At 67.3% G+C, this 110336-nt stretch carries 111 protein-coding genes, 1 tRNA gene and 1 riboswitch (2 of these 113 cut by a window edge); of the genes, 66 read left to right on the top strand and 46 right to left on the bottom strand.

Features of this window, described 5'->3' with window-relative positions; translation table 11 throughout:
* Positions 1-285, top strand: partial view of an efflux RND transporter permease subunit gene (locus tag ACFYLW_RS08240; protein ID WP_312063097.1) — the 3' end only. The gene continues 2949 nt to the left of window position 1, outside the view; the window shows 285 of its 3234 coding nt (coding positions 2950-3234); the start codon falls outside the window, past its left edge; the stop codon is at positions 283-285.
* A 19-nt stretch (positions 286-304) separates the two neighbouring features.
* Here ACFYLW_RS08240 and ACFYLW_RS08235 read toward each other — a convergent pair whose 3' ends face one another.
* A complete protein-coding gene (locus ACFYLW_RS08235; protein ID WP_312063072.1) occupies positions 305-838 on the bottom strand; it encodes a cytochrome c family protein in 534 nt (177 codons plus the stop codon).
* A 148-nt stretch (positions 839-986) separates the two neighbouring features.
* On the opposite strand from ACFYLW_RS08235, the gene ACFYLW_RS08230 reads away from it, so the two are divergent.
* Together ACFYLW_RS08230 and ACFYLW_RS08225 are read left to right on the top strand one after the other, a co-directional pair.
* Entirely contained in the window at positions 987-1259 is a 273-nt protein-coding gene (locus ACFYLW_RS08230; RefSeq protein WP_292083287.1) for a FeoA family protein, read from the top strand.
* Positions 1259-3142 carry a ferrous iron transporter B gene (locus tag ACFYLW_RS08225; RefSeq protein ID WP_312063075.1) on the top strand — a complete coding sequence of 628 codons (1884 nt, stop codon included), beginning with the start codon at positions 1259-1261 and terminating at the stop codon, positions 3140-3142. Before ACFYLW_RS08230 ends, ACFYLW_RS08225 begins: the two co-directional genes overlap by 1 nt.
* Positions 3143-3267: 125 nt before the next feature.
* Here ACFYLW_RS08225 and ACFYLW_RS08220 read toward each other — a convergent pair whose 3' ends face one another.
* The 3 genes from ACFYLW_RS08220 to ACFYLW_RS08210 form a co-directional block, all read right to left on the bottom strand.
* Complete coding sequence (locus ACFYLW_RS08220) at positions 3268-3894, bottom strand: TetR/AcrR family transcriptional regulator (protein ID WP_292083285.1); 627 nt, start codon at positions 3892-3894, stop codon at positions 3268-3270.
* Between the two features lie 87 nt (positions 3895-3981).
* Entirely contained in the window at positions 3982-4290 is a 309-nt protein-coding gene (locus ACFYLW_RS08215) for a hypothetical protein (RefSeq protein ID WP_312063077.1), read from the bottom strand.
* Positions 4291-4350: 60 nt separating this feature from the next.
* Positions 4351-4425 (bottom strand) — tRNA-Thr (locus ACFYLW_RS08210).
* Positions 4426-4476: 51 nt separating this feature from the next.
* On the opposite strand from ACFYLW_RS08210, the gene ACFYLW_RS08205 reads away from it, so the two are divergent.
* Complete coding sequence (locus ACFYLW_RS08205) at positions 4477-4827, top strand: DMT family protein (RefSeq protein ID WP_292083377.1); 351 nt, start codon at positions 4477-4479, stop codon at positions 4825-4827.
* Here the strand turns inward: ACFYLW_RS08205 and ACFYLW_RS08200 are convergent, their stop codons facing one another.
* Positions 4828-5265: an HIT family protein gene (locus ACFYLW_RS08200; protein WP_312063079.1), complete on the bottom strand. Its 438-nt coding sequence runs from the start codon at positions 5263-5265 to the stop codon at positions 4828-4830. It lies immediately after the preceding gene.
* A 115-nt stretch (positions 5266-5380) separates the two neighbouring features.
* Here ACFYLW_RS08200 and ACFYLW_RS08195 point away from each other — a divergent pair, with 115 nt between their 5' ends.
* Positions 5381-5737: a phage holin family protein gene (locus tag ACFYLW_RS08195; RefSeq protein WP_312063081.1), complete on the top strand. Its 357-nt coding sequence runs from the start codon at positions 5381-5383 to the stop codon at positions 5735-5737.
* A 68-nt stretch (positions 5738-5805) separates the two neighbouring features.
* Positions 5806-6378, top strand: coding sequence for a DUF2239 family protein (locus ACFYLW_RS08190; RefSeq protein ID WP_312063083.1), 573 nt, complete (start codon positions 5806-5808; stop codon positions 6376-6378).
* Here the strand turns inward: ACFYLW_RS08190 and ACFYLW_RS08185 are convergent.
* On the bottom strand, positions 6375-7802 hold the full coding sequence (locus ACFYLW_RS08185) for a D-alanyl-D-alanine carboxypeptidase (RefSeq protein ID WP_312063085.1): 1428 nt from the start codon (positions 7800-7802) through the stop codon (positions 6375-6377). The genes ACFYLW_RS08190 and ACFYLW_RS08185 overlap by 4 nt on opposite strands.
* A gap of 267 nt (positions 7803-8069) precedes the next feature.
* Here ACFYLW_RS08185 and ACFYLW_RS08180 point away from each other — a divergent pair, with 267 nt between their 5' ends.
* On the top strand, positions 8070-8540 hold the full coding sequence (locus ACFYLW_RS08180) for a TIGR01841 family phasin (RefSeq protein WP_312063087.1): 471 nt from the start codon (positions 8070-8072) through the stop codon (positions 8538-8540).
* Positions 8541-8566: 26 nt separating this feature from the next.
* Here the strand turns inward: ACFYLW_RS08180 and ACFYLW_RS08175 are convergent, their stop codons facing one another.
* A complete protein-coding gene (locus ACFYLW_RS08175) occupies positions 8567-9748 on the bottom strand; it encodes a S41 family peptidase (RefSeq protein ID WP_312063089.1) in 1182 nt (393 codons plus the stop codon).
* A gap of 155 nt (positions 9749-9903) precedes the next feature.
* Here ACFYLW_RS08175 and clpS point away from each other — a divergent pair, with 155 nt between their 5' ends.
* The 4 genes from clpS (at position 9904) to ACFYLW_RS08155 (ending at position 14508) form a co-directional block, all read left to right on the top strand.
* Positions 9904-10233, top strand: coding sequence for an ATP-dependent Clp protease adapter ClpS (gene clpS, locus ACFYLW_RS08170; protein WP_003164443.1), 330 nt, complete (start codon positions 9904-9906; stop codon positions 10231-10233).
* Positions 10234-10245: 12 nt separating this feature from the next.
* On the top strand, positions 10246-12549 hold the full coding sequence (gene clpA / locus ACFYLW_RS08165) for an ATP-dependent Clp protease ATP-binding subunit ClpA (protein WP_312063091.1): 2304 nt from the start codon (positions 10246-10248) through the stop codon (positions 12547-12549).
* A gap of 100 nt (positions 12550-12649) precedes the next feature.
* On the top strand, positions 12650-13225 hold the full coding sequence (locus ACFYLW_RS08160; RefSeq protein ID WP_312063093.1) for a DUF4287 domain-containing protein: 576 nt from the start codon (positions 12650-12652) through the stop codon (positions 13223-13225).
* A gap of 74 nt (positions 13226-13299) precedes the next feature.
* Complete coding sequence (locus tag ACFYLW_RS08155; RefSeq protein ID WP_313471965.1) at positions 13300-14508, top strand: S41 family peptidase; 1209 nt, start codon at positions 13300-13302, stop codon at positions 14506-14508.
* Positions 14509-14514: 6 nt separating this feature from the next.
* Here ACFYLW_RS08155 and ACFYLW_RS08150 read toward each other — a convergent pair whose 3' ends face one another.
* The 4 genes from ACFYLW_RS08150 to ACFYLW_RS08135 form a co-directional block, all read right to left on the bottom strand.
* Positions 14515-14820: a CsbD family protein gene (locus ACFYLW_RS08150; protein ID WP_312065070.1), complete on the bottom strand. Its 306-nt coding sequence runs from the start codon at positions 14818-14820 to the stop codon at positions 14515-14517.
* 90 nt (positions 14821-14910) lie between these two features.
* Positions 14911-16143, bottom strand: coding sequence for a GNAT family N-acetyltransferase (locus ACFYLW_RS08145; protein WP_312065071.1), 1233 nt, complete (start codon positions 16141-16143; stop codon positions 14911-14913).
* Positions 16140-16598, bottom strand: a complete 459-nt coding sequence (locus tag ACFYLW_RS08140; protein ID WP_207826529.1) for a RidA family protein — start codon at positions 16596-16598, stop codon at positions 16140-16142. Before ACFYLW_RS08140 ends, ACFYLW_RS08145 begins: the two co-directional genes overlap by 4 nt.
* A 55-nt stretch (positions 16599-16653) precedes the next feature.
* On the bottom strand, positions 16654-17910 hold the full coding sequence (locus tag ACFYLW_RS08135; protein WP_390182983.1) for a DNA polymerase IV: 1257 nt from the start codon (positions 17908-17910) through the stop codon (positions 16654-16656).
* 165 nt (positions 17911-18075) lie between these two features.
* Between ACFYLW_RS08135 and ACFYLW_RS08130 the strand changes: the two genes are divergently transcribed.
* Both ACFYLW_RS08130 and ACFYLW_RS08125 read left to right on the top strand, forming a co-directional pair.
* Complete coding sequence (locus ACFYLW_RS08130) at positions 18076-18441, top strand: response regulator (protein ID WP_184273318.1); 366 nt, start codon at positions 18076-18078, stop codon at positions 18439-18441.
* 6 nt (positions 18442-18447) lie between these two features.
* Entirely contained in the window at positions 18448-19812 is a 1365-nt protein-coding gene (locus tag ACFYLW_RS08125; RefSeq protein ID WP_312065073.1) for a PleD family two-component system response regulator, read from the top strand.
* Between the two features lie 103 nt (positions 19813-19915).
* Here the strand turns inward: ACFYLW_RS08125 and rpmG are convergent, their stop codons facing one another.
* Positions 19916-20083, bottom strand: coding sequence for a 50S ribosomal protein L33 (gene rpmG / locus ACFYLW_RS08120; protein WP_003164451.1), 168 nt, complete (start codon positions 20081-20083; stop codon positions 19916-19918).
* Positions 20084-20209: 126 nt separating this feature from the next.
* Here rpmG and ACFYLW_RS08115 point away from each other — a divergent pair, with 126 nt between their 5' ends.
* The gene (locus ACFYLW_RS08115) at positions 20210-20776 is read left to right on the top strand and encodes a hypothetical protein (RefSeq protein ID WP_312065074.1); all 567 of its coding nucleotides are present in this window, start codon (positions 20210-20212) and stop codon (positions 20774-20776) included.
* A gap of 18 nt (positions 20777-20794) precedes the next feature.
* Here the strand turns inward: ACFYLW_RS08115 and ACFYLW_RS08110 are convergent, their stop codons facing one another.
* The gene (locus ACFYLW_RS08110; protein ID WP_312065075.1) at positions 20795-21505 is read right to left on the bottom strand and encodes an NUDIX domain-containing protein; all 711 of its coding nucleotides are present in this window, start codon (positions 21503-21505) and stop codon (positions 20795-20797) included.
* On the bottom strand, positions 21502-23817 hold the full coding sequence (rnr, locus tag ACFYLW_RS08105) for a ribonuclease R (protein WP_312065076.1): 2316 nt from the start codon (positions 23815-23817) through the stop codon (positions 21502-21504). Before rnr ends, ACFYLW_RS08110 begins: the two co-directional genes overlap by 4 nt.
* Positions 23818-23931: 114 nt before the next feature.
* On the opposite strand from rnr, the gene ACFYLW_RS08100 reads away from it, so the two are divergent.
* The 3 genes from ACFYLW_RS08100 to ACFYLW_RS08090 are packed head-to-tail and all read left to right on the top strand — an operon-like array spanning position 23932 to position 26945.
* Positions 23932-25335: a cystathionine beta-synthase gene (locus ACFYLW_RS08100; protein ID WP_312065077.1), complete on the top strand. Its 1404-nt coding sequence runs from the start codon at positions 23932-23934 to the stop codon at positions 25333-25335.
* A 4-nt stretch (positions 25336-25339) separates the two neighbouring features.
* Complete coding sequence (locus ACFYLW_RS08095) at positions 25340-25768, top strand: hypothetical protein (RefSeq protein WP_312065078.1); 429 nt, start codon at positions 25340-25342, stop codon at positions 25766-25768.
* A gap of 13 nt (positions 25769-25781) precedes the next feature.
* The gene (locus ACFYLW_RS08090) at positions 25782-26945 is read left to right on the top strand and encodes a cystathionine gamma-synthase (protein WP_312065079.1); all 1164 of its coding nucleotides are present in this window, start codon (positions 25782-25784) and stop codon (positions 26943-26945) included.
* Between the two features lie 79 nt (positions 26946-27024).
* On the opposite strand, the gene ACFYLW_RS08085 is transcribed toward ACFYLW_RS08090, so the two are convergent.
* The 4 genes from ACFYLW_RS08085 to ACFYLW_RS08070 all read right to left on the bottom strand — a co-directional run bounded on the left by ACFYLW_RS08085 (position 27025) and on the right by ACFYLW_RS08070 (position 29330).
* A complete protein-coding gene (locus tag ACFYLW_RS08085) occupies positions 27025-27237 on the bottom strand; it encodes a cold-shock protein (protein WP_003164457.1) in 213 nt (70 codons plus the stop codon).
* Between the two features lie 171 nt (positions 27238-27408).
* Positions 27409-27624: a hypothetical protein gene (locus ACFYLW_RS08080; protein WP_312065080.1), complete on the bottom strand. Its 216-nt coding sequence runs from the start codon at positions 27622-27624 to the stop codon at positions 27409-27411.
* A 53-nt stretch (positions 27625-27677) separates the two neighbouring features.
* On the bottom strand, positions 27678-28373 hold the full coding sequence (locus ACFYLW_RS08075) for a TorF family putative porin (RefSeq protein ID WP_312065081.1): 696 nt from the start codon (positions 28371-28373) through the stop codon (positions 27678-27680).
* Positions 28374-28403: 30 nt separating this feature from the next.
* Positions 28404-29330 (bottom strand): nitronate monooxygenase family protein, encoded by a 927-nt coding sequence (locus ACFYLW_RS08070; protein ID WP_313471966.1) that lies wholly within the window; start codon positions 29328-29330, stop codon positions 28404-28406.
* A gap of 432 nt (positions 29331-29762) precedes the next feature.
* Between ACFYLW_RS08070 and queF the strand changes: the two genes are divergently transcribed.
* Complete coding sequence (queF, locus tag ACFYLW_RS08065) at positions 29763-30224, top strand: preQ(1) synthase (RefSeq protein ID WP_312065083.1); 462 nt, start codon at positions 29763-29765, stop codon at positions 30222-30224.
* A gap of 149 nt (positions 30225-30373) precedes the next feature.
* On the opposite strand, the gene ACFYLW_RS08060 is transcribed toward queF, so the two are convergent.
* Positions 30374-31345: a prolyl oligopeptidase family serine peptidase gene (locus tag ACFYLW_RS08060; RefSeq protein ID WP_312065084.1), complete on the bottom strand. Its 972-nt coding sequence runs from the start codon at positions 31343-31345 to the stop codon at positions 30374-30376.
* A gap of 145 nt (positions 31346-31490) precedes the next feature.
* Between ACFYLW_RS08060 and ACFYLW_RS08055 the strand changes: the two genes are divergently transcribed.
* Both ACFYLW_RS08055 and ACFYLW_RS08050 read left to right on the top strand, forming a co-directional pair.
* The gene (locus tag ACFYLW_RS08055; RefSeq protein WP_312065085.1) at positions 31491-32249 is read left to right on the top strand and encodes a LytTR family DNA-binding domain-containing protein; all 759 of its coding nucleotides are present in this window, start codon (positions 31491-31493) and stop codon (positions 32247-32249) included.
* Positions 32249-33121: a DUF817 domain-containing protein gene (locus ACFYLW_RS08050; protein ID WP_312065086.1), complete on the top strand. Its 873-nt coding sequence runs from the start codon at positions 32249-32251 to the stop codon at positions 33119-33121. Before ACFYLW_RS08055 ends, ACFYLW_RS08050 begins: the two co-directional genes overlap by 1 nt.
* Positions 33122-33309: 188 nt before the next feature.
* Here the strand turns inward: ACFYLW_RS08050 and ACFYLW_RS08045 are convergent, their stop codons facing one another.
* On the bottom strand, positions 33310-33906 hold the full coding sequence (locus ACFYLW_RS08045) for a nitroreductase (protein WP_312065087.1): 597 nt from the start codon (positions 33904-33906) through the stop codon (positions 33310-33312).
* 45 nt (positions 33907-33951) lie between these two features.
* Between ACFYLW_RS08045 and ACFYLW_RS08040 the strand changes: the two genes are divergently transcribed.
* The 3 genes from ACFYLW_RS08040 to ACFYLW_RS08030 all read left to right on the top strand — a co-directional run bounded on the left by ACFYLW_RS08040 (position 33952) and on the right by ACFYLW_RS08030 (position 35731).
* Positions 33952-34581: an NUDIX hydrolase gene (locus ACFYLW_RS08040; protein WP_312065088.1), complete on the top strand. Its 630-nt coding sequence runs from the start codon at positions 33952-33954 to the stop codon at positions 34579-34581.
* A gap of 26 nt (positions 34582-34607) precedes the next feature.
* Positions 34608-35429: a serine O-acetyltransferase gene (gene cysE / locus ACFYLW_RS08035; RefSeq protein WP_312065089.1), complete on the top strand. Its 822-nt coding sequence runs from the start codon at positions 34608-34610 to the stop codon at positions 35427-35429.
* 92 nt (positions 35430-35521) lie between these two features.
* Complete coding sequence (locus tag ACFYLW_RS08030; protein ID WP_105564438.1) at positions 35522-35731, top strand: DUF3126 family protein; 210 nt, start codon at positions 35522-35524, stop codon at positions 35729-35731.
* Between the two features lie 84 nt (positions 35732-35815).
* Here ACFYLW_RS08030 and ACFYLW_RS08025 read toward each other — a convergent pair whose 3' ends face one another.
* Positions 35816-36427 carry a hypothetical protein gene (locus tag ACFYLW_RS08025; protein WP_313471968.1) on the bottom strand — a complete coding sequence of 204 codons (612 nt, stop codon included), beginning with the start codon at positions 36425-36427 and terminating at the stop codon, positions 35816-35818.
* Positions 36428-36509: 82 nt separating this feature from the next.
* Here ACFYLW_RS08025 and ACFYLW_RS08020 point away from each other — a divergent pair, with 82 nt between their 5' ends.
* The 4 genes from ACFYLW_RS08020 to ACFYLW_RS08005 all read left to right on the top strand — a co-directional run bounded on the left by ACFYLW_RS08020 (position 36510) and on the right by ACFYLW_RS08005 (position 40427).
* On the top strand, positions 36510-37376 hold the full coding sequence (locus ACFYLW_RS08020; protein WP_312063203.1) for a 50S ribosomal protein L11 methyltransferase: 867 nt from the start codon (positions 36510-36512) through the stop codon (positions 37374-37376).
* A gap of 171 nt (positions 37377-37547) precedes the next feature.
* A complete protein-coding gene (locus tag ACFYLW_RS08015; protein WP_312063205.1) occupies positions 37548-39371 on the top strand; it encodes an aminopeptidase P family protein in 1824 nt (607 codons plus the stop codon).
* A gap of 4 nt (positions 39372-39375) precedes the next feature.
* On the top strand, positions 39376-39738 hold the full coding sequence (locus ACFYLW_RS08010; protein ID WP_390182952.1) for a CidA/LrgA family protein: 363 nt from the start codon (positions 39376-39378) through the stop codon (positions 39736-39738).
* Complete coding sequence (locus tag ACFYLW_RS08005) at positions 39735-40427, top strand: LrgB family protein (protein ID WP_312063209.1); 693 nt, start codon at positions 39735-39737, stop codon at positions 40425-40427. The genes ACFYLW_RS08010 and ACFYLW_RS08005 overlap by 4 nt, the downstream gene beginning before the upstream one ends.
* Positions 40428-40431: 4 nt before the next feature.
* On the opposite strand, the gene ACFYLW_RS08000 is transcribed toward ACFYLW_RS08005, so the two are convergent.
* The 3 genes from ACFYLW_RS08000 to ligA form a co-directional block, all read right to left on the bottom strand.
* On the bottom strand, positions 40432-40854 hold the full coding sequence (locus ACFYLW_RS08000; RefSeq protein WP_292083240.1) for a DUF2147 domain-containing protein: 423 nt from the start codon (positions 40852-40854) through the stop codon (positions 40432-40434).
* Between the two features lie 295 nt (positions 40855-41149).
* On the bottom strand, positions 41150-41761 hold the full coding sequence (locus tag ACFYLW_RS07995) for a 3'-5' exonuclease (RefSeq protein WP_312063211.1): 612 nt from the start codon (positions 41759-41761) through the stop codon (positions 41150-41152).
* 14 nt (positions 41762-41775) lie between these two features.
* Positions 41776-44094: an NAD-dependent DNA ligase LigA gene (gene ligA, locus ACFYLW_RS07990; protein WP_312063212.1), complete on the bottom strand. Its 2319-nt coding sequence runs from the start codon at positions 44092-44094 to the stop codon at positions 41776-41778.
* Between the two features lie 141 nt (positions 44095-44235).
* Here ligA and ACFYLW_RS07985 point away from each other — a divergent pair, with 141 nt between their 5' ends.
* The 3 genes from ACFYLW_RS07985 (at position 44236) to ACFYLW_RS07975 (ending at position 46478) form a co-directional block, all read left to right on the top strand.
* Positions 44236-45198 (top strand): M28 family peptidase, encoded by a 963-nt coding sequence (locus ACFYLW_RS07985; RefSeq protein ID WP_312063214.1) that lies wholly within the window; start codon positions 44236-44238, stop codon positions 45196-45198.
* Between the two features lie 93 nt (positions 45199-45291).
* A complete protein-coding gene (locus ACFYLW_RS07980) occupies positions 45292-45915 on the top strand; it encodes an isoprenylcysteine carboxylmethyltransferase family protein (protein ID WP_312063216.1) in 624 nt (207 codons plus the stop codon).
* Positions 45916-45926: 11 nt separating this feature from the next.
* A complete protein-coding gene (locus ACFYLW_RS07975; protein ID WP_312063217.1) occupies positions 45927-46478 on the top strand; it encodes a hypothetical protein in 552 nt (183 codons plus the stop codon).
* A 133-nt stretch (positions 46479-46611) separates the two neighbouring features.
* Here ACFYLW_RS07975 and ACFYLW_RS07970 read toward each other — a convergent pair whose 3' ends face one another.
* Positions 46612-47076, bottom strand: a complete 465-nt coding sequence (locus tag ACFYLW_RS07970) for a peptidylprolyl isomerase (protein ID WP_292083234.1) — start codon at positions 47074-47076, stop codon at positions 46612-46614.
* Between the two features lie 79 nt (positions 47077-47155).
* Here ACFYLW_RS07970 and ACFYLW_RS07965 point away from each other — a divergent pair, with 79 nt between their 5' ends.
* Both ACFYLW_RS07965 and ACFYLW_RS07960 read left to right on the top strand, forming a co-directional pair.
* Positions 47156-47878: an RlmE family RNA methyltransferase gene (locus ACFYLW_RS07965; RefSeq protein ID WP_312063220.1), complete on the top strand. Its 723-nt coding sequence runs from the start codon at positions 47156-47158 to the stop codon at positions 47876-47878.
* A 69-nt stretch (positions 47879-47947) separates the two neighbouring features.
* Entirely contained in the window at positions 47948-48976 is a 1029-nt protein-coding gene (locus ACFYLW_RS07960; RefSeq protein WP_312063221.1) for a hypothetical protein, read from the top strand.
* 24 nt (positions 48977-49000) lie between these two features.
* Here ACFYLW_RS07960 and ACFYLW_RS07955 read toward each other — a convergent pair whose 3' ends face one another.
* Positions 49001-49558 (bottom strand): DUF2061 domain-containing protein, encoded by a 558-nt coding sequence (locus tag ACFYLW_RS07955; RefSeq protein WP_313471969.1) that lies wholly within the window; start codon positions 49556-49558, stop codon positions 49001-49003.
* Positions 49559-49687: 129 nt separating this feature from the next.
* Between ACFYLW_RS07955 and guaB the strand changes: the two genes are divergently transcribed.
* The 9 genes from guaB (at position 49688) to ACFYLW_RS07910 (ending at position 61762) form a co-directional block, all read left to right on the top strand.
* Entirely contained in the window at positions 49688-51145 is a 1458-nt protein-coding gene (gene guaB / locus ACFYLW_RS07950; RefSeq protein ID WP_312063224.1) for an IMP dehydrogenase, read from the top strand.
* 67 nt (positions 51146-51212) lie between these two features.
* Positions 51213-51605, top strand: coding sequence for an MAPEG family protein (locus ACFYLW_RS07945; RefSeq protein WP_292083229.1), 393 nt, complete (start codon positions 51213-51215; stop codon positions 51603-51605).
* A gap of 12 nt (positions 51606-51617) precedes the next feature.
* Positions 51618-53048, top strand: a complete 1431-nt coding sequence (locus ACFYLW_RS07940; protein WP_312063226.1) for an RsmB/NOP family class I SAM-dependent RNA methyltransferase — start codon at positions 51618-51620, stop codon at positions 53046-53048.
* Positions 53045-53779, top strand: a complete 735-nt coding sequence (locus tag ACFYLW_RS07935) for a 5'-methylthioadenosine/S-adenosylhomocysteine nucleosidase (protein WP_312063228.1) — start codon at positions 53045-53047, stop codon at positions 53777-53779. The genes ACFYLW_RS07940 and ACFYLW_RS07935 overlap by 4 nt, the downstream gene beginning before the upstream one ends.
* Positions 53776-55338, top strand: coding sequence for a glutamine-hydrolyzing GMP synthase (gene guaA / locus ACFYLW_RS07930; RefSeq protein WP_312063229.1), 1563 nt, complete (start codon positions 53776-53778; stop codon positions 55336-55338). Before ACFYLW_RS07935 ends, guaA begins: the two co-directional genes overlap by 4 nt.
* Positions 55339-55686: 348 nt before the next feature.
* Positions 55687-56193, top strand: coding sequence for a sigma-70 family RNA polymerase sigma factor (locus ACFYLW_RS07925; protein WP_312063231.1), 507 nt, complete (start codon positions 55687-55689; stop codon positions 56191-56193).
* A complete protein-coding gene (locus tag ACFYLW_RS07920; protein ID WP_312063233.1) occupies positions 56186-57151 on the top strand; it encodes a FecR domain-containing protein in 966 nt (321 codons plus the stop codon). The genes ACFYLW_RS07925 and ACFYLW_RS07920 overlap by 8 nt, the downstream gene beginning before the upstream one ends.
* A 97-nt stretch (positions 57152-57248) precedes the next feature.
* Complete coding sequence (locus ACFYLW_RS07915) at positions 57249-60401, top strand: TonB-dependent receptor (protein WP_312063234.1); 3153 nt, start codon at positions 57249-57251, stop codon at positions 60399-60401.
* Positions 60402-60415: 14 nt separating this feature from the next.
* Entirely contained in the window at positions 60416-61762 is a 1347-nt protein-coding gene (locus tag ACFYLW_RS07910) for a metallophosphoesterase family protein (RefSeq protein WP_312063236.1), read from the top strand.
* Between the two features lie 194 nt (positions 61763-61956).
* On the opposite strand, the gene ACFYLW_RS07905 is transcribed toward ACFYLW_RS07910, so the two are convergent.
* On the bottom strand, positions 61957-62373 hold the full coding sequence (locus tag ACFYLW_RS07905; RefSeq protein ID WP_312063273.1) for a TonB family protein: 417 nt from the start codon (positions 62371-62373) through the stop codon (positions 61957-61959).
* A 72-nt stretch (positions 62374-62445) separates the two neighbouring features.
* On the opposite strand from ACFYLW_RS07905, the gene ACFYLW_RS07900 reads away from it, so the two are divergent.
* The 5 genes from ACFYLW_RS07900 (at position 62446) to ACFYLW_RS07880 (ending at position 70016) form a co-directional block, all read left to right on the top strand.
* Positions 62446-62706, top strand: coding sequence for a hypothetical protein (locus ACFYLW_RS07900; protein WP_312063277.1), 261 nt, complete (start codon positions 62446-62448; stop codon positions 62704-62706).
* A gap of 112 nt (positions 62707-62818) precedes the next feature.
* On the top strand, positions 62819-65386 hold the full coding sequence (locus ACFYLW_RS07895; protein ID WP_312063238.1) for a TonB-dependent receptor plug domain-containing protein: 2568 nt from the start codon (positions 62819-62821) through the stop codon (positions 65384-65386).
* On the top strand, positions 65383-66486 hold the full coding sequence (locus tag ACFYLW_RS07890) for a cytochrome c peroxidase (protein WP_312063239.1): 1104 nt from the start codon (positions 65383-65385) through the stop codon (positions 66484-66486). The genes ACFYLW_RS07895 and ACFYLW_RS07890 overlap by 4 nt, the downstream gene beginning before the upstream one ends.
* 276 nt (positions 66487-66762) lie before the next feature.
* Positions 66763-68931 carry a TonB-dependent receptor gene (locus tag ACFYLW_RS07885; RefSeq protein WP_312063241.1) on the top strand — a complete coding sequence of 723 codons (2169 nt, stop codon included), beginning with the start codon at positions 66763-66765 and terminating at the stop codon, positions 68929-68931.
* Positions 68931-70016, top strand: a complete 1086-nt coding sequence (locus tag ACFYLW_RS07880) for a PepSY-associated TM helix domain-containing protein (protein ID WP_312063242.1) — start codon at positions 68931-68933, stop codon at positions 70014-70016. The genes ACFYLW_RS07885 and ACFYLW_RS07880 overlap by 1 nt, the downstream gene beginning before the upstream one ends.
* An 87-nt stretch (positions 70017-70103) precedes the next feature.
* Here ACFYLW_RS07880 and chrA read toward each other — a convergent pair whose 3' ends face one another.
* The gene (chrA, locus tag ACFYLW_RS07875; protein WP_312063275.1) at positions 70104-71315 is read right to left on the bottom strand and encodes a chromate efflux transporter; all 1212 of its coding nucleotides are present in this window, start codon (positions 71313-71315) and stop codon (positions 70104-70106) included.
* A 127-nt stretch (positions 71316-71442) separates the two neighbouring features.
* The gene (locus tag ACFYLW_RS07870) at positions 71443-72273 is read right to left on the bottom strand and encodes an acyl-CoA dehydrogenase (protein ID WP_312063243.1); all 831 of its coding nucleotides are present in this window, start codon (positions 72271-72273) and stop codon (positions 71443-71445) included.
* On the opposite strand from ACFYLW_RS07870, the gene ACFYLW_RS07865 reads away from it, so the two are divergent.
* The 4 genes from ACFYLW_RS07865 to adhP all read left to right on the top strand — a co-directional run bounded on the left by ACFYLW_RS07865 (position 72190) and on the right by adhP (position 76448).
* Positions 72190-72498 carry an alkaline phosphatase D family protein gene (locus ACFYLW_RS07865; RefSeq protein WP_390182950.1) on the top strand — a complete coding sequence of 103 codons (309 nt, stop codon included), beginning with the start codon at positions 72190-72192 and terminating at the stop codon, positions 72496-72498. The two genes, ACFYLW_RS07870 and ACFYLW_RS07865, sit on opposite strands and share 84 nt — an antisense overlap.
* Positions 72499-72830: 332 nt before the next feature.
* The gene (locus tag ACFYLW_RS07860) at positions 72831-73697 is read left to right on the top strand and encodes a GAF domain-containing protein (protein WP_313471970.1); all 867 of its coding nucleotides are present in this window, start codon (positions 72831-72833) and stop codon (positions 73695-73697) included.
* A gap of 132 nt (positions 73698-73829) precedes the next feature.
* Positions 73830-75347, top strand: coding sequence for an aldehyde dehydrogenase family protein (locus ACFYLW_RS07855; protein WP_312063249.1), 1518 nt, complete (start codon positions 73830-73832; stop codon positions 75345-75347).
* Between the two features lie 69 nt (positions 75348-75416).
* A complete protein-coding gene (gene adhP, locus ACFYLW_RS07850; RefSeq protein WP_312063250.1) occupies positions 75417-76448 on the top strand; it encodes an alcohol dehydrogenase AdhP in 1032 nt (343 codons plus the stop codon).
* A gap of 48 nt (positions 76449-76496) precedes the next feature.
* Here the strand turns inward: adhP and arsH are convergent, their stop codons facing one another.
* From arsH to ACFYLW_RS07820, 6 genes are all read right to left on the bottom strand, one after another.
* Entirely contained in the window at positions 76497-77243 is a 747-nt protein-coding gene (gene arsH, locus ACFYLW_RS07845; protein WP_312063252.1) for an arsenical resistance protein ArsH, read from the bottom strand.
* The gene (gene arsN2, locus ACFYLW_RS07840; protein ID WP_312063253.1) at positions 77240-77680 is read right to left on the bottom strand and encodes an arsenic resistance N-acetyltransferase ArsN2; all 441 of its coding nucleotides are present in this window, start codon (positions 77678-77680) and stop codon (positions 77240-77242) included. The genes arsH and arsN2 overlap by 4 nt, the downstream gene beginning before the upstream one ends.
* A complete protein-coding gene (gene arsB, locus ACFYLW_RS07835; protein ID WP_312063254.1) occupies positions 77680-78765 on the bottom strand; it encodes an ACR3 family arsenite efflux transporter in 1086 nt (361 codons plus the stop codon). Before arsB ends, arsN2 begins: the two co-directional genes overlap by 1 nt.
* Positions 78765-79187 (bottom strand): arsenate reductase (glutaredoxin), encoded by a 423-nt coding sequence (gene arsC, locus ACFYLW_RS07830; protein WP_312063256.1) that lies wholly within the window; start codon positions 79185-79187, stop codon positions 78765-78767. The genes arsB and arsC overlap by 1 nt, the downstream gene beginning before the upstream one ends.
* A 7-nt stretch (positions 79188-79194) precedes the next feature.
* Positions 79195-79530 (bottom strand): metalloregulator ArsR/SmtB family transcription factor, encoded by a 336-nt coding sequence (locus ACFYLW_RS07825; RefSeq protein WP_312063258.1) that lies wholly within the window; start codon positions 79528-79530, stop codon positions 79195-79197.
* A gap of 288 nt (positions 79531-79818) precedes the next feature.
* On the bottom strand, positions 79819-82251 hold the full coding sequence (locus tag ACFYLW_RS07820) for a TonB-dependent receptor (protein ID WP_390182949.1): 2433 nt from the start codon (positions 82249-82251) through the stop codon (positions 79819-79821).
* Between the two features lie 144 nt (positions 82252-82395).
* Between ACFYLW_RS07820 and ACFYLW_RS07815 the strand changes: the two genes are divergently transcribed.
* On the top strand, positions 82396-83049 hold the full coding sequence (locus ACFYLW_RS07815) for a TetR/AcrR family transcriptional regulator (RefSeq protein ID WP_312063261.1): 654 nt from the start codon (positions 82396-82398) through the stop codon (positions 83047-83049).
* A gap of 20 nt (positions 83050-83069) precedes the next feature.
* Here the strand turns inward: ACFYLW_RS07815 and ACFYLW_RS07810 are convergent, their stop codons facing one another.
* The 4 genes from ACFYLW_RS07810 to cobU form a co-directional block, all read right to left on the bottom strand.
* Complete coding sequence (locus ACFYLW_RS07810; protein WP_312063263.1) at positions 83070-84473, bottom strand: aldehyde dehydrogenase family protein; 1404 nt, start codon at positions 84471-84473, stop codon at positions 83070-83072.
* Positions 84464-85609 carry an SO2930 family diheme c-type cytochrome gene (locus tag ACFYLW_RS07805; RefSeq protein ID WP_312063265.1) on the bottom strand — a complete coding sequence of 382 codons (1146 nt, stop codon included), beginning with the start codon at positions 85607-85609 and terminating at the stop codon, positions 84464-84466. Before ACFYLW_RS07805 ends, ACFYLW_RS07810 begins: the two co-directional genes overlap by 10 nt.
* Positions 85610-85618: 9 nt before the next feature.
* Positions 85619-86854 carry a parallel beta-helix domain-containing protein gene (locus tag ACFYLW_RS07800; protein WP_390182948.1) on the bottom strand — a complete coding sequence of 412 codons (1236 nt, stop codon included), beginning with the start codon at positions 86852-86854 and terminating at the stop codon, positions 85619-85621.
* 124 nt (positions 86855-86978) lie between these two features.
* A complete protein-coding gene (gene cobU / locus ACFYLW_RS07795) occupies positions 86979-87500 on the bottom strand; it encodes a bifunctional adenosylcobinamide kinase/adenosylcobinamide-phosphate guanylyltransferase (protein ID WP_312063269.1) in 522 nt (173 codons plus the stop codon).
* A gap of 38 nt (positions 87501-87538) precedes the next feature.
* A riboswitch (cobalamin riboswitch) is annotated at positions 87539-87749 on the top strand.
* A 131-nt stretch (positions 87750-87880) separates the two neighbouring features.
* Here cobU and ACFYLW_RS07790 point away from each other — a divergent pair.
* The 12 genes from ACFYLW_RS07790 to ACFYLW_RS07735 all read left to right on the top strand — a co-directional run bounded on the left by ACFYLW_RS07790 (position 87881) and on the right by ACFYLW_RS07735 (position 98830).
* Positions 87881-89839 (top strand): TonB-dependent receptor plug domain-containing protein, encoded by a 1959-nt coding sequence (locus ACFYLW_RS07790; RefSeq protein ID WP_390182947.1) that lies wholly within the window; start codon positions 87881-87883, stop codon positions 89837-89839.
* Positions 89840-89843: 4 nt separating this feature from the next.
* Positions 89844-90854, top strand: a complete 1011-nt coding sequence (gene cobD / locus ACFYLW_RS07785) for a threonine-phosphate decarboxylase CobD (protein ID WP_313471973.1) — start codon at positions 89844-89846, stop codon at positions 90852-90854.
* A complete protein-coding gene (locus ACFYLW_RS07780) occupies positions 90851-91714 on the top strand; it encodes an ABC transporter substrate-binding protein (RefSeq protein WP_313471974.1) in 864 nt (287 codons plus the stop codon). The genes cobD and ACFYLW_RS07780 overlap by 4 nt, the downstream gene beginning before the upstream one ends.
* Entirely contained in the window at positions 91711-92694 is a 984-nt protein-coding gene (locus ACFYLW_RS07775) for an iron ABC transporter permease (protein WP_312065239.1), read from the top strand. Before ACFYLW_RS07780 ends, ACFYLW_RS07775 begins: the two co-directional genes overlap by 4 nt.
* Positions 92691-93467 carry an ABC transporter ATP-binding protein gene (locus tag ACFYLW_RS07770; RefSeq protein ID WP_312065238.1) on the top strand — a complete coding sequence of 259 codons (777 nt, stop codon included), beginning with the start codon at positions 92691-92693 and terminating at the stop codon, positions 93465-93467. The genes ACFYLW_RS07775 and ACFYLW_RS07770 overlap by 4 nt, the downstream gene beginning before the upstream one ends.
* A complete protein-coding gene (cbiB, locus tag ACFYLW_RS07765; protein WP_312065237.1) occupies positions 93457-94401 on the top strand; it encodes an adenosylcobinamide-phosphate synthase CbiB in 945 nt (314 codons plus the stop codon). Before ACFYLW_RS07770 ends, cbiB begins: the two co-directional genes overlap by 11 nt.
* A 29-nt stretch (positions 94402-94430) precedes the next feature.
* Positions 94431-95438: a nicotinate-nucleotide--dimethylbenzimidazole phosphoribosyltransferase gene (gene cobT / locus ACFYLW_RS07760; protein WP_312065236.1), complete on the top strand. Its 1008-nt coding sequence runs from the start codon at positions 94431-94433 to the stop codon at positions 95436-95438.
* Positions 95435-96202, top strand: a complete 768-nt coding sequence (gene cobS, locus ACFYLW_RS07755; protein ID WP_312065235.1) for an adenosylcobinamide-GDP ribazoletransferase — start codon at positions 95435-95437, stop codon at positions 96200-96202. Before cobT ends, cobS begins: the two co-directional genes overlap by 4 nt.
* On the top strand, positions 96199-96723 hold the full coding sequence (locus ACFYLW_RS07750; RefSeq protein ID WP_312065234.1) for a hypothetical protein: 525 nt from the start codon (positions 96199-96201) through the stop codon (positions 96721-96723). Before cobS ends, ACFYLW_RS07750 begins: the two co-directional genes overlap by 4 nt.
* Complete coding sequence (gene cobO / locus ACFYLW_RS07745) at positions 96723-97331, top strand: cob(I)yrinic acid a,c-diamide adenosyltransferase (RefSeq protein ID WP_312065233.1); 609 nt, start codon at positions 96723-96725, stop codon at positions 97329-97331. The genes ACFYLW_RS07750 and cobO overlap by 1 nt, the downstream gene beginning before the upstream one ends.
* Positions 97331-97699, top strand: coding sequence for a DUF1636 domain-containing protein (locus ACFYLW_RS07740; RefSeq protein ID WP_312065232.1), 369 nt, complete (start codon positions 97331-97333; stop codon positions 97697-97699). Before cobO ends, ACFYLW_RS07740 begins: the two co-directional genes overlap by 1 nt.
* Before the next feature lie 246 nt (positions 97700-97945).
* Positions 97946-98830 carry a glycosyltransferase gene (locus ACFYLW_RS07735; protein WP_312065231.1) on the top strand — a complete coding sequence of 295 codons (885 nt, stop codon included), beginning with the start codon at positions 97946-97948 and terminating at the stop codon, positions 98828-98830.
* Here the strand turns inward: ACFYLW_RS07735 and ACFYLW_RS07730 are convergent.
* Both ACFYLW_RS07730 and ACFYLW_RS07725 read right to left on the bottom strand, forming a co-directional pair.
* Positions 98827-99840 carry a hypothetical protein gene (locus ACFYLW_RS07730; RefSeq protein ID WP_390182946.1) on the bottom strand — a complete coding sequence of 338 codons (1014 nt, stop codon included), beginning with the start codon at positions 99838-99840 and terminating at the stop codon, positions 98827-98829. The two genes, ACFYLW_RS07735 and ACFYLW_RS07730, sit on opposite strands and share 4 nt — an antisense overlap.
* Positions 99833-101101, bottom strand: coding sequence for an O-antigen ligase family protein (locus ACFYLW_RS07725; protein WP_313471975.1), 1269 nt, complete (start codon positions 101099-101101; stop codon positions 99833-99835). The genes ACFYLW_RS07730 and ACFYLW_RS07725 overlap by 8 nt, the downstream gene beginning before the upstream one ends.
* Positions 101102-101284: 183 nt before the next feature.
* Between ACFYLW_RS07725 and ACFYLW_RS07720 the strand changes: the two genes are divergently transcribed.
* From ACFYLW_RS07720 to ACFYLW_RS07710, 3 genes are read left to right on the top strand one after another with little or no spacing between them, the layout of a single operon-like run.
* Positions 101285-102241 carry a glycosyltransferase gene (locus ACFYLW_RS07720; RefSeq protein ID WP_312065228.1) on the top strand — a complete coding sequence of 319 codons (957 nt, stop codon included), beginning with the start codon at positions 101285-101287 and terminating at the stop codon, positions 102239-102241.
* Complete coding sequence (locus tag ACFYLW_RS07715; protein ID WP_312065227.1) at positions 102238-103359, top strand: glycosyltransferase; 1122 nt, start codon at positions 102238-102240, stop codon at positions 103357-103359. The genes ACFYLW_RS07720 and ACFYLW_RS07715 overlap by 4 nt, the downstream gene beginning before the upstream one ends.
* Positions 103356-104399: a glycosyltransferase family 2 protein gene (locus tag ACFYLW_RS07710; RefSeq protein ID WP_312065226.1), complete on the top strand. Its 1044-nt coding sequence runs from the start codon at positions 103356-103358 to the stop codon at positions 104397-104399. Before ACFYLW_RS07715 ends, ACFYLW_RS07710 begins: the two co-directional genes overlap by 4 nt.
* On the opposite strand, the gene ACFYLW_RS07705 is transcribed toward ACFYLW_RS07710, so the two are convergent.
* The 5 genes from ACFYLW_RS07705 to ACFYLW_RS07685 form a co-directional block, all read right to left on the bottom strand.
* Complete coding sequence (locus ACFYLW_RS07705; RefSeq protein ID WP_312065225.1) at positions 104293-105246, bottom strand: glycosyltransferase family 2 protein; 954 nt, start codon at positions 105244-105246, stop codon at positions 104293-104295. The two genes, ACFYLW_RS07710 and ACFYLW_RS07705, sit on opposite strands and share 107 nt — an antisense overlap.
* Positions 105243-106487: an O-antigen ligase family protein gene (locus tag ACFYLW_RS07700; RefSeq protein ID WP_312065224.1), complete on the bottom strand. Its 1245-nt coding sequence runs from the start codon at positions 106485-106487 to the stop codon at positions 105243-105245. The genes ACFYLW_RS07705 and ACFYLW_RS07700 overlap by 4 nt, the downstream gene beginning before the upstream one ends.
* Positions 106488-106581: 94 nt before the next feature.
* Positions 106582-108798, bottom strand: a complete 2217-nt coding sequence (locus ACFYLW_RS07695; RefSeq protein WP_312065223.1) for a polysaccharide biosynthesis tyrosine autokinase — start codon at positions 108796-108798, stop codon at positions 106582-106584.
* Between the two features lie 33 nt (positions 108799-108831).
* A complete protein-coding gene (locus tag ACFYLW_RS07690; protein WP_313471977.1) occupies positions 108832-110100 on the bottom strand; it encodes an outer membrane beta-barrel protein in 1269 nt (422 codons plus the stop codon).
* A gap of 31 nt (positions 110101-110131) precedes the next feature.
* A protein-coding gene (locus tag ACFYLW_RS07685; protein WP_313471978.1) for a hypothetical protein crosses the window boundary here: on the bottom strand, positions 110132-110336 show its end. The gene runs 281 nt beyond the window's last position; 205 of the gene's 486 nt are visible here — the last part of the coding sequence; its start codon lies off the right edge, out of view; its stop codon occupies positions 110132-110134.

Genomic DNA, 110336 nt, shown 5'->3' with positions numbered 1-110336 from the left:
AGCTTGCGCCTGCGCCCGATCATCATGACCTCGATCGCCACTGCCTTCGGCGCCCTGCCGCTGGTGCTTTGGCAAGGTGCGGGCGCGGGCAGCCGTCAGACCATCGGCGTGGTCATCTTCACGGGGGCGATCTTCGCCACCATCCTGACCCTGTTCGTGGTGCCGGTGATCTACGGCGTCCTGGCGCGCTTCACCAAGTCGCCGGAATACACCGCTCGCAAGATCGAGGAGTGGGAAGCCCAGGAGATCGCCGACGGCAAGACGCCGGACATGACGCCGGGCTGATCCGCCCGGCGTCCAAGGGTCATGAAGCGGGGGCCGTCGCGGCAGCGGCGGCCTTCGCCGTTTCCGGGGCATAGCCGGTCTCGACCTTCAGGAAGGCGATGACGTCGCGGCGGTCCGTGGCGTCGCGCAGGCCGGCGAAGGTCATCTTGTTGCCGGGGAGGAAGGTCCTGGGGTTCTCCAGCCAGTGATCCAGCTTGTCGGCGTCCCAGGCGAAGCCCGCCGTGCGCAGGGCGTGCGAGTAGCTGTACTTGTCCAGCGCGCCAGCCTGGCGGCCGAAGACGCCGTACAGGTTCGGCCCCGCCATGTTCGGGCCGCCCGGCGTGATGGTGTGGCAGGAGCGGCAACGGGCGAAGGCTCGACGGCCGTTCTCCAGGTCGCCGGCATTGTAGGGCGCGGGCAGGGCGGCCAGCATGGCGACCTTCTCCGCCTCGGTCGGCGCAGGCGGCGGCGGAGCCTTGGGCGTCGCATCGGCGGCGGGCGCGGCGTTGTCGCCGCAGGCGGCCAAGGCGAACGAGGCGGTCAGGGCTGCGGAAAGAAGAAGGTTGGTGCGCATGACGAACTCCATAGGCCAGTCGCTCTTGATAGCCGATGGGCGATTGGTCGCAACGGCGCCGGTTATCGTTACTGGACGCGAACGGTTCGCAGCTGATAATCACTGTCAACTTAAGTGAGCGGCGCCGGGCGCCGTCGTAATGAGCGCCATGACCGACACCATCAAACTTAGCCAGGCCCGACGCGGCGATCGCGGCGTCATCGTTCAGGTCGGCACGCATTGCCACCATCAGGACCACGAGATCGAGCTGGAGCGTCGCCTTCTGGAACTGGGCTTCGTCGAGGGGGCGCGTGTCGAGTTGCTGCACGAGGGCCTGTTCGGTCGCGATCCCATCGCCATGAAGGTGGATGACATGCGCGTGGCCTTGCGCCGGCATGAGGCGGCCAGTCTGACGATCCGTCTGGATAGAGGAAACGCCTGATGGATATGGCCGTTCGTACTGCCCGTATCGCTCTGGTCGGCAACCCCAACAGCGGCAAGACCGCCCTGTTCAACGCCCTGACCGGCTCGCATCAGAAGGTCGCCAACTACGCCGGCGTCACCGTCGAGCGGAAGGAGGGGCGCATCCACGCCGCCGACGGCCGCACGCTGTCGGTGCTGGACCTCCCAGGCACCTATTCCCTTCGCGCCCGCAGTCTGGACGAGGAGGTAACCCGCGACGCCGTGCTCGGCGCCCTGCCGGGCGAGACCCCGCCGGACGTGGTGGTCTGCGTCGCCGACGCCACCAACCTGCGTCTGGTGCTGCGTCTGGCGCTGGAGTTGAAACAGGTCGGTCGCCCGATGGTGCTGGCCCTCAACATGTTCGACATCGCCCAGCGTCAGGGCCTGCGCATTGACCTTGAGAAGCTGTCGGTCGAGATTGGCGCGCCCGTGGTCACGACGGTGGCGACGCGCAAGCGCGGCATCGCCGAACTGGTCGCCGCCGCGCAGGCTCAGGCCGATCAGGCCGTAGGCGAGACCCGCAGCGAGTGGCACGCCCCGTCCGCCGCCGAAATCCGCGACGCCCACCGCGAGGCCGAGCGCATCATGAAGGCCTGTGTCCGTCCGCCTGAGCGGCCCGACACCCTGACGGGCAAGATCGACAGCGTCCTGCTGCACCCCGTCGCCGGTCTGGCCATTCTGCTGGCCATCCTGTTCGTCATGTTCCAGGCGGTCTTCACCTGGGCCACGCCCGCGATGGACGGCATCGAGGCCTTCTTCGCCCTGGTTGGCGGATGGGTGGCTACGGTCCTGCCGGATCAGGGCGTCACCGGCCTGGTTCAGAGTCTGATCGTGGACGGTCTGATCGGCGGGGTCGGCAGCGTCCTGGTCTTCCTGCCGCAGATCCTGATCATCTTCCTGTTCATCATCGTGCTGGAAGACTTCGGCTACATGGCCCGCGCGGCCTTCCTGATGGACAAGATCATGGGCGGGGCGGGGCTGCACGGCCGCGCCTTCATCCCCCTGCTGTCCAGCTTCGCCTGCGCCATTCCCGGCATCATGGCCACGCGGGTGATCGAGGCGAAACGCGACCGCTTGACCACCATCCTGATCGCGCCGCTGATGACCTGCTCGGCGCGGATTCCCGTCTACACCCTGATCATCGCCGCCTTTATCCCCAACGAGACCGTCTGGGGCTGGGCCAGCCTGCAGGGGTTGGTGATGTTCGGCCTCTATGCGGCGGGCATCGTCAGTGCGCTTCTGGTCTCGCTGGTGATCCGCCGGGTCTTCTGGCGCGGCGCGGTCGAGCCCTTCATGATGGAGCTGCCGGCCTACAAGATCCCCGACATCAAGAGCGTCCTGTTCAATCTGTGGCTGCGCGCCAAGATCTTCATTCGCCGCGCGGGCAAGATCATCCTGCCGCTGATGGTCATCGTCTGGGCTCTGTCGACCTTCCCCTATCCGCCCGAAGGGGCGACGGGACCGGCCATCGACTATTCCTTCGCCGGCATGATCGGCAAGGCTCTAGAGCCCATCTTCGCCCCCATCGGCTTCAGCTGGCAGATGGTGGTGGCCCTGGTCCCCGGCATGGCGGCGCGCGAGGTCGCCGTGGCGGTGCTCGGCACGGTCTATTCGATCGCCGGCGCCGAAGAGAACGTCGGCGCCCTGGCCTCGGTCCTGTCGGCCGACTGGTCGTTGGCTACGGGTCTGGCCTTCCTGGCCTGGTACGTCTTCGCCCCGCAATGCCTGCCGACCCTCGGCGTGGTTCGTCGCGAGACCGGCTCGATGAAGTGGACCATGATCATGGTCGGCTATCTGTTCGGGCTGGCCTATCTGGCGGCCTTCGTCGTCTATCACGTCGCCGTGGCGCTGGGCGGGGGCTAAGGCCGCGTCGGGTCGAGAAGGCGGAGCCTTCTGACTGCGGCCAGCACGAATGTTCCGCGTCGGGTCGAGGAGGCGGAGCCTTCTGACCGCGGCCCACCACGAATGAAGCAGGGCCCCTGGGGGCGTCAGCGCCCCGTCGTCAGCTTCACGACGATATGCGCCGTCGTGTCGACAATGGCCTCGGCAGTGTCGGCGCGGCGCATCAGGGCGAAACCGGCGGCGACTGACTCGACCAGATTGGCGGTTTCGTAGGAGGTCAGGCGCGGGCTGAGGCCCTCAGGCAGGTGACCGTTGGCCTTGGCCTGGGCGATGCGGCGTTCCAGCGCCAGGTGCAGGCGGCGCATTCGCTTGATGCGGCTTTCAGCGAAGTCGGGCTCGCCCTTGTCGGCCAGCATATGCTCGACCCGCAGCACCGGCCCATGGTCGTTCCAAAGGGCTAGGACCTCCAGCACATAGGCCCGTACCGCGTCAAAGGCGCGGTCCGCGGTCCAGTCGGCGTGAATGTGCCGCGCCAGGCGTTGAAAGTCCTCGCCCGCCTCCTCGCAGAGGATCAGCAGGCCTTCCTCGACCGACTTGAAGTAGGTGTAGAAGGTCGGCGCCGAGACGCCCGCCGCCATAGCCACGTCGGCGGCTCGGATCTCGCCCAGGTGCTTGTGATTCAGCAGCTCGCGCAGGGCGTCGAGGATGGCGCGACGGGTCCGCGCGCCGCGCGTCCCGATCTTGTGGCCCAGCTTGTTGGTCGTCTCAGACATGGGGAGGAGGCGGCGGGCTACAGGTGTCGTCAATGGCAGCCTATAGCCTGCGCTGGATAAGGAAGGCCAGCGCTCTCACTCGGGCGGCTATTCGCGCGGAAGGCCGCCCAGAGGCAGTTCCTCATGGCCGATCCCGGCGGTCGCCTCTTCTATATATTGCTTCGCGGCGCTTTGCTGGTTCGCCGCCTGTTGAGCGGACACGCAGACATCTCGTCTCAGGACTGAGCCTGTGCGGGCGCGGTGCTGGCAGACCGGTCGGGCGCGGCGATTGGACCTGGCCGTTTCCGTAGGACGGGCGGCCTGCGAGGCTTGCGCGGCCGGAGACGTCTGTGCGCCAGGTTCAGCCTGCGTCGTGGGCGTCTGCAACGCCGCGAGCAAAATGAGGGTGAGGATCATCTGCCTTGCTCCCTGAGAAGAGGGCAGGTTAGGCGAACATTGGTCGTTAATGCAAGGCGATGGTGCCGGATGCAGGATTTGAACCCGCGACCTTCGGTTTACAAAACCGCTGCACTACCACTGTGCTAATCCGGCGTTGCGCGCCTTATGCTGGTGGAATCGTCAGGACGCAAGCACAGTCCGGCCATGCCGATGACGCCCTATCTCACGCCGATCCTTCTGCTGGCCCTGTCGAACGTCTTCATGACCTTCGCCTGGTACGGTCACCTGAAATTCGGGTCCAAACCGCTGTGGATCGTGGTGATCCTGAGCTGGGGCATCGCCTTCTTTGAATACTGCCTGGCCGTGCCCGCCAACCGCATCGGCCATCAGGTCTATTCGGCGGCCGAGCTGAAGACCATGCAGGAGGTGATCACCCTGCTGGTCTTCGCCGTCTTCTCGGTGGCCTATCTGGGCGAGAAGCTGACCCTGAACCATCTGGTCGGGTTCTCGCTAATCGCGGGCGGGGCCTTCTTCATATTCAGGGGGCCGCTGTAGTCAGTCCAGCTCGGCGGCGATCCGCGTGGCCAGGGCCTTGAGGTGTTCGGTGTCGGCCATCGGCGCATGACCGTGGCCCTTCATGGCGCGGTCGGCCCATCGTGGAACGATGTGGAAATGCAGATGGAAGACGGTCTGGCCTCCAGCCTCGCCGTTGAACTGCATGAGGCTGAGCCCTTCGGGCTTCAGCGCCTTTTCGACCGCGCGGGCGGTGCGCTGGACGGCGGCGGTCAGCTTGGCCAGCGCCTCGGGCTCAATCTCCAGCAGATTGCGCGCCGTTGACGTCCTGGACACCACCAGCACGTGGCCCTCGGACTGAGGGAAGACGTCCATGAAGGCCAGGACGTCATCGTCTTCCCACACCCTCACGCTGGGAATCTCGCCGCGCAGGATCTTGGCGAAGATGTTGTCGGGGTCGTAGGCGCCGTGAAGGCTCATGGGGAGGCTCCGTCAGAGGTGTCGCGCGGAGGCTAGCAGGGCAGGGCGGATTTCGCACGGGAGCGAAACGCGATCTGACGCGCTATATGGTCAAGGTTCACGGAGATTGCGTCCAATGCTGCGTTTCATCGTTCAGGCTGTCGTCACGGCTCTGGGATTGTGGCTGTCCGCCAAGGTCGTGCCGGGGGTGGATTTCACCTCGACCGGGTCGCTGGTCGCGGCGGCGGTGATCCTCGGACTGGTCAACGCCATCGTGCGGCCGATCATGGTGATCCTGACCTTGCCGCTGACCATCGTGACCTTGGGTCTGTTCCTGCTGGTGGTGAACGCGGCGATGATTGGACTGACGGCCTGGTTCCTGGGCGGTTTCTCGGTCAACGGTCTGTGGGCGGGGATCGGGGCGGCCATTGTAACAGGCGTGGTCAGCTGGATCGCGGCCTCCCTGTTCGGCGAAAGTGAGCGGGCGCGTTGAATAATCCGGGTAATATTGACGTGAATATTTTGCCCGGGTAAATCGTCGCGACCTTCAAGGAGCTGACGATGACCACAGCAACCTGCACTGCCTTCGCCGGTGATCGCCTGATCGCCTCGGGCGCGCCGGCCGAGGTCGTGGCCGCCGTCAAGGCGGCCCATGATGCGGGCGAGGCGGTTCTGGTCTTCGACGACGCCGCCGCCCGGCCGGTGGAGTTCGACTTGCGCGGCGATCTGGCGGCGGTGCTGGCGCGCCTGCCGTCCGAGCCGGTCGAGAAGCGCGGGCCGGGGCGGCCCAAGCTGGGTGTGACGGCGCGCGAGGTGACCTTGCTGCCGCGCCATTGGGACTGGCTGGCGGCTCAGCCGGGCGGAGCCTCTGTCGCGCTGCGGAAGTTGGTCGAGAGCGCCCTGCGCGAAGCCGAGGGGCCGGATCGCGTGCGTCGCAGTCGCGAGGCCGCCTATCGCTTCATGACCGCCGTGGCCGGCGATCAGCCCGGCTATGAAGAGGCGATACGGATGTTGTTCGCCGGCGATTGGGCGGCGTTTGACGCCGCCATCGAGGCCTGGCCATCAGACGTGGCCGACTACGCCCGGCGTCTGGCCGAGGGAAGCTGGCGCAACGGTCAGGGCAGGGCGGCCTAGCTGGGACGGATGACCATGCAGGTCACGCGGCGCTCACTCAGGGTTTCGCAGGCCGCCTGGGCGGCAGCTTCGGTCATGCCGGTGAAGCGCGAGCGATACCAGCCGTTGGCGTTTTGAACGTCGCGCTGGGCATCAGTGAATTGGGTGCGGAAGCGGCGGCTGACGTCATTCAGCCAGTCGCGGGCCACGGCTTCCTCGCGGAAGGCGCCGACCTGAACCGTCCAGCGGCCTGAGGGCGCGCGGGCGGCTTCGCGGGTCGAGCGGGCAGGGGCGGCCGAGGTCGAGCGACGCGTCGAGGAGCCGCCGTTCAAAGATGCTGTGAGATTTTCAGGCGTGCGGGTCTCGGCGCGCTGGACTGGAGCGGTCGCGCGCGGGGCGGCGCGGGCCGACGGCGGCGGCGTCACCTCGGTCGGCAGGGTGGCGGGCGGCGGACCGGCGACATAGGCCACGGCGGTCGAACCCACGCCTTCGCCATCCTCGTCCGAAGCCGAGGCGTATTCGACCGGCGGATTGGGATCGGCGCTGATGCCGTAGCCGCGCTGCTCGAAGAAGGTCTGGGCCACCTGGATGCGTTCGCCCTGACCGCGACGGCGCTGGACCTCGAAGCCGGTATCCATCAACTCGGCCACGTGGGCGTTGCGGCTGGCGGTCGAGCGGCCGCCCATGACGATGGTGATGATCCGCTTGCCGTCGCGCACCGAAGAGGCGGCCAGGTTGTAGCCCGAGGCGTTGGTGAAGCCGGTCTTGATGCCGTCATAGCCGCGGCCCGTGGCCAGCAGGCCGTTGGTGTTCCGGTAGTCGCGACCGTTGAAGTACCAGTCGTGCAGGCCGAGGTAGCGATAGTACTGCGGGTAGTCGCGCATCACGGCGCGGCTCAGGATCGACAGGTCGCGGGCGGTCGTCGCCTGGCGCGTGTCGGGCAGGCCGTTGGCGGTGGTGAACCGGGTATGGTCCATCCCCAGCTCCTTGGCCTTGGCCGTCATTCGGGCGGTGAACTGGGCTTCCGAACCGCCGATATGCTCGGCCAGGACCACGGCCATGTCGTTGGCGCTGCGGACCGCCGTGGCCTTCATGGCGTCGTCCAGGCTGATCGACTGGCCGGCCGCCAGGCCCAGTTTCGACGGCGGCTGCGAAGCGGCGCGCGGCGAGACGGTGAGGTTGTCGGTCAGCTTGACCTTGCCGGACTCCAGCGCCTCGAAGACCAGATACAAGGTCATGACCTTGGTGATCGAAGCCGGATAGCGCCGGGCGTCGGCGAAGCGCGAGAACAGCACCTCGCCCGAGGAGGCGTCGACCACGATCGAGGCGTAGCGCGAATTGTCAGAGGATTGGGCGACCGGCGGCGGCGCGCCGAGTGCGGGTGTCAGGACCACGCCGCCCAGAACCAGGGCGGCCAGGAAGCGGCGGCGGAATGCAGCGTTCATGGTCAATCTACTAGCCTCGTCACTGTGGCGCGAAGACGACCGTGATCACCGCGCGTTACAAAGGCTAACATCGGACTCGCGGGTTTCGAGAGGGTTAACAAGCTGTCAACGGAGTTGTGATCGCGGATGGCGCCGGCAGGTGATCGGCGATCATATGTTGCGTCGCACAATTTTCACTTGAAGTCATTTCGCACTTGCACCATATGACACGTGTCGCGATGAACCTTATTCGTCGTGAGATCCTTTATCCGCTTCGGGAGAGTCCCAATGGCTGACGCCGCCGAGACTGTTAAGAAGACCGTTGAACAGACGACCGCCAAGGCCAAGGCCCAGGCTGAATCCATCCAGGCCGCCGGCGCCAAGGCCTTCCGCGAAGGCGTGGACAAGTCCGTCGCCTCGCTGACCGAGCTGAACGCTCACGGCAAGAAGAACCTCGAAGCCGTCGTCGAGTCGGCCGCCGCCGCCCAGAAGGGCGTCGAGGCCCTGTCGCAAGAGACTCTGGCCTTCTCGAAGAAGTCTTGGGAAGACGGCGTCGCCGCCGCCCAGTCGATCAGCCAGGCGCGTTCGGTCCAGGAACTGGTCGAACTGCAGACCTCGTGGGCCAAGTCGGCCGCCGAGGCCTATCTGGCCCAGTTCGGCAAGGCGACCGAAATCTTCACCGCGTCGGTGAAGGACAGCTTCAAGCCGATCAACGAGCGCGTCACCGCGACCGTCGAGAGCTTCCAGGCCGCTCGCTAAGTCTGACTTTTTCAGTAGGCGTACAATCAGGCCCTGGCGGAAACGCCGGGGCCTTTTTGCTGGTCGAGCCATTGAGAGGCCGCCAGCAGGGCAGGGTCGAAGCCTTGTTTGGTGCTTTGCGGCGTCCGGACGACCTCGACATCGGGCGACAGGCCGCTTCCTTCGATGCGAAGTCCCGACGGGCTGAGGTAATCGGCGAAGGGGACCGTCAGTTTTCCCTCATCCGGCAGTGAGAACATATGCGACGCCAGGACGGCGCCGGCGGTTTTAGCGCCGAATAGCCGAGCACGCCGGCCATGCTGAAGCGCAACGGGGGTCACTTCGCCGCCGCTAGCCGTTCGCGGTCCGGTCAGGACAGCTAGCGGCCCTGCGAAAGTCACCGCCGAGGGCAGGGTTCTGCTCTCGCTGTTGCCCCGCCGGGTTTTGAACGTGCCGATGTCGCTTCCGACGGGCAGTAAGACTGATAGCAGCCGCACCACCTCGGTGATGAGGCCGCCCGTATTGTCTCGGAGGTCGAGGATGAGCCCGGACGGCGCCGACTGTTGGATTGCAGCGAGAGCCCAGTCGATTGATGGCGGCTCGAATTCGTTAAAGCGAAGGTAGCCCGTTCCGTCCTTAAGGGTTCGCCATTCAGTCTTTGGAGGCGGCGGCTTTGGGGTCCACCTGATCGTCATGACCCGATTGGACGGCGTCTCAATCAGTTCGATCTCTTGGCTGTGTTTGTCGAGCCGCCGCCAACCGGCCAGTCTGACGCGCTGGCCCGGGCGTAGGCCCGCATCATATGATGGTCCGGGAAAGGTGACGTCTTCGACGATGAAGGCGGGTTCGGCCCAGGTGAGCTTCGCGCCGATCCCGGCTTCATCGGTTCTGGACAGGATGAAGGATGGGCCACGTTTCTGTCGGGGCATTCTGTAGCGCCGATCGGGGGACAGCATCAGGGCGCCAGGGGGACGGATGTCGACATGAGATGTGTTGAACTGGTCGAGGATCGGAACCAGCACATCCAGATAGAGCGCGGCCTGAGTTTCGGCCTTCGCGGCTCGCGGCCGCCAATCACGACGAATAGCCGCCCAATCCAGGCCGTTCATGGCCGGGTCGAAATACCATTCGTCGATGGTTCCCCACATGGCGTCGAAAACGGCCAGATTGTCTCGTTCGGGGGCCGATAGACAACTGGCCTGCGCCAAGCTGCCTGCGGCCAGCGCCATCACGGATCGTCGCGTTTCCCACCCCATAAATCGGGGTTACGCGAGATAAGGCCGCGCCTCAAGCACCGCTCACACAAGGCGTGACTGGACGCCCCTACAAATCAGGCCATCATCACCTATCTGATCCATCAAGACTCCCCGAAGACGGACAACGAATGCCTAACAGACGGCCAGGTGAACAAGGCGGAGGCGCAGGCGCCGCCGTCGTCACCGAGACAAAGCCGAAACTTCAGCGGCCCTCGCTCTATCGGGTGCTGATCCTGAATGACGACTACACCCCGATGGAGTTCGTCATCTATGTGCTGGAACGGTTCTTCCAGAAGAGCCGGGAAGACGCGACCCGCATCATGCTGCATGTGCACCAGCATGGCGTCGGGGTTTGCGGCGTCTTCACCTACGAAGTGGCCGAAACCAAGGTCGCCCAGGTGGTCGAGACGGCGCGCCGTCACCAGCACCCTCTGCAATGCACGATGGAAAAGGACTGAGAGGAACCTCCCATGCCCTCGTTTTCGCGTCCTCTCGAAGAGACCCTGCACCGCGCGGTCCACTATGCGAACGAGCGCCGGCACGAATACGCCACGCTCGAGCACCTGCTGCTGGCCCTGATCGACGATCCCGACGCCTCGGGCGTGATGACGGCTTGCAACGTCGATCTCGGCGCGCTGAAGACCGCGCTGACCCTCTATGTCGATAATGATCTGGCCGCCCTGGCCACGGCCGACGGAGACGACGCCAAGCCCACGGCGGGCTTCCAGCGCGTGATCCAGCGCGCGGTCATCCACGTCCAGTCGTCGGGCCGCGAAGAGGTGACGGGCGCCAATGTCCTGGTCGCCATCTTCTCCGAGCGCGAAAGCCACGCCGCCTACTTCCTGCAAGAGCAGGACATGACGCGCTATGACGCGGTCAACTTCATCGCCCACGGCATCGCCAAGAAGCCGGGCGCGACCGAAACCCGTCCCGCGCGCGGCGCCAGCCCCGAGGACGCCGAGGACGCCGCCGCCGTCAAATCCGGCGGAGAGGCGCTGGAGGCCTATTGCGTCGACCTGAACGAGAAGGCCAAGAGCGGCAAGATCGACCCCCTGATCGGCCGTCAGGCCGAGGTCGAACGCTCGATCCAGATCCTGTGCCGCCGGACCAAGAACAACCCGCTGCTGGTCGGCGATCCCGGTGTCGGCAAGACCGCCATCGCCGAGGGCCTGGCCCGCAAGATCGTCAACGGCGAGGTGCCGGACGTCCTGAAGGACGCCACCATCTACTCGCTCGACATGGGGGCGCTGCTGGCCGGCACCCGCTATCGCGGCGACTTCGAGGAGCGGCTGAAACAGGTCGTCAAGGAACTGGAGACGCACGAGAACGCGGTTCTGTTCATCGACGAGATCCACACGGTGATCGGCGCCGGAGCGACGTCGGGCGGGGCGATGGACGCCTCCAACCTGCTGAAGCCGGCCCTGGCCTCGGGCAGCCTGCGCTGCATGGGCTCGACCACCTACAAGGAGTACCGCCAGCACTTCGAGAAGGACCGCGCCCTGGTGCGGCGCTTCCAGAAGATCGACGTCAACGAACCGACGGTCGAGGACACGGTGAAAATCCTCAAGGGTCTGAAGACGACCTACGAGACCCACCACAAGCTGCGCTACACCGACGCCGCCATCCGCACGGCGGTCGATCTGTCGGCGCGCTACATCACTGACCGCAAGCTGCCGGACAAGGCCATCGACGTGATCGACGAGGCGGGGGCGTCGCAGATGCTGCTGCCGGAATCCAAGCGCAAGAAGGTTATCGGCCAGAAGGAGGTCGAGGCCGTCATCGCCAAGATGGCCCGCATCCCGCCGAAGTCGGTCAGCAAGTCGGACACGGAATCCCTGCGTGAGCTGGAGACCGATCTGAAGCGCGCCGTCTTTGGTCAGGAACAGGCCATCGAGCAGGTCTCTGCGGCGATGAAGCTGGCGCGGGCAGGCCTGCGCGACCCGAACAAGCCCATCGGCGCCTTCCTGTTCAGCGGCCCGACCGGCGTCGGCAAGACCGAGGTGGCCAAGCAACTCGCCGCCACCCTGGGCATCGAGATGCAGCGCTTCGACATGTCGGAATACATGGAGCGCCATACGGTCAGCCGCCTGATCGGCGCCCCTCCGGGCTATGTCGGCCATGACCAGGGCGGCCTGCTGACCGACGCCGTCGACCAGCATCCGCACTCGGTGGTGCTGCTGGACGAGATCGAGAAGGCCCACCCCGATGTCTACAACATCCTGCTGCAGGTGATGGACAACGGGACCCTGACCGACGCGGTGGGCAAGAAGGTCGATTTCAGGAACGTCATCCTGATCATGACCACCAACGCCGGGGCCGCCGACAACGCCCGCGCCTCCATCGGCTTCGGCCGAGGCAAGGTCGAAGGCGAGGACGACAAGGCCATTCAGCGCCTGTTCGCGCCGGAGTTCCGAAACCGTCTGGACGCCATCGTGGCCTTCAAGCCGCTGGGCACGGAGACGATCCGTTCGGTGGTCGGCAAGTTCATGATGCAGTTGGACGCCCAGCTGGCGGACCGCAACATCACCATCGAGCTGACCGACGAGGCGACCGACTGGCTGGCCAAGAACGGCTTCGACGAACTGTACGGCGCGCGGCCCCTGGCCCGCGTCATTCAGGAGCACATCAAGAAGCCGCTGGCCGACGACATTCTGTTCGGCCGCCTGACCCGCGGCGGACACGTCAAGGTCGAGCTGAAGGACGGCAAGATCGCCTTCGACATCACCCCCGCCAAGGGCGCGGCGGTGAAGGAAGAGGAAGAAGAAACCGCCTGATTTCGTTCAGGTTTGTGGCTGGAGGCCCGGGCGGAAACGCCCGGGCCTTTTTCTTTGGCGCAGGCAGGGGCATGGTTCGCGCAAACGGAGGGGACGGATCATGGGTGCAGCGCTGACCGCGCGGCAGAAGAAGTGGTTCGCCACGGTCCAGGCCAATCTGGAGAAAAACACTGGCAAGCCGCTGGCCGACTGGGTCGTCATCATGAAGACCTGTCCCGAGACCGCGCCGCGCGCTCAGGCGGCCTGGCTGAAGGCCGAGCATGGCGTCGGCCAGAACCACGCGGCGCAGATCCTCGACGCCTGCAGCTCCGCCGACGGCCCCGGCTGGGACGAGCCTGAGGCGTTGCGGGCTGCGCTTTGGAAGGACCCGGCCTCACTGGCGATCCTTGAGGCGGTCGAACGCGTCGCGGACGGCGTCGAGGGCGTGATCTCGGGCCAGCGCAAGGGCTACACCTCCTTCTCGCGCAGCGTGCAGTTTGCGGCCATGCGACCGCTCAAGGGCGGTGTCGCTCTGTTGGGATTGAAGTTGGCGCCGGAGGCCTCGCCGCGCCTGTCGCCGTCGGCGCGGCGCGAAAGCTGGTCGGAGCGGCTGACGGCGACCATCGAGCTGGAGGCAGCCGATCAGGTCGACGTCGAAATCGGCCGCTTGTTCGCCGAAGCGGCGGACAACGGCTGACGTCTTACCGATAATTCACTGGTCGGAACGTCGCCAGGCGCGTGACAACAGGGGCGAACCAGGAGCCACCCATCATGCGCCTCTCGCTCTCCATCGCCGCCCTGCTGGCCGCTTGCGCCGGTCCCGTCGCCGCGTCGCCAGCGACCGACTTCCTCGCCTCCGTGCGCCAGAACATCGACGCCCGCTACTACGCCAAGCCCGGCGTGGACGTCCGGGCGATCTTCGACGCGGCCGAGGCGCGGCTGACCCAGGCCTGCGCGACGCTGCGCGACGCCTGTCCGCAGGCGCTGGGCGTGGCCGAAGCGCGCGAAGCGGTGAAGGCGCTGGGCGATGCTCATACCCGGCTGGAACAGTCCGCGCCCCCGGCGGGGCCCGCCCCTGGCGGACCCGCCGCCCAGCTGGCGCCCCTGGGGTGGATGGTCAAGAAAGAGCGGGGCGGCGAGGCCCTGTATGTCGCCTGGGTCGCGCCCGGCGGGCCGGCGGAGAAGGCCGGCGTGCGGCGACATGATGTTCTCGTGGTCCCGCCCGGCATGAGCGCGGCGGCCCTGACGGCGTCAGCCGAGGCCGGGCGCTATACGTTGTCGCGCGGGGATCAGACATTCGATGTCGCGCTGACGCCGCAGCCGGGTTCGCCCAGGCCCATGCCGCGTCTGGATCGGGTCGGGGACGTGGCGGTGCTTCATGTCCCGGCCGGGACCGGAGAAGGCGTGGCTCAAACGGCGCACGACCTGATCGCGAAGGCCAAGGCCGAGGGGGCGCGCGCCCTGGCCCTGGATCTGCGCGACAACGGCGGCGGCGGCATCCAGTGCGCCGCGGTCGCCTCGGCCTTCATCGACTATTCTGTCGTTCAGAGCGATCCGCAGGGCGGTCGTCGCGTCCTGACCGTCACGCCTGGGAGGGCGCGCGTGGTCTCGGATGGCGACGACGTCGAGGAACTGATCGTGGAGCGGCCCAGCCGCTGGGACGGGCCGATGGCCGTGCTGGTCAATGACAACACCGGCTCCTGCGCCGAGGCCGTGGCCATCCAGGCCGCGCTGGCCGGCCGCGCCCGCGTCATCGGCGAGCCCAGCGTCGGGGTCGGCAACAATGTGGTCATGGGCTTTCCGGTCAGCGAAGGCTGGCGGCTGATCATGACCATCGCCTATTCGACCACGTCGGACGGCAAGCCCTTGCCGCCCCGTCCGCCGCTGGACGTCGAGGCGGTCGATGATCCGGTCGTCATCGCCCGGACGGGCCGTGACGCTGTGCTCGAGGCGGCCGTCCATGACCTGGCGGCGGGCTGAGGCTCCCTAGCGTTTACGGCCCAGGCTGCCGAGCAGGATTGCCGCGCCGGCCAGGATGCCGGTGGTCAGCAGGGGTTTGCGGCGGGCGAAGTCCAGGCCCTTGCGCGCCGGTTCGCGCAGGTCGGCGGGGGCCTTGTCGACCATGCCGTCCAGGCCGTCGATGACGCGACCATAGGCGTCCAGCGCCTTGCCCTTGACCTCGTTCAGCTTGCCTTCGACCTGCAGCTTGCTGTCGCCGGTCAGGCGACCCAGGCCGTTCTGGGCCTTGCCCTTCAGTTCCGTCGCGACGCCTTCGATACGTTGATCGGTCATGGTGATCCCTGAAATGTGAGGAGGAGACTCACATGGGAAGCGCCTTGCCCGGTCGAGAGTTCCTGACTTTGCGTCGGTCGCGACCAAATGTCAGCCTTTGCGATAAGGCGACAGCTCAGTCGTCATCGCTTCCATCTCCGCCTCGACCGCCCGCCGCTCATTGTCGAGATAGCGGGCGACCGGATCGCGCAGGGCCGGGTCGGCGATCCAGTGGGCGGAATAGACAGGGGAGGGCAGGTAGCCGCGCGCGATCTTGTGCTCGCCCTGGGCGCCCGCCTCGACGCGCGACAGGCCGCGCGAAATCGCGAAGTCGATGGCCTGATAATAACAGAGCTCGAAATGGAGGAAGGGCACCTCCTCCAGCGCGCCCCACTGACGGCCATAGAGGGCGTCGCGGCCGATGAAGTTCAGCGCCCCGGCTATGGGCGTGTCATCCCTGAAGGCCATGACCAGGGCGATGCGGTCGGCCATGCTGGCCCCGACGCGGGCGAAGAAGTCGCGCGTCAGATAGGGGCGGCCCCATTTGCGGTCGCCGGTGTCCATGTAGAAGGCGAAGAAGGCGTCCCAGTGGGCCTCGGTGATGTCGGCGCCGGTCAGGATGCGGATGTCGAGCCCGGCTTGCGCCTCGCGTCGTTCGCGGCGGATGGTCTTCCTCCGATTGGACGACAGGGCGGCCAGGAAGTCGTCGAAGGTCTGATAGCCCTCATTGCGCCAGATGAACTGGATGTCGCGGCGCGGCAGCAGGCCCGCCTCGGTCATGGCGCGCCATTCCAGCTCGGTCGGGAAGTTGACGTGCAGTGACGAGACGCCGAGGCGCTCGACCAAGGTCAGGGCGCCTTGCAGCAGGGCTTCCCTGATGGCGTCATCCCGGCCGGAGCGAAGCGCAGAGCCGGGACCGCCATGAGCGGTGTCGTCGGCGTCTTGGGCGGCCCCGGATAGCCGCTGCGCGTCTTCCGGGGTGACAGGTTTCACCAGAAAACGCGGCCCGGTCGCGGGCGTGAAGGGCACGGCGCCCAGAAGCTTGGGATAGTAGCGGCCGCCCGCCCTCTGATAGGCGTCGGCCCAGCTGTGGTCGAAGACGTATTCGCCCTGGCTGTGGCCCTTCAGATAGAGGGGCATGACGCCGATCACGGCGCCGTCGTCGCCATGCAGGGACAGGTGGCGCGCCGCCCAGCCCTGGGACGGGACGGCGCTGCCGGACGCCTCGCAGGCGTGCAGGAAGTCGTAGGAGACGAAGGGATCGCCGGTCGGGGCCGCGCAGGCGTCCCACGCGTCCCGGCCTATGTCGGCGATCCCGTCGTTGACCTGAAGCGTGAAGCTCACTTCACCTCGATGATGGCGTCGATTTCCACGGCGAAGCCGAGCGGCAGCTTGTAGACGCCGACGGCCGAACGGGCGTGCTTGCCCGCGTCGCCGAAGACCTGGACCATCAGGTCCGAGCAGCCGTTGACGACGGCCGGGATGGCCTCGAAATCCGGGCCAGCCTGGACGAAGGCGCCCAGCTTGACGATGCGGACGACGCGATCCAGGTCGCCGTCCACGGCGGCGTTTATCTGGGCCAGCAGGTTGATGCCGCACAGGCGGGCGGCCTCAGCGGCCTGTTCCGGGGTCACGTCGACGCCGACGGTGCCCTTGATGCCGCCGTTGGCGTCGTTCGACAACTGGCCCGAGATCAGGATCTGGTTGCCCGTGCGGACGTAGGAGACGTAGCTGGCGACCGGCTTGGCGGGCTCGGGCAGGGTGATGCCGAGTTCGGCGATGCGGGCGTGGATGCTCATGTCGGAGACTCCGTTGAGGGGTTCGAGCGGGGTTTAGCGCGCCAGACGGGCGGCGTCATCCGGGCTTCTTGAGCGCCCGGCCCGCGACCACGGCGGCGGCGCCGAATTTCTCGCGCAGGGCGTCGATGGCGGTCTCGGTTTTCAGGGCGCGCGTCTCGGCGGTGGCGAACAGGCCGGTGGGGGCGGCGGCTGCCTCTGCGATCTCGGCCAGACCGATGCCGATCAGGCGATAGGGCTCACCCAATTCGGGTTTCAGCAGATCACGCCCCGCCGAAAACAGCACCCGCGCCGTCTGCACCGGCTCGGCCAGGGTGATGCGGCGGGTGACGATTTTGAAGTCGGCCTTGCGCAGTTTCAGCACCACCACGCGGCTGGCCACGCCGTCGCGTCGCGCCTTGGACGCGAGTTTCTCGCACAGGGGCCACAACTCGGCCTCCAGGTCGTCGGCGCTGGTCAGGTCGTCGTTGAAGGTGGTCTCGGCGCTCATGCCGCGTCGGTCGTGGTCTGGGCGGACGGGGCGGGCGTCGCGGGCGTGGCTGAGATCGTAGAGCCGCAGGCCCGTCTCGCCATATCGGCGGATCAGATCCTTGACATCGGCGGCGGCCAGATCGCCGACGGTGGCGAATCCGTCCGAGCGCAGGGTGCGGCCGAACACGGGGCCGACGCCGGGCAGGATGTTGACCGGGCGCGAGGCCAGCAGGTCTTTCGCCTCCGTCGCGCCGATGACGGAGAAGCCGCGCGGCTTGTCCAGCTCCGAGGCGATCTTGGCCAGGAAGCGGTTGGGGGTCAGTCCGATGGAGACGGTCAGGCCGGTCTCGTCCTCGATCCATTTCTGCAGGCGGATCAGCTGGAAGGCGGGCGGGCCGCCGTTAAGGCGCTCGGTGCCCGACAGGTCGATCCAGGCCTCGTCCAGCGACAGGGTCTGGACCAGGGGCGTCAGCTTGCCGACGGCGCCGAAAATGCGCTCGCTCTCGGCCACATACTTTTTGAAGTCCGGCTTGATGACGACCGCGTCGGGACAGGCCTTCAGCGCCTTGTACATGGGCATGGCCGAGCCGACGCCATGCAGGCGGGCCACATAGCAGGCGGTCGAGACCACGCCGCGCTTGCCGCCGCCGATGATGACCGGCATGTCGCGTAACTCAGGCCGGTCGCGCTTTTCCACTGAGGCGTAGAAGGCGTCGCAGTCCAGGTGGGCGATGGTCAACTCACCGAGTTCATCGTGGGCGATCACCCGGCGCGAGGCGCACGACGGACACCGTTCGACCTTGCGGTCGCCGGTCCACAGGCAGTCGCGGCAGACAGCCTTCAGGGGCAAATTGAACTCCGTCGGCGCTCAAGCAGTGCGAAGCACGATGGCGCAATGAGAAATGTCAGCTTCATCTCAACTTAAGACTGCGCGCGCCACAGTGCATCCGAAGAAGGCGAAAAGCCCTGCGCAGCGGCGCGAATTATTGGCGAAACAGCCGGGTGGCGGATGTCCAAGAAAGTCCTCATCGTCGAGGATAACGAGCTGAACATGAAGCTTTTTCATGATCTGCTTGATTCCCAGGGCTACGAGACCCTGCAGACCCGCGAAGGGCTGCAGGCGCTCGCCATCGCGCGCCAGCATCGCCCTGACCTGATCCTGATGGATATCCAGTTGCCGGAAATTTCAGGCCTGGAAGTGACCAAGTGGCTCAAGGACGACGAAGAGCTGAACCATATCCCCGTCATCGCCGTTACCGCCTTCGCCATGAAGGGCGATGAGGAGCGGATCAGACAGGGTGGTTGCGAGGCCTATATCTCCAAACCCATTTCGGTGGTGTCGTTCCTCGAGACGATCCGCAAACATCTGGGGTAGGGCGGCATGAGCGCGCGCATCCTGGTCGTGGACGATGTCGAGACGAATGTCCGACTGCTCGAAGCCAAGCTGACGATTGAATATTACGACGCCCTAACCTGCGGTGACGGGCTCAGCGCGATTGCTCTGGCCACGTCGGAGCAGCCCGACCTGATCCTGCTGGACGTCATGATGCCGGGCATGGACGGGTTCGAGACGTGTCGGCGCCTGAAGGACGATCCCCGGACGCGGCATATTCCGGTGGTTCTGGTGACGGCGCTGGACGGACGGCATGACCGGATTCGTGGACTTGAGGCCGGCGCCGACGACTTCCTGACCAAGCCGCTGGACGACGTTATCCTGATGGCGCGGGTCAAGAGTCTGACCCGGCTGAAGATGGTCATGGACGAACTGCGCGAGCGCGAGGAGAGCGGGCGGCGCGTCGGCGTCGACACGGCGGGCGTGGCGCGGCTCAAGGGTTCCGGCGGGCGGGTTCTGGTCGTCGATGACAATGAGCTTCAGGCCGCCAAGGTGGCGCAGGAGCTGGCGATCGAGCACAGGCCGCTGGTCGAGGCGGATCCCGTAGCGGCTCTGGAGGCGGCGCGCGGCTCGGTCGATCTGATGATCGTCAATGTGACATCCGATGGCTTCGACGGGTTGAGGCTGATCGCCCAGGCCCGTTCCAAGGAGCCGACGCGGCGGTTGCCGATCCTGGCCCTCGTCGATTCGCAGGATCGGCCGCGCCTGTTGAAGGCGCTCGAACTCGGCGCCAACGACATCCTGACCCGTCCGGTCGATCCCGAGGAACTGTCAGCGCGAGTGCGCACACAGGTGCGGCGCAAGCGCTACGGCGACTTCCTGCGCGAAAAGCTGGACCACAGCCTGGAGATGGCCGTCACCGACGCCCTGACCGGTCTGCACAATCGTCGCTACATGACGAATCAGCTTCAGCCGCTGGTGGCGCGGACCAATCGCGGCGGCGAGCCGGTGGCGGTGCTGGTGCTGGACATCGACCACTTCAAGGCGGTCAACGACGGCTTTGGCCATGACGCCGGGGACGAGGTGCTGCGCGAGTTTTCCGTGCGGCTGGCGACCAATGTCCGCGCGGTGGACCTGCCGTGCCGCTTCGGCGGCGAGGAATTCGTGGTGGTCATGCCTGGCACGACGCTGGAGGATGCGCACCGCATCGCCGAACGGATCCGGCGGGATGTCGGCGCCGCGCCGTTCCGCGTCATGGACGGAAACGCGCATCTGAACATCACCGTCTCGGTCGGTGTGGCCGCGACCATGGGAACGGAAGACACGCCGGAAGCCCTGCTGAAGCGGGCGGACGAGGGCGTCTATGAGGCCAAGGCCTCGGGCCGCAACAAGGTCGTGGCCCGCGCGGCCTGAGCCGTTCTTCCTCTTGCACGCACGACGAAAAACGCCCGGCTGAAAAGCCGGGCGTTTCGAATTCTGCAGTCAAGCGAGCCCTGGGGCTCGGGCGATTAAGCCCTTACTTGATCTTGCCTTCCTTGAACTCGACGTGCTTGCGGACGACCGGGTCGTACTTCTTGACGACCATCTTTTCGGTCATCGTACGGGCGTTCTTCTTGGTCACGTAGAAGAAGCCGGTGTCAGCGGTGGAGTTCAGGCGGATCTTGATGGAAGCCGGTTTGGCCATCGGAATTACCTTTGCGACGGCGAAAGCCGCATGAAACGAGAGGCGCGGAACATACTCAGGCGCTGACCAAAGTCAACGCCCGCGATGTCGCGTTGAGGAAAGCCTCCTAACGGTTAGGGTGATGAAATGAAAGCCCTGACCTCGATCGCCCTCGCGGCCGCCGCCCTGACCCTGTCGTCCTTGCCCGCCGCCGCCCGTGCGGACACGCCTCAGGACGCCTTCTTCAAGAATCTGAGCGCCCTGTGCGGCCAGAGATTCGAGGGCCGGGTGGTCACCACCGACGCCGCCGATTCGGATTTCGCCAGCCAGCGCCTGCTGATGCATGTGCGCGACTGCTCGGCCGAAGAGATTCGCATTCCCTTCTGGGTCGGCGCGGATCGCTCGCGCACCTGGGTGGTGACGCGCACCGCCACCGGTCTGCGTCTGAAGCACGATCACCGCCATGATGACGGCACGACCGACACGCTGCACTGGTACGGCGGCGACACGGCGGGCGCGGGCACGGCCGAGCGTCAGGAATTCCCGGTCGATCAGGAATCCATCGATCTGTTCAACGCCAACAACGCTACGGTCTCGACCACCAACACCTGGGCGATGGAGGTCCATCCGGGCCGGATGTTCGCCTATGAGCTGCGTCGTCCCAACCGCCACTTCCGCGTCGAGTTCGACCTGAAGAAGCCGGTCGCCCATTAGCAAGGCTTCTGCGGGCCGTCAGGGCCTGTGTTCGACCACATGACGGCCGCGCACCATGCGCACGAAGGGCAGGGGGCGGTCGGGGTGGGCCAGGCGCTCGGCCATCTCGCCCAGGACGAAGCGCGTGATGGCGGGCAGGTCCAGGGCGCGGGCTTCGTCCAACGGCAGCCAGGCGATCTCGTCCAGTTCGCCCGAACCCTCGATCCGGTCGGGATCGCGCAGGGCCTCGACCGGAGCCATGAAGAAGCGGGCGTCGAACCGGCGTGAGCGGCCCGGCGGCGTGATGGCGCGGGCCACGTAGGACAGGACCGATAGATCGGGCAGGGCGCCGGCCTGACGATACTCGCGCCACGGGCCTGCGACCGAGGCCGGCGCGGCGGGGCGACCCAGGATCAGGCCGGTTTCCTCGAAGGTTTCGCGCACCGCCGTCAGAGCCAGGGCTCGGGCGCGGCGGGCGGGCATTTCCGCTTCCAGCCGTCGAGCCGCGTCCGATGACAGTTCGCCGGTCGAGGCGGCGGTGAAGTCGGAGCGGTCGATGCGCCCGCCGGGAAAGACCCACTTCGAGGCCATGAAGACGTGACCGGGCGCGCGGCGACCCATAAGCACTTCCGGCCGCTTCGCGCCCCGCGTCAGGATCAATGTGGCGGCGTCCCTGGGCCGTTGCGCGCCGCCGGTGCGCGGTGCGTCGGCCAGGTCCTGAGCGGAATCGAAGGGAGCGGCGGATTTCACCGCCGCTTGCCCTTGCGCACCCCTTTCAGCCCGCCCGACGGCTTGCCGCCGTTGCGAGGTTTGGGGCCGCCCGGGCGGCCTTTTCCGCGTGTCGGCGGACGGTCGCCGCCGCGTCCGCGCACGCCGTAGCGCGGGGCCGGAGCATTGGGATCGCGCGGTTCGGGGTCGGACAGCATCTCCAGCACCAGACCGCCGGTGACCGGCGTGGCCTCGGCCAGACGCACCTCGACGCGCCGACCCAGGGTGTAGCGCTGTCCCGTGCGTTCGCCGATCAGGGCGTGGGCGCGGTCGTCGTGGGTGAAATACTCGTTGCCGAGCGAGGATACGGGGACCAGACCGTCGGCGCCCGTTTCGTCCAGGCGGATGAACAGGCCGAAGCGGGTCACGCCGGTGATCCGTCCGCTGAAGGTCGCGCCGACGTGGTCTTCCAGGAAGGCGGCGATGTAGCGGTCCATGGCGTCGCGCTCGGCGGCCATGGAACGGCGCTCGGTTTCGGTGACGTGTTCGGCGATGCCGTCCAGTTCAGCGATCTCACGATCCGTCAGGCCGTCCGAGCCCAGGTTCAGGCCGCGGATCAGGCCGCGGTGGACGATCAGGTCGGAATAGCGCCGGATCGGCGACGTGAAGTGGGCGTAGCGGTCCAGGTGCAGACCGAAGTGGCCGACGTTGTCCGGCGAGTAAATGGCCTGCATCTGGGTGCGCAGGACCACCTCGTTGACCACCTCGGCGTGCGGGCCGTCGCGGGTCTCGTCCAGCAGCTTGTTGAACCGCTTGGTGTTCGGCGACTCGCCCTTGTTCCACGGCTTGCCGATGGTGTGCAGGAAGTCGGCCAGGTTGAAGATCTTCTCCTGGCTGGGCGTTTCGTGGACGCGATAGATCAGCGGCGTGCGCGTCTTCTCCAGCGTCTCGGCGGCGCAGACGTTGGCCTGGATCATCATCTCTTCGATCAGGCGGTGAGCCTCCAGCGACTTGCGCGGCTCGATGGCGGCGATGCCGCCGCCGGGGGCCATGATGACGCGGCGCTCGGGGCTTTCGATGGCCAGGGGGCTGCGGCGCTCGCGGCCCTTCAGCATGGTCGAATAGGCGTTCCACAAGGGATAGAGGATGGCGTCCATGATCGGGCCCGTCACATCATCCTGCTGACCGTCGATGGCGGCCTGGGCCTGTTCGTAGCTGAGCTTGGCCTGCGACCGCATCAGGCCGCGCATGAACTTGTGCCCGGTCTTCTTGCCGTCCTTGTCGAAGATCATGCGCACGGCCATGCAGGCGCGGTTCTCGCCCTGCTTCAGGCTGCACAGGCCGTTGGACAGGATCTCCGGCAGCATGGGCTCGACGCGGTCGGGGAAGTAGGTCGAGTTGCCCTTGTCGCGGGCCTCGCGGTCCAGCGCCGAGCCGGGACGGACATAGGCGGCGACGTCGGCGATGGCGACCCAGACGATCCAGCCGTCGGGGTTTTTCGGGTCCGTGTCGCGCTCGGCGTAGACGGCGTCGTCATGGTCGCGCGCGTCGGCCGGATCGATGGTGATGAAGGGCACCTCGCGCAGGTCCTCGCGCCCCTTGAGCGTCGGCAGGGCCTGATCCTCGGCTTCGCGCTCGACCAGTTCCGAGAAGCCGGTCGGCAGGCCGTGGGCGTGGATGGCGATGATGGAGGCGGCGCGGGGATCATCCTCGCGGCCGATGGTCTCGAGGATCTTGCCGCGCTTGGGACCGTAACGGTGGTCGCCCTTTTCGATCGACGCCAGCACCAGGTCGCCGTCGCGCAGGTCGCCCGCCACCGCCGAGGGGATCAGCAGGACGTCCTTGGAGCGCTTGTCGACCGGCTCAACGCGGGTCTCGCGCGCCGACTTGCGGATCACTCCCAGAACACGGTTGGTTCCGGCGTCCAGCCGCTTGACCAGCCGGGCCTCCCAGCCCTCGGCGCCGCGCGAAAACTTGACCAGCAGCCGGTCGCCGACGCCGGGCGCCGGGCTCTTGCCCTCGCGGTCGGGCAGCAGCAGGGCGCGCGGCGCGTCCTCGCCGCCCTTGACCAACTCGACGTACAGCTCGCCGTCCGCGTCGCGATCCACCACGTCGGCCACGCCGACCGGGGGCAGGGCGCCGGCCTCGGAAAAGCCCTTGCGGCCGCGTTTGCCCAGTGCGCCTTCGGCCTCCAGCGTTTTCAGCATCTCACGCAGCTGGCGGCGTTCCACGCCCTTCAATCCGAAGGCGCGGGCGATGTCGGCCTTCTGGGCCTCGCCGGCTTCCCGCAGGAAGGCGATCAGGGTGTCTTTGTCGGGCAGGCCCGCAGCGGGGCGTTTCGGCGTCTTGGTCATTGCGCCCTATGTAATGCGCTTCGGGCCAAATGGGTGAAAACTTGCGCGAGTTGACCATGAAGCCGACGACGCCCAGCTTCCGCATCTGAACACGCCTTCTCCGGAGCCTTCCGCATGTCCATGTCCGACGCCCCCGTCCTGTTCCGTCCTGTCGGCACGCTGCTGGACCTGATCGGCAAGACGCCCATGGTCGAGGTGACGCGGATCGACACCGGCCCCTGCCGTCTGTTCCTGAAGCTGGAGAGCCAGAATCCGGGCGGCTCCATCAAGGACCGCATCGCCCTGTCGATGATCGAGGCGGCCGAGAAGGCCGGCTGGCTGAAGCCGGGTGGAACCATCGTGGAAGCCACCGCAGGCAATACGGGTCTGGCCCTGACGCTGGTCGGCAAGCAGAAGGGCTACAAGGTCCTGCTGGTCATCCCCGACAAGATGTCGAAGGAGAAGATCCAGCACCTGCGCGCCATGGGGGCAGACGTGCGCCTGACCCGTTCGGACGTGCCGCACGGCCACCCCGAATACTACACCGACATGGCTGAGCGTCTGGCCCAGCAGATTCCGGGCGGCTACTTCGTCAACCAGTTCGCCAACGACGCCAACACCGCGGCCCACTTCAAGACGACCGGCCCCGAAATCTTTGAGCAGATGGACGGCCAGATCGACGCCTTTGTCGCCGGCATCGGCTCGGGCGGGACGATCACGGGCAATGCGCAATACTTCAAGTCGCAGGGCTCGAACGCCAAGATCATTTTGGCCGACCCGGTCGGCTCGGCCCTGGCGGGCCTGGTCAACGAGGGTGTGGCGGGGCCCGACGGCAGCTATGCCGTTGAAGGCATCGGCCAGAACTTCATGCCGGACACCGCCGATCCCGAACTGATCGACATGGCCTATTCCATCCCGGACTCCGAGGCGATCGCCACGGTGCGCGAGCTGCTGTTGAAGGAAGGCATTCTGGCGGGCTCGTCGTCGGGCACCCTGATCGCCACGGCCCTGCGCTGGTGCCGCGAGCAGACCGAGCCGAAGCGGGTCGTGACCTTCGTCTGCGACACGGGCGCCAAGTACCTGTCCAAGGTCTATAACGACGCTTGGCTGGCCGATCAGGGTCTGACCCAGCGCGAGCTGCACGGCGACCTGTCGGACCTCATCACGCGCAAATACGCCAATGGCGACGTGGTCGTGATCGGCCCCGACGACACCCTGGACACCGCCTTCAAGCGGATGAAGGGCGACGGCGTGTCGCAACTGCCGGTCATTCAGGACGGCCGCCTGGTCGGTATTCTGGACGAGAGCGACATCGTCCACATCATGAACACCGACGAGATCACCCGGAAGGAACGCTTCGCCAAGCCGGTGTCCTCGGCCATGACGCGCGATCTGGACACCCTGCAGGTCAGCGAGACGCTGGACGCCCTGATCCCGATCTTCGACCGCGACCGTGTGGCCATCGTCCTGGACGGCGAGACCTTCGTCGGCCTGATTGCCCGCACCGACCTGATTAACCACCTCAGCCTGAACCGGTAGGCCCATGTCGTGGCTAAAGAAGCTGTTCGGCGGCGTCGAAGGCGTTCAGCAGTCGCAACCTTCCACTAGCTTTATCTATGTGCGGATGCCGGGCGACGTGCAGCCTGTCGAGCGTCACTATCTTTTCGAAGACCCGATTGAGGAGCAGCTCAAGATTCGCAATCTGGGCTACGTGAGCGGCGGTGGCACAATGCAATCACCGCCGGACGAGAACGGGGTTCGGAAGATTGAGCTGACTGGCATTGATATCGAGGCAGAGAATCTGGACGCGGTTCGCGTCCTGCTCAGAGATATCTTGTCCGATCTCGGAGCGCCGATCGGCAGCCAGATCGAATTCACTATTGAGGATCGGCGGCTGCAGGACCGCCTGTCAGACAATGGTTGGGTCGAGTGCGAACCGCGAACCGACCTCCATCCCGGTTTTGACCTTTGATGAGAGAAATCCAGTGATTGACCTGAAAAACAGCCAGGGTTTCTCGACCCGCGCCATCCATGCCGGCCAGAAGCCCGACCCGACCACGGGCGCGGTGATGACGCCGATCTACGCCACCTCGACCTATGCCCAGGAAAGCCCGGGCGTGAACAAGGGCTATGAATACGCGCGCGGCAAGAACCCGACGCGCGAGGCGTTTGAAGCTTGCATCGCCGATCTGGAAGGCGGGGTTCAGGCCTTTGGCTTCGGCTCGGGCATGGCGGCGACTTCGACGGCGCTGGAGCTGCTGGACGCCGGGGCGCACGTCGTCACTGGCGACGACCTGTACGGCGGCTCGTGGCGGCTGTTCGAGCGGGTGCGCCGTCGGTCGATGGGGCTGGACTTCAGCTATATCGACCTGACCGACCTGGCGGCGGTCGAGGCGGCGATCACCGACAAGACGCGGATGCTGTGGGTCGAGACTCCCACCAACCCGTTGATGAAACTGGCCGACATCGAGGCCCTGTCGAAGATCGCCAAGGCGCACAAGCTGATCCTGGTGGTGGACAACACCTTCGCCACGCCGTGGAGCCAGCAGCCGCTGGCCTTGGGCGCCGACGTGGTCATGCACTCGGCGACCAAGTATCTGAACGGCCACTCTGACATCGTCGGCGGGGTTCTGGTGGCCAAGGACGCCGAGATGGCGGCCCAGATCAAGTTCCTGCAGAACTCCATCGGCGGCGTCATGGGGCCGTTCGACGCCTTCCTGGCCAATCGGGGGCTGAAGACCCTGGGCCTGCGCATGAAGGCGCACAACGAGAACGCCATGGCCGTGGCCCGTTGGCTGGAAGACAGGGCTGGCGTGGCCAAGGTCATCTATCCGGGCCTGGTCAGCCACCCGCAGCACGATCTGGCCGCGCGCCAGATGAACGGCCGTTTCGGCGGCATGGTCACGGTGCTGATCGACGGCGACCTGGAGCGCACCAAGCGGGTGCTGGAGCGGGTGCAGGTCTTCACCTTGGCCGAGTCCCTGGGCGGCGTGGAGAGCCTGGTCAACCACCCGGCCATCATGACCCACGCATCCGTGCCCAAGGACGTGCGCGAGGCGGGCGGAGTCACCGACAACCTGATCCGCCTGTCGGTCGGGGTCGAGGACATCGACGACCTGATCGCGGATCTGGATCAGGCGCTTTGCTGATACGAAAAAGGGGCGCTCCGGCTGACCGGAGCGCCCCTTCGATTTCTTCGTCTGGGCTAGAACCCTGACGAGGCCGAAATCAGCCTTCGGTCTTCAGTTGACCGGCCGATTCCTTGCCCGAGCGACGGTCGCGCTCGATTTCGTACGAGACCTTTTGGTTCTCGTCGAGGCCACGCAGGCCGGCTTGCTCGACGGCTGAGATGTGGACGAAGACGTCCTTGCCGCCGTCATCCGGTTGGATGAAGCCGTAGCCCTTGGTGGAGTTGAACCATTTCACAGTGCCGGTAGCCATTTTCAGGACCTCCGCTAGTCGTTGACCTCAGGGAAGAGCCCCCTTGGCCTGTCGGGTCTGAATGGATCGGCCTAGTCCTCGGTGCGCAGAGCAAAGGGGCAGCAGCGTTACGCAGAGAGATCGACATTACTAAAATGAACGGCAATCGCGTCCAAAGCAAGACCCCTGCTTTCAGGCGTCTTCTTCCTGCTCAGCGATCGCGCCGCCGATGTAGTTCTCCTGACAGCGCTTGCGCAGGGCGGCGGTGATGGTACCGCCGTACAGGCTGTCCTGAATGCGGTCATAGCCCTCGCTCTGGAGGGCCTGTTTGACGTCGCTGACCGTGCGACAGGCGCCGCTTTCAGCCAGTTGATAGGCCCGTTCAAGGGTCGTGGGGCGGAAAGTCATGGCCTTAACCTAGGGACTTTCCGCCGAATGGCCACCTTTCAGCGGTCAGGAAATCAGAACGAGAAGTTGATCCCGGCCACCAGGGCGCCCTTGTACTGCTCGCCCGGAACGTCGGCGTCGGTGTCGTGCCAGCGCAGGTCCAGCTCGACCTTGGGCGTCAGGGCGTAGGCGCCGCCGACGTTCCAGCCGGTGTAGTCGATGCTGTTGTCCTGATCGCGATGGCCGACCTCGGCCGAGACGTTCAGCTTGTCGGTGAAGTCCCAGCCGCCGCGCAGGGCGACCCAGGTCCAGGCCTTGGTCGAGCCCGTGCCGTCGGGCGAGTGCTGCAGCCGCAGGCGGGCGCTGGCCGGGCCGATCGAGCGCTTCATGTCGGCGGTGAATTCCCAGGCGTCGTTGTCATAGCCCGGGTCGGCGTCGAAGCGGTTCTTGTGGGCGACGTTCAGGTCGAAGTCGAATCCGGCGAACTCGGGGCGGACGCCCGCCACCAGCTCGGACTCCAGCCTGGAGCCGCCGCCGTCGATGGTCTCCAGACCGCCCGAACCATAGAAGAGGCCGCTGGCGCTTTCCCATCCCGCCGCGCCATAGACGAAGGGGTTGCCGTCGGACTTGGACGCCGCCTTGGAGCGGTTGTCGGTCGCGGCCCCGGCCGAGAAGGACCATTTGCCCGCATCCTGAGCACGGGCCCCGGAGGCCAGCAGGGCCAGGGGGGCGGCGGCGAGAAGGGCGGCGTTCGTCAGGGTGCGGAGCATGAGGGGCCTCGTTAAGCGACGAGGCCGCTCCTAGAGGCGCTTCTTGTCGAATTTATCACAGGCCTGTGAAAACTCGTCCGCCAACCGCGCCACAAGCTGAGCCGTAGTGGGGCTGTCGTGGATCGAACCGGAGCCTTGCCCCGCCGACCAGATGGTCTTCCACGCCTTGGCTTCCTCGTTCATGTCCAGCTTGTGCTCGGGCAGGGATTTCGGATCGATCTTGTTCTCGATCAGCGACGGGGTCAGGAAGTTGGCCGGGATGCCCGAGACGGCGGGCGTATAGGTGATGTCGGCCGAGCCGGACTGGACGATCAGGTCCTTGTAGTGGGGCTGGGCCGCGCTCTCGGCCGTGGCGATGAAGCGGGTGCCCATATAGGCGAAGTCGGCGCCCATCATCAGGGCCGCGGCCACGTCCTGACCCGTCGAGATGCAGCCCGCCAGGATGATGGTCCCATCATAGAAGCTGCGGACCTCGTTGATCAGGGCGAAGGGGTTCACCACGCCTGCGTGACCGCCCGCGCCGTTGGCGACCAGGATCAGGCCGTCGACGCCGGCCTCGGCGGCTTTGCGCGCATGGCGGACATTGGCGATGTCGTGGAAGACGACGCCGCCGTAGCCGTGGACCGCGTCCACCACGTCACGCACCGCGCCGAGCGAGGTGATGATCAGCGGCACTTTCTCTTCGACCGAGACCATCATGTCGGCCATCAGGCGCGGATTGGTCGGATGAACGATGTGGTTGACGCCAAACGCAGCGGCGTCAGGCTTCAGCCGCGACTTGATCTCTTGCACCCAGTCCCGATAGCCCTCGGTCGTGCGCTGGTTCAGCGAGGGAAAGGTGCCGATCACGCCCGCATTGCAGGCCTCGACCACCAGATCCGGGCCGGACACCAGGAACATGGGCGAGGCGATGACCGGCAGCTTCAGGCCGGACTGCAGGGAAGCGGGAATGGCCACGGGTCGTTTCCTGGGATGGTTTCTGCGGGTTGTTTTAAGGGACGCTAACCGGGTGTCGCGGGGGAAGGCAATGCACTCAGCGTCCTTCTCCCCTTGTGGGAGAAGGTGGCAGGCGGAGCCTGACGGATGAGGGGTGTGAGCGCTCCGACGAAAGGTCAGGCATTCGGTTTGGTCTATGGGTTTCGAGCCGCGCGCCGACACCCCTCATCCGAGCGCCTCCGGCGCCCACCTTCTCCCACAAGGGGAGAAGGGCAGGGTTCGGCGCGCCAAAAAACTGAGTCCAATTCGTCTGAATCGTCTGAAATCCCCCTCAAGGCCGATCCGTCCACACCCCGCATCCTACCACGGCGGGGAAGGGCGCCAGGCCGATTGTCGAAACGCCCGCGCGGCGGCAGGATTTTCTTTGGCGGGCCAAGCGCCTAAATGGCGGGCATGACGCACTATACCGACAGCCTGTCCCAGCTCGGCGCCCAGACCGCCGCCCCGACCAATCCCGAAGAGGCGGTGCTGGAACGCGTGCCCAATCCGCACGCTGACACCAACTATGTGGCGCGCTTCACCGCGCCCGAGTTCACCAGCCTGTGCCCTGTGACGGGCCAGCCCGACTTTGCCCATATCGTCATCGACTATGTGCCCGGCGACTGGCTGGTCGAAAGTAAGAGCCTGAAGCTGTACCTGACCAGCTTCCGCAACCACGGCGCCTTCCACGAGGACTGCACCGTGGCCATCGGCAAGCGCCTGGCCGATCTGCTGCAACCGAAATGGCTGCGCATCGGCGGCTACTGGTACCCGCGCGGCGGCATCCCCATCGACGTCTTCTGGCAAACCGGCGCGCCTATCGAAGGCGTCTGGCTGCCCGATCAGGGCGTGGCGACCTATCGCGGGCGGGGGTGAGGGGCGGTCTCTTCCTCCCTCCTGCCGTCATCCCCGGCCTTGTGCCGGGGATCCAGAGACTCAACGGGGAATAGGCGAAGGGCCGCGTCTTGACCTTCAGCCGTCGTGTCTATGGATTCTCGGGACAAGCCCGAGAATGACGGGTGAAATCAATGCGAAAGCTTCTGTCTGAAGAAGCGGACCACCTCACGGTTCAGGGTTTCGTGGAAGGCCGCGCGGTCGAAGCCGGGCGTGGGTTTGCAGATCATAGGGGCCGCGGCCGCCAGTTGGGGCGCGCAAGGCGGCAGGAAGTCGAAGTGGGCGGCGCCCTCGACGCGTCGGTATTCGGGCGCGACGGGCAGAGCGTCGCGGACCGGCTCGACATAGAAGGGGGCGGGCAGGATCTGGTCGGCGCCCGCCTGCCACAGCTGGACCGGCTGGGTGACCTTGCTCAGGCCCTCTTTCGTGAAGGTGAAGCCCAGGGCGGGGGCGGCGACGGCCAGGGCCTTGATGCGGGCGTCGTGGGGCAGACGCGGGGCGGCGCCGCCGTCCTTTATCGTGCCGGCGTGCTGGCCGATCAGGCGGCAGTCGTAGAAACCGGGGTTGGCGCGGCAGTGGTCGGCCAGCCGGCCGAGGTCGGGGTCGCCGCCTGCCGCCGCCAGAACCGTGAACCCTCCGGCGGAAAAGCCGAAGGCGCCGATGCGATCCGCGTCGATCCCGGCGCGGGCGCTCCAGTCCCGGGTCATGTAGTCGATCACCACCGACACCTGACGCGTGCGGCCGACGAGGTCGGTGGCGCGGCTCTGGTCGCGCCAATTGTCGCCGGTATGGGTCAGGGCGACGACGACGAAGCCGGCCTTGGCCAGGGCCATCGCTGTGTCGTGGTGGCTTCGGAAGTCGCCCCCGTTGCCGTGAGAGATGACGATCAAGGGACGCGGTTTTGCTGCTTCATCGGTCGGAACCCAGAAGCCCGCCTCGATGGCAGGCTGATCGCCGTCGGGGATGCTCAGGCGCGCGGCGATCACGCCGTCGCGGATCATGGGGTCGGCGGCTTGCGGCGGGGCGACCGGGGCTGGCGCGGCGGTCGCGGCGCAGGCGCCCAGCAGGACGGAGGCGGCGGCGATCAGGGCGGCGGTGTTCATTTCGTGTGGGCCTCATGGCGAAAGGTGATGAGGCTGTGTGAGGCGTCGGAACGCCGCTGCGCCAGCGGATATGGGCGAATGGGCGAACGGGTTCGTGGCCCGGCGAACGGCTGTCATCGGCGGCGACGCTTGCTAGTCTGAGCGAATGGATTCGTGGGGACTGAAGGACAGGCGATGGCGGGCGGCGGCCGTGGGCTTCGCCGTCTCGACCTCCGTGGGGCTGGCGCTGGGGATTATCGGGCCGTTCGGCAGCTATCTCAGTGGGACCCTGCCGGTGCGGACGGCCTATTGGGTGGTCTGTCTGTGGGCCGGGTGGCTGGCCTTCGGCGTCAGCCTGCCGCTCCTGGCGCGCTGGGCCGAGGCGCGGAGGATTTCGGCGTGGATTTGGACGCCGCCGGCGGTGGCCGTGCTGACCCTGCTGCCGGTCTTGCTAAGTCGGACCCTGGCGGTGCGGCTGTGGCCGGTGGTGGGGCAGGTCGGCTGGCTGGAATGGTACGGGCAGGGGCTGGTGATCAGCGCCCTGGCCACCGTGGGCATGATGTGGGCGACGCGGTCGCGCGAGGCGACGGCGACCAAGTCGGACGCCGAATCCGCTGATCCGCGTGACCGCCTGCCGGCCAGGCTGGGGCGGACCGTGCTGTGCCTGCAGATGGAGGATCACTATGTGCGGGTGCATACGCCGCAGGGGTCGGCCCTGGTGCTGATGTCCCTGTCGCAGGCCATGGCGGGCTTGAAGGACGTGGACGGGACGCAGACCCATCGCTCGTGGTGGGTGGCGCGCGCGGGCGTGGTGGGCGTGGTCGAGGATGGACGCAACACGCGGCTGCGTCTGACCGGAGGGCTGGAGGCGCCGGTGTCGCGCGCCCGGGTCGGCGCCCTGCGCGAGGAAGGCTGGCTGACGTGATGACCCCATCCTCCCGTCTCCCGCTCGAAGCCTGGGGCCGTCGTCTGATGACCCGCGCGGAGGCGTGGGCGGATCGGGGGCGGTGGCGGGGGTATGGCTATGAGTTCCTGTGGTTCGGGCTGAAGCAGGGGTGGGCCTGTCTGTTCGGCGGGGCCATGCTGGCGCTGCTGGTCGGGACGCATCTGCTGTGGCCGGTCATCTGGCCTGAGGGCGAGGCGCCGATGTCGCGCTACGACTTTCTGGTGATCGGGGCGCTGGCCATTCAGGGGCTGATGCTGGCCTTCAGGCTGGAGAGCTGGGAGGAGGCGCGGGTCATCTTCCTGTTCCACATCGCCGGGACGATCATGGAGCTGTTCAAGACCTATCACGGGTCGTGGATCTACCCTGAGGACTCGCTGTTGCGGATCGGGGCGGTGCCGCTGTTCTCGGGCTTCATGTATGCGGCGGTGGGCAGCTATATCGCGCGGGTGCAGCGCATCTTCCATATCCGGGTGCGGGGGTATCCGCCGCTGTGGACGACCTGGGTTCTGGCGGCGGCTGTCTATGTCAACTTCTTCGCCCATCACTGGCTGCCGGACGTGCGGATCGCGCTGTTCATAGCGACGGCTCTGCTGTTCGGGCGGGGCTGGTTTTACTTCACCGCAGACCGGCGGCGGCGGTCGATGCCGCTGCTGCTGGGCTATGGGCTGGTGGCCCTGTTCATCTGGTTCGCCGAGAACCTGGGGACGTTTGCGCGGGCCTGGGTCTATCCGGGGCAGGCGGACGGCTGGGAGATGGTCAGCCTGAACAAGCTGGGGGCGTGGTTCCTGCTGATGATCATCTCGGTGGTGCTGGTGTCGCTGGTGCACCGGCCGGAGGTGGAGGGGCGCTAGGCGCCGCTTTTGATCCCCCCCCGTGCAACGGGGGAGGGGGACCGCCGAAGGTGGTGGAGGGGGCGGATGCGCGCTCGACCTCAAGCCAGTTGGAGCGGCGCCCAAGTTGAAGCCGTGTCGCCTGATCTTGCCCCCTCCACCATGCTGCGCATGGTCCCCCTCCCCCGCGAGCAGGGGAGGATTGAAGGTTAGGGCCGCCGCTCGACCTTGTGCGCCATGTTGGGGCGGGGGCGTTCCAGGGGGGCTTCGGCGACTGTGCCCAGGTGGATGAAGCCGGCGATGGTCTCGCCGTCCCTGACGCCGAACAGGGCGACGGCGGCGGGGTCGTAGGCGTACCAGTCGGTGATCCAGCTGGCCGAATAGCCCAGGGCGTCGGCCGCGTGTTCGATGTTCATGCAGACAGCGCCGGCGGACAGTTGCTGTTCCCAGACAGGGACCTTATGGCCCTGAATAGGCGTGGAGACGACCATGATGGTCAGGGGCGGATTGGCCAGCTTGGCCAGGACGGCCAGGTCCTTGTCGACGCGGCCTTGCGTTTCGGCCAGGGCGGCGAGGGCCTCGGACAGGTCGGCGCGGCTCTGCGGGCCCAGGACGACGAAGCGCCAGGGGAAGAGCTTGCCGTGGTCGGGGGTGCGGGCGCCGAGATGCAGGATCTGCTCGATCTCGGCCTCGGACGGACCGGGGGCGCTCAGAAGCTGGGCCGAGGCCGAGCGGCGGTTGGCCAGACGGGTCAGCAGGGCGTCGGAGCGGACGGGCAGGGGCAGGGCGGCGTTCAGATCGGTCATGCCGTCTAGCTAGGATTTCATCGCGCCCGGCGCCATAGCGGAAGCATGCACGATATTCCCGTCATCAAGCCTCGCTGGGCCGAGAACCTGCCCGAGACGCCGAAATGGCAGAGCCATGGCGACAGCGTCCTGATCGACACGCCGTGGATGCGGGTGACGCGGCACCCGGCGACGGCCCCGACCGGGGCGCCGGCCGACTATGTGGTCATGCGGCCCAGGAACGTGGGGACCGGGGTCCTGCCGTTGCATGAGGACGGGACGGTGACCCTGGTAGGGCAGCACCGCTTCACCCTGATGCGCTATTCCTGGGAAATGCCGGAAGGCGGGGCGCCGATGGACGAGGACCCGTTCGACGCCGTGCGCCGCGAACTGGCCGAGGAAGCGGGGCTGGCGGCGGAACACTGGCGCGCGGCGCTGGACATGGACCTGTCCAACTCGATCACCGACGAACGGGCCATGACCTGGGTGGCCTGGGGGCTGAGCGCGGTTCCGGTGGACCCCGACCCGACCGAGGTGATCGTGTCGGTGCGGGCGCCCTTCCGCGAGCTGTTGCGCGAGATCGAGCGCGGGGCGGTGCGCGACAGCCTGACGGTGGCGACGGCTTTCAAGGCCTACCATATGGCGCGGGAAGGCGAGCTGCCCGCCGCGCTGGCGCGAGCCATGCTGGGGGCGTAGGATCGCCGCCTGAGAACGGAGGGCCGATGGCCAAGCTGGAAATCGTGCCGCAACAGCCGGACCTGTGGACGCAACTGCGCGCTGCGGCAGAGGACGCCGCGCGCGAGGAGCCGCGTCTGGCGTCGCAGCTGAATGCGGTGGTGCTGGCGCATGATGATTTCGCAGGCGCGTTGAGTTTCCAGATCGCGCGCAAGCTGGGCGACGCCGAACTGGGGGCCATGTCGCTGCGCGAGGTGGCCCTGTCGGCCTTCGCCGCCGATCCCGGCATCCTGGCGGCGGCGGAAGCCGACCTGAAGGCGGTGCAGGACCGTGACCCGGCGATCCGGTCGCTGTTGCAGCCCTTCATGTATTTCAAGGGGTTCCAGGCGCTTCAGGCCTGGCGCGTGGCGCACTGGCTGTGGGGGCAGGGGCGCGACACCCTGGCGTTTCACTTCCAGAGCCGGATTTCAGAACTGTTCCAGCTGGACATCCACCCGGCGGCGCGGATCGGCTCGGGGGTCTTCCTCGACCACGGCACTGGCATCGTCATCGGCGAGACGGCGGTGGTCGGCGACGAGGTCTCCATGCTGCACGCCGTGACCCTGGGCGGGACCGGGGCCGAGCGCGGCGACCGTCACCCCAAGATCGGACGCGGCGTCCTGCTGGGCGCGGGAGCCAAGGTGCTGGGCAATATCGTGGTTGGAGACTACGCCAAGGTGGCTTCGGGGTCGGTGGTGCTGAAGCCGGTTCCAGCGGGCTGCACGGTGGCTGGGGTGCCGGCGCGCGTGGTCAACTGCCCGACCGACGCTGCGCCCGCCCGGACCATGGACCACACCCTGGCCGACATCGCCTATGATTTCGTGATCTGATCGCGCCGCCTGTGGACGCCCGATACGCGGGCTTCCCATGAGGAGGCGGCTTCTCTAGGTTCCGCCGTCAACGACACCAACGAGGCTACCCCGTGAAAGAATCCGATCTGAAGCGCGTCGAGACGCACCTGAAGCGCACCTTCAACCACGGCGGCATCAAGGTGAAGGCCCGCAAGGTCGCCGACTCCGCCGAAGTCTATGTCGATGACGAGTTCATCGGCGTGGTGTTCGAGGACGAGGACGAGGCCGGCTCGTTCATGTTCGAGATGGCGATTCTGGCCGAAGACCTGCCGCAGGACTAAGGGCGGTTTCCAGAGGTTCTCTGGAAAGCACGCACGAAAAAGGCCGGAGGGGCGAACCCTCCGGCCTTTTGTCGTTTCAGGCGATCACCAGCCGAAGAGGCGGGCGAAGAAGCCCTTCTTCTTTTCGGGCTGAGGCGCAGCGGCGGCAGCCGGTTGCGGGGCCGAAGTCGCCGGCGTGGGGGCGGGCTTGGGCGCTTCGACCGGCTTGGGGGCCGGGGCGGGCGCGGCGGCGGCCGGAGCGGGCGTCGGAGCCGGAGCCGCGGCGACGGCGGGCTTGGGCGCCTCGACCGGCTTGGGAGCGGCGGCGGCCTTCGGCGCAGCAGCCTTGGGGGCCGCAGTCTTCTTCGGCGCGGCGGGCTTGGCGGCGGCCTTCGGAGCAGCGGGCTTCGCTGCCGCCTTGGGCGCGGCGGCCTTGGCGGCCGGAGCCTTCGTCGCCGGGGCCTTGGCGGCGGCGGGTTTCGCAGCGGCCTTCGGCGCAGCCTTGGCGGCGGCGGGCTTGGCGGCCGCCTTGGGCGCAGCGGCCTTCACGGCGGGCTTGGCGGCAGCGGCCTTGGGCGCGGCGGTTTTCGGCGCGGCCTTCGGTTTTGCAGCGGCCTTGGGCGCCGCAGCGCTCGACTTTGCCGCCGGTTTCGGCTTGGAAGCGGCAGGCGCCGCTTTCGGCGTAGAAGATTTCGACTCAGACGGTGCTTTAGCCATGGATACCCCGACCCCTAGATGGACACGGGCATTCCGTACGCCCGCACACGTTGCGATTCGTCATAATAACGGTGTTTGAGAAATGTCCGAGTCCGCAGTTCAGGTGATCGCACGCGGTGATCGCGCCCCGGCCGAAGCCGCCGCCGCCGCCATCGACGCCAACCCCCTGCTGGAAAACGCGACCTACTCGATCCTCGAAGAGGACGAGGACAAGGGCGTCTGGCGCATCGACGCCTTCCCGACCACGGATGAGGAAGCCGAGGGCATCGCCGAGATCCTGCGCGCGACGCCGGGCCTGGAGGTCATTGTCGAGAAGTTGGCCGACGCCGACTGGCTGGCCATGAGCCTGTCGGGCCTGCCGCCGGTCGAGGCGGGGCGCTTCTTCGTCTATGGCGCCCACGATCAGGGCAAGATCCCCGAGGGTCGGGTCAATCTGAAGATCGACGCGGGCGCGGCCTTCGGCACCGGCCACCACGGCACGACCGTCGGCTGCCTGGAAGCCTTCGACAACCTGCTGGCGACCGAGCGCTTCGAGAAGGTGCTGGACGTCGGCTGCGGCACGGGCGTGCTGGCCATCGCCGCAGCCAAGACGGGTTCGCCCATCGCCGTCGGCACCGATATCGACGAGCCCTCGGCCCGCATCGCCAACGAGAACGCCCAGATCAACGACGCCAAGTGCGAGTTCTATTTCGCCGACGGCCTGAGCGATGCGCGCATCGCCCAGCACGCGCCCTATGATCTGGTCTTCGCCAACATCCTGGCCGCGCCGCTGGTGTTCCTGGCGCCCGAGATCGGCCAGGCGCTGAAGTCGGGCGGGGTCGCCATCCTGTCGGGCCTGCTGCGCACGCAGGAAGAGCGGATTCTGGAAGCCTATCTGCCGCTGGGCTTCGTGGTCGAGCAGACGATCCATCATGATGCATGGACGGCGCTGCAGCTTCGCAAGAAGTAGGGATCAATTTCCTTCTCCCCTTGTGGGAGAAGGTGGCTCGCGCAGCGAGACGGATGAGGGGAGGCCGGCTTCGCGCACAGCCTTCCCGTCTTGCTCGCTGATAGAACCCCCTCATCCGAGCGCCTCCGGCGCCCACCTTCTCCCACAAGGGGAGAAGGGATAAGGAACAATATGCGCCAGACATTCGACGAAACCACCGATCCGTCCTTCGGGGCCAAGCACCTGCCCTTGCTGCGGGCCAAGATGGCCGAGCAGGGCCTCGACGGTCTGCTGGTCCCGCACGAGGACGAGCATCAGAACGAATATCTGCCCGACGCCAATGAGCGGCTGGCGTGGGTCAGCGGCTTCACCGGCTCGGCCGGAGCGGGCGTGGTGCTGATGGACAGGGCCGCGGTCTTCGTCGACGGCCGCTACACGGTCCAGGCCAAGGCCCAGACCGACCCGGCCCTGTTCGAGCGGGTCGAGCTGAACAGGCTGGCCGCCTGGCTGGAGGGCGTGAGCGCCGGTTCGGTCATCGGCTATGACCCGCGTCTGCACAGCCCGGATGCCCTGGCGACCCTGCGCGCGGCGGTCGAGAAGGCCGGGGCGACGCTGAAGGCGGTCGAGCCCAATCCCATCGACCTGGCCTGGGGCGACGCCCGCCCGGCCCAGCCGCAGGCCCCGGTGGTCCCGCACGAGGACCGCTATTCCGGCGAGAACGCCGCGCTGAAGCGCGCCCGCATCGGTCAGGCGATCGCCGCCAAGGGCGCCGACGTGGCGGTGCTGACCTCGCCGTCGTCGCTGGCCTGGCTGTTCAACATTCGCGGCGGCGACGTGATCCGCACGCCCCTGCCGCTGGGGCAGGCGGTGGTGAAGGCCGACGGCACGGCCAAGGTCTTCCTCGATCCCGCCAAGGTGACGAACGAACTGCCCGGCTGGCTGGGCGACGCCGTGACGCTGGAAGCGCCCGAGGCGCTGCCGGACGCGCTGGACGCCCTGTCGGGCTGCAAGGTGCTGATCGACCCGGCCGTGTCCTCGGCTTGGTACTTCGATCGTCTGGAAACGGCAGGCGCCGCCATCGTGCGCGGCATGGACCCCTGCGCCCTGCCGCGTGCCCAGAAGAACGCCGTCGAGATCGAGGGCAGCCGTCAGGCCCACATCCGCGACGGCGCGGCCCTGACGCGGTTCCTGCACTGGGTCGATACGGTCGCGCAGAGGGAGCTGCCGGACGAGCGGGCGGTGGTCGAGGCGCTGGAGGGCTTCCGCGAGGCGACCGGGATGCTGAAGGACCTGTCCTTCGACACCATCGCCGGGGTCGGTCCGAACGGCGCCCTGCCGCACTACAAGCCGGTCGGGGCCAAGATCCGGCCGATGGAGACGGGTTCGCTGCTGCTGGTGGACGGCGGCGGTCAGTATCTGGACGGGACCACGGACGTGACCCGCACCATGGCCATCGGCGAGGGCACGGCCGATCAGCGCCGGATGTTCACCCTGGTCCTTAAGGGCCATATCGCCATGGCGGTGATCCGCTTCCCCGCCGGGACCAGCGGGCGCCAGCTGGACGCCATCGCGCGCCAGCCGCTGTGGAACGCGGGCTTCGATTTCGACCATGGCACGGGCCACGGCGTGGGGTCGTATCTGGGCGTCCACGAGGGGCCGCAGCGCATCGCCGGATGGGGCACGGACCAGCCGCTGTTGACGGGCATGATCCTGTCGAACGAGCCGGGCTATTACCGTGAAGGCGAGTGGGGCATCCGCATCGAGACGCTTCAGGTCGTGACCGCCCCGGCCCAGGTTCCAGGCGGCGAGCGGCCCATGCACGGCTTCGAGCAACTGACCCTGGCGCCGCTGGATCGTCGTCTGATCGACGTGGAACTGCTCACGGCGGACGAGCGGGCCTATGTGGACGCCTATCACGCCGAGGTTCTGGCCAAGGTCGGGCCTCTGCTGGCCGAGGGCGTGCAGAAGGATGAGGCGGCGCTGCAATGGCTGAAGGCGCAGACGGCGCCCCTCTGATCCGATGATCGGCGCCATCGCCCTGCTGCTCGTCTGCCAACTGGCGGGCGAGGCAGTCCACCGGCTGACGGGCCTGCCTCTGCCGGGGTCGGTGATCGGCATGGTGCTGCTACTGGCCTGGCTGGCGCTGGTTCCGCGCGAGCGGCTGACGCTGACCCAGGTGACGGGCTGGCTGACGGCGCATCTGTCGATCATGTTCGTGCCCGCCGCTGTCGGCCTGATGGAGGAGGGGGCGATCCTGTCGCGCTACGGCCTCGGCATCCTTGTGGCGGTGGTGGTCTCGACCCTGCTGACGCTGGCGGTGACGGCCCTGGTGTTTCGCGCCGTTGCGGGACGACAGCCGGAGAACGAAGAGGGCGCGTCGTGAGCGATTTGATCGCGACGCCCCTGTTGTGTCTGGCGCTGACGCTGGTGGTGTTCGAGGCGGCGGACGTGCTGTCGCGGCGCAGCGGGAGGCATCCGCTGTGCCATCCGGTCTTGCTGGCGACGCCGGTGCTGATCGGCGTCCTGCTGGCGACGAAGACGCCCTATGCGACCTATGCCGGGGCGACCCAGGTTTTGGGCTTCCTGCTGGGGCCGGCGGTGGTGGGGTTGGCCGTGCCGATCTGGGCGCAGCGGGCGACGATCCGGCGGCTGGCCAAGCCGCTGACCTGCGCCCTGCTGGCGGGGGCTGTGACGGCCATTGTCAGCGCCGTGGGCATCGTCTGGCTGTTCGGCGCGCCGGCCGAGATCATGGCCTCCATCGCCCCGCGCGCCACGACGACGCCGGTCGGCATGGCGGTGGCCTCTCAGTTGGGCGGCATCCCGGCCTTGGCGGCGGTGATCGTGCTGATGTCGGGCGTGATCGGAGCGATGACGGCGACGCCGCTGCTGAATCTGTTGAAGATCACGGACTACCGGGCGCGGGGCTTCGCGGTCGGTGTGTCGGCGCACGGCTTCGGCGCGGCGCGGGCCTTTCAGGTGGATCAGACGGCGGGCGCCTTCGCCAGCCTCGGCATGGCGCTGAACGCGGTGGCGACGGCGACCATCCTGTCCATTGTGGCCGCCGTCGTCTGAGGGCCTATTGGATGCGGGTCCAGGTCTGGGTCTTGCACAGAGGGGCGACGATGCAGCCGCGCAGGCGCAGGCTGTTGTCGCCGGTCATGGTGATGGTGCCGCGATAGGTGCCGCCGTCGGCCGGATTATAGACCGAGCCGCCGCGCCATTCGGACGGGCCGCCAGTGAAGCCGCTGAGCATGGGCAGGCCGCGCAGGGTGCGATTGCGCTGGCTGGCGTCCTTGTTGTGCTCGTCGCGGGCGTTGGGTTCGCGTCGGATGTGGTCCGAGGTGACGAGCGTGCCGCACAGGGCCTGACCGCAGCGGGCGATGCGGACCTGACCGCCATTGGTCGGGGTCTGCCACAGGCCGGTCGGATCGCCCGCCAGAGCCGGAGAGGCGAGGGCTGCGGCGAAAACGGCGGCGGCCGCCAGAACGGTGAACTTCATCGGGCGTATTCCTTCAGACGGATCGTTGGGCCGATCCTTGTCGATAAAGGGTGATCCCGGTTTCGGTTCGAAACAAGGCCCGAATTTGTGAACTTCACTCAACGATTACATGACCTTAGGTCAATGTTTGGGCGTGGTGAGCGACTAAGCGGTGGATTTGGATGGCGTTTTCCTCCCCATCTCATGGGGAGGTGGGTCGGCGGCGTAGCCGACGAGACGGAGGGGCTGCTTGTTTCGGCCGCTCTAGCCCCTCCACCGCTGCGCGGTCCCCTCCCCACAGAGTGGGGAGGAAAAGTCAGCTGCGCGGACGGCGCGGGCGCGATCCGGCCGAGGAGCAGGGGCTGTAGCCGCCAGTGTGCAGCCGTCCGAGGCTGATGCCCGTCGCGCTGGCGAGGGAGGCGGCGCAGGTCGCCTGATGCGTGCGCAGCGTCTCCAGCGCCACCGAGGCGCAGGCGAAGGCGTCCTCGGCGGCGTCGTGGTGTTTGAACTGGATGCCCAGTTCGGCGCAGACGTTGTTCAGCTTGTGCGAGGCGAACTCCGGCCAGGTGATCTGCGCCAGCTTGACTGTGCAGAGGTAGTCGAACTCGGGATAGGTCAGGCCGTAGTGGTCGCAGGTCCCGCGAATGACGCTGACGTCGAAGGCGGCGTTGTGGGCCAGGACGGTGCGACCCTCGAGGCGCGGGGCGATGGCGGCCAGGACGGCGGGGAACTCTTCGGCGTCCTCGACCTGCTCCGGGCCGATGCCGTGGAAGGCGATATTGAAGCTGGCGAAGCGCATGCCGGGCGGGCGGATGTAGTGGTGCTCGACGGACTCGATGACGCCGTCGTTGATCCAGGCGAGGCCGATGGAGCAGGGGCTGGAGCGCTGCTCGTTGGCGGTTTCGAAGTCGATGGCGACGGCGTGCATCAGGCGATCATCATTCAGGCAATGAGGGCAAGCCACTCGTCCTCGGTCAGGACGGTGACGCCGTGTTTCTCGGCGTCCTTCAGCTTGGACCCGGCGCCGGGGCCGGCGACGACGTAGTCGGTCTTTTTCGACACCGACCCCGAGACCTTGGCCCCCAGGCTTTCGGCGCGGGCCTTGGCCTCGTCGCGGGTGAAGCGTTCCAGCGAGCCGGTGAAGACCACGGTCTTGCCCGCCACGGGGCTGTCGGTGGTGGGGGCGGCCACGTCCTCGACCGCATCCAGTTCGCCCAGCAGGGCGTCCATGACGGCCTGGTTGTGCGGCTCGTGGAAGAAGTGGGCCAGGGCCTCGGCGGCGACGGGGCCGACGCCGGAGACGCCCGCGATCTGGTTCAGGATCTCGGATGGGCCTTCGGTGCGGGCCACGGCGGCCCACCCGGTCAGATCGGTCCAGTTGCTGGAGATTTCTGCCAGCGAGCGGCGGGCGGGGGCGGCCATGCCGGGGAAGGCGAGGGCGATCTTCTGATCCATGGGCGCCTCGGGCCAGGGATCGTCGGCGGGCGGGTTCGCCTCGGCCATCAGGGTCAGCACGCGTGTCGAGATGGCGTGGGTGGCGGCCAGAGCTTTCCAGTCGTCGCTGGCCAGACCCTCGGCGGCGGCCATGCAGGCGTCGCGGAAGGCGGTCCAGCTGCCGAAGGCGCGCGACAGGACCAACGAGGTCTGCTCGCCGATGTCGGGCACGCCGAGGCCGAAGATCAGGCGGTCCAGGCTGATGGTGCGCCGGGCGTTGATCCCGGCGATCAGGTTGCGGACGCTGGTCTCGCCATAGCCGTCCTCGGCCCGCAGCAGGGCCAGTTTTTCCTCGTCGCGGGCGAGGCGGAAGATGTCCGCCGGCTCCTTGATCCAGCCGCGCGCGTGGAAGGCGATCAGCTGCTTTTCTCCAAGTCCTTCAATGTCGAAGGCGCGGCGACTGACAAAATGCTTTAACCGTTCGACGATCTGGGCGTCGCAGATCAGGCCGCCGGTGCAGCGGCGTTTGACCTCGTCGCCCTCGCGCACGGCCTCCGATCCGCAGACGGGGCAGACGTGGGGGAAGGCGAAGGGGACGGCGTCTGCGGGGCGCAGGTTTTCGACCACGCCGACGATCTGGGGGATGACGTCGCCGGCGCGTTGCAGGATGACGGTGTCGCCGATGCGCACGTCCTTGCGGGCGATCTCGTCTTCGTTGTGCAGGGTGGCGTTGCGGACCACGACGCCGCCGACGGTGACGGGGTGCAGGCGGGCGACGGGGGTCAGAGAGCCGGTGCGGCCGACCTGGATGTCGATGCCTTCCAGAACGGTCGTGGCCTGTTGTGCCGGGAACTTGTGGGCGATGGCCCAGCGGGGGCTTCTGGCGATGAAGCCGAGGCGCTGCTGCCAGTCCAGCCGGTCGACCTTGTAGACTACGCCGTCGATGTCGTAGCCGAGGCCGCTGCGGTCGGTTTCCAGCCCGCGATAGACGCCGATCAACCCTTCCGCGCCGATGACCTGCTGCGAACGTTGGTTGACCTGAAAGCCCCAGCTGCGGAAGGCCTCAAGCGCGCCGTGTTGCGTCTCCGCGAACGGGGCCGAGGTCTCGCCCCAGGCGTAGGCGAAGAAGGTCAGGGGGCGCTTGGCCGTGATCTTCGGGTCCTTCTGGCGCAGTGAACCGGCGGCGAAGTTGCGCGGGTTGGCGTAGGTGCGGCGGCCTTCCGCCTCGGCGGCGGCGTTGAAGGCGTCGAAGGCGTCGTTGGGGGCGTAGACCTCGCCCCGGATCTCGATGACGTCGGGCCAGCCCGAGCCGGTCAGGGTCTGGGGGATGCTCTTGAGCGTGCGCAGGTTGGCGGTCACGTCTTCGCCGGTCTTGCCGTCGCCGCGCGTGGCGCCCTGGACCAGAACGCCCTTTTCATAGCGCAAGCTGGCGGACAGGCCGTCGATCTTGGGCTCGGCGACGAAGGCGATGGGCTCGTCGCCCGGCAGTTTCAGGAAACGGGCGATGCGGGCCACGAAGTCGCGCACCTCGCCCTCGTCAAAGGCGTTGTCCAGCGACAGCATGGGCACGCCGTGTCGGACCTCGGCGAACTGCGCCGAGACGGGGGCGCCGACCCGCTGCGACGGCGAGACGGGGCTGGTCAGGGACGGGAAGGCGGCCTCGATGGCCAGGGCGCGGCGCTTCAGCTCGTCGTAGTCGGCGTCGGAAATCTCGGGCGCCGCGTCGGCGTAGTAGAGGGCGTCGTGGCGGGCCAGTTCGGCCGACAGATGCGCCAACTCCTCGCGGGCCTGGTCTTCGGTCAGGGTTTCGACGGGAGTTTCGGACATGGGAATCGCGCGGTCAGCCTTCATCAGTCGCGCTGTTTAGCACCGGCGGCGGCGGGATCGCAGCGTCCATGACAGAAACGTAATCTGACGCGACAAGCTTGGCCCGCTAGCGTCGCGCCGACTGATTTCCCGGAGCCCTCCATGCGTCCTGTTCCCGCCAGCCTGACCGCCATCGCCGCCGCCCTGACGCTGGCCGGCTGTGAGACCATGACGCCCGAGGCGGCTGCGACGGCGCCCGTCGCGGCGACCGCCGCTGACTACACTCAACTGATGGACGATCTGCGCATCCTGTCGGCGGACGACATGCAGGGCCGCGACACGGGCTCGGAAGGCGGGGCCAAGGCGCGCGAATACATCGTAGCGCGGTTGGAGGCCCTGGGCGTTCAGCCGTCGCCGATGGGGCGGCTGCAGCCGTGGGAAATGCAGGGCCGCACGCGCGAGGGCGTGAAGACCTTCAACGGGACCAATATCATCGGCGTCATTCCCGGCACGCGCGTGTCGGACAAGTACATCGTGGTGACCGCCCACTACGACCACGTCGGGGTCAACAACGGCGAGATCTACAACGGCGCCGACGACAACGCCTCGGGCGTGGCGACCATGCTGGAGCTGGCCAAGCGGCTGAAGGCCAACCCGCCGGAGCACTCCGTCCTGATCGTCGCCCTGGACGGCGAGGAGCGCAGCCTGCTGGGGGCCAAGCATTTTGTCGAGGCGCCGCCGGTGCCGCTGTCGTCGATCTCGATGAACCTGAACTTCGACATGACGGCGCGCGCCGACAGCGACGGCAAGCTGTGGGTCACGGGCACCTATCAGCATCCCTACTTCCGCCCGCTGCTGGAACGCATCGCACCGCGCGGGACCGTATCGCTCGCCTTCGGCAAGGACACCCCGGAGGACAAGGGCGCCGACAACTGGGTCGAGGCGTCCGACCACGCCGCCTTCCACCGCGCGGGTCTGCCCTTCCTCTATTTCGGCGTGAACTATCACCCCGATTATCACCGCCCGAGCGACGACTTCGAAAAGGTGGTTCCCGCCACCTTCCAGTCCTCGACCGAACTGGCGATCGAAGGCTTCCGCGCGCTGGATCAGTGGCTGGATCAGTGAAGTTTTGCGAGCGCGAAACGCTTGCAAACATAGGCCTTGAAACCGCCTTCGGAGCGGCGTTCTGTCGCACCCTCATCAGTCGAGGAAATACAGATGTCGGCGGTTCAGGGTTTTGATCTTCAACGGGTGCAGAAGCTGCGCAAGCTGGCGCTGCTGGTCGGCATCCTCGGCGTGGTGGCCCTGGCCTTCTTCACGCAGTCGATGGGCGGCGAGACGGCGCTGCATGAGGGGCTGGAGGCCTTCGGCCTGGCGCTGATCGCGGTCTGCATCGTCGGGCGAGCCTGGTGCTCGCTCTATATCGGCGGTCGCAAGAAGGCCGAGATCGTGGATCGCGGGCCCTATTCGATCAGCCGCAACCCTCTCTATGTCTTCAGCTTCATGGGCGCGTTCGGGGTGGGCGCACAGACGGGCAGCGTGACCCTGGCGACCCTGTTCCTGCTGCTGACTTTCGCCGTCTTCTACTTCACGGTGAAGCGCGAGGAGGCCTGGCTGACGGGCGCCTTTGGCCAGACCTATCTGGACTATTGCGCGCGGACGCCGCGCTTCGGCCCGGACTTTTCCAAGTGGCGCGACGCCGAGTCGCTGGACGTGCGGCCGCGCTTCTTCCTGACGACCCTGCGCGACGGTCTGGTCTTCCTGCTGGCGGCGCCGCTGTTCGAGTCGGTCGAGAAGCTGCAGAACATCGGCTGGCTGGCCGCCCTGATCCATCTGCCGTGAGCCGAGGCTTCGTGAAGAAAACGCGTTTCGCCGCTGTTGCGGCCCTGACAGGACTGCTGGCGCTGACGGCCTGCGATCGAGCGGCGCAGTCGCCGGAGGCTCCGGCGGCGTCCAAGTCGGCGGCTTTCAAGCATGACCTGCCCGAGGACGTGTCCGGCTACTATCTGCCGACCGAAGAGGTGCGGATCGACAATTGGCGGCTGCATCATGTCTTCATGGGGCAGGTCCCGGACTTCATCGCCTGGCAGGGCGGCGAGCGGCCCGCAGGCTTTGCGCCGGTGATGATCGAGTTCGAGGACATGGTCGGGCCGCCGCTGGAAAGCGGCAACCGGCGTCGGCTGCGGCTGATTCCGGCCGCCTATGACGTGACCGAGAGCCGTGTGCGGGTGCAGGCCCTGTCAGGCGGCCTGGGCGCGGTGTCGTTCGATGGAAGGCTCGACCAGGGCGCGCTGGCGACGGCGCGGCGCAATCTGGGAGATCAGGGCGTCGTCCTGACGGGGACGCTCAAGGTCGGAAACCGGACCTTCAATAACGTGTCGATGCGGTGGTGGGCGGGGGACTGATCCCCCTTGTCCTCCCCATGCAATGGGGAGGTGGCTCAGCGGCGTAGCCGATGAGACGGAGGGGCCGCTGCAAGCGTCGCAGCCCCTCCACCACTTCGTGGTCCCCCTCCCCATGAATGGGGAGGAGAATGCCTTAGGCGACGGTCGCCTTGACGATCTTGCCCGGAGCACGGGGCGGCTCGCCCTTGGGCAGGGCATCGACGTGTTCCATGCCCTCGATCACCTCGCCCCAGACGGTGTACTGCTTGTCCAGGAAGCGGGCGTCGTCGAAGCAGATGAAGAACTGCGAGTTGGCGCTGTCCGGGTTGGCGGTGCGGGCCATCGAGCAGACGCCGCGCACGTGCGGTTCAGCCGAGAACTCCTGCTTCAGGTTCGGCTTCTTGGAGCCCGAGGTGCCGGTGCCGGTCGGGTCGCCGCCCTGGGCCATGAAGCCCGGGATCACGCGGTGGAAGACCACGCCGTCGTAGAAGCCTTCCGAGGCCAGGTCGGTGATCTGCTTGACGTGGTTCGGCGCCAGGTCGGGGCGCAGCTTGATCACGACGTTGCGCTCTTCGCCGTCGCCGGTATCGAGGGTGAAGGTCAGGGTTTGGTCGGCCATGAGGCTCTCCTTGGGGTGTGCGGACTAGAATTGTGCGCGGGTCATAGCGGCTGAACGCTGTCACGGCTATGTGGGAAGCATGACTGACGACGAAAAGCCCCTCGAGAAGCCGCCGGAACGCCGCCGGATGGTGCGCCCGCCTACGGGCGGCACCGCCGCCGGGCGCGGCATGGGCCAGAAGATCAAGACCGCCGACAAGAAGACCCTCTCCAGCCAGGCCTGGATCAAGCGCCAGCTGTCGGACAAGTGGTCCGAGCGTGCGCGCGCCGAGGGCTGGCGCAGCCGTGCGGCCTTCAAGCTGATCGAGATCGACGACCGCTTCCGCCTGATCAAGAAGGGCTCGCGGGTCATCGACCTGGGCGCGGCGCCGGGCGGTTGGGTGCAGGTGGCGCTGGATCGCGGCGCGGCGGCGGTGGCGGGCGTGGACCTGCTGATGATCGAGCCGATTCCCGGCGCGACGCTGATCCAGGCCGACTTCACCCATCCCGGCGTGGACCAGCAACTGGTCGACGCCATCGGCGGACGGCCGGACCTGGTCCTGTCGGACATGGCGCACAACACCGTGGGCCACCGCCAGACGGACCACCTGAAGATCATCGCCCTGATCGAGATCGCCGCCGACTTCGCCATCCGCACGCTGAAGCCGGGCGGGAATTTCGTGTCCAAGAACTTCCAGGGCGGCGACGCCGGGGGCGTGCTGGCGCGTCTGCGCGAAGAGTTCGAGACGGTGAAGTACGTGAAGCCGGAATCGAGCCGCAAGGGCAGCGCCGAGGTCTTTCTGGTGGCGCTCAACAAGCGGTAGGCTTTGCCTTTCCGTTCCGTCGTGATCTTCTAGCCGCCGTCGCGTCGCCGCGACGGGACGGAGCCGGACATGATCGCCCATGTGATTGCCGCCGTGATCTTGACGGGCGCCGCGAACGGGCCGGCGGCTTCGGCTGTGCCTGTCGCTGATCTGCACGGGTTGAGCGTATCCGATGCGGCCAGACGGCTGGGGGCGACGCGCGATCCGGCGCCGGCCATCAGCATGACCGGACCGCATGGGCGGGTTGATGTCTATCCGGTGCAGGCATTGACGCCGATCGCGCCGCAAGGCGAGGTCTGCGACGTCCGACTGGTTCCGCCCGAACGGGCCGACGATCCTGTTCAACTCTATGGACCGAACGCCTGGGCCGGGGCCTATCCGCGCACGGCCGCCGTCTATGTGGTCGCGCGCGAGGGCCGGGTGGTCGAAGTTCTCAATCCGCCGATGCGCGCGCAGCCGCCGCGCGTCGGGGGCGAAAGCGCCGAACGTTACACCAGACGACTGATGCTGGAGGGTCGTGATCCCTGGCAGTCCGTCGCGCCCGGTCGGCTGCCGTTGTCGGACCTGGACGGCTTTCTGGAGCGGCGTCCTGATCTTGCGGCCCCCGCCGGGGCCGTGGTGAAGCGTGCCTGCCGGACAGCGCCGATCATCTTGGCGGAACCCAGGGCGGATACGACGGGTATGCTGCAAGGTCTGACCCTGCTGCCTTTCGCCTGGCGTCTGCCGGCCCTGAACGAGCAGCGACGCGAGGCTCAGGTCCGGGGTTCGGCCCTGTTCGCGCGAATGAGCTTGGGGAAGGTCGTCCCGGGCGGCGGCGCCCGGTTCGCGGCCGAGAATTCCGGCGTGCGTCGCTATGTCGATGCCGAAGACCCGACCTATGAGGTGCTGTCGATCGACATGGGGGCGGACGCCAACAACAACCTGGCGCGCATGAACGCCGCCGCCTTGGTCGGTCTGCGCGACGGGCGGGTGGTGTGGCTGGCCGACGGCGGGGCTGCCGGCGGCCTGGGCCTTCTGGCGGCGATGTGCGTGGATCGGTCGGCACGGGCAGGCGGGCATCGCCCGGGCTGCACCGATACGGGCTACCTCTATCCTTGAGCCGAGGCCGGACGCTGCGGATGATCAGGCGGTCGCCGCTTCCGCCGCCCGACGGGCCTTGTTTGCCTCGATCCGGGTCCAGATACGGTCGTGCAGGGTGAAGAAGACCGTCTGAACCAGAGGCTCGACCGTGCCGATGGCCAGGGCGATGCGCCAGTCGCGGGTCAGGGCGAAGGCGACCAGGACCGCCACGGTGAAGTGCATGACGCCATAGGTCACGGTCTTCAACGCCACCTGCTTCAGGCTGCGGGGCAGGGCGTGGCTGTGGCCGTGACAGCCGTGGTGGTTGTGGGCGCGGTTCTGCTCGTGGGCGTTCATCAACTCGAGGCGGGCGGTGACGGCCTCGGCGGTCTCCTCGAAGCCCGAGAGCACTCGGCGCTGCTCGATGCGATGCCAGACGCGGTCGTGGATCGAATAGGCCAGGGTCTGAACGATCGGTTCGGCCACCCCGACCGCCAGGGCGATGCGCCAGTCGCGGGTCAGGGCGAAGGCCACCAGAATCGCGACGATCAGGTGCATGACGCCATAGCTCGCGATCTTGAGCGCGAGACGACGGGCCGTGCTGATCAATATGCGAACCATTCGCAGAATGTGGGTCTGGACGCGCCGAAGCGCAAGGCAATTCCTCTTATCCTGTCCATAGGTCCGTCTTGGGGTTGCGGTTCCCCGGCATGGGGCGTTATACGCGGCCCGCAAAACGGAGACTCCCCCATGGAGATACGCGAAGGCCTCACCTTCGACGATGTTTTGCTCGAACCCGGCGCTTCCGAGATCATGCCAGCGATGGCGGATGTCTCGACCCAGCTGACGCGCAGCATCAAACTGAACATCCCGCTGCTGTCGTCCGCCATGGACACGGTGACCGAAAGCCGTCTGGCGATCGCCATGGCCCAGGCCGGCGGTCTGGGCGTGCTTCACCGCAATATGACCATCGAGGAGCAGGCCGAGCAGGTCCGCACCGTCAAGCGCTATGAAAGCGGCATGGTCATCAACCCGGTGACCGTCTCGCCCGACACGACCCTGGGCGAGGTTCGCCAGATCGTCGCCGCCAAGAAGATCACCGGCTTCCCGGTGGTCGATCCGGCGACAGGCAAGCTGGTCGGCATGCTGACCAACCGCGACATGCGCTTCGAAGGCGATCCGTCGATCAAGGCCTCGGCCCTGATGACCACCGGCGACCTGATCACCGTGCGCGAAGGCGCCGGTCGTGAAGAGGCGTGGAACCTGCTGCGCACCCGCAAGATCGAACGGGTCATCGTCGTCGACGAGGACTATCGCGCGGTCGGCCTGATCACCATGAAGGACATCGAGAAGGCCCAGGCCTTCCCGAACGCCGCCAAGGACGAGCAGGGTCGCCTGCTGGTCGGCGCCGCCTCGACCGTCGGCGACGCCGGTTACGAGCGCGCCATGGCCCTGGCCGAAGCCGGCGCCGACGTGGTGGTGATCGACACCGCCCACGGCCACTCGGCCTCGGTGGCCCAGGTGGTCGAGCGCATCAAACGCGAGAACAACCGCCTGCAGATCATCGCCGGCAACGTCGCCACCTATGACGCTACCCGCGCCCTGATCGACGCGGGCGCTGACGCCGTGAAGGTCGGCATCGGCCCGGGCTCGATCTGCACCACCCGCATCGTGGCGGGCGTGGGCGTGCCGCAGCTGACGGCCATCATGGATGCCGCTCGCGCCGCCAAGGGCACGGGCGCCACGGTCATCGCCGACGGCGGCATCAAGTATTCGGGCGACATGGCCAAGGCCATCGCGGCCGGCGCCAGCGTCGCCATGATGGGCTCGATGTTCGCCGGGACGGATGAATCGCCGGGCGAGGTTTTCCTGTACCAGGGCCGCAGCTACAAGTCGTATCGCGGCATGGGCTCGGTCGGCGCCATGGGCGCGGGCTCGGCGGACCGCTACTTCCAGAAGGAAGTCTCGTCCGAGAAGCTGGTGCCGGAAGGCATCGAGGGCCAGACCGCCTACAAGGGGCCGATCGCACCCGTCATCCACCAGATGGTCGGCGGTCTGCGCGCCTCCATGGGCTACGTCGGCGGCGCGACCATCAAGGACTTCCAGGAACGCGCCCGCTTCGTGCGCATCACCAATGCGGGCCTGCGCGAAAGCCATGTCCACGATGTGATGATCACGCGCGAGGCGCCGAACTATCGTCAGGGCTGATCCTGATCCGCTCCCGATCTTCGGATCGGGAGCGGTTTCGTTTTGACTGGATGCGGAGGGCTGGAACGTGACGACTGAACTGACCTATCTGGCGGCGACGCTGGTCCTGGCCCTGGTGCAGATTTTTCTGCCCGCCGGGGCGCGGACGATGGAGTTCGGCTCCAAGTGGAACGCCGGCGCTCGCGATCAGACGCCTGTTTCGCAAAACCCTGTCGTCGGTCGCCTCGAAAGAGCCCAGTCGAACCTCTATGAGACCCTGCCGCTGTTCATCGGCGCTGTCCTGATCGCCCACGTCACGGGCGCGGAGAGCGCCCTGACCCTGTGGGGCGTCGCCCTCTATTTCTGGGCGCGCGTCGCCTATGTTCCGCTTTACGCCCTTGGCGTGCCCTACATCCGGTCGCTGGTCTGGCTGGTCTCGCTCGCGGGACTGATCATGATCCTGGCGGCCCTTTTCATCTGATCCGAGACCCGATTGACCCCTGCAGCCCGCCTCGCCGCCGCCGCCTCCGTCCTCGACAGCATCGCCCACAGCCGCCAGCCGGCCGAGGTGGTGTTGAAGGCCTGGGGCGCCGCCAACCGCTATGCGGGGTCCAAGGATCGTCGCGCCATCGCCGACCGCGTTTACAAGGTCATCCGCGCCCGTGGGCGTCTGGTCTGGGCCATGGGCGGGCGTGAAGACGGTCGCGCCCTGGTCATCGGCTCGCTGTCGCTGATCGACGGCCTGCCGCTCGACGAGATCGAACTGCTGCACTCGGGCGAGGGCTTCGGCCCGCGCCCGCTGTCGAAGCAGGAGCGCGGCCGCATCACGGCCGGGCCGGGCGAATTGCCCGGCTGGGTCGCCGCCGGCCTGCCCGAGTTCGTGGTCGAGGACTTCAAGACCACCTTCGGCGACCGTTGGACCGAGGAGGCCCACGAGCTGATGGCGCCGCGCGCGCCCATCGACCTGCGCGTAAACCTGGCGAAAACCACGGTCGAAGGCGTCGAAGCGGAACTGGTCAAGGCCGGTCTGTCGCCCGAGCGCACGCCCTGGTCGGCCGCGGGCCTGCGTCTGTCGGCCGAGCCGCCGCCGAACGTTCAGGCGCTGGAGGCCTTCAAGCAGGGCCATATCGAAATTCAGGACGAAGGCAGTCAGGTCGCCTGCTGGCTGACGGGCGTCGAGCCCGGCATGACCGTCGTCGACTATTGCGCCGGCGGCGGCGGCAAGACCCTGGGTCTGGCGATGCTGGGGCAGCCGGTCGCCGCTCAGGCCGCCGTGGCCGAGGCGCCTGCCGCTCCGGTCGCCGTCTGGTCGCCGGTCGGCGGGGACGGGCAGGGGGCCGTGGTCCAGGCCAAGCCCAAGATCAAGCCGGTCGCCGAGATGGGCATCCGGCTGTTCGCCTATGACGTGGTGCAGAAGCGTCTGGACAATATTCGTCCGCGTCTGGCCCGCGCCGGCGTCGCCGCCGACCTGCGCCTGCTGGGTCAGAACGGCGGCGGGGTCGAGGATCTGGTGCGTCAGGCCGACGTGGTTCTGGTCGATGCGCCGTGCAGCGGCTCGGGCACCTGGCGTCGTCGTCCCGAGGACGCCTGGCGTTTGAAGCCGGAAGAGGTCGAGCGCCTGCACGCCCTGCAGGTCCAGATCCTGGGCCGGGCCGCCGAACTGGTGAAGCCGGGCGGGCGTCTGGTCTTCGTCACCTGCTCCATGCTGCGCGGCGAGAACGAGGCCACGGCCGACGCCTTCGAGGAGAACAATCCCGCCTTCAGCCCGGTCCCTGTGGCCGAGGCCCTGAAGGCGGCGAACCTGACCGATGCGGCGCGCGAGCGTCTGGGGCAACTGGCCGAGGGCGGTCATCGCCTGCGCCTGTCGCCCGCCTCGACCGGCACCGACGGCTTCTTCGCCGCCGTCTATGAGCGCACGGCATGAGCGACGGACGGTCGGAGGACATCTACGGCCTGACGGTCCTGCCCGTCATGGCGGCGCCGGCTGAATACGGCGCGGCCCTGCAGGCGCGGATCACGCCGCTGATGACCGGCATCGGTCCGGTCGAGGGGGCCATCGCCCTGACCGCCGCCCTGACGCGGCTGGAGGCCGAAGACGCCCTGCCGGACCTGATCGTCTCGCTGGGCTCGTGCGGATCGCGCGATCTGGAGCATGCGGCGGTCTATCAGGCCTCGTCCGTCAGCTATCGCGACATGGACGCCAGCCCTCTGGGGTTCGAGAAGGGCAGGACGCCTCTGCTCGACCTGCCCGCCGTCCTGCCTCTGTCTTGCCCCATCCCCGGCGTGCCGACCGCGACCCTGTCGACCGGCGCCAACGTCGTCTCCGGCCCCGCCTATGACGCCATCAACGCCGATATGGTGGACATGGAGACCTTCGCCCTGCTGCGCGTCGCCCAGACCTTCGGCGTGCCCCTGGTGGCGCTTCGCGGCGTCAGCGACGGCAAGAGCGAGCTGACCAAACTGGAGGACTGGACCTCCACCCTGCATCTGGTCGACGCCAACCTGGCCGAGGCCTGGGACCGTCTGGCCGAGGTGCTGACGACGCAGGGTCTGGCCGCCTTGGCCGATGTTCCCGCATCGCGACTTGATCCCGACGTCTTCACCCGTCAAGAACCCGCCCCATCAACGCCCGCTTCGGATTCTGAGCCCTCATGACCGCGCCCCACACGCATGAAGCCGTCCTGATCGTCGATTTCGGCAGTCAGGTGACCCAGTTGATCGCGCGTCGCCTGCGCGAAGCCGGCGTCTATTGCGAGATCCATCCGTTCAACAAGGCGGGCGAGGCGCTGAAGGCGGTTTCGCCCAAGGCCATCATCCTGTCGGGCGGCCCCAACTCGACGACCGACGCCGACAGCCCCAAGGCTGACCACGCCCTGTTCGAGGCCGGGGTGCCGGTGCTGGGCATCTGCTACGGCGAACAGACCATCTGCGCCGAACTGGGCGGCAAGGTCGAGAGCGGCCACCATCGCGAGTTCGGCCGTGCCGAGATCGTCATCACGCGTGAAAGCCCGCTGTTCGCCGGTATCGGCGCCGTCGATCACCGCGAGACGGTGTGGATGAGCCACGGCGACCGCGTCACCGCCATCCCCGAAGGCTTCCACGTCATCGCCACCTCGGAAGGCGCGCCTTACGCCGCCATCGCCAATGAGGAGCGCAAGATCTACGGCGTGCAGTTCCACCCTGAGGTGATGCACACCCCGCGCGGCGCCGTGATCCTGAAGAACTTCACCCACGGCATCGCCGGCCTGACCGGCGACTGGACCATGGCCGCCTATCGCGACGAGCAGATCGCCAAGATCCGCGAGCAGGTCGGCTCGGCCAAGGTGGTCTGCGGCCTGTCGGGCGGTGTCGACAGCTCCGTCGCCGCCGTCCTGATCCACGAAGCCATCGGCGATCAGCTGACCTGCGTCTTCGTGGACACCGGCCTGCTGCGCAAGGACGAGGCCAAGCAGGTCACGGAACTGTTCCGAGAGCACTATAACATCCCGCTGGTGCATGTTGATGCGTCGAAGGAATTCCTCGGCGAGCTGGCCGGGATTTCCGACCCGGAGACTAAGCGCAAGACTATCGGCCGCGTCTTCATCGAGATCTTCGACCGTGAGGCCGCCAAGATTGAAGGCGCCGAGTTCCTGGCCCAAGGCACCCTCTATCCCGACGTGATCGAGAGCGTCTCGGCCTCCGGCGGTCCCTCGGCCGTCATCAAGAGCCACCACAATGTCGGCGGCCTGCCGGACTTCATGAAGCTGAAGCTGGTCGAGCCGCTGCGCGAACTGTTCAAGGACGAGGTCCGCGCCCTGGGCCGCGAACTGGGCTTGACCGACGCCTTCGTCGGCCGCCACCCCTTCCCGGGGCCGGGCCTGGCCATCCGCATCCCCGGCGAGATCACGCCCGAAGCCGTCGCCACCCTGCAGGACGCGGACGCCATCTATCTGGAAGAAATCCGCAAGGCCGGTCTCTACGACGACATCTGGCAGGCCTTCGCCGTCCTGCTGCCGGTCAAGACGGTCGGCGTCATGGGCGACGCCCGGACCTATGAAAAGGTCCTGGCCCTGCGCGCCGTCACCTCGACCGACGGCATGACCGCCGACTTCTACCAGTTCCCCTGGGACATCCTGGGCAAGACCGCCACGCGCATCATCAACGAGGTCCGCGGTGTGAACCGCGTCGTTTACGATGTGACGTCGAAGCCACCCGGCACCATCGAGTGGGAGTGAGGGGCCACGCATACGGCTGCGGCCTCTGGCGGGGTGGTTTCGTTTATAGCAGAGGGACTTTAGTCGTCGACTTCAACGAGCGCGATCCCGCAAGTCTGCGGTAGTAGATTTAGGGACGCGTTTGGCTCTATGCGGCTCGTTATGAAGGTCAACTTCTGACCCTTGGCTGACCTTGGTAAGGTCCGCTCTCAGGAGCGATGCCAGATTGGTCCTGCTTCTATCGGACCAAAGATGGGGGCGTCGGCTAGTCATTAAAGTGGTGGCGTGCTGACTTTAAACGGACACCAAACTTCATCGTCGCTGACACGACTGATCCCTATAGCCACGCTCCGTCAGGGGGCGTCGCGTGTGATCAGTCATGAACAGGAGGTGGGGCGGACGCTGGCGGCGCAGAATCGCGTCCTGTTGGCCTATGTTCGACGACGCTCGGCAACGGCAGGGGACGCCGAGGACGTGGCGCAGGAGGCGATCATGCGCGTCCTGGCGCGGGCACGCGAGACTCTGATCACCGACCCCTTGTCCTACGCCATGCGCGCGGCGCGTAACATTCTGGTCGATCACGCCCGACGCATCGCCCACTTGCAGATCGTCGATCTTGAAGAAGCGGATCTTCCGGTCGACAGCGGCGCGACGCCGCTGGAGGCGCTGGACATGCGCGAGCGGCTGCAGTTGTGCCAGAGGGCTCTGGAGGCTATGCCGCCCCTGCGGCGCGAGGTCTTCGTGCGCCGTCGGGCCGGCGAGGAGTCCTACGAGACGATTGCGCGCGACCTGAGGCTGTCGATCGAGGCGGTGCAGAAGCATTACAGCCGCGCGGCACAGACGTTGCGCCGGACGGCGGAGGGCCGCCATGTCTAGGACATTCAAACCGAAGGACGATCGCGAGGCCGCGTTGTGGGCGGATGCGCGACGCGACAAGGCCTGGTCACCGCAGCAGCAGGCCGCCTTGGAGCAATGGCTGCAGGGTCGGCCTGATCGCGCCGACCTGCTGCGCCGACATGAAGCCTTGATCGAAGACGCCGCCGTCATCTGGGCGACGCAGCGCGCGGCAAGGGCGCGGCGGGGTCGGACCCGGCTCCGGCTGTCGCCGCAAGGGGCGTTTGCGGGCGCAGGCCTGGCGGCCGGGGTTGGGGTGATGGTGCTGATCGGCGGCGTTCTGGCGCCGCGCGGCGACCTGATCACGGGGACGCCCGGCGCGTCTCAGCCCATCGCCCTGGCGGACGGATCGGCGATCCGACTGAACGGTCAGAGCCAGGTGCGCGTGGACCTCGGCGCGCAGGAACGCCTGCTGCGCCTGAAGGGCGAGGGTTTTTTCGAAGTCGCCCCCGACGAGAGCCGACCCTTCTCGGTCGAGGTGGACGGGGTGCGCGTCACCGCTGTCGGCACCCGCTTTAATGTCGATCAACGCCAGACGCCTGACGGCAAGGCGGTCGAGGTCGTGGTTTTCGAGGGGGTCGTCAAGGTCAGGTCCGCGCGCGGCATGACGATGATGGTTCAGGCGGGCCAAAGGGCGACGGTGTCCGGCGGCGTGGTCGAGCGCACCAGCCTGATCCGGCCGGAAGCGGAAACCGACGTGCCGTCCTGGGCCAAGGGCTGGCTGGAGTTCAACGAGGCCAGCATGGCGAGCGTGGTCGAGGATCTTGAACGCGCGACGGGGGTCAAGGTCAGGCTGGTCGGCGCCCCGGTCGAACGGGCCTTGATCAGTGGACGCTTCTCGGCGGATCAGCCGGAGAACGCCCTGGCCGCCATGGTGCGGCTGCATGGTTTCAAGCTGACCCGTCAGGGTGCGGATCAATTCGAAATTTCAGAAGGTTAGGCGACCTTTAGGGCAAGTTTTCGTGACAGGTGTCAGGACGTCGTCGGCCGCCGTCTAACCCCGTAACGATCATGTTCGATCGCAGGGGATTTATCGAATGCGTATCCACAAGACCGGCCTCCTCACGGCGGCCGCAGTCGCCGTTCTGGCGTCCGTCGCCGCGCCCGCTCATGCGTGGCAGGCGAGCAGCAGCGCCGAGGCGCGCGTCGCCGTTTCCATCCCGGCCCAGGATCTGGGGCGGGCGCTGCAGACCCTGTCGCGCGACACGGGGCTGCAGATTCTCTTTGACCCGGCGCTGACGCGCGGGCGGACCTCCAACGCCGTTTCCGGCGCCATGGCGCCGCGTGAGGCCCTGCGTCGCATGATCGCCGGATCGGGCGTCGAAGCGCGCGAGGTGCGGGGGGTTCTGACCCTGGTGCGTCAGTCGGCCGAGGCCGCCGTCGCCGCGCCGGACGCCTTTGAAGTCGAGGACGTGCAGGTGGTGGGCTACGCGGCGGGCCTGCGTCGTTCGCTGGACGCCAAGCGCAAGGCAGACTTCATCTCGGACGTCATCAGCGCCGACGACATGGGCGACCTGCCGGCCAACAATGTGGCCGAGTCCCTGTCGCGCCTGCCCGGCGTCAACGCCGTGCGCAACCACACGACGGGCGAGGGTGACCGCATCACCATTCGCGGCCTGTCGACCGAACTGAACAACTACACCATGAACGGCGTTCGCATGGGCGGCGCCGGTTCGCCGGGCGACAACTTCTATCGCGGCGTGCGTCTCAGCTTTCTGCCGCCCGAAGGCATCGACTCGATCACCGTCATCAAGAGCCTGACGCCGGACCGCGACGGCGACGCCCTGGGCGGCACCATCGACATCCGCACACCGACCGCGTTTGATCATGACCCGGTCTATGGCGTCGTGTCGGCTTCAGCGGGCATGCTGGACAAGTTCGACGACGAGAAGTCGGGCGAAGTCTCCGGCTCGTTCGGACGCCAGTTCAACGACAACTGGGGCCTGTTCGTCACCGGCAGCTGGTCGCGCCGCAAGTCCCAGTTCGAGCAGAACGGCGTGGATGGCGATAACCAGCCGCCGGTCTGGTACGCCGACAGCGAGACCATGGGCTGGGACACCGATACCTTCGTCATGCGGGGCATGAACCTGGGCTTCGGCGAGACCGAGGTTGAACGTCACGGCCTGAACGCCAGCCTCGACTATCGCGGCGTTGACCACGACTTTCACCTGCGGGGCCAGTTCAACGAGTACACCAAGGACGAGTTCGGCAACCGCTTGAACTTCCGCAACGACACGAGCCGGAACTCGACCCGCCTGAGTCAGGTCGACAAGAGCATGACCGGTCTGCTGCGTCCCGACGACGCCGTGATCGGCACGGACGCCAAGCTGGGGCGAATCTACAGCTACACCACGGCCCAGATCGTGGACCGGGACAAGGACGGCCGCATCACCGACGCCGACCGTTCAACGCGTTCTTACTACACCCTGGACGGCGCTTCGGGGACCTGGGACCCGCAGGGCTTCCGTCTGCGGCGCTTCTGGGAAGGCTCGCGTGAGACCGGCACGGTGATGTCGCTGAACCTGGGCGGCGTCAGCCGCGTGGGCGACTTCACGGTCGATTACGATGTCTCCTACGCCAAGTCGGAGGACAACACCGACGACAGCTATGAGATGGAGTTCCGCAGCGACAAGTACGGCTGGCTGGGCAACAAGGGCGTCAACGTCACCAACTTCGGCGACAGCCGCTTCCCGAAATGGGTGCTGAACGACGCCGGCATGGCGGCGATCCACGACAACGGCCAGTATGACTTCAGCGGTCTGTCCGGCGAGATCGGCGGCGCGCAGGAGGAGCTGTGGCAGGGCCAGTTCAACGTCGAATGGCGTCCGGTCTCTGCCTGGCTGGAGGCCGTCAAGGCAGGCGGCAAATACTACAGCTCGAAGCGCTCGACCTATAGCGGCGAGTTCATGGACCTCGACGCCAGCGGCACCCTGGCCGACTTCTCGCGCTTCTATGGCAAGGAGGTCACCAGCCTGTTCGACGGCGAGTATTCGGGCCTCTATCGCCTGGGCACGGTCATCGACAACGACGCCATGCTGGCTGAGCTGCAGCGCGCCATGGAAGGCAAGAGCGACTTCTTCGACGGCTTCGCCACCGACCCCGGCAACGCCGAACTGAGCGGCGAGGACAGCTTCACCTTCAAGGAGGATATCTTCGCCGGCTACCTGATGGCCACGGCCCGGTTCGGCCAGGCGCAGATCCTCGGCGGCGTTCGCGTCGAGAGCACCAACAACGAGATCGACGCCTATATCCTCGACGAGGTTCAGGGCGCGCACTTCGCCACGGACAAGAGCGACTTCGTCAACGTCCTGCCGTCGATCCACCTGAACTATGACCTGGACGACCGGACCAAGGTCCGCGCCGCCGTTTGGACCAGCTTCGCCCGTCCGGACATCGCCCGCATGTCCTCGGCGCGCGAGTACGGCTACGACAGCGACCCGGACGGCGACGGCAAGGTGAACCCGAAGAGCGAATGGGTCCTGGTCGCCATCGAGCAGGGCAACCCGGACCTGAAGCCGATGAAGGCGGTCAACTACGACCTGTCGGTCGAACGCTACAACGGCGACACGGGCGCCTACTCGCTGGGGCTGTTCTACAAGGACATCGAGAACTTCCTGTATCGCTCCTCGTCGTCGAACATTCGCGACGGGACGTCGGGCGTGAACGTGGGCCCGGACGGCGTGACGGTCTCCATGCCGAACAACGGCAAGTGGGCGCGGGTTTACGGCGTCGAGATGAGCGCCCAGCAGGTCTTCCACTGGCTGCCCGGCCCGCTGTCGGCGCTCGGCGCCAGCGTGAACCTGACGCTGCAGAAGTCCGAGGCCGAGACCGGCATTTCCTGGCACCCCGAGGGTTACACCCTGCCGCTGATGGAGACGCCCGAGGCGGTCGCCAACGTCCAGATCTTCTGGGCGCGCGACGGCTGGGAGGCCTATGCCGCCTACAGCTACCAGTCGGAATTCCTCGAAGGCATCCAGGACTTCGGCAACAACCCCTATGAACAGGACTACGAGTTCGTGGACCTGAACGTGCGGCGCAAGCTGTGGGATGGGGCGACGGCGTCGCTGCAGGTTCAGAACCTCTTCGACAACCACACCTACTGGTACACGGCCGGGGCCAGCACCGGCTCCAGCCGCGCCTATATCAAGAACGGGCGGTCGATCTCGGTCGGCCTGACCTACGTCTTCTGATCGGGGAGGGGAGCATGAATACGACCCACGCCCTGATGCTCGGGGCCGCGCTTGCGGCCCTGGGCGGACAAACTCTGGCCCAGACGGCGGAACGTCCGCTGCGGCCCGAACCCGCGCCGGTCCAGGCTTCGGACCGGCCCGTGGTTCCGCCGACCGAGCAGCCGGAACGGATCATCCTGAATCTGACCGCCGACCCGGCGCACGAGATGGCGGTGACCTGGCGCACGGCGCCGGGCGTCGAGGGCTTCGTCGAATACGCCGAGGCCCAGGACGGTCCGGACTTCATCCAGCAGGCGGTCCGCGTGAGCGCCGTCACCGACGACGCGACCATCGCCGTGCGCGAGGCGGCCGAGTTCCGGGCGGCCTATCATGCGACGGTGCTGAAGGGGCTGAAGCCGGAGACGGTCTACGCCTATCGCGTCGGCGACGGCGTGCGCTGGTCGGAATGGCTGCAGTTCCGCACGGCGGCGACCACGGCCAAGCCCTTCACCTTCCTCTACATGGGGGACATGCAGAACAACATCCTCAGCGAAGCCTCGCGCACCATGAGGATGGCTTTCCGCAAGGCCGGGGACGCCGCCTTCGTCATCCATGCCGGCGACCTGATCAATCGGCACGACAGCGACAACGAATGGGGCGAATGGTTCGCCGCCGGTGGCTTCCTCTACGCCCAGACGCCGCAGATGCCGACGCCGGGCAATCACGAGTACGGACGCGGCCCGGTGCTGAATCCGCAGTGGCGACGTCAGTACACCCTGCCGGAAACCGGTCCGGCGGGCGTGGAGAAGCTGAAGGAGACGGCCTGGACCGTCGACTATCAGGGCCTGCGCCTGATCTCGGTCGACGCCCCCCTGTTCCACGGCGACGAGGCCATGCGCGCCGAGATGGTGCGCTGGCTGGACGGCCTGCTGGCTAACAACCCGAACCGGTGGACCGCGCTGTTCCTGCACTTCCCCCTGTTCTCGATCGACCCGGATCGCGACAACGCCCGGGTGCGTGATGCTCTCAAGCCGCTGATCGACAAATACGGCGTCGATCTGGTGCTGCAGGCCCATGACCATGGCTATGCGCGCGGGGCCATCGGTACGGGACCCATGCTCAATGCGGGGCCGGGCCAGCCGTCGGATCACGGTTCGACCTATGTGGTCTCGGTTGCTGGCCCCAAGATGTATCCCGTCGCCGACCTGGGCTGGGCCTCGCGTTCGGCCTCGCGGACACAGACCTTCCAGACCCTGGAGGTGTCGCCCCAAGCCGTTGTCTATCGCGCCTTCACCGCGACGGGCCGCGAACTGGACGCCTTCCGTCTGACCAAGGGCGCGGACGGCGTGGCGCGGGTGGAGACCCTGGCCGTGGCGAAATAGGTGACGATCAGGACTGCGCGGCAGCGCCTGCGAGGGGAAGGCTCCAGCTTGACTGGCTCAGCTGCTCAAGACTGGGGCATCCACCGTCGCGCAACAATAGCAGAAACCGACCCATCCGATCGTTAAAAGGGCCAGGAAAGCCCGCGATAGACGGTGGTTGGCGGCGCATTTTCCAGAGGAGGTCATGTGCCTGCCTATCCGTTTGCGCGAAGCGAGCGGAAATCCAATCGAACGGTAAAGTCCCGTGTCCCCCAGGATGTGTCAGAAGGCGGACGAGGGAAGGGCGCAGCCTCCTGAAGTTGCGACAGCGCCGCCCGCTCCAACCGCTTCTCGCCGTCGCCCGAAACAACCGATGAGGCGAGGAGGCGTCCGCGCCGATCCAGCGTGAAGCGAACGACGATGCAGCCCGCGATCCCGCCCGGGTGGCGCTTGTGTTGCTCGAGCCAGGCGATCACCTGAGCCTCATAGGGATCTGCGGCCTGATCTCCCGATGCGCCCTTGAGGGGCGCGCCCGCGCCAGGGCTGGGGCTCGCCGTACTCGCTCTCACAGCTGGAGCCGTGGCAGGCGCGGCTTCCGTCGATGTCGCCGAAGACGTTGAAGCCGGTCCCATCGTCGAAGTCGCGGGCCTTGATAGGGGGAGGTTCGGAGTTGATGCCGGCCGTGAAGGCGCCTGCGTCGTCGAATGAGTGCTTTCGACGTCTTTTGGCGCCGCCGCCAGGGGCTTGGCAGATGGAGCTTCGACGGGCTTCGGGCGTGCATCCTGATGCGGGGAGGCCAGACCGGCGAAGCCCTGACCTTCGAGCGTGACATGGATGACGGGAGCGCCGCCATGAACGGCTTTCTCCGCCGTGAAAGCGGCTCCGATGCAGGCGATGATCGCAATGTGGACGGCGCATGCGAGGCCTCCCGGCAGGACGCGGCCGACAATAGGCGGGGGCGGTGACATGACCGCGGAATACACCGTCCCCCATCAACCTACAAATGAGAATCAGTTGCATTATTAGTTTGTGACCGGTAGGGCGGCCCCCGTTGTTCAGTCAGAGGGCGTTCATTCGATGCACAGGTATCTGCAGGGCGCGGCGGTCGCCGCCTTGGCCATGGCGGCTTTCCCGGCCGCCGCACAAGTTGTCGGTTCCGCAGATGGCCGGGCCCCTTCCTCAGACGCCGCCAATGCGCCCACCATCGTGCTGCAGGACCAGCGTCCGGCTTCGCGCAGCTATCATTTCGGCGAAGCGGTGGATTCCGGTTCCAGCACCTTCAGGCGGGAGGCCGTTGAGGATCAGGCGCCGGGATCCGGCGACGCCAATGAGGTGCTGAAAGCTCTTCCCACGGTGCAATTTTCATCGACCCAGGGCCGCGCATCACGTGCGGAACTGCAGGATCTGCGGCCTGAGAACATCTCGATCTCTGGCGGCTCCATCTATGAGAACCTGTTCGTGCTGGACGGGGTGGGCGTGAACTCGCGTCTGGACGTCAGCAACGATGGAGCCAGCCATTACATCGAAGGCAACGCCGCGGCATCGGCGCAGACGGTGTGGGTGGACGCCAATCTGATCGGCGAGATCGTCGTGCGGGATTCCAATGTTTCGGCCGAATACGGTCAGTTCACGGGCGGCGTCGTTGAGATGGCCACCCGCCGTCCCGGCTCTGTCTTCGGCGTGGAGACCCACTACGGGGAAACCAGCCCCTCGCTGGCCCAGTTCCGCATGTCGGACAAGGTGCGGGATGCTCTGAACGGCGTCTATCCCGACCAGCCGGACTATATGAAACGGCGCTATGGGGTCGCTGTCGATCTTCCCCTGAACGATCGCGTCAGAACCCTCTGGGCCTACACCCGCTCAGAAGCCGAGGTGACCAACTACAGGGGCGCCAACTGGGTCCAGTACGGGAACTACGGCCAGAGAAGCCTCAGCGAAACCCTGATGGTGAAGGCGGAGGCGGATCTCAAGGATGATCTGCTGCTCACCGGGCAGGTCACCTGGAGCCCTTATGAAAGCGAATTCTCGCATCCGAACGGTATCGACAACTGGGTCTTCCTCAACGGCGGCGGTCTGACCGGGCGTGTGGGACTGGAAGGACGCCGGGGCGAGGCGGAATGGACGCTGGATCTGACCCATGCCTGGTCGGACAACGACCGGGACAGCGAGCGTCCCGGCACGGTCAATGTGTCCACGACCGCAGGCATCGACTGGTGCTCGGGTACCAGCTGTTCGCTCGGCGGGCCCGGCATCCTGTGGCAAGAGCAGAACGACACCACCCTCAAGGGGCGCTGGACGCAGCCGCTGGGCGTGGGTCGCCTGCGGGCCGGCTTCGAGATCGCCAACATTTCGGCCGAAAAAGGCCAGCCCTTCAGCGCCGCCTTCCGGCACGTCAGCAGCACCGCGGCCCAGCTCCGGGTCGAGGTCGGGCTGCAGACGGTATGCCTGGATCCGGCCGAGGCGGCGGCCGGGACTTGCGTGACCGGCGCCTACGCCCTGGCGCAACGAAACGACACGACGGCCTTCGACACCCAGGTGGATCTGCAATCCTACAGCCTGTGGGGCGAGTACGACTTCGACTGGGCGGGCTTCATGGTGCGCGCCGGCCTTCGATATGACTACGAGAGCTTCCTGGAGAACCATAATTTCGCGCCGCGCCTGTCAGTCAGCCGCGACCTTCCGCTTGCAGGGATGAACCTGACAGGCGGGCTCAACCGCTACTTCGGCCGCAGCTTCCTGGGATACGCCCTGCGCGAGAACTACCCCGGAAACCGCATCTATCGCCGGACGCCGACCGTGGTGAACGGGCAGAATGTCTGGGCGAACGCGTGGACGCTGTATTCGCACAGCGAGACGGCGCGCTACTCCAGCGCCGATCTGGACACACCCTATACGGATGAGTTCACCGTGGCTCTGCGCGGGCCGATCGCCTGGATCGGCGGCGAGTATCGGATCAAGGGCATTGTGCGTGAAAGCCGTGACCAGTTCGCCAGCTCGGAATCGACCTCGGAGGTCTATGATGTCGAGACTGGCGGCACGTCGACGCGGCGCGTCTATACCGTGACCAATGACGGCGAGCGCTCCTATCGTGGTCTGTCGCTGGAGTATGTTCGGGAGTTCGGGCGGAACCACGCGCTGAGTTTCAGCACGAACTGGTCCCATACCGACGCCACCAACATCAGCTACTTCGACATCTCCGATGAGACCGAATTTGAAGGCGAGTACGTCTATTATCAGGGCGAGGTCGTGCCCAAGCTGCGCGCGCTGGCGGATAATCAGCTTCTGGATTTCGCCTCGCCGCTCATCGTCAATGGCGTCTGGTCGGCGCGCTGGCTGGACGGACGGTTGCGGACCAACGTCAATGCGCGCTGGCGCGACGGTTTCAGCCGCGTCGACGACACCCTGGTGAACATCACCGTCAACGGGGTGCGCTACGACGTCTATGACAAGGTCGAGTACAAGGCCTCGGTGGACGTCAACCTGGCGGCGACCTTCGAACTCGCCAAAACCCGCTATGGCGCTGCGGCCCTGGACCTGCGCGTCAACAACCTCTTCAACAGCGTCCTGAACCAGGAATATTCCACCGCTTCCCAGCCGTACCAGCTGGGCCGCAATCTCTGGGTCGGCCTGAAGTACCGCTATTGACCTTCTGGCGCGACATCGGCGCGCTCGCCCTGATCGTGGGCTTGCTACACGCCGGGGCCGGGGCGGCCATCTCTCTGGTGCAGTCGCCAGAGACTGCGGCGGAGCTTCGCGCGGCCTATGCGGGGCCGCCTGAATCCTGGCCCCGGCCCGTACTCCACCAAGGGGCCGTATTCACCGAGTTCGGCCCTCTGCCGCCGGTGGAGCATCCCGCCGCCAATCCGACGAATGAAGCCAAGGTCGCGCTGGGCGCGCGGCTGTTCGACGATCCCCGCCTGTCGAAGTCCGGCCAGATCGCCTGCGCTTCCTGCCATGCACGGGAGCTGGGGTTCGGCGACGCCCTGCGGACGTCCTTCGGCCACGACCGCCTCAGGGGGCGCAGGAACTCCCAACCCCTGATGGTCGCCGGCTGGATGCGTCCTCTCTTCTGGGACGGGCGCAGCCCTGATCTGGAGGCCCAGGCGCTTCATCCGCTGATCGATCCCAAGGAGATGGCGGTCGATGACCTGGAGGCGGTAGTGACGAAGGTCTCCGCTGACGGGACCTATGTTGCGGCCTTTGAGGCGGCGTTTGGCGATCGGGTTATCGACCTGGAGCGCATCGCCATGGCCCTGGCGGCCTTCCAGCGCAGCCTGAGTCCGCCGCGAGGGCGCTTCGAGCGATTTGTGAAGGGCGACGCGCGGGCGCTCAACGACGAACAACTGCGCGGCCTGCATCTGTTCCGCACCAAGGCCGGATGCGCCAACTGCCACAACGGCCCTCTGCTGACCGACGGCCGCTTTCATAACCTCGGACTGCACTTCTATGGGCGGGAGCTGCAGGACCTCGGGCGCTACGAGGTGACCCGCGCGCCGGAGGATGTCGGTCGTTTCCGCACGCCGAGCCTGCGGGGCGTTAGCCGCACGGCGCCCTATATGCACAACGGGATCATGCCGCGACTGGACGGCGTAGTGACCTTCTACAACGCTGGCGCGGCCCGTCCTCGGCCCCGGCCGGATCAGACGGACGATCCTCTTTTCCCCGTCACTGACCCTCTGCTTCGTCCGCTCGAGCTGACCCGCGAGGAGAGGGCCGCTTTGACGGCGTTCCTCGAGACGCTTTGAAGGTCTGGGCGGCGTCATGCTGGGCGAAGGAGGAGGGGCGCTTCCTCGACTGGCGGCGCGGGCTCGGCTGTTTCTACAGCCAGGCGTGGAAGACGGCGCTTCTCTGACTTACGCCGACGTACGCCAGTCTAGAGCATCAGGCTGGGCTCAACCTATTCCTCGTCAGAGGGAGCGGCACAGTCTTTTTCGTGGGGCGCAAACCTGGACTGTGAGGAAAAGATTTGCAAATCGCTCGCAATTGCAGCTAAGCGCGGGGCCTTCCTCAGGAGCCTCCCTATGCCCTTCGCCTCGCCCGCCCTGTCGCTGCGCCGATCGTCCGGCCTTGTCGCCGTCTCGGCCCTGCTGGCGGGAACCGCCTTCGCTTCGACCGCCGCCGCTCAGACCACGCGGCATGAGCCGGAGGTCAGCACGGTGGCGGAGGTGGTGGTGACGGCGGCGCGCACGGTCTTGCCGGCCAGCGCCCTGCCGATGACGGTGGACGTCATCGATCGCAAGGCTCTGTCGGAACAGGTGGCCATCAGCGGCTCGGTGATCGACGCGGTTGCGACCCTGTCGCCGTCCTTTTCGCCGACGCGGCAGAAGCTGACCGGCTCGGGCGAGAGCCTGCGTGGGCGCTCGCCGCTGTTCGCCATCAACGGCATCCCGCAGTCGACGCCGATCCGGGACGGCTCGCGCGACGGCTATACGATCGACCCCTTCTTCGTGGACCGGGTCGAGCTGATCTACGGCTCCAATGCCCTGCAGGGGATCGGGGCCACCGGCGGCGTCGTCAATCAGGTGACGGTGGGCGCGCCGACCCAGGATGGGCTGACGGGACGGATGCTGGCCCAGCTATCCAGCTCGGGCGGACCGGAGGGCGACGGGATCGGGGCCAAGCTGGGCGGTCTGGCGGCCTATCGCCAGGGCGACTTCGACGGGGTCTTCGGCGTGGCCTATGACCAGCGCGGAGCCTTCTATGACGCCAACGGCCGCCGCGTCGGCGTCGATAACACCCAGGGCGAGGTGCAGGATTCCAAGGCCCTGTCCTTCTTCGGCCGCTTCGGCTGGGATCTGACGGACACGGTGCGCCTGGACCTGCTGGCCAACCGGTTCGAGCTGAAGGGCGACGGCGACTATGTCCGTGTCCCTGGCGATCGCAACATCGGCCGTCCGGCCAGCAGCGAGCGTGGCCAGATCGAGGGCGAGCCCGCCGGCAACCGGGTCGAGACCGTCTCGGCCTCTCTGACCGACAGCGATCTGTGGGGCGGCGACTTCAGCGCCCAGGTCTTCTTCAACCGCACGCGCGACACCTTCGGCGGCGACCGTTCCGCCACCATGCAGGACGCCAGCATCGCGCCGATCGGCACCCTGTTCGACCAGTCGTCGAACCGTTCGCGCAAGCTGGGCGCGCGCGCCAGCTATGAGCGGGCCGTGCCGGGTGTGCCGGGCCTGACCGCGACCCTGGGTCTGGATACCCTGAAGGATCGCACCGAACAGCTTCTGATCGCCACCAACCGCGCCTGGGTGCCGCCGACCGAGTTCCAGAGTGTCGCGCCTTTCGTTCAGGCCAACATGCGTCTGTTCGGCGGCAAGGTGCGCCTGGCCGGGGGCGTGCGTCAGGAAAACGTCGAGCTGTCGGTCAATGACTTCACCACCCTGGCCTCCTATGGCTCGCGCCGGGTGACGGGCGGCACGCCCAAGTTCGAGGCCACCCTGGTCAACGGCGGCGTGGTCTATGAGCCCATGGACGGGGTGCGCGCCTACGCCAGCTACGCCGAGGGCTACACGGTGCCAGACGTCGGCCGCATCCTGCGCTCGATCAACGTGGACGGGGTCAAGGTCGACAGCTTCCTCGACATCAGTCCGGTGGTTTCCGACAATCAGGAGATCGGCCTGGAGGTGAAGCGCGGGCCGTTCGAAGCGGGCGCGACCTATTTCTGGTCCTCCTCGGACCTGGGCCAATTCCTGGTTCGCAACCCGGACGGCGTCTATGACGTCCAGCGTCAGGCGGTCGAGATCGAGGGGCTGGAGCTGAACCTGCGCGCCCGTACGCCGATCGAGGGGCTGACGGTCTCGACCGGCTATGCGCGTCTGCGCGGCCAGACCGACACCAATGACGACGGGCGTGTGGACCAGGATCTGGACGGGGCCAATATCTCGCCGGACCGGATCAACGCCGCAGCCGTCTACGCCAACGGCCCGCTGTCGGCGCGTCTGCAGGTCCAGGCCTATCTGGCGCGGGACTTCGAAGGCGGCGATGCGCGCAACAATTTCGAAGGCTACACCGTGGCCGACGCCTATCTGCGCTATGACTTCGCCTTCGGCGGGGTGTCGCTGGCGGTGCAGAACCTCTTCAACGAGGACTATGTGACCTATAGCTCCGACACCAGCAATCCGACCGACAACCTGCGCTATTTCGCCGGCCGGGGCCGTTCCTTCACCCTCGGGTGGGACCGTCGCTTCTGATGCGTCTGGTTCGACTGGCGCATCGCTGGACCGGGGGGCTGCTCGGCCTGCTGCTGTTCGTCCTGGGGCTGACCGGAACCCTTCTGGTGTTCAAGGACGACTGGCTGCGCGCCGTCGTGCCTCACGCGACCGAGACGCGCGTGGCGGACCCGCAACTGATAGGGGCGGCGCTGGATCGGGCCTTTTCAGCGTCGGATCGACCGCGTTCGGTCATCCTGGCCGACGACCGGCTGGGCGTTCATCGCCTGAACTATGAAGACAAGACGCGCGGGGCCTATGCGACCCAGACAGGGCAGGTGGTGGCGCGCTGGGACAGCCTGTGGGCGCGGCCCGAGCTGTGGCTGTTCGACCTTCACCACTATCTGCTGATCGGCGATGTGGGAAAGACCATCGCCGGGATCGCCGGTCTGGCGGGGCTGGGCTTTGTCATCACCGGGGTGATCCTGTGGTGGCCGACGCGGCGAACCTTTGTCTTCGCCGTCCTGCCCAGGACCTGGAAGCGGGCGGGGATCGTCAAGCATCACCGTGACATGGGCGTCTGGGCCGCGCCGGTGTTGGCGGTGGTCCTGACGACCGGGGCCATCCTGGCCCTGCCGCTTTACGAAGGTCTGGCCATGGCCCTGTCGCCGGGCAAGGACCTGAAGGCGATCATGGCCGCGCCGAAGCATGAGGGCGGGGCTCTGTCGTCCGATCTGGACTGGCTGGCCATGATGACGGCGGCGCAAGGCCGCTTCCCGGACGCCGAGCCGCGCATCCTGTCCCTGCCGACCAAGCCGGGCGGTCTGATCAGCCTGCGGCTGCGGCGGACCGCGGAATGGCTGCCCAATGGCCGCACCCAGGTCTGGTTCGACCCCGCCGACGGCCGCATCGTCGGCACGCGTGACGCCCTGACACTGCCGCTGGGGCTGCGGGTGGCCAACGCCCAGTATCCGATCCATGCGGCCAAGGTCGGGGGGCTGGCCTACCGCCTGGTCGTCGCCGCCTCGGGCGTGGCCCTGACCCTGCTGGGCTCGCTCGCGGTTTTCACTTTCTGGGGCAATCCCAGCGGCTTGCCGAAACGGCGGCGGCGTAAACCTGCGACCTGAGCGGGCTCGTTTGCCGTTTGCGCGACGCGAACTAACGTCCGCAACGGGTCGATTCCGGTCCTGGGCCTTCGCGCTGAAAGCGGACGTTCAAATAAGTGCGAAACCGACACCGCACGCGGCAGTCAGCACAACGACAATCCACGGCGGGCACTTCCACGCCGTGAGCAGGACGAAACCAACGAGCGCCACGGCAAAGTCGGCGGGACTCAGAAGCGCGCCTGTCGCCACAGGACTATAAAGCGCCGCCGCCAAAATGCCGACGACCGCCGCGTTCGCGCCGCGCATCGCCGCCTGTGCCAGTGGGCGCGCACGCACAAGGTCCCAGAACGGCAGGACGCCTGTCACCAGAAGAAGGCCCGGCGCAAAGATCGCGACCAGACAGATCGCGGCGCCGGCTATTCCGTTGGGTGAAGGCTCCATGGCGGCCCCAAGAAAGGCGGCGAACGTGAACAGCGGGCCCGGAACGGCCTGCGCCGCGCCGTAGCCGGCTAGAAATTCGCTGGGACCTATCCAGCCTGGCCGCACCACGCCTTCTTCGAGCAGGGGCAGGACGACATGGCCACCGCCAAATACGAGCGCGCCGACCCGATAGAAGGTGTCGAACAACGCCATGCCATGCGCCCCGGTCGCCATGTCGGCGAGCGGCAACCCTCCCAGAAGCGCGAAGAACGACGCCAGAGCGATAAGGCCTACACGCCGCGAAATCGGGAAGGCCAAATGGCCTGAGGGAGAAACACTCGTCACCCGGCAAAAGCCGATTCCCGCCAAGCCGCCGATCAGAATCGCCGAGATCTGGCCTACCGCGCCGCCCCAAAAGACGACAATCAGAATGGCCATGAGCGCGATGGCCGCCCTCTGCTTGTCTGGCGTGAGGGAGCGCGCCATCCCCCATACCGCCTGGGCCACAACCGCCACTGCGACCAGTTTCAGTCCATGAACCAAGCCCGCTCCGACCCGCCCCTCAAAGTAGGAGGCGCCGATGGCGAACAATACCAAAAGCACGGCTGACGGTAGCGTAAAGGCGCACCACGCAGCCAGCCCGCCCAACGGTCCGGCTCGCAGCAAACCCAGCGCAAATCCGACCTGACTCGAAGCCGGCCCTGGCAAAAACTGACACATGGCGACAAGGTCGGCATACCCGGTTTCGTCGATCCACTTGCGTCGTTCGACCAACTCATTTCGGAAGTATCCGAGATGCGCCACAGGCCCCCCGAATGACGTCAAGCCAAGCTTGAGAAACGCGCGGAAGACCTCGCCGGGTGAGCCCGCTATCGGCACCGAAGGCTCCCTGTTCGTCATGTTTGGCCCTTTATCGAACTCTCGGCCAATCGCCAGCGCAACTACGGATAGATGCATGCTCATATCGCTTGATGATGAAAATGTCCGCTACGGGCCGATGACGCGCGTTTCTTGACGGGTTGGCGCTTTAGGTCGCTATCAGCCGCTTCACGGTTCTGGCCAGGCTCCAGCGGTGAACTTCGCTGGGGCCGTCATAGATGCGGAAGGCGCGGACTTCACGGAAGATCTGCTCGACTACCGTGTCGCCCGAGACGCCCGTGCCGCCCATGATCTGGACGCAGCGGTCGGCGACGCCGAACAGGGCCTCGGACACCGCGACCTTGGTCATGGAGCTTTCGGTCGTGCCGAGCGCGCCGGTGTCGAGGACGCCCGCGCACCAGTCGATCATCAACTCGGCCTGTTTCAGCGCGATCAGGTTGTCGGCCAGCATGAAGCCGACGCCCTCGTGGTCGATCAGCGGCTTGCCGAAGGCGTGGCGTTTGACGGCGTAGGCGGCGGCGATCTCCTGCGCGCGGCGGCAGGCGCCAAGCCAGCGCATGCAGTGGCTGAGGCGGGCCGGGCTGAGGCGGACCTGGGCGTATTTGAAGCCCTGATGCGCGGCGCCGAGGATCTGGTCGCCGGGCACGCGCAGGTCTTTGAGGGCGATGATCGAATGGCCGCCAGGCATGGAGGAATCGATCGTCTCCATCACCCGCTCGACCCGCACGGCTGGGTCGGGCAGGTCGACCAGGAACATGGTGGCGGCGACCTTGCCGTCGCCCGAGTCCGTGCGGGCCATGACGATGCCGACCGAGGCGCCGACCGCGCCGGTGATGAAGGCCTTGCGGCCGTTGATGCGCCAGCCGTCGCCGTCCGGCACGGCGGTGGTCTGGGCATGGGCGGAGGCGGCCGTGCCGCGCGCGATGCGCCCCTTGATGCCGTGGAAGATGGCCGCCAGCCGGAACATGTTGAACGCCATGTAAAAGCGCAGTGCCTTCCTGGGGCAACGCCGGACGTCACCATGCTGGGCGCGGCCCAGGAGGCCTGGCTGAGGGATGGTCTGCGCAGCGGGGCGGGCTGGAACCTGATCGCCCAGCAGGTCTTCGTCATGCCGGTGCGCCGCAGGATGCCTGGCGGCGAGGTGAAGATCGGAGCGGGCGATGCCTGGGGCGGCTATCCCGAAGCGCGAGCCCTCGGGGAATGACGTACGGATCTCAAGGTCCTGGACCGCATCCAGCGTCCGGGCGGGGCGCTGAGCAAGCTCGCTACCTTCACCGTGGAGTGGCGTGATCCAAATGACCGCTCCTGGCGCGTAGGGGCCTTTCGCGTTGCAAATGGAACTGACAGGGTGAAGTTGACTCGTCGTGGCCGCCCGTTGACGTTCGGCGAGGAGAGGTTTCATCTCGAGTTGAGATGACTCCTTGGAGACTGATCATGGACGAGCGGGAGCGTAGGGATCACGGCAGTCTGATCCGGCAGGCGCTGGACGAAGGGGCGGGTGCGCGTTCGGCCCTGGCAGCTTCGTGGCGGCGGTCTATGTCGCTCTATGGTCTGGACCCTGTCGAGCATGGCCGGGTCGAGACCGTCACCGAGCAGCAGTTGCATGAGGCGCGGCAGGCGATGGAGCCGTTGACGCGTGCGGCCGAGGGGGTGCTGGACCGGCTGTTTCTGGCCGTCGGCGGGGTGGGGTGCTGCGTCCTGTTGACCAACGCCGAGGGCGTGCCGGTCGAACGGCGCGGGGCGGTCGCAGACGACGAGACCTTCCACCGCTGGGGGCTGTGGCCCGGCGCCGTCTGGTCCGAGGCGGTCGAGGGGACCAACGGCATCGGCACGGCCCTGGCAGAGCACCGGGCCGTGACCATCCACCGCGAACAGCATTTCCACGCCCGCAACACTGGCCTGAGCTGCATCACCCATCCGATCCACGACCACATGGGGCGGCTGGCCGGGGCGCTGGACGTCTCGTCGTGCCGCGCTGACGCGACCGAGGCCATCCTGGGGCTGATCTCGGCGGCCGTTTCGGACGCGGCTCGCGCCATTGAGGCCCAGACCTTCCGTCAGGCCTTCGCCGATGCACGCATTGTGCTGGCGGGCGGGGCCAGCGAGCGCAATGCGGCGGCTCTGCTGGCTGTCGACCGCGACGACCTGGTCATCGGCGCCACGCGGGCGGCGCGTCTGTCCTTGTCCATCACCGACGAGCGGATCGCGGCCCAACTTCCCGCCTCGGACCTGCTGACGCCGGGCGGGGTCGAGACGGATCTGCTGGAGGCCGAGCGGGGCGCCGTGCGCCGCGCCCTGGCCCGCACCGGGGGCAATGTCTCGGCGGCGGCGCGGGCGCTGGGCGTCAGTCGCGCCACCCTGCATCGCAAGCTGCATCGTCTGGGCCTGATCGACCTGCACTGACCTGTCGCAATCCTGCGACAGGTTTGCGGCGCACCATTGCGCCGCCGTCTGGCGCTGCGCCTCCTGCCGACCAAACTGGTCTCAAACGACGCCGGACAATCGGCGCCCGAGGAAGCCAGCAGGAGGCCTTTCGTGACCAAACCCGAATTCATCCGCGCCGTGACGCCCAAGTATAAGGCGCGCTACGACAACTTCATCGGCGGCCAGTGGGTGGCCCCCGTCAATGGTCGCTATTTCGAGAACACCTCCCCGGTGAACGGCCGCGTCCTGTGCGAGGTGGCTCGCTCGGACGCGGCCGACGTCGAGCTGGCGCTGGACGCCGCTCACGCCGCCAAGGACGCCTGGGGCAAGACCAGCGTCGCCCAGCGCGCCCTGATCCTGAACCGCATCGCCGACCGGATGGAGCAGAACCTCCAGGTCATCGCCGAGGCGGAAACCTGGGACAACGGCAAGCCGGTGCGCGAGACCCTCGCGGCTGACATCCCGCTGGCCATCGACCACTTCCGCTATTTCGCCGGCTGCATCCGTGCGCAGGAAGGCGGCATTTCCGAGCTGGACCACGACACGGTCGCCTATCACTTCCATGAACCGCTGGGCGTGGTCGGCCAGATCATTCCGTGGAACTTCCCCATCCTGATGGCGGCGTGGAAGATCGCCCCGGCCCTGGCTGCGGGCAACTGCATCGTGCTGAAGCCAGCCGAGCAGACCCCGGCCTCCATCCTGCTGCTGACCGAGCTGATCCAGGACATCCTGCCGCCGGGCGTGCTCAACATCGTCTCGGGCACCGGCGTCGAGGTCGGCGAGCCCCTGGCCACAAACCCGCGTATCGCCAAGATCGCCTTCACCGGCTCGACCGCCGTCGGTCAGAAGATCATGGAATACGCCACCCGGAACATCATCCCGGTGACGCTGGAGCTGGGCGGCAAGTCGCCGAACATCTTCTTCAAGGACGTGATGGACGCGGACGACGCCTTCCTCGACAAGGCGCTGGAAGGTTTCGCCATGTTCGCGCTCAATCAGGGCGAGGTCTGCACCTGTCCCAGCCGCGCCCTGATCCACGAAGACATCTACGAGGCCTTCATCGAGAAGGCGATCGCCCGCGTCGAGGCGATCAAGCAGGGCGACCCGCTGGATCCGACCACCCAGGTCGGCGCTCAGGCCTCGGACCAGCAGTTGAAGAAGATCCTGTCCTATCTGCAGATCGGCAAGGACGAGGGCGCTGAGGTTCTGACCGGCGGCGATCAGGCGGTGCTGAAGGACGATCTGGCCGGCGGCTATTACGTCAAGCCGACGGTGTTCAAGGGCACCAACGACATGCGCGTCTTCCAGGAAGAGATCTTCGGCCCCGTTCTGGCCGTGACCACCTTCAAGACCTTGGAGGAAGCCATCGCCATCGCCAATGACACCGAATACGGCCTGGGCGCCGGGGTGTGGTCGCGCGACATGAACACGGCTTACCGCGCGGGTCGGGCCATCCAGGCCGGCCGCGTCTGGACCAACTGCTACCACCAGTATCCGGCCCACGCGGCCTTTGGCGGCTACAAGAAGTCGGGCATCGGGCGTGAGAACCATCGCATGATGCTGGACCACTATCAGCAGACCAAGAACCTGTTGGTCAGCTACAGCCCCGACAAGCTGGGCTTCTTCTGATCCATTTGAGGGCGCGGGCGTTAAGCCCGCGCCCTTCGTTTTTGACCAGACCGGCGAGGAGACGTGACCATGGCTGCAACCATGAAGGCCGCCGTCGTGCGTGAGTTCGGCAAGCCGCTGGTGATCGAGGACGCGCCGATCCCGACGCCCGGCCCCGGTATGATCCAGGTGAAGATCGAGGCCACTGGCGTCTGCCACACCGACCTGCACGCGGCCGAGGGCGACTGGCCGGTCAAGCCGAACCCGCCCTTCATTCCGGGGCACGAAGGCGTCGGCTACGTCTCGGGCGTCGGCGCCGGGGTCAAGCACGTCAAGGAAGGCGACCGCGTCGGCGTGCCCTGGCTCTACACCGCCTGCGGCCATTGCCGGCACTGCCTCGGCGGCTGGGAGACCCTGTGCCACGAGCAGCAGAACACCGGCTATTCGGTCAACGGCAGCTTTGCGGAATATGTCGTCGCCGACCCGAACTTCGTCGGCCATCTGCCTGACAATATCGGCTTCGAGGCGATCGCGCCGATCCTGTGCGCGGGGGTGACGGTCTATAAGGGTCTGAAGGTCACGGACACCAAGCCCGGCGACTGGATGGTGATCTCGGGCGTCGGGGGGCTGGGCCATCTGGCGGTGCAGTACGCCAAGGCCATGGGACTGAATGTGGCGGCGGTCGATGTCGACGACGCCAAGCTGGACCTGGCCCGGCGGCTGGGCGCGACGGTGACGGTCAACGCCAGAACTTCCAGCGACCCCGCGGCCGACATCAAGCGCCAGACCGACGGGGGCGCCCAGGGCGTGCTGGTCACGGCAGTGTCGCCCAGGGCGTTCGAGCAAGCGCTGGGCATGACGGCGCGCGGGGCGACGGTGGCCCTGAACGGCCTGCCGCCCGGCGATTTTCCGTTGTCGATTTTCGACATGGTGCTCAACGGGACGACAGTGCGCGGCTCTATCGTCGGCACGCGGCTGGACCTTCAGGAAGCGCTGGACTTTGCCGCCGACGGCAAGGTGAAGTCGATCAATACGGTCGAGCCGCTGGACAACATCAACGATATCTTCGCCCGGATGCACAGAGGGCAGATCGAGGGGCGAGTGGTCATGTCGCTCGGTTGACAGGGTATTGGCGCGTTTTGAGAGGGATCGTGTGGTCTGCTCGCGGCGCTAAGCAGACCTGATCGCGATGGCGGACAGGTCGTTGGCGGCATCGATCGGCACGCCTGACGCCTTCCGTTCGGAATAGCGGTCCGCCAACTGGCCGGCATGGGCGCGGGTCAGGACGGTGAAGCGGACCAGTTCCTCCATCACGTCGACGATGCGGTCGTAGTAGCTGGACGGCTTCATGCGGCCGTTTTCGTCGAATTCCATGAAGGCCTTGGCGACGCTGGACTGGTTGGGGATGGTGATCATCCGCATCCAGCGGCCCAGCAGGCGCAGGGTGTTGACGGCGTTGAAACTCTGCGAGCCGCCGGACACCTGCATGACCGCCAGTGTGCGGCCCTGGGTCGGGCGCATGCCGCCCATGTTGAGCCGCAGGTGATCGATCTGAAGCTTCATGATCCCCGAAATCTGGCCGTGGCGTTCCGGGCTGCTCCAGACCATGCCCTCCGACCACAGGGCGTGCTGGCGCAGCTCGTGGACGGCGGGGTGATCGTCGTAATCGACCTGATCGGTCAGCGGCAGGTCCGACGGATCGAAGATGCGGATCTCGCAGCCCATGAAGCGCAGAAGGCGCGCGGCTTCCTCGACGCACAGGCGGGAAAATGACCGATCCCGCAGCGAGCCGTAGAGCAGCAGGATGCGCGGCGGATGGTCGTTCGGACCGAGACCCAGCGCGGGCTGGCTGGACAGGTAGGCCGGGTCGAGCGCGGGCAGGTGGTCGGGATCGGGCAGGTCGCGAAGGCGGGTCATTGGATACGCAGATCCTTGAACATGAAGGTCGCCGAGGCCGGGCACAGGCGGCTGAACTGCCGGGAGGCGGCTATGGCGGGCGGGGCGGCTGACCGAAGGGCGACCGAGTAGCCGCGCCGCTGGAAGAAGGCGGCGGCCGAGGTCGTGAGCAGGTAGAGGCCGGACGTTTTCCGATCGGCCGCCTCAGTTTCCAGCCAGGACAGGATCGCTGAGCCGTGGCCTCCGCCGCGACGGCTGTCGACGACGACTATGGAACGGATCAGGACGTCGGGGCCGACCAGTTCTAGCCCGCCGTAGCCGACCAGCCCCTCGCCATTCTCAAAGCGGAAGAAGCGCCGGCCGGGTTCGTGGAGATCATCCGTCGGCAGCCCGGCGGCCTCCAGCGCGGCGATGAGGTCGGGAGTGGGCTCGGGCAACTCCACGGCGCTGAAGGCCATCAGCAGACATCCTTCTTCGGCGCGGTTGCGGGGAAGTAGCGGCGGCCCAGCCACAGGGCGACCGAGACCAGCAGGATCAGCACCGGCACCTCGACCAGCGGGCCGATGACCGCCGCGAAGGCGACCGGCGAGGCCAGACCGAAAGCCGCGATGGCGACGGCGATCGCCAGTTCGAAGTTGTTGGAGGCGGCGGTGAAGGCCAGGGCCGTGGTGCGCGGATAGTCCGCCTCGATCAACCGCCCCATCAGGAAGCTGACCACGAACATGACGAAGAAGTAGATCGTCAGCGGAATGGCGATGCGCAGGGCGTCCAGCGGCAGGGCGACCACTTCGGCGCCCTTGAGGCTGAACATGGCGACGATGGTGAAGAGAAGGGCGATCAGGGTGATCGGCGCGATGCGTGGCAGGAAGCGCGTCTCGTACCAGTCATTTCCCTTCCTCGCGACCAGCGCCCGCCGGGTCAGGAAACCGCCGAGGAAGGGCAGGCCCAGATAGACCAGGACGGCGCCGGCGATGGTCCAGACGCTGACGTCCACCACGCTGCTCTCCAGCCCGAACAGGGGCGGCAGCACGGTCAGGAACAGCCAGGCGTAGAGGCTGAAGAAGGCGATCTGGAAGATCGAGTTGAAGGCGACCAGGCCCGCCACATACTGGTTGTCGCCGCGCGCCAACTGGTTCCAGACCAGCACCATGGCGATGCAGCGGGCCAGGCCGATCAGGATGACGCCGGTCATGTATTCCGGCTGGTTGCGCAGAAAGATCACCGCCAGGGCGAACATCAGCACCGGCCCCAGCACCCAGTTTTGGAACAGGGACAGGGCAAGCACGCGCTTGTCGGCGAAAACGCGCGGCAGTTCCTCGTATTTCACCCGCGCCAGCGGCGGATACATCATCAGAATCAGGCCGATCGCGATGGGGATGTTGGTCGTCCCGACCGAGAGGCCGTCGATCCAGCCGGGAAGCCCGGGCACAAGCGTGCCCAGCAGCACGCCCAGCGCCATTGCCGCGAAAACCCACAGCGTCAGCCAGCGATCGAGGAAGGATAGGCGGCGCTGCGGCTGCTTAGCAATCACGGCGTCGACCATCAGCGGACCCTCCGACCCTCGGCGTCGATGACGACTTCGCCGTCCTCCTTGGCGAAGGGCGCGAGCCCTTCCGGCGGCAAGAGGTCGAGAACCGCCTCGGACGGTCGGCACAGCTTCACTCCTAGCGGCGACACGACGATCGGGCGGTTCAGCAGGATCGGATGGGCCTCGATGGCGTCCAGAAGCTGGTTATCCGTCAGGGCGGGATCGCCGAGGCCCAGTTCGGCGAAGGGCGTGCCCTTCTCGCGCAAAAGGCTGCGCAGCGGAACGCCCATGCGCCTGACCAGCCCCGTGATCATGGCGCGGCTGGGCGGCGTCTTCAGATACTCGATGACGTGGGGCTCGATCCCGGCGTGACGGATCAGGGCGAGGGCGTTGCGCGACGTTCCGCAGGCGGGGTTGTGATAGATGACGACGTCCATGAGGTCCTCAGGCGCGGCAGGGCGCGAGTTCGGCCAGCAGGGGCTCGCACAGTTCGGCGCGGCCCTGGCAGCAGTCCTTCAGCAGGAACAGGACTAACGCCTGAAGGCGATCCAGGTCAGCCCGGTAGATGATCGACCGGCCGCGGCGCTCGGAACTGATCAGACCGGCGCGGGACAGAACCCCGAGGTGGGCCGACATGGTGTTGGCAGGCACGGCGAGCGCGTCCGCGATCTCGCCGGCGGGCAGGCCAGCGGGTTCATGCCGGACCAGGAGGCGGAAGGTCTCCAGCCGCGTGGGCTGGGCCAGGGCGGCGAGGGCGAGAATGGCGGGTTCTGATTCCATAATTCCAAGATGATGGAATTAATGGCATTGTCAATCAAGCTGGTGACGGTAAGACCGAGGCGTTCAGAAGCGAGATAGACGCGTGCTGATCCACGCACGCGATGGCTCCCGGAGAAGCGGCTTGCTGAGAGGCATCGCTCAGGCGAGGCTTATCATTCTGATTTCAGATGCTTGCGAGAGTTTTGGCGCCGTCCAGTGGAAATGGTCCACTGACGGCCATGGGAAATTGAAGAGACCCTCCGAAGGTGTTCGGAGGGTCTTTCTCTCAGGGCGTCGTCACTGTGGCGATCAGTAGGCGTAGGTCAGGTCCACGCCCCACATGCGGGGTTCGGTCAGACCCACGAACGGCGTGCCCAGGGTGGTGGCGGTGATGTTGTTGACCCCTGTCACATACTGATTGTCGAACAGGTTGTTGACGTAGACGCCGAGCTGATAGCGCGCGTTCGCGGTCCGCCAGTAGAGGCGCGCATCCGTGCGGTTCTGAGCCTCGGACGGGTCGAACCAGGGGGTCTTCAGGCACGAGCCCTGGCCCGTCGAGGTGGTGTTGCAGCGACCCTCGCCGCGATAGGCATGGACGACCTGCATGTCGAGCGAGCCCGCGCCGCCCAGGTCGTGACGATAGGAGACGCCCGCCGAGGCCGACCAAAGAGGCTCGCCCGTAGGCTGTCCGGCCAGATCCCCGGCGTCAGTGATTTTCCGGTTGTAGGTGGCGTCGATGTACTGGGCGTTGGCGAACAGGTTCAGGCCCTCGATGGGCTGCACGTCCAGTTGCATGTCGAGGCCCCAGGCCGTGTCGTCGCTGGTCTCGACGAGATACTGCGGCACGCTGGAGCCCGCCGGCACGACCAGGCGGATCGATTGCTTGCCGTCATAGTCGTACTGGAAGGCCGAGATGTTGAGGCGGGCGTTGGCGCCGAGGTCGCTCTTCAGGCCGATCTCGAAGTTCTGGACGTCCTCGTTGTCGAAGCGCGAGGCGACCTCGACGCTGTTGAAGCCGCCGGCCTTGTAGCCCTTGGCGTAGGAGAAGAAGACCATCGCGCTGTCGGTCAGGTGATAGTCGGCGACGAAGCGTGGGCTCAGATCCTCCCACGAATCCGACAGCTTGCAGGTCACGCCTTCCTGAACCGTGACGCCGTTGTCGCAAGGCACGCCGGCCAGGGCGGACAGGTCGAAAACGTAGTCGGAATAGAGGTAGCCGAGCGCTGGCCCCATGTTGTCGCTCAGCACGAAGTTGACCATCGGATCGTTGAGGACGGCGTCCAGTTCGGGCGCGATGCGCCGACCGTTCAGCCACTGGAAGGTCTTCTTGTCGCGCGTATAGCGCAGGCCGAACGTCAGGTTCAGGCGATCGGAGGCGGCCCAGATGACGTCGGCGAAGACGGCGGTCGCGTCGAAGTCGCCCTCGTTGATCATGTCCTCCTGCCAGCTGTGACCCAGGGTGCTGGCCGGAATGCCGGCCATGCCCAGGATCATGTCGGCCAGCGTGAACAGCGGCATGCCCGCCGCATTGGTCAGGATCATGTTGATGGTGTCGGTGGTGGCGAAGGTGTCGCTGCGCTGCTTGGCGTTTTCGGAATAGTAGCTGGCGCCGGCGATCCAGTTGAAGGTGCCGGTTTCGCCGGCGAGGCGGAATTCCTGATACCAGGACCGGTTCTTTTCCCGGTTGTTGGTGTCGAAGTAGAGGTCTGGCCGGTTGGTGCCGTCCTCGTCCTCGCGGTTCTCGGTCTTGAACTGCCGGACCGAGGTCAGGGAGGTGAAGTCGATGTCGCCGAAGGCGTGGGTGATGGTCAGCACGCCCTCGTCGAGACGGCGCGTCTCGTGATTGTCGATGACGTCGTTGAAGACGCGCTTCTCGAGCGGATTGGTGTAGTCGGCGGGATCGGGCGGGAAGGCGGGCAGGCCCGGCGCCGCCGGGATGGGCGCGACGCCGATGGCCGGGCGGGCGTCCTGGTCGATCTCGTCATGGCTCCAGCTCAGGATGGCCTGGGTCCGGGGCGTGACGTCCCAGCGCAGGGCCGCGCGGGCCGCCCAGTTGTCTTCGCGGTCATAGTCCTCTCCGGTGGCGCTATCGATCAGCCAGCCGTCCCGTTGGTTCACCAGGGCGTTGACCCGTAAGGCCATGGCGTCGTTGATCGGCAGGTTGATCAGGCCTTCGAGGCGGCGCTTGTCGTATTCGCCGAGGCGGACGCCCAGCCGGGCCTCGAGCTCGTCGCTGGGCTTGTTGGTGGTGATGGAGACAGCGCCTGCGGCGCTGTTGCGGCCGAACAGGGTGCCCTGCGGCCCCTTCAGCACCTCAACCCGCGCCACGTCGCTGAAGGCCAGCAGGGCCGCGCCCGAGCGGGCGGCATAGACGCCGTCGACATAGACGCCGACCGCCGGGTCGGTGCCGACGCCGAAGTCCGAGGTCGCGACGCCGCGAATGCTGTAGCGCGCCTGGGTCGGGCTGGTGTTCGAGACCGACAGGCCGGGCACGAAGACGGCCATGTCGCCGATGTCGTCCGCCGCCAGGGCCTCCAGCGCTTCGGCGGTGACCACGTTCACCGTGATCGGCACTTCTTGCAGGCTTTGTTCGCGGCGTTGCGCGGTGACAATGACGTCGTCCAGCGACGTCGCGTCCTGCGGCGCTGCCTCCTGCGCCCAGGTCAGCCCCGGCGCGGTCAGCGCGGCCAACGCCACGCCGACGGCCAGCGTCGCCTTGCGGCGGAATTCCATCTTGGTCATAGCGGCCCTCCCAAACCCCCGGTCCCTAAACTTCACGAAACAGAATATTATTCCGTTTGACAAGGGGGAGAGCGCCTGGACGGCTTACAGGGACGTTCAGTCGTGTTAGACGGCCTGAGGATTGGGGCGGAGAGGATGACGTCAGTGGGCCCGCGCGCGCTGCAAGAAATGACCACACCGGCCAGTTCGCTGGGACGGCGCACGGCGCCGATGCAGAAGCGTGCGCGCGACCGGATCGACAGCGTGCTGGCGGCGACCGAGCGTCTTCTGGCCACGACCTCCGTCGACACGATCACCACCAGCAGCATTGCGGCCGAAGCCAATGTGCCGGTCAGCTCGATCTACCGCTATTTCCCGAACGTCTTCGCCATCTACAAGGAGCTGTTCGAGACCCTGGTGGCGCAGCTTCACACTCGCATCGCCGAGATTCTCGAGAACCCGCAGTACACCACGTGGCGCGAGCGCCATCTGGCGGTGATGCTGGCCTTGCGCAAGACGCTGAACGAGGATCCAGCCTATCGGCCGCTGTTCCACCTGATGCTGACGACGCGCGAGCTGCGGATCGTCAAGGAACACGCCAATGCGCAGATCGCGGCCTATCTGGCGGCGCGCTGGGAGCGGGGGCTCGACGGCTTCCACGGCGGCGCGCCTCTGGCGGTCGCCCGCATGGCCACCGAAATCTTCACCTCGTTCGAGACCCTGACCAGCGGTGAAGCCCAATCGGAATGGACCGACCGTCTGTTCGCCGAGGCCACGGTGGCCCTGGAGCGGTATCTCTCGGCCTATCTGGAAGACTAGGTCCGGTTGGCTTCGCGACCTCAGGTCATGCGTCGCAGCAGCGCCAGCCTGGCCTTGGTGAAGGGCGGATAGCGGACGCTGGCGTCCAGGGCGAAGCTGCGCTTCAGCACGGCGCGGCGGTGGCTGAAGGTCTCGAAACTGAACCGTCCGTGATAGGCGCCCATGCCGCTTGCCCCGACGCCGCCGAAGGGCAGGTTGGGGTTGGCCATGAAGACCACCGCGTCATTGATCGTCGCCGAGCCTGATCGCGTCGAGGCGATGATCCGGTCGGCGGTCGCCTTGTTCCTGGTGAAGGCGTAGAGCGCCAGGGCCGGCGAACGGGCGTTGATGGCCGCCAGCGGCGCATCCAGCGTCTCGTAGGGCAGGACCGGCAGGATGGGACCGAAGATCTCCTCGGCCAGCACCGGGGCATCGGGCGAGACCTCGGTCAGGATCGTGGGCGCGACATAGCAGGCATCGACATCGGCCACGCCGCCCGTGACCGCACGACCGTCGGCCAGCAGGGCCTGCAGGCGCGCGGCGTGGCGCGGGTTGACGATGCGTCCGTAGTCCGGGCTCGATTTGGGGTCGGGGCCGAACATGGTCGTCACCGCCTGCCTCAGCTCGTCCAGCAGCCGGGCCTCGACCGAGGCGGCGACATAGACGTGATCCGGCGCCACGCAGATCTGACCGGCGTTGAGGAAGCGGCCCCAGACGATGCGCCGGGCCGCCACCGCCAGATCGGCTGTCTCGTCGACGATGCAGGGGTTCTGGCCGCCCAGTTCGAGCACGACCGGCGTCAGATGCTTGGCCGCGGCCGCCATCACGAACCGGCCCACCCGTTCCCCGCCGGTGTAGAAGATCAGGTCGAACTTCTGGGCCAGCAGGGCGGTCGAGACGTCCGCATCGCCCTCGACCACGGCGAAGGCGCGCGGGTCCAGGTAGCGCTCCACCAGCCGGTTCAGCAGGGCCGATGACCGGGCAGCCATTTCCGAGGGCTTGATGACGGCGCAGTTGCCCGCCGCGATCGCCCCGACCAGCGGCCCCAGAACCAGCTGGAAGGGATAGTTCCACGCTCCGATGATCAGGGTCACGCCGTATGGCGCGGCCTCGATGACACTCTTTCCGGGCTGGATCGCGAGCGGCGTCGCGACGCGTTGAGGGCGGCTCCAGCGGCCGATGTGCTTGCGCGCGTGCGTCGCTTCCTTGCGGACGAAATCGATCTCGGCCGTGCAGGCCTCGCCGAAAGGCTTGCCCAGGTCGGCCGCCAGGGCCTCGGCGATCCCGGTCTCGTTCTCGAGCATCATCCGTTCGAGCGCAGCGAGCTGGCTCCGGCGCCAGGCCAGATCGCGCGTCAGGCCGCTTTCGAAGCCGGCGCGAAGGGTCTGAACGACCGAGGCGACCTCGGGAGCGGGGGCAGGGGGCCGCAGGGGCTCTACCGACATGATCCCTCCATTGAATCGATCCAGAAGCGGACGAGGGCCACACCCTCGGCATGGGCGGTCGAGCGGCCGATCTCGGGCATCATCACGGCGGGATTCGTCGAGGCCATGCGATAGGGAATGATCGACGCCCTGGCGTCGCCCGGCACGATGTCGAAGCGAAGATTGCCGGTGCCGGGACCGGCCGCGACCGGCAGCTTGCACGTGCCGGAGGCCCTCGACAGCGGTGTGGCGGCGTTCAGATACAGGCCTGAGGTGTCGGCGGGCCCTTCGGGGTTGTGGCAATGGCCGCAGTTGACGTCGAGATAGGCCCGCGCCCGCGCCTCGAGCGATGCGCTGGCGTCCGTCCACGACACATCCTTCGGGGCGTCTTTCGGATCGGCGAGGCCGCGCAGGTAACCCGTCTTGGTCAGGCGGGTCAGCTGGTTCTCGGTTCCATCCGCATAGGCGAAGTCGCGATTGAGCAGCCGGGGCTTGGGGCCGATGGGCTGGATGACGCGCGTGGCCACATTGGTCGCGTGGCAGGCCGAGCACTGGGTCACGTTCGGCACGATGTAGGAGAAGGTCTGGTCCGTGCCGTCCTCGCGCGCCAGCTTCAGCGGGACCACCGCGCCGACCCGGTGCAGGACCGCCTCGGTCTGGGCCTCGTTCCAAAGATAGGTGAGGGCGGCCCAGCCTTCCGGCCGATGGATCAGCAGCCGGGTCTCGACCATGCGGACCTGCTTCAGGTTCAGCCCTTCGCCGTCGTGGATGAGGGCCTGGTCGGCCTGCTGCAGCACTCGGCCGCCGCGTCCGGTCTGATAAAAGAAGGTCTTGGTGATGACCGTCCCGACAGGGAAGGACAGTTCGTCGTCGCCCGGCTTGTAGTCCGCCGCGGCGCCGGGGGGCATCCAGATGGTCCGCAGCTTCTGCGCATAGTCGGTGAACAGCGGCGTCGTGACGTCATAGGGGGTGACGCGCTGGCCCAGGACCAGGGCGTCGTCGGCAACCTGAACCATGCCCCAGTCCCGCAGGGACCTGGGGTTCTCGGTGGCGAAATAGGTCGGATCGACCAAGGCCTGTTGGGGCTGGGCCCTGGTGCAGGCCGCCGTCCCGGCGACGAGGGCCAGGCAAAGGACAAGCAGATTGAACCGGGTCATGGCGCCGCGTCAGGCTCCCGGCAGGACGACGGGCGACAGACGCGGCAGGGTGCATTTGTGCGCCGTCATGTCGGTGTTCGGGTTGGCGTACTTGTTCGGGCCGTCCACGTTCAGAACCCCCGCCTCGCCGTTGTCGATGCAGATGCGCAGCGGGGCGGGCATCTGGCCGTTCACCAGACGCTTGGGATTGACGTAGCCGTCCCAGACGATGTCGGGGAAGCGGCCCGTCGGCCCGAACTTGGCCACGCGCAAGGCCTGCAGATCCATGCCGTCGGGCGAGTTGCCGCCGCCGCTGAAACGGTTGTCCTTGATCAGGATGGCCTCGGGGTAGGGGTCGAAGTCGCCGCTCATGGCGCTGTCGGAATAGCCGGCGGAAAACAGGCTGGAGATGATGATGTTGGCGGTCTTGTTGTCGGCGATGTCGTTGTCGAAGATCTCGACCTGATCATTGGAGTTGACGATCACGCCCGTGCCTGCCGGAACGCTGGCGACCGGGGTGCCGGCGTGGCCGAAGTTGCGCGTATTGTTGGCGACCGAGCGGTTCTTGTAGACGCGCGTCCGGTATCCCGCCTGCTGCAGCTGCGGCATGTTGAAGACCAGAATGCCGCCGGTGTTGTTAGTGGCAAGGTTTTCATAGACGTCGGCGTCGATGCAGTTCTCGATCTCGATCCCCGCAACGTTGAACTCCGCCCGGTTGCGGCGAACCACGACGTTCTTCGACTGGCCGACATAGATGCCGGCGTCGGACGCGCCGATCGCCACGCTGTCCTCGATCAGGACGTTGCGCGTCTGCACCGGATAGATGCCGTAGGCGCCGTTCTCGGTCTTGGGCCCTTGCGTCCATTCCGTGCGGATCCGGCGCACGACGATGTTCTCGCCCTCGTTGATCTTCAGGGCGTCGCCCTTGGTGTCTTCAAGCGCCAGGTCCTCGATGGTGAAGTTGCTGGCCGTGACCAGCAGGCCCTGCGCCCCGGCGGCCTGATTGCGGAAGTTCAGGATGGTCTTGTCCATGCCCTGACCACGAATGGTCACGCCGTCGACGGCCAGGCTCAGGCTGGTGTCGATGGTGAAGACGCCCGCCGGGATTTCGATGACCGTGCCGGGCTTGGCGTCGATCAGCTTCTCCATCAGCTCGTTCTGGTAGGTGGTGTTCGCCTTGGAAAGGTCCGTGCCCTTCTCGGCGGGCTTGGCTCCGCAGGCCCCCAACACCAGCATCAATGCGACCGGCAGCCATGTGCGCGCCATCATGAGTTCCCCTCCAGAACGCTCGTGAGTGTTTCCCCATCAAGAGGTTTTCATAACGGCGTCATTCTCGCAAGACGAAAACGAAACTGTTTCCGTTTTGGCGGTGGTTGCGCGTCCAAGGCGGCTAGGCGCGCTGCAGGTCCAGCTTCATGCCGGCCACGATCAGGCAGGCGTTGTCCGCGATCGACGCGATCCGCTGGTTCAGTCGGCCGGCCTCGTCGCGGAAGCGGCGTCCAAGGGCGTTGTCGGGGACCAGGGACCAGCCGACCTCATTGCTGACCACCCAGACGGCGGCGGGGCAGGATGAAAGCGCCAGGGCCAGATCGTCGATGGCGGCGGCGACGTCGCGGTCGGCCAGCATCTGATTGCTGAGCCACAGCGTCAGGCAGTCGACCACGACCACGTCCTCGGCCGACAGGTCGCGCAGCGCCTCAGCCAGTTCGAGGGGCGCTTCGAGAGTGCGCCAGTCGTCGCCGCGATCGGTCCGATGCCGGTCGATTCGATCGCGCATCTCTTCGTCGAAGGCCTCGGCGGTGGCGATCATCAGGGGAGGGCGGCCGGTTCCGGCCTCCGCCTGTTCAGCCTGTCTCTGGGCATAGGCGCTCTTGCCCGAACGGGCGCCGCCGAGAACCAGGGTGATGGCCATGCTTGTCTCTCCGGTTGACCTCAGGGGCGCGCGGTCCTACTGCCACGGTCGCGTCAGGTTCCCCGAAAGGGGATTGAAAGGGAACGGAGTGTGAAACTCCGGCTGTTCCCGCAACTGTAAGCGGCTAGCCCGCGCGTCATACGCCACTGGCGGTCCGGAAGGCCACGGCCTGAAACGACTTCTGGGAAGGCGACGCGCACCGGCGTTGATCCGCGAGCCAGGAGACCTGCCTGTCGCCGTCGTTCTCCGCGCGGTCGGGATGTGCCGGGCGGTCGAGGCAACTCGTGTGACGACAGTCGTAAACCAGCCGCGTCAGCGGCCGCTTTCGCTCATCCGGGCGGAGGCCGGTCCGGCGCGGCGTCGTCATATGGAGAACCGGAATGAACCGGACCGCATTCGCTACCCTGGCCGCCGCCAGCCTTCTTGCCGCCGCCCCCGCCTTCGCCGCCGAAGTCACCGACCAGCAGGCCTCCGCCCCCGACGTGGCCGGCCGCGCCGGCGCCACCGCCGTGGCTGACGTCATCGTCACCGCCAACCGCTCGGCCCAGCCGATCGAGCGCGTCGGCGCCTCGGTCACCGTCCTGACCCAGGCCGCCATCGAGGCGCGCCAGACCCCGGCCGTGGCCGAGCTTCTGGCCCAGACCCCGGGCGTCAGCTTCACCCGTAACGGCGGCGTCGGAACCACGACGGGCGTCAACATTCGCGGCGCCGAGAGCCAGCACACCGTTGTCCTGATCGACGGGGTCAAGCTGAACGACCCGTCTTCGACCCAGGGCGGCTTCAACTTCGGCAATCTGCTGGTCGGCGATACGGCCCGCATCGAAATCCTGCGCGGCGCCCAGTCGACCCTGTGGGGCAGCCAGGCCATCGGCGGCGTGGTCAACATCGTCACCGCTGAGCCGACCGAAGCCCTGCAAGGCAGCTTCGACGCCGAAGCCGGCGCGCGCGGCACGACCTATTTCCGCGGCGGCGTCGGCGGCGCCAATGACCGCCTCAGCTGGCGTCTGGCCGCCAGCCGCTATGACACCGACGGCTTCTCGGCCTTCGCCAAGGGGACCGAGGACGACGGCTACACCAACACGGGCCTGTCGGGCCGCCTGAATCTGAAGATCACCGACGCCGTTTCCCTGGACCTGCGCTCTGTCTGGTCGAACGGTCAGAACGACTTCGACGCCTTCAACGGCGACAGCCGCGAGTACGGCAAGACCAAGGAACTGGTCGGCTACGCCGGGCTGAACTTCGACCTGCTGGACGGCCGTTTCCGCAACCGGATCGGCTATGCCTACACCGACACCAACCGCCTCAACTACAACCCCGCGACTGCGGCCCAGCCGTTGACCTTCGACGCGGCGGGCGAGAACCGCCGTTGGGAATACCAGGGCACGTTCGCCGTCACCGAGACGCTGAACACCACCTTCGGCATTGAGAGCGAACGTTCGGGAATGCGTACGCGTTCGCCCTCGAGCTTCAACCCGAACCCGGCGTTTGCGCGCGGTGAAGCCGACCTCGACAGCGCCTATGCCCAGGTTCAGTGGACGGTGCTGGACGGCCTGACCCTGACCGGCGGCCTGCGCTACGACGACCACGCCCAATACGGCCACAACCTGCTGGGTCAGGTCGCGGTGGCCTGGGCGCTGAACGACGGCGACACCGTCGTGCGCGCCAGCTGGGGCCAGGGTTTCCGCGCGCCGGGCCTGTATGAGCTCTACAGCGAATACGGCAATCTGACGCTTCAGCCGGAAGAGTTCGACAGCTGGGAAGTCGGCATCGAGCAGCGCCTGTTCGACCGCGCCGTGGTCTCGGCCACCTACTTCAACCGTCAGGCCGACAACGAAATCCGTTACAACGGCTGCTCGACGCCCTCGACCGACCCGCTGTGCACCGTCAACGGCGTGGGCCGTTGGGGCTACTACCGCAACGTTCAGAAGACCGAGGCGCAAGGCGTCGAACTGATCGGCCGCGTCGACGTGACCGAGCGTCTGAACCTCAGCGCCAACTACACCTGGACCGACGCCAAGAGCGCCTCGGGCGCCACGGACGGCAAGCGCCTGACGCGTCGCCCCGAGCACATGGCCAACTTCGCCGCCGACTATGCGTGGCCGGTGGGTCTGAAGACCGGCGTGGCGGTGCGCTATGTGGGCGAGACCTTCAACAACGACGCAAACACCGTCGTCGTGGGCGAATACACCCTTGTCGACATCCGCGCCTCCTATCCGATCAACGACAACCTTGAAGTCTATGGCCGGATCGAAAACGCCTTGGACGAAGAGTATCAGACGGTCCTGAACTACGGCACGCCGGGGCAGGGCGTGTTCGGCGGCGTTCGCGTCCGGTTCTGATCCCATGCATGACGCCGCGTTTCTGACGACGGCGACCCGGCACGGCGGCGGTCTGATGAAGGCCGCCGCCGCCTATCCCGACGCGCCGAAGCCCTGGCTGGACCTGTCCACCGGGATCAACCCCGAGCCGTGGCGCGGCCCGCGCGCCCCGGAGGCGGAGCTGAACCGTCTGCCCGATCCCGCCGCCCTGGTCGCGCTGGAGACGGCGGCGGCGGCGGCCTTCGGCAGCGCGCCGGAACGGACGGCGGCGGCAGCCGGGGCCGAGGCGGCGATCCGCCTTCTGCCCCTGCTGCTGGGCGTGCGCTCGGTCGAGATCGTCGGTCCGACCTACGGCGCCCATGCCGAGGCCTGGCGAGCGGCGGGCGTGGCGACGCGCCTGATCGCAGCCGATCAGGCGGCGACGTCGCAGGCGGGCGTGCTGATCATCGTCAATCCGAACAATCCCGACGGCCGTTTGACCCGGCGCGCCGACCTGATCGCCATGGCGCGCGAGCGTTCGGCCGCGGGACGCTGGCTGGTGGTGGATGAGTCCTTCATCGAGTGCACGCCGGGCGACAGCGTGTCGGACCTGGCCGAACCCGGCCTGATCGTCCTGCGCTCGTTCGGCAAGTTCTATGGACTGGCTGGCGTGCGGCTGGGCTTTATGCTGGCCGCGCCGGGTCTGATTGCGCGTCTGCGCGCCCTGCTGGGCGACTGGCCCGTCGGGGCGGACGCCTTGATCATGGGGCGGGGGGCCTATGCCGACGCGGATTGGCGGCGGCGCACCGAGGCGGCTCTGGCCGAGCGGGCCGACCGGCTGGACGACGTCCTGTCGCGGGCCGGGTTCCATATCGTCGGCGGGACCAGCCTGTTCCGCATGACCCGCACGCCGAACGCGGCGCTCTGGTTCCAGCATCTGTGCCGCTTGGGCGTTCTGACCCGGCCCTTCGATCATACTCCGGACGGTCTGAGGTTCGGCGTGCCGAGCGAGCGCGACCTGCCGCGCCTGATGCATGCGCTGGAGGCCTTCGCATGAGGACAACGCGGCGACAGGCGCTGGCGGGCGCTCTGGCTGGCGCGGGGGCGGCCGTGGTCGCCGGCCCCGCGGCGGCGGTCGCCGCCCCGAGGCGGGTGGTGTCGCTGAACGCCTGCCTTGACGCCATTCTGGTTCATGTCGCCGACAGGGGGCAGATCGCGGCCCTCAGCCACTATGCGCGAGAGCCGGTCGGCTCGACCATTTCCGAGGTGGCCAAGACGCTGCCCTACACCTGGGAGACGGCGGAAGAGGTCATCGCTCTGCGACCCGACCTGGTGCTGACCAGCCGTCACAGCGCCCTGGCCACCCGCAATGCGCTGGGCCGGATGAACATCCCGACCGAACTGTTCGCCGTGCCCGACAGCGTGGCGACCAGTCTGGACCAGGTGCGCGAGGTGGCCCGTCTGGTCGGCCGTCCGGCGCGCGGCGAGACACTGATCGCCCGCATCGAGGCCGCCATCGCCGCCGCCGCGCCGCCGCCGGGATCGCGGCCGTTGAAAGCCCTGGTCTATCAGCCCAACGGCTTCGCCGCCGGGCGCGGCACCCTGATGGACGAGATGATGTCCCGCGCCGGGTTCGAGAACGTCGCTGACCTCTATGGCCTGGGCAAATGGGGCAATGTGCCGGTCGAGCGTCTGCTGGCGGATCCGCCGCAGGTCCTGCTCAGCGGGGTGCCTGTTCAAGGATCGCGGACCTGGGCCGACCGGGTGATGCGTCACCCGGCGCTGGCCTCGCTGTCCGGTCGGATGGTGCAGGCGCGACTGGAAGAGAAGCTGCTCTATTGCGGCGGCCCGGTGCTGATCCAGACCGCCGCTGCCCTGGCTCGGGCGCGCCGCACGGCGCTGGAGGCCCTGACATGACCCTGCCGCGTCCCTTGATCCTGATCGGGCTTCTGGTCCTGATCGCCGTTCTGTCCGTCGCCAGCATGAGCGCGGGGCGCGTCTGGGTGCCGTGGAGCGATTGGGCCAGCCAGCAAGGCGACCCCGCCTGGGCCATCCTGTTCGAGTTGCGCCTGCCGCGCACCATTCTGGCCCTGATGGTCGGGGCGGTGCTGGGCCTGACCGGGGCCGCGCTGCAGGGCTATACGCGCAACCCTCTGGCTGATCCGGGGATGCTTGGCGTCTCGACCATGGCGGCGCTGGGGGCGGTGTTGACCTTCTATCTGGGCGCGGCGGCCAGCGCGCCCTGGGTGCTGCCGATCGCGGCCATGTTGGGCGCCGGGCTGGGCGTGGTCTTCTTGTTGGCGCTGGCAGGTGCGACCAGCAGCGTCGTCACCTTCATCCTTGCAGGCGTGGTGATCCAGACCATGGCGGGCGCCGGGGTGGCGCTGGCGCTGAACCTGGCCCCCAACCCCTGGGCGGTGAACGAGATCGTCAACTGGCTGATGGGCTCCCTGGCCGACCGCAGCGTCGTCGAGCTGAAGTTGGCGGCGCCCGGCATGATCCTCGGCTGCCTGCTGCTGATGACGCAGGGGCGGACGCTGGACGCCCTGACCCTGGGCGAGGCCGGGGCGCGATCATTGGGGGTGCGGCTGGATCTGGGACGGTTGGTATTGGCGTTCGGGGCCGCCCTGGCGGTCGGTTCGGCGGTGTCAGTGACGGGTTCGATCGGTTTCGTCGGCCTGATCGTGCCGCACCTGTTGCGCCCCCTGATCGGGGCCCGCCCCGGCGGCCTGCTGTTGCCCTCGGCCCTGGGCGGGGCGGCGCTGGTGCTGGCGGCGGACATCCTGGTGCGGCTGACGCCTTCGGCGTCTGAGATCAAGCTGGGCGTGGCCATGGCGGCCCTGGGCGGCCCCTTCTTCCTGGTCCTGTTGATCGGCATGAGGAGGAAGCTGGCATGAGCCTTCTGAGCGCGGAAAATCTGTCGGTCAGTCTGGGTGACAAGGCGGTGCTGAACGGCATCGGCGCGGCCTTTGCGCCAGGACTGGTGACGGCGGTGGTCGGACCGAACGGGGCGGGCAAGTCCACGTTGCTGGACTGTCTGGCGGCCTTGAGGAGGCCCGATGCGGGGCAGGTGACGCTTGACGAACGCCCCCTGCGCGACCTGCCATCGCGAGAACGGGCGCGCCGTATCGCCTATCTGCCCCAGAACGCCGAGATCGCCTGGGCGGTGGACGGCCGCACCTTTGTCGGTCTGGGACGCACCCCCTGGGTCGGCGCCTGGGGGCTGACGGCGGAGGATCGCCTGGCCGTGGATCGCGCCATGGCCGTGACCGGTGTTCAGGCGTTCGCCGAACGCGTCGTCTCGACCCTGTCGGGCGGCGAACGGGCGCGGGTCCTGATAGCGCGAGCCCTGGCGGGCGATCCGCAATGGCTCCTGGCCGACGAGCCCCTGGCAGGGCTGGACCCGGGCCATGTGCTGGATGCCTGCGACCTGTTCCGGCGGCTGGCGGATGATGAGGGGCGAGGCGTCATCCTGACCCTGCATGACCTTGATGCGGCTCTTCGCGTGGCCGACCGGGTCATCGTTCTGGCCAACGGACGCGTGTTGGCGGATGCGCCGCCCCGCGAGGCCTTGTCTTCCCAGGTGCTCAAGGCGGCCTATGGCGTCGAGGCGCACACCCTGGCGGGCGTGCGCGGCCCCGTGCTGGAGATGGTCGGCCGTGCCCGCTAGCGCGCCCACGCCATGGATCGTCGCCGGAGCCCTGCTGGTCGAGGGGACGATTGGCTGGCCCCGTCGCCTTCGACATCCGGTGGTAGCGGTCGGCGCACTGGTCGCGGCGCTGGAGAAGCGCTGGAACGGTGTTGAGCGGCCAGAGAAGGCCAGGCGCATTCTGGGCGTTGCGACGATCCTAATTCTGATCGGCGTCGCGGGCGGTGTCGGTTGGGGTGTCGAGATACTGGCGGAAGCTGTCCCGTTGTGGCCGGGACTGGCGCTGGTCCTCGTCTGCGGCGCGACTGGGCTGGCGGCGCGCAGTCTGTTCGATCACGTCCGCGCCGTCGCCAAGCCTCTGACTGCGGGCGATCTGCCCGCCGCGCGTCTGGCGGTCAGCATGATCGTTGGCCGGGATGTAGAGGCGATGGGCGAGGGCGAGGTGGCCGCCGCCGCCTTGGAAAGTCTGGCCGAAAGTTTCTGCGATGGGGTGGTTGCGCCGGTCTTCTGGTTCCTGGTCGGCGGCCTGCCGGGTCTGTTCGCCTACAAGGCGGTCAACACGGCTGACAGCATGATCGGCCACATGGAGGATCGCTGGCGCGCCTTCGGCTGGGCCGCGGCGCGGACCGACGACGTGATGAACTGGATCCCGGCCCGGATCGCAGGCGGCCTGATCGCACTGGGCGGCTGGCAAGGCTGGCGGATCATGTGGCGTGACGCCCGCAAGCACGCTTCGCCCAATGCGGGCTGGACCGAGGCCGCCATGGCGGGGGCGCTGAGGGTCAGGCTGGGCGGGCCGGTTCGCTACGACGGCGTCGTCGCCGATCGACCCGATTTCGGCGACTGGGCGCCGCCGCGCGCCCATGATCTGCGGCGTGGTCTTCGCGTCTATGGTGTTGCCTGCGCCGCGCTGATTCTGCTCTTGATCGCCGGAGGCTTCGTGTGGCCGCGCTGACCCTTGCTGACCTGTTTACGGCGCCTGCTTTGGACCGATCTTCGGAGGCCGCCTTGCAGGCGGCGCTGGACGGCAAGGCCAAGCCGCCGGGCGCCCTCGGGCGAATCGAGGAACTGGCCCTGACGCTGGGCCTGATCCAGAAGAAGTCGAAACCGGTCATCAGGCAACCTGTCCTGCTGGTCTTCGCCGGGGACCATGGTCTGACGCGCTCAGGCGTGGCGGCCTTTCCGTCCGGGGTCACCGTGGCCATGGTCGACACATTGCTGGCGGGCAAGGCCAGCGCCAACGCCTTCGCCCGCGTGGTCGGAGCCGAGGTGCGGGTGATCGACGCGGGCGTGACGGCGGACCTGTCGGACCGCGCGAGGCTGGTCCACGCCAAGATCGCGCCGGGCACGGCGGACGCCTCGGTCGAACCGGCCATGACGGCGGCGCAGGCCGAGGCCGCCTTGCTGGCCGGCGCACGGGTAGCTGAAGACGCCATCGTCAGCGGCGCCGACCTGATTGCCCTGGGCGAAATGGGCATCGGCAACAGCGCCTCGGCGGCCCTGCTGATGCACCGGTTGGCGCCCGCGCCGCTGGACGACTGCGTGGGGCAGGGGGCGGGTCATTCGCCGGAGGGCATGGTGCGAAAGCGCGCGGTTCTGGCTCAGGCGGCGGCACGGTCCGACGCCACGGCCCCGTTCGATGTGCTGACCCAGTTCGGCGGCTATGAGATCGCCATGATGGCCGGGGCCTTGCTGGCGACGGCCAAGGCGGGGGTTCCGGTTCTGGTCGATGGTTTCATCGGCACGGCGGCGTCCTTGCTGGCCGTCCGACTGGCGCCCGCCGCGCGGGACTATTGCCTGTTCGCCCATGCCTCGGCTGAGGCGGGGCATCGCCTGATGCTGGAGGCCTTGAATGCCCGACCCTTGCTGGGCTTGGACATGAGGCTAGGCGAAGGGACTGGCGCCCTGCTGGCCGTGCCTCTGGTTCAGGCGGCCTGCGCACTGCTGTCGGAGGTCGCTGACCTGTCGGACGTGCTGGAGGCCGTAGGGTGATCCGGCATGAAGGGCGGCTGTTCGTCTGTGCGGTGCAGTTTCTGACCCGTATCCCGACGCCGCAGTTGGCCGGGTTTCAGCCGGAATGGATTCAGCAAAGCGCGCGCTATTACCCGTTGGTCGGCCAGATCGTCGGCGGCGTGTCGGCCCTGATCCTCTATGGTGCGGCCCAGGTCTGGAGCCCGTGGATCGCGGCCTTGCTGGCCGTCGGCGCCGGGATCGCCCTGACCGGCGGCTTTCACGAGGACGGGCTGGCCGACACGGCGGACGGGCTGGGCGGGGGACTGACCCGCGAGCGGCGGCTGGAGATCATGAAGGACAGCCGGCTGGGCTCCTATGGCGCGCTGGCGCTGGGGCTGACGCTGGCTCTGCGCGTCGCGGCTCTGGCCATGCTGGCGCAGGTCTCGCCCCTGTTCGCGGCGGTCGCATTGCTGGCTTCGCATGGTCTGGGCCGGGCGGCGGCGGTCGGGGCCATGACGATCATGCCCTATGGCGGCGATCCCGGCATGGCCAAGGAGGGCAAGCCTGATCGGGCCTCAGTCGTCGGGCTGGCGGTGGCGGTTCTGATCGCCCTGTGGCCGCTGGCCTTCTTCTCGCCGGTCACGGGGGCGGGGGGCGTCGCGCTGGGCCTGCTGGCCGCCGCCGTTCCGGCCTGGCTGGCGTGGCGGCTGATCGGCGGACGTACAGGGGATGTTCTGGGCGCGGTCGAGCAGGCGTTCGAGGTCGGCTTCCTGCTGGCCGTCGCCGGGCTGGCGATCGCATGAAGCTGATCGTCGCCCCCCTACATGACGTCGCCGGCCTGGTGGCGAGCCACCGGCCGTCACACCTCATCAGCCTGGCTTCGCCCAGGCACGTCGATGCGCCGTTGGCCGACGCGCCGCCGCATCGGCTGGACCTGAGGTTCAACGACATCGCCGCGCCGCGCGAGGGTTTGGTTCCGCCGACCGAGGCGGACATCGCTGCCCTGCTGGCCTTCGCCGAGGGTTGGGACGGGACGCGGCCCTTGTTGATCCACTGCTGGGCGGGGGTCAGTCGCTCGACAGCGGCGGCCTATGTCATCGCCTGCGCCCGGTCCGAACCGGGGCGGGAGCAGGCATGGGCCGCGCGCCTGCGCGTCGCCGGCCCGACCGCCACGCCCAACCCCCTGATCGTGGCCCTTGCCGATCGCCTGTTGAACCGCGACGGCGCCATGGTCCGCGCCGTCGCCGCCATCGGGCGCGGCATCGAGACCGCCTGGGGCGCGCCCTTCGAACTGGACCTGTCGCCGCAAGGAGCCTCGCGCTGATGACCGAAGCCGATCTGAACGCCCGCCACGCTGAGAAGATGAAGAAGGTCCAGGCTGCTCGCGCCCGGATGATGGCGACCAAGACGGTCGAGCGCGGTCTGGTCATCGTCCACACCGGGACGGGCAAGGGCAAGTCGACGGCGGCTATGGGCATGGTCTGCCGCATGATCGGCCACGGCATGAAGACCTCGATCATCCAGTTCATCAAGGGGGCGATGGAGACGGGCGAGCAGACCCTGTTCGACGCCTTTCCCGAACTGGTCGAGATGCGGCCCATGGGCGAGGGCTTCACCTGGGACACCCAGGACCGGGCCGCCGACATCGCCAACGTCCGGCGCGCCTGGGAGGCGGCCAAGGCCCGGATCATGGACCCTGACTGGAAGATGGTCGTCTGCGACGAGCTGAACATCGCCCTGCGCTACGACTACCTGCCGGTCGAGGAGGTGCTGGCGGTTCTGGCCGTGCGCCCCGCCGACACCCACGTCGTCATCACCGGCCGCAATGCGCCGGACGCTTTGATCGAGGCGGCGGATCTGGTCACGGACATGCAGATGGTGAAGCATCCGTTCCGCAACGGCGTGAAGGCCCAGGCCGGGATCGAGTTCTGATGACGGCGCGTCTGGTGGTCTGCACGACCTGCCGCTTCTCAAGCGAGGAGCCGGTGGACGCCGCCGGCCTGTCCGGAGGGCAGTTGTTGTTCAATGCGGTCGAGGCCGCTGTCGGCGCCGGTCAGCTGCGGGTCGAGCCGCAGGCCTGCCTGTGGGCCTGTTCCAGTCATTGTTCTGTCTATCTGAGCCAGCCGGGCAAGCCCGCCTATCTGGCCGGACGGTTCGCCCCGACCGAACAGGACGCCCGGGCGATCACCGACTTCGCCCGCCTCTATGCCGACAGTCCGGAGGGGGCGGTGCCCTATCGGGACTGGCCGGAAGGCATGAAGGGCCATTTCATCGCTCGTCTGCCCGCTCATTCGGCCTGACGCCGCATCGATCCTGTCCATTTCCTTCAGGCAAGGCGCGAACCCTTGCAGGCAGTTAGGCGTTGCTCGGGAAGCAGGCCTTCATGCCGCCGCTTGCGGAGGCGCAGGAACGAGGGGAACGCCTTGGCTTACGTCATAGCCTTGCCCACCGTCCTGCTTCTGCTCGCCTGCTTTGCGTGGCCTTCGATATCGTCGCGTCTCAAGCGTCGGTCGCGGCGGCGTAACAACCGGTACTGGCGCTGATCGATGGGGGCGCCATTTCTTGTCGACGTCTGCGTCTGCACGTTCAGGCGCCCCAGCCTGGCGGCGACCCTGGCTTCATTGAAGGCGCAGACGTTGCCGGCTGATCGTTTCCGGATCATCGTCGCGGACAACGATCATGAGCCCAGCGCGCAGGCCCTGGTCGAGCAGGTGCTCGAAGCGTGGGGCAGTTTTCTTTATCTCCATGCGCCGGCCCGTAACATCTCGGTGGCGCGCAACGCCTGCCTCGACGTCGCCACGGCCGACCATGTCGCCTGGATCGACGACGACGAGGTCGCGGATCCCGACTGGCTGGAATGTCTGATCGCGGCGCTTGAGCAGAACGACTGCGACGCCGTGTTCGGCTCTGTCCAAGCTCTCTATCCGGATGACGCGCCGCGCTGGAGCGTGTCTGCCGACCTCCATTCCATCCGCCCGGTGCAGACGTGTAGGGGCGTCGATACGGGCTTTACGTCGAACGCCCTGGTGAAGCGCGCCGTGATCGGCGAGCGACGCTTCGACCCGGACCTGGGGCGATCCGGCGGCGAGGACACGGACTTTTTCACCCGCCTGCACGCCGACGGGGCGCGGTTCGCGGCGGCGCCCGGGGCCGTGGTCCGAGAGACGGTGGGGCAGGAAAGGCTTCGTCTATCGTGGCTGCTGAGCCGCGCCTTCCGTTCCGGTCAGACGCACGCGCGACGGCATCTGACGCCGGGAAGCCGGCGGGCGACGCAGGCCGGGTTCGCTTTGGCCAAGGCCTGCGCCTGCGCCGGGATGGCGCTGCTCCGTCTCGCCAGTCCGGCGGGGTGGCGGCGGGCGCTCACGCGCGGGGCGCTCCATGTCGGCGTCGTGGCGCGTCTGGCGGGCGTGCGCGAAGGACAGCTGTACTAGACGGCGCCCGCGCGGACCTGTTCGTAGAGCGACAGATATAGGCGCCCGGACGCCTCCAGCCCCAGGGTTTCCTCAACATAGGCGCGCGGCTGGAACGTCTCGCGTCGGGCCCAGAAGGCGTCGAAGTCCAACTCCATGTCCTGGAGCTTGAACAGGGCGCCGCAGCGGTCGTCGAAATAGGGCGCGGTGCTGACCGTCAGGCCGGGCGGCGCCCGGGCGGCCAGGATGGGGTCCGTCAGTTCGCCTTCGTCCCAGGCGAAGACCGGCAGGCCGGACGCCATGGCTTCCTGATAGGCGATGCCCTGGGTCTCGTGCTCGCACAGGAAGATCATGACCCGGCTGCGGGCCAGGGAGGCCCGGAAATCCGAGACATGGTGCGCGCCGTAACGCACGACCTCCCAGGTCAGGCCGCGCGCCTTCAGATGGGCCTGACAGCGCTTCAGGACCGCGGGCACGCGCTCCTCGCGGAACCAGCGGATCTTGTCATAGATCACCACATCCGTGGTCTTGGGCCGGGACGACAGGTCGGGCCAAGCCACGGTGTCGATGCCGGCGAACCAGAGGGCGGACTTCGGGCCGACCCAGGGCTGATTGAAGTCGATCGCCCATTGCGACGGCTGGATCAGCAACTTGAAGCGCGACTGACCCGCCACGCGCGCGGCCTCCTCGCACAGGCCGTAGTCGCCGGGGCCGAAAATGACGGGATTGGGCAGGTCCACCTTGGCCACGACCGAGGGGTAGCCTGCGACGCCGATGGGCTGTTGCGGGTTCCGGCGCGCGGCGGCGAAATCATTGACGCGGACGCGCCAACCGACCGCTTCGAGGGACTTCTTCAGGCCGAGGAAGGCGGTGTAGAAACCGGTGTGGGTCTGCTTGCGCCTTAAGCTTCTCCAGGCGAAGCGCGCGCCTCGCCGCAAATGGGAACAGGTCTGTCCCACCAGTCCCGGCGCGGCCCTGAGCTCATAGCCGTCGTAGAACAGCAGCATGGTGCGCGGCGGCATCCTAGCCATGTCCGGGCCGAGGCGAGGGAGTCTGTTTTCGAAGATGGATCAGGCCGTAGGCGACCGCCGCCACGATGATCACCGTCGAGGAGTTGAACGGGCCGAACAGGTTCTCGACCTTGGCGCGCGCGGCGAAAACGATGCCGATCGAGGCGAGGAAGAGCCAGCCGGGCGTGCTGACGGGCGACATGGCGCGCAGCACGGTCCGCGCCAGGCCCGTGAACATGACGACGGCGATCAGTCCGCCGCCCGCATAGCCGAAATCGACCAGCCATTCGCGATAGTTGTCGTGGAAGCTGAAGCCCGCGCCGCTGGTCAGTCCGGCCCAACGCAACAGGCCGATCGTCTCGGCGCCGCTGCCCAGCCAGGTGGAGCGGAAACCGTGCCCCAGAAGCGGTCGGTCGGCGATCAACCGGTCGGCATAGGCCCAAAGGTAGTCTCGCCCCGTCAGGCCCACATCCTTGTGCAGGACGTTGACGACGAAGTCCTCCCACATCACGACCAGATCCGCCCGGAGCATCCAGAGCGGCACGGCGAAGGCCAGCAGGCACAGAACCAGCAGGACGCGGATCGCCGGCGGGGTCCGCGCGGCCACCATCAGAATGGCGAAGACTCCCCCGAACATCAGGGTCGCGAGAACGGCGCCGGCGGAAAAGCCGGTCAGCAGGACGAACAGGGCGGCGGCTCCTACCGGCAGGGTCGAAAGGCGCAGCCAGCGCGGCTGCGATCCGTCCACCGCCACGGCCAGGCCGCTGCACAGCAGCAGGTGGGTGAGCCCGCCCATCTCGTTCTTGGAGCCCAGGACGCCGATCAGGACAGGCCCCGCCAATGATGGTCCCTGGCGGCCCGAGAGCAGGCAGAGGGTCAGGATGACGGTGCTGCTGAGGAAGACGGCGCGCACGAACCCGTCCGGTCTCTGGACGCTGACCATCAGGACGGCGGCTAGAATGGTGATCCCGAGCTGTGATCCATAGCGAAGGCTGACTGAGGGGGCGGTCGACCACAGGGCGGACAAGACGGCCAGGGCGGCGACGAGCAGCAGCGGCCAGCACTGAAACACGCCCGCCAGGCTCTCGCGCGGCTTCAGCACGACTAGGGCCGCTGCGCAGACCATGATCATCAGCGGCGCGAGGGGCCCGAAGCCGCCCAGCCAGGTCGCGGTCAGCAGAAGGACGGAAGCCGTGCCGGCCAACAGATCGACCGGAGGGGCCAGGCGCGCCCGCGCGGGCCATCGCTCCCGTCTCGCCTCGATCAAGGTCCCAGCCCGCATCGCGATCCTCGCCACCCTGCCTCAACCCGTTTCCGCAGGGAGAAGCGCCAGTAAAGCGCCGCCGCGCCCAGCCGGGTTGCATGACGCAGAGAGAATTCGCACGACGTGATAAGCTGAACCCCGGTAGAGTCTTTTCGGGCGGCCCGGAATCTGCTTGGGCTGGGGTCTGGATGTGGAGGTCGAATGCAGCCTTCGTCAGTCTCGCCGGTCCGCGTCAGCGTGATCATGCCGGCCAGGAACGCCGCGCCTTTCATTGACGAAGCGCTCCGGTCTGTCCGGGGGCAGTCGATGGCGGACCTCGAGATCCTGGTCATCGATGACGGCTCGTCCGACTCCACGCCCGTGATCGTCGACGGCCATGCTCGCGAGGATGATCGTGTCCGCCTTTTGCGCGGCGCGGGGCGGGGACCGGCGGCGGCGCGCAATATCGGCTTGTCAGCGGCGAAAGGCGTCTGGGCGGCGATGGTGGATGCTGATGATCTGATCCTGCCGGATCGCCTGCAACGGCTGCTGGACGGGGCCGAAACCGCGGGCGCGCAGATCGCCGCCGACAATCTGACGGCTTTCCATGACGACGGCAGGGTCGATCATGTCTGGCTGGCGGGGCCGCCATGGGCGCAGACTCGACGGCTTGACCTGACGACCTTCCTCGCCTGCGGCGAAGCGACGGGCCGTGACGAGGGCTTGGGCTATCTTAAGCCGATCTTCCGGCTGGACTGGCTGAGGCGGCAAGGCCTGCTGTACGACGAAAGCCTGACCATCGGCGAAGACTTCGACTTCGTGTCGCGGGCCCTGGCGGCAGGCGCCGTCTATGTCTTTCTGCCGTTCGCGGGCTATCGCTATCGGCGAAGGTCCGGCTCTGTTTCTCATCGGGTTTCCGCCGCTCAGTTGGAGGCCATGATCGACGCCGCGCGACGGCTGGCGACCGAACTCGACGGCGATGCGCGCCGCGAAATGGATGGGCGGATCGCGCGGATGGCGGAGGACCGACATTTCGTCGTCCTCATCGAGCGGTTGAAAGCCGGGGATGTCGGGGCGATGGGGCCTCTGGCGCGGTCGCGCGAACAAAGGGTCCGTCTCGGCCGGGCCGTGGCCGAGGGGCTGACCCGCCGCCTTCGGCCGCAACGGTCGCTGGCATGAAGGCCGATCCGACCATCCTCTATCTGGTTCATGACCTGAATGACGCCGCCGTGGCGCGCCGCGTCAGGATGTTGCGCGACGGAGGCGCTGACATGGTTCTGGCGGGATTTCACCGGGGAGCCGCGCCCTGCGAGGTCGAAGGCGTCGAGGCTGTTCCTCTGGCCCAGACCTTCGACGGCGCCCTGCGTCAACGGATGCTCGCGGTTGCGACCCAGGCGGCGCGGCCCTGGCGGCTGATGAAGCTGGCGCGGCGCGCTGATGCGGTGATGGCGCGCAATCTGGAAATGCTGCTGCTGGCGCAGGTGGCGCGCGCGGGACGCGGGATGCCGCTGACCTACGAATGCCTCGACATCCATCGCTCCTTGCTGGGGCGAGGGTGGCGCTCTCGGCTGCTGCGCGGGCTGGAGAACCGGCTGTTGCGGAGTGTGGATCAGATCATCGTCAGTTCGCCCGCCTTTGCGTCAGACTACTTCGTCCATCGGCCGGGCCAGGCGTCGGTGAGGGTGGTGGAGAACAAGGTCTATGCCCCGCGTGGCGACCCCAAGCCTGAAGGTGAGATCCCGCCGGGGCCGCCCTGGCGCATCGGCTGGTTCGGCATGATCCGCTGTCGACGCAGTCTGACCATGCTCGCCCGGCTGGCCGAGACCCTGTCTGGGCGGGTGGAGGTGGAGATCCGGGGCCGCCCGTCGCCGGCGGTGTTCGAAGACATCGAGGCCCTGACGGCCACCATGCCGGGCGTCAGCTTCCTGGGGTCCTATGAGGCCGGAGATCTGCCCGCCCTCTACGACGGGGTCCATTTCGTCTGGGGACTGGACTTCTTTGAGGAGGGGCTGAACTCGCGCTGGCTGATGCCCAACCGGCTCTATGAGGGGGGAGCGCGCGACCGTCCGATCATCGCCCAGGCCGGGGTCGAGACCGGGCGCTGGCTGGCGCAGCGCGACTGCGGCGTGCTGTTGCATGACGTGGAGGCTGATCTGCTTCGGTTCTTCGAGGGGCTGACGGCGGCGGGCTATGATGATTTGGTCCAGCGATCGGCGGCCGTGCCGCGCGGCGACCTGATCGCCGACGCTGAGGACAGTCGGGCCCTGGCCGATCTGGTGACGGGACGGGGCGAATGAACCGGCAGACCTCGGGACCGCTGATCGTCGTGCCCTGCCTGAACGAGGCGGCTCACTTGCCCCATCTGCTCCGGCGGTTGCTGGCCGATCCTGGCGCCGAGGAAGCGCTGGTCGTGGTGGCGGACGGCGGCAGCGCCGACGGCAGCCAGAGGATAGTGGCCGAGATCACGCTTTACGAAAACAGGTTGAAACTGATCGACAACTTGTTGAAAATCCAGGGCGCAGGCGTCAACGTCGCCGTTCGGCGTTTCGGCGAGGGACGGCGGTTTCTGGTGCGGATCGACGCCCATGCCGACTATCCGGCCGACTATGTGGCCCGCCTGCTTCAGGCCGCCGAGACGACCGGCGCCGCCTCGGTGGTGGTCCCCCTGGCCTCGCGGGGCGAGGGCTGTCTCCAGGTCGCCGCAGCCGTGGCGCAGAACTCGAGGATCGGCACAGGCGGGGCGGTTCACCGCGTCGGCGGCGCCAGCGGCTGGATCGACCACGGTCACCACGCCCTGATGCGGATCGAGGATTTCGTCGCCGTCGGCGGCTATGACGAGCGCTTCAGCCACAATGAGGACGCCGAGCTGGATCTTCGACTGGCTCAGGCAGGCGGCCGCATCTGGATGCAGGCGGACCTCGCCGTCGGCTACTATCCGCGCGCCACGCCCGGCGCCCTGTTCCGCCAGTATGTCCACTATGGCCGGGGACGGGCCCGGACGGTGCGCCTGCATCGGACCCCGCTCAAGTTGCGGCAGGCGGCGCCGCTGGCCGTCGCGCCCGCCGTGGGCCTGGCCCTCCTGTCCGCCGTCCTGACGCCGTTGAGCGGCGTGGCCGTGGTGGGCATGGTTCCGGCGGCGATCTGGGCGGGCGTCTGCCTTGCGGCGGGAGCCTGGGCTGGGATGAAGGCGCGCTCGGTCTGCGGGCTGGCGTCGGGTTTCGCCGCCATGATCATGCATCTGGGCTGGTCGATAGGGTTCCTGAGCCAGACCATCCGACCCGCCGGGCGCTTCTCAGCCAGGCCTGTTCCGCCAGCCGCGCGATCAGGGACAGGCTGACACCCGGCGAGGTGAAGGCGCTGAGGCCGCGCGCCGGATCACGGGCCTTGACCGCCTCGATCAGCCGTCGCCACTGGACGCGGGCGTCGATGCTCTGATGGTGGGCGCGGATCGCGCGGCGTTCGGACGGTGTGAAGGGGCGAAGACCGGCCAGCCGCAGGTCACAGTCCCGCAGCGCCTCCAGATCGACGACGCCGTGCCGGGCGCTGAGGGAGTCCGCGCGCGTCATCGCGCAATAGCCCATGGGCGGCAGCAGGTGCAGGCGCGCCCCGAGGGCCAAGGCGCGGGCGTAGAGGTCGTAGTCCTCGCCCAGCCGCATTCCTTCGTCATAGGCAAGGGCGTGGGTCGCGAGGAAAGCCCGTTTCATCAGGGGCTTGATGAAGCCCATCTCCTCACGCGAGCGGCCGGGCCGGGTGATGTTGGCGCGAACGAACTGCTCGAAACTTATCTGTTCGGGCGCGGCCTGATCCTGCCTGACCCAGGCCGTGTCGTCGCGCAGAGGCCGGTCGGCGATCAGTTCAGCTTCGCCGCCGGCGCGCAGCATCCGGCCGATGCGTCCGGGCAGGAAATGATCGTCCGCGTCCAGCACGCACACCCAGTCCGAACGCGTCAGCGCCAGGGCCTGATTGCGGGCGGCGGCGGGACCGCCGTTGACCGCCAGGGTCAGCACCCGCAGCCGTCCCGACCCGTCGTCATGGCGGCGGGCCTTGGCCGCCGTGGCGTCCTGCGAGGCGTCGTCCACGACCCAGACTTCCGTGACCTCGGGCTCGGCCAGGGCGGAGTGCACCGCGCGCCCTATGGTCCGGGCGGCGTCATGGGCGGCGATGACGACGGCGACGCGGGTCATGTGGTCTTCCGGCGCGGCGCCTGTCGAACGGGGCGCACGGCGATACCTGTCTGTAGGCCGAGCAGCAGCGCCCACATCATGGCCACGGATGGAATCTGGAGCGGATAGTCCACCAGCCCTTGGAGCAGAAAGACCAGGTCGACGGCGAGGAAGGGGGCGAGGCTCTGGAAGGCGCCGCGCGTCGCGCCCTTCACCGCGACGGCCAGAAGGCAGGCGAGCGTGGCGAACATCAGGACGGCGCCGATGATCCCGCCCTCGACCAGCCATTGCAGATAGACATTGTGGACGGCGCGGATGTTCCACATGGCGTCATAGGTGTCGGGCGTCACGGCCATCTTGGCCAGGACCGGCGCCGAGCCGAGGCCGAATCCGTACAGGGGCGATTGCAGGAAGGCCGAACCATAGGCGCTCCATATGGTCCAGCGGTCGGCCGCATCGAGGCTCGTGTCCGCCAGCCGGCTCAGGACGGCGCGATCCGTGGCGAAGGCCAGCAAGGCCAGAGCGACGCCGCAGATCGCGCCTGCACCCGCGATCCAGACCCGCTTCTCGGGGCGGGCTCGCCACAGGCGGGCGCCGACCAGCAAGGGGCCGAGCGCGACCGCCAGGGCCAGGGCCGAGCGCGAGGCCGTCAGGCTCAGGCAGAGGGCGAGCAGGGCGGCGTAGGCGGCGTAGAGCGCGGCTTGAACGACCCTGTCGAGCAGGCGGCCGTGCCGCTGCATCAGCGCGCGCGTCGCTCGACCTAGCGCCATCAAGAACAGGCAGAGCAGCAGGCATCCGGCCGTGTTCGGACTGACGAACAGGCCGCTGAGGCGGGTCTGGCCGCCGGCGAGAAACAGACCCAGCGCCGCCAGGGCCCAGGCCAGCCCCAGGATGAGGATCAGATTGATCGTTCGGCGCGCCTGGATCGCGCTGGACCCGATCTGGAATCCGCAGACGACCGCGACGGCGAGACCGACCAGCTTGATCAGCTCCAGCTGGGTCTGGTCCGGGACGATGGCGATGCGGGACGACCCGACAAGGGCGGTCAGAGGGCCCTGAGGCAGGCCCGACGACGGCGCCCAGGCGGTCCAGGCGACGAAGGTCAGAAGCCCGACGAAACAGAACGCCGCCGCATAGAGCGGGCGGTAGTCCAGCGACAGATTCAGCGTCCAGCGCCAGACAAGGAAAGCAGCCGCCGATATCGTGGCGACCAGAACAAGGCTGGCCTGGGCGCCGGTGGCTCCGCCCAGGCCGTGGCCCACGAAGATCGCCAGCGGAGCAGGGGCGACAATAGCGTAGGCGATCCAGGCCGAGCGGCTGGCCCCTGCGCCCTTCGCCGCGCCACTGTGACCCGCCTCAAGCGGCGTAATAGTTCTTGTAGCTGGAGTAGTAATAGCCCGGGTCTCCATAGCCGTAGCGGGCCTGTTCGTTGACATCGACCTGGGTCAGGACAACGCCGGCGATAGTCGCGTCGGATGACCGAAGCGCCTGCAGCGCCGCCTCGGCGGCCTTGGCGGGCGTCTTGCGCCAGCGCATCAGGAAGACGACCGCGTCCGACTGGCTGGCCAGGACGCGGGTCTCGGCGATGGCGAGCAAGGGGGCGGTGTCGAGGATCACCAGGTCGAACTGCTGGCGCAACTGCTTGAGCAGGTTGTCCATGGCGGGGGTGTTGAACACCTCGTGCGGGGTGAACTCGCGCTTGGCGAGAGGCAGGATCCAGGCGCCCGAGGCTTCGTCCAGCAGCATGGTCTCCTTGAGCGTGGCCGACCCTTCGAGCACGTCGAGCAGGCCCTTGTCGGCGCTGACGCCCAGCAGGCGGCTGACGTTGCGGCGACGAATGTCGCAGTCCACGACCAGGACGCGCGATCCGGCCTGGGCCGCCGAAATGGCCAGGCAGACCGAGGTGGTCGTCTTGCCCTCGCCGGGCAGGGCGGAGGCCACCGCCACGACCTTCACCGCCTGTCCGAGGCGGGCGTAGAGGATGGAGGTCCGCAGGCCGCGGAACGCCTCGGCGAACCCGGACAGGGGGCGGCTCAGCAGATAGTCGGTCGGCGGCATGTGTCGATCCTTGCGGTCGGCGATCGACATCAGCAGGGGAACCGAGCCCAGCGTCGGCAGGCCCAGTCGAGCCTCGACGTCGTCCGCCGTCAGCAGGCCGTCGTCGAGCATCTCGGTCAGCACCACGGCGGCCAGCCCCGCGCCGATCGCGAAGATCAGCCCGAAGACGAGATTGACCGGGATGTTGGGCGAACTGGGCGAGCCGGGCGCCTTGGCGGCGGCGATGATGCGGCTGTCGGCGGTTTCGATGCCCGCGCGGGAGGTGGTCTCCTGATAGCGGTCCAGCAGGCCCTTGTAGAGGGTCCGCACGGCCTCGGCATTGCGTTCCAGTTCGTTCAGGCGAACCGAGGCGGCGTTGTTGCCGGCCAGGGCGCCGCGCGCCCGGCCGATGCTGCTCTGGACCGAGTGGGTGCGGTCGCGCGCGACCTGAACCCGGGCCTCCAGATTGGAGATGACACGCTGGATCTCGGCCTGGATCTGGCCGTCGATGGCGGCCAGTTCCTGCTGGGCGCGCAGCATCTCAGGGTGGCGCGGACCATAGCGGGCCTGAAGATCCGCGACGCGGGCGGTGACGACGGCGCGCTGGGCGCGAAGTTGACCGACCACGTTGGATTGCAGCGCTTCGCCCACATCGTCGCCGCTGGACCCGCGCGCGAGCTGGCTGCGCGCGGCGCGCAGGCGGGCTTCCTCGGCCGCCTGTTCCGCCTGGGTGGTGGCCAGCTGTTGGTTGTAGCTGGAGATTTCCTGCTCGGTCAGGGTCGCGCCGGATGAGGTCAGCAGGTTGTTGGCGGTGCGATACTGCTCGACCGCCGCCTCCGCCGCCAGGACCTCGCCGCGAAGCTGGTTCAGGCGCGTGTCGAGAAAGCTGTTAGCCTGGTTGTTGGCGGCGTACTTGGCCCCGATCTGGTTCTGGACGTAGATCTCGGCATAGGCGTTGGCGATCTGGGCGGCCTTTTCCGGGTTTAGCGACGTATAGGCGATGACGATGATGTAGGTCAGGCCCGCGCGGCGCACCGCCAGGCCGCCCTGCAGCGCCGAAGCCGCGCGTTCGCGGCCTTCGCGGATTTCGGCGGGCGTGCGTGGCGGCGGCGGCGGGGCGGTCGAGCGGCCCTGCAGGCGGGACAGCAGGGCGCTGAAGCCGGTGTCGGGGCGCAGGACCCAGTTGAATTCGGGATCGCGTTCCAGCTGGAGTTTCTCGACGACCTGTCGCGCCAGGTCGCGCGACTGAAGCACCTCGACCTCGGAATCAATGACGCCGGATTCGGCCGGAAGATTGGACAGCACGGCCTTGGTGTCGACCACCTGCTCCTGACGGGTGTTCAGCATGACCTGCGCCTGCGCCGTGTAGCGCGGGGTGGTGCGGGCGGTGATGACCAGGGCCGCCAGGAAGACGATGAGCACGATGGCGGCGAACAGGCGCAGGCGCCGACGGAAGACGGCCAGCAGGTTCCTCAATCCGAAGGTCTCGGAGGGAGGCTTGGAGAAGGCGGCCGGGGCTTCAATCGTCGTGGACATGAGGGGCCGTACAGTCTGTTCCTGGGCTGCCCGTTAGTATTGGGCGACAAGCGAGAGCACGAAGCGGTGGGTGTTGAAGTCGTTGGTCCGGTCGAAGCCGGACGAGCGGCGGTTCTCGAAATCGTAGGCGGCGGTGACGCCCAGCCGCCGGTTGAGCAGATAGGTGGCGCGCACGCCGCCGAACCAACGGTCGTTCTGGCGGTCGATGGCGTCGAAATCTTCCTGGGCGAAGCCGGCCCGCGCTTCGACGATGACGTTGCGGCGAAGCTCGTAATCGGCGGTCAGCTGGACCGTGGACGACAGATAGCCGCCGGACCCGGGCACGCCGGAATCGCCGACAGACCGGTCTGCGTTCAGACCCAGGGTCAGAAGCTGGGTTGGGAAGTACTCCAGGCGAACCCGCGTGCTCAGACCGCTGGTTGAACCATAGAGCGGATCGTCGAACGACTGATCCAGATAGCCCACGCCCGCTTCGCCCCGGATCAGATTGGTGAGCTCGAAATCGACGCCGACGATGGCGTTGACCCCGCTGGAATCCCGCTTGGGCGTCAGGGCTGTCCCGGCGGCGTCATAGGACCGGTCGTTGAACGACACCCGCGCGAAAACGGCCGTCGCGGGGCTGACGGCGTAGTCTGCCCGGCCAGTGATCTCATAGGTGGTCTGGTCGCGATCTGACTGCGGCACCGGAACCCCGGCGAGCGTGACCCCGTCGTGATAGTCGTAGGAACGGACGTCGCCGCGACCCGAAAACCGCAGGCGATTGAAGGAGTGGCTTCCGGTCACATAGGCCTGCGCCCGGTCGTAGCGGATGGGCTCGGCGATCGACTGAGGCGAGTTGGACGAGGTGCGGGGCTCGACTTCGCGAGCATAGTCCATGCCGCCGCCCAGATTGGTGCGACGACGCAGATCGAGGCGACCGGCGGTTCCCACCGACCAGGTTTGATAATTCTCGCTGCCATAGCTGGCGGACCAGGTCGATTGGCCTTTGGCGAAGGCGGTCAGCGAATGGCGCGACCAGTCGGATTCGACCTCGACGCCGGGGGCGAGCCTGATGAGAGTGTCCGACTGTTCGTCGGTGTCCGTGGCGAAGATATTGCTGTCGTAACCGACGTCGGCCTGGACGCGAGGGTAGGCGCGGAAGGAGCCCCAGCGCACGCCGAGAGCCTCATATTCCGGGTGGGGCCGATCCTTCACCGAGACGTTCCGGTCGCGAGCGAAATAGTCGGTCTGGGCCTGGGCCTCCACAGACGGCAAAGCCAGAGCGCCGCCCGTCGCCAGCACGGTGAGCAGTCGAAATTTCATGCGGTCCCCCATGTTCATGCCTGTGCGGGTGTCAGTTGCCGCGTCGGTAGTCTGATCCGCCGCCGCCGCTGGTCGGCGGCGGGACGCCGGGGCCGGCGATGCCGCCATTGCCGCCCGTCGCGCCGGGACCTTGCAGCCCGGCGCCGACCGCCATCGAGACGCGGTTCAGTCCCTCGCAGCCGACATGGCTCCAGGTCTGATCGTCGCGCAGCAGGCAGTGTTCGCGCGCCATGGCC

This window comes from Brevundimonas sp. NPDC007368 (assembly GCF_042869015.1).
GTDB lineage: Bacteria > Pseudomonadota > Alphaproteobacteria > Caulobacterales > Caulobacteraceae > Brevundimonas.
Note: the sequence above shows the minus strand (reverse complement) of the source record. Positions and strands in the feature narration are given on the sequence as shown.

Bases quoted from the DNA above. Each gene is read 5' to 3' on its own strand.
- ACFYLW_RS08150 (WP_312065070.1), bottom strand. From the start codon at position 14,820: ATGACCGATCAACGTATCGAAGGCGTCGCGACGGAACTGAAGGGCAAG.
- guaB (WP_312063224.1), top strand. From the start codon at position 49,688: ATGGAGATACGCGAAGGCCTCACCTTCGACGATGTTTTGCTCGAACCC.
- ACFYLW_RS08045 (WP_312065087.1), bottom strand. From the start codon at position 33,906: ATGACCGATCTGAACGCCGCCCTGCCCCTGCCCGTCCGCTCCGACGCC.
- ACFYLW_RS07695 (WP_312065223.1), bottom strand. From the start codon at position 108,798: ATGTCCACGACGATTGAAGCCCCGGCCGCCTTCTCCAAGCCTCCCTCC.
- ACFYLW_RS08220 (WP_292083285.1), bottom strand. From the start codon at position 3,894: ATGTCTGAGACGACCAACAAGCTGGGCCACAAGATCGGGACGCGCGGC.
- ACFYLW_RS08115 (WP_312065074.1), top strand. From the start codon at position 20,210: ATGAAAGCCCTGACCTCGATCGCCCTCGCGGCCGCCGCCCTGACCCTG.
- ACFYLW_RS08205 (WP_292083377.1), top strand. From the start codon at position 4,477: ATGCCGATGACGCCCTATCTCACGCCGATCCTTCTGCTGGCCCTGTCG.
- ACFYLW_RS07775 (WP_312065239.1), top strand. From the start codon at position 91,711: ATGACCCTGCCGCGTCCCTTGATCCTGATCGGGCTTCTGGTCCTGATC.
- ACFYLW_RS08140 (WP_207826529.1), bottom strand. From the start codon at position 16,598: ATGAGCATCCACGCCCGCATCGCCGAACTCGGCATCACCCTGCCCGAG.
- ACFYLW_RS07880 (WP_312063242.1), top strand. From the start codon at position 68,931: ATGCGTCTGGTTCGACTGGCGCATCGCTGGACCGGGGGGCTGCTCGGC.
- rnr (WP_312065076.1), bottom strand. From the start codon at position 23,817: ATGACCAAGACGCCGAAACGCCCCGCTGCGGGCCTGCCCGACAAAGAC.
- ACFYLW_RS08020 (WP_312063203.1), top strand. From the start codon at position 36,510: ATGTCCGAGTCCGCAGTTCAGGTGATCGCACGCGGTGATCGCGCCCCG.
- ACFYLW_RS07810 (WP_312063263.1), bottom strand. From the start codon at position 84,473: ATGTCGGTAGAGCCCCTGCGGCCCCCTGCCCCCGCTCCCGAGGTCGCC.
- rpmG (WP_003164451.1), bottom strand. From the start codon at position 20,083: ATGGCCAAACCGGCTTCCATCAAGATCCGCCTGAACTCCACCGCTGAC.
- ACFYLW_RS08100 (WP_312065077.1), top strand. From the start codon at position 23,932: ATGTCCATGTCCGACGCCCCCGTCCTGTTCCGTCCTGTCGGCACGCTG.
- ACFYLW_RS07895 (WP_312063238.1), top strand. From the start codon at position 62,819: ATGCACAGGTATCTGCAGGGCGCGGCGGTCGCCGCCTTGGCCATGGCG.
- ACFYLW_RS08060 (WP_312065084.1), bottom strand. From the start codon at position 31,345: ATGAACACCGCCGCCCTGATCGCCGCCGCCTCCGTCCTGCTGGGCGCC.
- ACFYLW_RS08235 (WP_312063072.1), bottom strand. From the start codon at position 838: ATGCGCACCAACCTTCTTCTTTCCGCAGCCCTGACCGCCTCGTTCGCC.
- ACFYLW_RS07820 (WP_390182949.1), bottom strand. From the start codon at position 82,251: ATGACCAAGATGGAATTCCGCCGCAAGGCGACGCTGGCCGTCGGCGTG.
- ACFYLW_RS07900 (WP_312063277.1), top strand. From the start codon at position 62,446: ATGAGTGCTTTCGACGTCTTTTGGCGCCGCCGCCAGGGGCTTGGCAGA.
- ACFYLW_RS07915 (WP_312063234.1), top strand. From the start codon at position 57,249: ATGCGTATCCACAAGACCGGCCTCCTCACGGCGGCCGCAGTCGCCGTT.
- ACFYLW_RS07860 (WP_313471970.1), top strand. From the start codon at position 72,831: ATGTCGCTCTATGGTCTGGACCCTGTCGAGCATGGCCGGGTCGAGACC.
- ACFYLW_RS07705 (WP_312065225.1), bottom strand. From the start codon at position 105,246: ATGACCCGCGTCGCCGTCGTCATCGCCGCCCATGACGCCGCCCGGACC.
- ACFYLW_RS07985 (WP_312063214.1), top strand. From the start codon at position 44,236: ATGCGTCCTGTTCCCGCCAGCCTGACCGCCATCGCCGCCGCCCTGACG.
- ACFYLW_RS07800 (WP_390182948.1), bottom strand. From the start codon at position 86,854: ATGGCGCGCACATGGCTGCCGGTCGCATTGATGCTGGTGTTGGGGGCC.
- adhP (WP_312063250.1), top strand. From the start codon at position 75,417: ATGGCTGCAACCATGAAGGCCGCCGTCGTGCGTGAGTTCGGCAAGCCG.
- ACFYLW_RS08010 (WP_390182952.1), top strand. From the start codon at position 39,376: ATGATCGGCGCCATCGCCCTGCTGCTCGTCTGCCAACTGGCGGGCGAG.
- clpA (WP_312063091.1), top strand. From the start codon at position 10,246: ATGCCCTCGTTTTCGCGTCCTCTCGAAGAGACCCTGCACCGCGCGGTC.
- ACFYLW_RS07730 (WP_390182946.1), bottom strand. From the start codon at position 99,840: ATGGCTAGGATGCCGCCGCGCACCATGCTGCTGTTCTACGACGGCTAT.
- ACFYLW_RS08160 (WP_312063093.1), top strand. From the start codon at position 12,650: ATGGGTGCAGCGCTGACCGCGCGGCAGAAGAAGTGGTTCGCCACGGTC.
- arsC (WP_312063256.1), bottom strand. From the start codon at position 79,187: ATGGACGTCGTCATCTATCACAACCCCGCCTGCGGAACGTCGCGCAAC.
- ACFYLW_RS07885 (WP_312063241.1), top strand. From the start codon at position 66,763: ATGCCCTTCGCCTCGCCCGCCCTGTCGCTGCGCCGATCGTCCGGCCTT.
- ACFYLW_RS08225 (WP_312063075.1), top strand. From the start codon at position 1,259: ATGGATATGGCCGTTCGTACTGCCCGTATCGCTCTGGTCGGCAACCCC.
- ACFYLW_RS08130 (WP_184273318.1), top strand. From the start codon at position 18,076: ATGTCCAAGAAAGTCCTCATCGTCGAGGATAACGAGCTGAACATGAAG.
- ACFYLW_RS07995 (WP_312063211.1), bottom strand. From the start codon at position 41,761: ATGCACGCCGTCGCCATCGACTTCGAAACCGCCAACGAGCAGCGCTCC.
- ACFYLW_RS08000 (WP_292083240.1), bottom strand. From the start codon at position 40,854: ATGAAGTTCACCGTTCTGGCGGCCGCCGCCGTTTTCGCCGCAGCCCTC.
- ACFYLW_RS07725 (WP_313471975.1), bottom strand. From the start codon at position 101,101: ATGCGGGCTGGGACCTTGATCGAGGCGAGACGGGAGCGATGGCCCGCG.
- guaA (WP_312063229.1), top strand. From the start codon at position 53,776: ATGACCGCGCCCCACACGCATGAAGCCGTCCTGATCGTCGATTTCGGC.
- ACFYLW_RS07735 (WP_312065231.1), top strand. From the start codon at position 97,946: ATGGGGGCGCCATTTCTTGTCGACGTCTGCGTCTGCACGTTCAGGCGC.
- ACFYLW_RS08015 (WP_312063205.1), top strand. From the start codon at position 37,548: ATGCGCCAGACATTCGACGAAACCACCGATCCGTCCTTCGGGGCCAAG.
- ACFYLW_RS07715 (WP_312065227.1), top strand. From the start codon at position 102,238: ATGAAGGCCGATCCGACCATCCTCTATCTGGTTCATGACCTGAATGAC.
- ACFYLW_RS08125 (WP_312065073.1), top strand. From the start codon at position 18,448: ATGAGCGCGCGCATCCTGGTCGTGGACGATGTCGAGACGAATGTCCGA.
- ACFYLW_RS08025 (WP_313471968.1), bottom strand. From the start codon at position 36,427: ATGGCTAAAGCACCGTCTGAGTCGAAATCTTCTACGCCGAAAGCGGCG.
- ACFYLW_RS07920 (WP_312063233.1), top strand. From the start codon at position 56,186: ATGTCTAGGACATTCAAACCGAAGGACGATCGCGAGGCCGCGTTGTGG.
- ACFYLW_RS08230 (WP_292083287.1), top strand. From the start codon at position 987: ATGACCGACACCATCAAACTTAGCCAGGCCCGACGCGGCGATCGCGGC.
- ACFYLW_RS07905 (WP_312063273.1), bottom strand. From the start codon at position 62,373: ATGGGACCGGCTTCAACGTCTTCGGCGACATCGACGGAAGCCGCGCCT.
- clpS (WP_003164443.1), top strand. From the start codon at position 9,904: ATGCCTAACAGACGGCCAGGTGAACAAGGCGGAGGCGCAGGCGCCGCC.
- ACFYLW_RS08085 (WP_003164457.1), bottom strand. From the start codon at position 27,237: ATGGCTACCGGCACTGTGAAATGGTTCAACTCCACCAAGGGCTACGGC.
- ligA (WP_312063212.1), bottom strand. From the start codon at position 44,094: ATGTCCGAAACTCCCGTCGAAACCCTGACCGAAGACCAGGCCCGCGAG.
- ACFYLW_RS07740 (WP_312065232.1), top strand. From the start codon at position 97,331: ATGACGGCGCGTCTGGTGGTCTGCACGACCTGCCGCTTCTCAAGCGAG.
- ACFYLW_RS07825 (WP_312063258.1), bottom strand. From the start codon at position 79,530: ATGGAATCAGAACCCGCCATTCTCGCCCTCGCCGCCCTGGCCCAGCCC.
- chrA (WP_312063275.1), bottom strand. From the start codon at position 71,315: ATGACGAACAGGGAGCCTTCGGTGCCGATAGCGGGCTCACCCGGCGAG.
- cobU (WP_312063269.1), bottom strand. From the start codon at position 87,500: ATGGCCATCACCCTGGTTCTCGGCGGCGCCCGTTCGGGCAAGAGCGCC.
- ACFYLW_RS08185 (WP_312063085.1), bottom strand. From the start codon at position 7,802: ATGAACGCTGCATTCCGCCGCCGCTTCCTGGCCGCCCTGGTTCTGGGC.
- ACFYLW_RS08195 (WP_312063081.1), top strand. From the start codon at position 5,381: ATGCTGCGTTTCATCGTTCAGGCTGTCGTCACGGCTCTGGGATTGTGG.
- ACFYLW_RS07750 (WP_312065234.1), top strand. From the start codon at position 96,199: ATGAAGCTGATCGTCGCCCCCCTACATGACGTCGCCGGCCTGGTGGCG.
- ACFYLW_RS08095 (WP_312065078.1), top strand. From the start codon at position 25,340: ATGTCGTGGCTAAAGAAGCTGTTCGGCGGCGTCGAAGGCGTTCAGCAG.
- ACFYLW_RS07780 (WP_313471974.1), top strand. From the start codon at position 90,851: ATGAGGACAACGCGGCGACAGGCGCTGGCGGGCGCTCTGGCTGGCGCG.
- ACFYLW_RS07690 (WP_313471977.1), bottom strand. From the start codon at position 110,100: ATGAAATTTCGACTGCTCACCGTGCTGGCGACGGGCGGCGCTCTGGCT.
- ACFYLW_RS07805 (WP_312063265.1), bottom strand. From the start codon at position 85,609: ATGACCCGGTTCAATCTGCTTGTCCTTTGCCTGGCCCTCGTCGCCGGG.
- ACFYLW_RS07980 (WP_312063216.1), top strand. From the start codon at position 45,292: ATGTCGGCGGTTCAGGGTTTTGATCTTCAACGGGTGCAGAAGCTGCGC.
- cysE (WP_312065089.1), top strand. From the start codon at position 34,608: ATGGCCAAGCTGGAAATCGTGCCGCAACAGCCGGACCTGTGGACGCAA.
- ACFYLW_RS08180 (WP_312063087.1), top strand. From the start codon at position 8,070: ATGGCTGACGCCGCCGAGACTGTTAAGAAGACCGTTGAACAGACGACC.
- arsB (WP_312063254.1), bottom strand. From the start codon at position 78,765: ATGGTCGACGCCGTGATTGCTAAGCAGCCGCAGCGCCGCCTATCCTTC.
- ACFYLW_RS08040 (WP_312065088.1), top strand. From the start codon at position 33,952: ATGCACGATATTCCCGTCATCAAGCCTCGCTGGGCCGAGAACCTGCCC.
- ACFYLW_RS07965 (WP_312063220.1), top strand. From the start codon at position 47,156: ATGACTGACGACGAAAAGCCCCTCGAGAAGCCGCCGGAACGCCGCCGG.
- ACFYLW_RS08215 (WP_312063077.1), bottom strand. From the start codon at position 4,290: ATGATCCTCACCCTCATTTTGCTCGCGGCGTTGCAGACGCCCACGACG.
- ACFYLW_RS08190 (WP_312063083.1), top strand. From the start codon at position 5,806: ATGACCACAGCAACCTGCACTGCCTTCGCCGGTGATCGCCTGATCGCC.
- ACFYLW_RS07935 (WP_312063228.1), top strand. From the start codon at position 53,045: ATGAGCGACGGACGGTCGGAGGACATCTACGGCCTGACGGTCCTGCCC.
- ACFYLW_RS08050 (WP_312065086.1), top strand. From the start codon at position 32,249: ATGACCCCATCCTCCCGTCTCCCGCTCGAAGCCTGGGGCCGTCGTCTG.
- arsN2 (WP_312063253.1), bottom strand. From the start codon at position 77,680: ATGGCCTTCAGCGCCGTGGAGTTGCCCGAGCCCACTCCCGACCTCATC.
- arsH (WP_312063252.1), bottom strand. From the start codon at position 77,243: ATGACCCGCCTTCGCGACCTGCCCGATCCCGACCACCTGCCCGCGCTC.
- ACFYLW_RS07955 (WP_313471969.1), bottom strand. From the start codon at position 49,558: ATGGTTCGCATATTGATCAGCACGGCCCGTCGTCTCGCGCTCAAGATC.
- cobO (WP_312065233.1), top strand. From the start codon at position 96,723: ATGACCGAAGCCGATCTGAACGCCCGCCACGCTGAGAAGATGAAGAAG.
- ACFYLW_RS07960 (WP_312063221.1), top strand. From the start codon at position 47,948: ATGATCGCCCATGTGATTGCCGCCGTGATCTTGACGGGCGCCGCGAAC.
- ACFYLW_RS07720 (WP_312065228.1), top strand. From the start codon at position 101,285: ATGCAGCCTTCGTCAGTCTCGCCGGTCCGCGTCAGCGTGATCATGCCG.
- cobD (WP_313471973.1), top strand. From the start codon at position 89,844: ATGCATGACGCCGCGTTTCTGACGACGGCGACCCGGCACGGCGGCGGT.
- ACFYLW_RS07770 (WP_312065238.1), top strand. From the start codon at position 92,691: ATGAGCCTTCTGAGCGCGGAAAATCTGTCGGTCAGTCTGGGTGACAAG.
- ACFYLW_RS08155 (WP_313471965.1), top strand. From the start codon at position 13,300: ATGCGCCTCTCGCTCTCCATCGCCGCCCTGCTGGCCGCTTGCGCCGGT.
- queF (WP_312065083.1), top strand. From the start codon at position 29,763: ATGACGCACTATACCGACAGCCTGTCCCAGCTCGGCGCCCAGACCGCC.
- ACFYLW_RS08075 (WP_312065081.1), bottom strand. From the start codon at position 28,373: ATGCTCCGCACCCTGACGAACGCCGCCCTTCTCGCCGCCGCCCCCCTG.
- ACFYLW_RS08175 (WP_312063089.1), bottom strand. From the start codon at position 9,748: ATGGCGCTGGCCGCAGGCAGCTTGGCGCAGGCCAGTTGTCTATCGGCC.
- ACFYLW_RS07970 (WP_292083234.1), bottom strand. From the start codon at position 47,076: ATGGCCGACCAAACCCTGACCTTCACCCTCGATACCGGCGACGGCGAA.
- ACFYLW_RS07870 (WP_312063243.1), bottom strand. From the start codon at position 72,273: ATGGCGTTCAACATGTTCCGGCTGGCGGCCATCTTCCACGGCATCAAG.
- ACFYLW_RS07790 (WP_390182947.1), top strand. From the start codon at position 87,881: ATGAACCGGACCGCATTCGCTACCCTGGCCGCCGCCAGCCTTCTTGCC.
- ACFYLW_RS08080 (WP_312065080.1), bottom strand. From the start codon at position 27,624: ATGACTTTCCGCCCCACGACCCTTGAACGGGCCTATCAACTGGCTGAA.
- ACFYLW_RS08200 (WP_312063079.1), bottom strand. From the start codon at position 5,265: ATGAGCCTTCACGGCGCCTACGACCCCGACAACATCTTCGCCAAGATC.
- ACFYLW_RS07710 (WP_312065226.1), top strand. From the start codon at position 103,356: ATGAACCGGCAGACCTCGGGACCGCTGATCGTCGTGCCCTGCCTGAAC.
- ACFYLW_RS08055 (WP_312065085.1), top strand. From the start codon at position 31,491: ATGGATTCGTGGGGACTGAAGGACAGGCGATGGCGGGCGGCGGCCGTG.
- ACFYLW_RS07910 (WP_312063236.1), top strand. From the start codon at position 60,416: ATGAATACGACCCACGCCCTGATGCTCGGGGCCGCGCTTGCGGCCCTG.
- ACFYLW_RS07865 (WP_390182950.1), top strand. From the start codon at position 72,190: ATGGGCGGAGGCGGCCGTGCCGCGCGCGATGCGCCCCTTGATGCCGTG.